The 91,888-nt window shown below is 70.6% G+C and carries 85 protein-coding genes, 1 tRNA gene and 1 pseudogene; 38 read left to right on the forward strand and 49 right to left on the reverse strand.

The window, feature by feature from the left end:
• Nucleotides 1–163: 163 nt before the first annotated feature.
• Together meaB and ACFVDP_RS39895 are read right to left on the reverse strand one after the other, a co-directional pair.
• Nucleotides 164–1,123 (reverse strand): methylmalonyl Co-A mutase-associated GTPase MeaB, encoded by a 960-nt coding sequence (gene meaB, locus ACFVDP_RS39890; RefSeq protein WP_383501386.1) that lies wholly within the window; start codon nucleotides 1,121–1,123, stop codon nucleotides 164–166.
• Between the two features lie 50 nt (nucleotides 1,124–1,173).
• Entirely contained in the window at nucleotides 1,174–2,376 is a 1,203-nt protein-coding gene (locus ACFVDP_RS39895) for an acetyl-CoA C-acetyltransferase (RefSeq protein ID WP_383501389.1), read from the reverse strand.
• A gap of 138 nt (nucleotides 2,377–2,514) precedes the next feature.
• Here ACFVDP_RS39895 and mce point away from each other — a divergent pair, with 138 nt between their 5' ends.
• From mce to ACFVDP_RS39930, 7 genes are all read left to right on the forward strand, one after another.
• A complete protein-coding gene (mce, locus tag ACFVDP_RS39900) occupies nucleotides 2,515–2,955 on the forward strand; it encodes a methylmalonyl-CoA epimerase (protein ID WP_383501392.1) in 441 nt (146 codons plus the stop codon).
• A 239-nt stretch (nucleotides 2,956–3,194) separates the two neighbouring features.
• A complete protein-coding gene (gene scy, locus ACFVDP_RS39905; RefSeq protein WP_383501395.1) occupies nucleotides 3,195–7,112 on the forward strand; it encodes a polarized growth protein Scy in 3,918 nt (1,305 codons plus the stop codon).
• 183 nt (nucleotides 7,113–7,295) lie between these two features.
• Nucleotides 7,296–8,231, forward strand: a complete 936-nt coding sequence (locus ACFVDP_RS39910; RefSeq protein ID WP_351451254.1) for a cellulose-binding protein — start codon at nucleotides 7,296–7,298, stop codon at nucleotides 8,229–8,231.
• Between the two features lie 81 nt (nucleotides 8,232–8,312).
• Nucleotides 8,313–9,311: an ABC transporter ATP-binding protein gene (locus tag ACFVDP_RS39915; RefSeq protein WP_383501399.1), complete on the forward strand. Its 999-nt coding sequence runs from the start codon at nucleotides 8,313–8,315 to the stop codon at nucleotides 9,309–9,311.
• A 1-nt stretch (nucleotide 9,312) separates the two neighbouring features.
• A complete protein-coding gene (locus tag ACFVDP_RS39920) occupies nucleotides 9,313–10,083 on the forward strand; it encodes an ABC transporter permease subunit (RefSeq protein ID WP_383501402.1) in 771 nt (256 codons plus the stop codon).
• Between the two features lie 382 nt (nucleotides 10,084–10,465).
• Nucleotides 10,466–11,683 (forward strand): ABC transporter ATP-binding protein, encoded by a 1,218-nt coding sequence (locus tag ACFVDP_RS39925; RefSeq protein ID WP_383501405.1) that lies wholly within the window; start codon nucleotides 10,466–10,468, stop codon nucleotides 11,681–11,683.
• Nucleotides 11,680–12,516 (forward strand): ABC transporter permease, encoded by an 837-nt coding sequence (locus tag ACFVDP_RS39930; protein WP_383501408.1) that lies wholly within the window; start codon nucleotides 11,680–11,682, stop codon nucleotides 12,514–12,516. Before ACFVDP_RS39925 ends, ACFVDP_RS39930 begins: the two co-directional genes overlap by 4 nt.
• Nucleotides 12,517–12,543: 27 nt before the next feature.
• On the opposite strand, the gene ACFVDP_RS39935 is transcribed toward ACFVDP_RS39930, so the two are convergent.
• The gene (locus ACFVDP_RS39935; RefSeq protein WP_383501411.1) at nucleotides 12,544–12,870 is read right to left on the reverse strand and encodes an ATP/GTP-binding protein; all 327 of its coding nucleotides are present in this window, start codon (nucleotides 12,868–12,870) and stop codon (nucleotides 12,544–12,546) included.
• A 233-nt stretch (nucleotides 12,871–13,103) separates the two neighbouring features.
• On the opposite strand from ACFVDP_RS39935, the gene ACFVDP_RS39940 reads away from it, so the two are divergent.
• Nucleotides 13,104–14,138 carry an LLM class flavin-dependent oxidoreductase gene (locus tag ACFVDP_RS39940; protein WP_383501414.1) on the forward strand — a complete coding sequence of 345 codons (1,035 nt, stop codon included), beginning with the start codon at nucleotides 13,104–13,106 and terminating at the stop codon, nucleotides 14,136–14,138.
• Nucleotides 14,139–14,238: 100 nt separating this feature from the next.
• Here the strand turns inward: ACFVDP_RS39940 and ACFVDP_RS39945 are convergent, their stop codons facing one another.
• Nucleotides 14,239–14,631, reverse strand: a complete 393-nt coding sequence (locus ACFVDP_RS39945; RefSeq protein ID WP_383501416.1) for an SCO5389 family protein — start codon at nucleotides 14,629–14,631, stop codon at nucleotides 14,239–14,241.
• Nucleotides 14,632–14,926: 295 nt separating this feature from the next.
• Here ACFVDP_RS39945 and nucS point away from each other — a divergent pair, with 295 nt between their 5' ends.
• A complete protein-coding gene (nucS, locus tag ACFVDP_RS39950; protein ID WP_383501419.1) occupies nucleotides 14,927–15,598 on the forward strand; it encodes an endonuclease NucS in 672 nt (223 codons plus the stop codon).
• A 108-nt stretch (nucleotides 15,599–15,706) separates the two neighbouring features.
• Here the strand turns inward: nucS and ACFVDP_RS39955 are convergent, their stop codons facing one another.
• The 4 genes from ACFVDP_RS39955 to ACFVDP_RS39970 all read right to left on the reverse strand — a co-directional run bounded on the left by ACFVDP_RS39955 (nucleotide 15,707) and on the right by ACFVDP_RS39970 (nucleotide 20,565).
• Nucleotides 15,707–18,172, reverse strand: a complete 2,466-nt coding sequence (locus ACFVDP_RS39955; protein WP_383501422.1) for an ATP-binding protein — start codon at nucleotides 18,170–18,172, stop codon at nucleotides 15,707–15,709.
• A gap of 246 nt (nucleotides 18,173–18,418) precedes the next feature.
• Nucleotides 18,419–18,742 carry an STAS domain-containing protein gene (locus tag ACFVDP_RS39960; protein ID WP_383501425.1) on the reverse strand — a complete coding sequence of 108 codons (324 nt, stop codon included), beginning with the start codon at nucleotides 18,740–18,742 and terminating at the stop codon, nucleotides 18,419–18,421.
• Nucleotides 18,743–18,916: 174 nt separating this feature from the next.
• Nucleotides 18,917–19,768: a 3-hydroxyacyl-CoA dehydrogenase family protein gene (locus tag ACFVDP_RS39965; protein WP_383501427.1), complete on the reverse strand. Its 852-nt coding sequence runs from the start codon at nucleotides 19,766–19,768 to the stop codon at nucleotides 18,917–18,919.
• 158 nt (nucleotides 19,769–19,926) lie between these two features.
• Nucleotides 19,927–20,565, reverse strand: a complete 639-nt coding sequence (locus tag ACFVDP_RS39970; RefSeq protein WP_383501430.1) for a TetR/AcrR family transcriptional regulator — start codon at nucleotides 20,563–20,565, stop codon at nucleotides 19,927–19,929.
• 82 nt (nucleotides 20,566–20,647) lie between these two features.
• Here ACFVDP_RS39970 and ACFVDP_RS39975 point away from each other — a divergent pair, with 82 nt between their 5' ends.
• Genes ACFVDP_RS39975 through ACFVDP_RS39985 form a run of 3 tightly spaced genes read left to right on the forward strand, consistent with a single transcriptional unit; the run spans nucleotide 20,648 to nucleotide 22,777 of the window.
• Nucleotides 20,648–21,430 (forward strand): ABC transporter ATP-binding protein, encoded by a 783-nt coding sequence (locus tag ACFVDP_RS39975; RefSeq protein ID WP_383501432.1) that lies wholly within the window; start codon nucleotides 20,648–20,650, stop codon nucleotides 21,428–21,430.
• 11 nt (nucleotides 21,431–21,441) lie between these two features.
• The gene (locus ACFVDP_RS39980) at nucleotides 21,442–22,191 is read left to right on the forward strand and encodes an ABC transporter permease (RefSeq protein ID WP_383501608.1); all 750 of its coding nucleotides are present in this window, start codon (nucleotides 21,442–21,444) and stop codon (nucleotides 22,189–22,191) included.
• Nucleotides 22,192–22,204: 13 nt separating this feature from the next.
• Nucleotides 22,205–22,777 (forward strand): cob(I)yrinic acid a,c-diamide adenosyltransferase, encoded by a 573-nt coding sequence (locus tag ACFVDP_RS39985; RefSeq protein WP_383501435.1) that lies wholly within the window; start codon nucleotides 22,205–22,207, stop codon nucleotides 22,775–22,777.
• Here the strand turns inward: ACFVDP_RS39985 and ACFVDP_RS39990 are convergent.
• Together ACFVDP_RS39990 and ACFVDP_RS39995 are read right to left on the reverse strand one after the other, a co-directional pair.
• A complete protein-coding gene (locus tag ACFVDP_RS39990; RefSeq protein ID WP_383501438.1) occupies nucleotides 22,774–24,225 on the reverse strand; it encodes a M4 family metallopeptidase in 1,452 nt (483 codons plus the stop codon). The two genes, ACFVDP_RS39985 and ACFVDP_RS39990, sit on opposite strands and share 4 nt — an antisense overlap.
• 61 nt (nucleotides 24,226–24,286) lie before the next feature.
• Entirely contained in the window at nucleotides 24,287–24,829 is a 543-nt protein-coding gene (locus tag ACFVDP_RS39995) for a hypothetical protein (protein ID WP_383501440.1), read from the reverse strand.
• Between the two features lie 163 nt (nucleotides 24,830–24,992).
• Between ACFVDP_RS39995 and ACFVDP_RS40000 the strand changes: the two genes are divergently transcribed.
• The 3 genes from ACFVDP_RS40000 to ACFVDP_RS40010 all read left to right on the forward strand — a co-directional run bounded on the left by ACFVDP_RS40000 (nucleotide 24,993) and on the right by ACFVDP_RS40010 (nucleotide 28,880).
• Nucleotides 24,993–26,183, forward strand: a complete 1,191-nt coding sequence (locus ACFVDP_RS40000) for a sensor histidine kinase (RefSeq protein WP_383501443.1) — start codon at nucleotides 24,993–24,995, stop codon at nucleotides 26,181–26,183.
• A complete protein-coding gene (locus ACFVDP_RS40005; protein WP_383501446.1) occupies nucleotides 26,180–26,815 on the forward strand; it encodes a response regulator in 636 nt (211 codons plus the stop codon). Before ACFVDP_RS40000 ends, ACFVDP_RS40005 begins: the two co-directional genes overlap by 4 nt.
• A 193-nt stretch (nucleotides 26,816–27,008) precedes the next feature.
• Nucleotides 27,009–28,880 (forward strand): glycosyl hydrolase family 18 protein, encoded by a 1,872-nt coding sequence (locus ACFVDP_RS40010; protein WP_383501449.1) that lies wholly within the window; start codon nucleotides 27,009–27,011, stop codon nucleotides 28,878–28,880.
• Between the two features lie 157 nt (nucleotides 28,881–29,037).
• On the opposite strand, the gene ACFVDP_RS40015 is transcribed toward ACFVDP_RS40010, so the two are convergent.
• The 25 genes from ACFVDP_RS40015 to ACFVDP_RS40135 all read right to left on the reverse strand — a co-directional run bounded on the left by ACFVDP_RS40015 (nucleotide 29,038) and on the right by ACFVDP_RS40135 (nucleotide 55,153).
• The gene (locus tag ACFVDP_RS40015) at nucleotides 29,038–29,493 is read right to left on the reverse strand and encodes a DUF2550 domain-containing protein (RefSeq protein ID WP_383501452.1); all 456 of its coding nucleotides are present in this window, start codon (nucleotides 29,491–29,493) and stop codon (nucleotides 29,038–29,040) included.
• Between the two features lie 158 nt (nucleotides 29,494–29,651).
• Nucleotides 29,652–30,026 (reverse strand): F0F1 ATP synthase subunit epsilon, encoded by a 375-nt coding sequence (locus ACFVDP_RS40020; protein ID WP_383501454.1) that lies wholly within the window; start codon nucleotides 30,024–30,026, stop codon nucleotides 29,652–29,654.
• Nucleotides 30,027–30,141: 115 nt separating this feature from the next.
• On the reverse strand, nucleotides 30,142–31,578 hold the full coding sequence (atpD, locus tag ACFVDP_RS40025; RefSeq protein ID WP_383501457.1) for a F0F1 ATP synthase subunit beta: 1,437 nt from the start codon (nucleotides 31,576–31,578) through the stop codon (nucleotides 30,142–30,144).
• Nucleotides 31,578–32,495 carry a F0F1 ATP synthase subunit gamma gene (locus tag ACFVDP_RS40030; RefSeq protein WP_383501460.1) on the reverse strand — a complete coding sequence of 306 codons (918 nt, stop codon included), beginning with the start codon at nucleotides 32,493–32,495 and terminating at the stop codon, nucleotides 31,578–31,580. Before ACFVDP_RS40030 ends, atpD begins: the two co-directional genes overlap by 1 nt.
• Nucleotides 32,496–32,515: 20 nt before the next feature.
• The gene (gene atpA, locus ACFVDP_RS40035) at nucleotides 32,516–34,108 is read right to left on the reverse strand and encodes a F0F1 ATP synthase subunit alpha (RefSeq protein WP_383501463.1); all 1,593 of its coding nucleotides are present in this window, start codon (nucleotides 34,106–34,108) and stop codon (nucleotides 32,516–32,518) included.
• A gap of 110 nt (nucleotides 34,109–34,218) precedes the next feature.
• Nucleotides 34,219–35,040 (reverse strand): F0F1 ATP synthase subunit delta, encoded by an 822-nt coding sequence (locus ACFVDP_RS40040; protein ID WP_383501466.1) that lies wholly within the window; start codon nucleotides 35,038–35,040, stop codon nucleotides 34,219–34,221.
• Nucleotides 35,037–35,585, reverse strand: a complete 549-nt coding sequence (locus ACFVDP_RS40045) for a F0F1 ATP synthase subunit B (protein WP_383501469.1) — start codon at nucleotides 35,583–35,585, stop codon at nucleotides 35,037–35,039. Before ACFVDP_RS40045 ends, ACFVDP_RS40040 begins: the two co-directional genes overlap by 4 nt.
• A 38-nt stretch (nucleotides 35,586–35,623) precedes the next feature.
• Nucleotides 35,624–35,866, reverse strand: coding sequence for an ATP synthase F0 subunit C (gene atpE, locus ACFVDP_RS40050; protein WP_255975775.1), 243 nt, complete (start codon nucleotides 35,864–35,866; stop codon nucleotides 35,624–35,626).
• A 78-nt stretch (nucleotides 35,867–35,944) separates the two neighbouring features.
• Nucleotides 35,945–36,715, reverse strand: coding sequence for a F0F1 ATP synthase subunit A (gene atpB, locus ACFVDP_RS40055; protein ID WP_383501473.1), 771 nt, complete (start codon nucleotides 36,713–36,715; stop codon nucleotides 35,945–35,947).
• Nucleotides 36,716–36,988: 273 nt separating this feature from the next.
• Nucleotides 36,989–37,438, reverse strand: coding sequence for a hypothetical protein (locus ACFVDP_RS40060; protein ID WP_383501476.1), 450 nt, complete (start codon nucleotides 37,436–37,438; stop codon nucleotides 36,989–36,991).
• A gap of 261 nt (nucleotides 37,439–37,699) precedes the next feature.
• Nucleotides 37,700–39,067, reverse strand: coding sequence for an MraY family glycosyltransferase (locus ACFVDP_RS40065; RefSeq protein WP_383501479.1), 1,368 nt, complete (start codon nucleotides 39,065–39,067; stop codon nucleotides 37,700–37,702).
• A 146-nt stretch (nucleotides 39,068–39,213) separates the two neighbouring features.
• Entirely contained in the window at nucleotides 39,214–40,461 is a 1,248-nt protein-coding gene (glyA, locus tag ACFVDP_RS40070; RefSeq protein ID WP_383501481.1) for a serine hydroxymethyltransferase, read from the reverse strand.
• Nucleotides 40,462–40,562: 101 nt separating this feature from the next.
• Nucleotides 40,563–41,234 carry a protein-tyrosine-phosphatase gene (locus ACFVDP_RS40075; RefSeq protein ID WP_383501484.1) on the reverse strand — a complete coding sequence of 224 codons (672 nt, stop codon included), beginning with the start codon at nucleotides 41,232–41,234 and terminating at the stop codon, nucleotides 40,563–40,565.
• The gene (locus tag ACFVDP_RS40080; RefSeq protein WP_383501487.1) at nucleotides 41,231–41,878 is read right to left on the reverse strand and encodes an L-threonylcarbamoyladenylate synthase; all 648 of its coding nucleotides are present in this window, start codon (nucleotides 41,876–41,878) and stop codon (nucleotides 41,231–41,233) included. Before ACFVDP_RS40080 ends, ACFVDP_RS40075 begins: the two co-directional genes overlap by 4 nt.
• A 38-nt stretch (nucleotides 41,879–41,916) precedes the next feature.
• Nucleotides 41,917–42,762: a peptide chain release factor N(5)-glutamine methyltransferase gene (gene prmC / locus ACFVDP_RS40085; RefSeq protein WP_383501489.1), complete on the reverse strand. Its 846-nt coding sequence runs from the start codon at nucleotides 42,760–42,762 to the stop codon at nucleotides 41,917–41,919.
• A gap of 48 nt (nucleotides 42,763–42,810) precedes the next feature.
• Complete coding sequence (prfA, locus tag ACFVDP_RS40090) at nucleotides 42,811–43,887, reverse strand: peptide chain release factor 1 (protein ID WP_383501492.1); 1,077 nt, start codon at nucleotides 43,885–43,887, stop codon at nucleotides 42,811–42,813.
• Nucleotides 43,888–44,017: 130 nt separating this feature from the next.
• The gene (rpmE, locus tag ACFVDP_RS40095) at nucleotides 44,018–44,239 is read right to left on the reverse strand and encodes a 50S ribosomal protein L31 (protein ID WP_383501495.1); all 222 of its coding nucleotides are present in this window, start codon (nucleotides 44,237–44,239) and stop codon (nucleotides 44,018–44,020) included.
• A 154-nt stretch (nucleotides 44,240–44,393) separates the two neighbouring features.
• The gene (locus ACFVDP_RS40100) at nucleotides 44,394–45,494 is read right to left on the reverse strand and encodes an LCP family protein (RefSeq protein ID WP_383501498.1); all 1,101 of its coding nucleotides are present in this window, start codon (nucleotides 45,492–45,494) and stop codon (nucleotides 44,394–44,396) included.
• 363 nt (nucleotides 45,495–45,857) lie between these two features.
• The gene (gene rho, locus ACFVDP_RS40105; protein WP_383501500.1) at nucleotides 45,858–47,945 is read right to left on the reverse strand and encodes a transcription termination factor Rho; all 2,088 of its coding nucleotides are present in this window, start codon (nucleotides 47,943–47,945) and stop codon (nucleotides 45,858–45,860) included.
• Nucleotides 47,946–48,341: 396 nt separating this feature from the next.
• Nucleotides 48,342–49,259 (reverse strand): homoserine kinase, encoded by a 918-nt coding sequence (thrB, locus tag ACFVDP_RS40110; RefSeq protein WP_383501503.1) that lies wholly within the window; start codon nucleotides 49,257–49,259, stop codon nucleotides 48,342–48,344.
• A 337-nt stretch (nucleotides 49,260–49,596) separates the two neighbouring features.
• Nucleotides 49,597–50,655 carry a threonine synthase gene (gene thrC, locus ACFVDP_RS40115; RefSeq protein WP_383501610.1) on the reverse strand — a complete coding sequence of 353 codons (1,059 nt, stop codon included), beginning with the start codon at nucleotides 50,653–50,655 and terminating at the stop codon, nucleotides 49,597–49,599.
• A 14-nt stretch (nucleotides 50,656–50,669) separates the two neighbouring features.
• Nucleotides 50,670–51,962 carry a homoserine dehydrogenase gene (locus tag ACFVDP_RS40120; RefSeq protein WP_383501506.1) on the reverse strand — a complete coding sequence of 431 codons (1,293 nt, stop codon included), beginning with the start codon at nucleotides 51,960–51,962 and terminating at the stop codon, nucleotides 50,670–50,672.
• 123 nt (nucleotides 51,963–52,085) lie between these two features.
• The gene (gene lysA, locus ACFVDP_RS40125) at nucleotides 52,086–53,477 is read right to left on the reverse strand and encodes a diaminopimelate decarboxylase (RefSeq protein WP_383501510.1); all 1,392 of its coding nucleotides are present in this window, start codon (nucleotides 53,475–53,477) and stop codon (nucleotides 52,086–52,088) included.
• Between the two features lie 28 nt (nucleotides 53,478–53,505).
• Entirely contained in the window at nucleotides 53,506–54,537 is a 1,032-nt protein-coding gene (nrtL, locus tag ACFVDP_RS40130) for an ArgS-related anticodon-binding protein NrtL (protein WP_383501513.1), read from the reverse strand.
• 115 nt (nucleotides 54,538–54,652) lie between these two features.
• Nucleotides 54,653–55,153: a response regulator gene (locus ACFVDP_RS40135; protein WP_383501516.1), complete on the reverse strand. Its 501-nt coding sequence runs from the start codon at nucleotides 55,151–55,153 to the stop codon at nucleotides 54,653–54,655.
• A gap of 402 nt (nucleotides 55,154–55,555) precedes the next feature.
• On the opposite strand from ACFVDP_RS40135, the gene ACFVDP_RS40140 reads away from it, so the two are divergent.
• Nucleotides 55,556–55,627, forward strand: a tRNA-Arg gene (locus ACFVDP_RS40140).
• A 204-nt stretch (nucleotides 55,628–55,831) separates the two neighbouring features.
• Nucleotides 55,832–56,497, forward strand: a complete 666-nt coding sequence (locus ACFVDP_RS40145; RefSeq protein ID WP_383501519.1) for a hypothetical protein — start codon at nucleotides 55,832–55,834, stop codon at nucleotides 56,495–56,497.
• A 42-nt stretch (nucleotides 56,498–56,539) separates the two neighbouring features.
• Here the strand turns inward: ACFVDP_RS40145 and ACFVDP_RS40150 are convergent.
• Together ACFVDP_RS40150 and ACFVDP_RS40155 are read right to left on the reverse strand one after the other, a co-directional pair.
• A pseudogene (locus tag ACFVDP_RS40150) lies at nucleotides 56,540–56,679 on the reverse strand (site-specific integrase); the annotation flags it as partial.
• A gap of 104 nt (nucleotides 56,680–56,783) precedes the next feature.
• Nucleotides 56,784–57,098 (reverse strand): ArsR/SmtB family transcription factor, encoded by a 315-nt coding sequence (locus ACFVDP_RS40155; protein WP_383501613.1) that lies wholly within the window; start codon nucleotides 57,096–57,098, stop codon nucleotides 56,784–56,786.
• Between the two features lie 108 nt (nucleotides 57,099–57,206).
• Between ACFVDP_RS40155 and ACFVDP_RS40160 the strand changes: the two genes are divergently transcribed.
• The 3 genes from ACFVDP_RS40160 to ACFVDP_RS40170 all read left to right on the forward strand — a co-directional run bounded on the left by ACFVDP_RS40160 (nucleotide 57,207) and on the right by ACFVDP_RS40170 (nucleotide 60,441).
• On the forward strand, nucleotides 57,207–58,664 hold the full coding sequence (locus ACFVDP_RS40160; protein ID WP_383501521.1) for an MFS transporter: 1,458 nt from the start codon (nucleotides 57,207–57,209) through the stop codon (nucleotides 58,662–58,664).
• Nucleotides 58,665–58,786: 122 nt separating this feature from the next.
• The gene (locus tag ACFVDP_RS40165) at nucleotides 58,787–59,158 is read left to right on the forward strand and encodes a helix-turn-helix transcriptional regulator (RefSeq protein WP_383501616.1); all 372 of its coding nucleotides are present in this window, start codon (nucleotides 58,787–58,789) and stop codon (nucleotides 59,156–59,158) included.
• Between the two features lie 140 nt (nucleotides 59,159–59,298).
• Nucleotides 59,299–60,441 (forward strand): acyltransferase family protein, encoded by a 1,143-nt coding sequence (locus tag ACFVDP_RS40170; protein WP_383501524.1) that lies wholly within the window; start codon nucleotides 59,299–59,301, stop codon nucleotides 60,439–60,441.
• A gap of 117 nt (nucleotides 60,442–60,558) precedes the next feature.
• Here ACFVDP_RS40170 and ACFVDP_RS40175 read toward each other — a convergent pair whose 3' ends face one another.
• Nucleotides 60,559–61,560 (reverse strand): Ku protein, encoded by a 1,002-nt coding sequence (locus ACFVDP_RS40175; protein WP_383501527.1) that lies wholly within the window; start codon nucleotides 61,558–61,560, stop codon nucleotides 60,559–60,561.
• A 72-nt stretch (nucleotides 61,561–61,632) separates the two neighbouring features.
• Here ACFVDP_RS40175 and ligD point away from each other — a divergent pair, with 72 nt between their 5' ends.
• Nucleotides 61,633–62,529: a non-homologous end-joining DNA ligase gene (gene ligD / locus ACFVDP_RS40180; RefSeq protein WP_383501530.1), complete on the forward strand. Its 897-nt coding sequence runs from the start codon at nucleotides 61,633–61,635 to the stop codon at nucleotides 62,527–62,529.
• A 189-nt stretch (nucleotides 62,530–62,718) separates the two neighbouring features.
• Here ligD and ACFVDP_RS40185 read toward each other — a convergent pair whose 3' ends face one another.
• The gene (locus ACFVDP_RS40185) at nucleotides 62,719–63,522 is read right to left on the reverse strand and encodes an NERD domain-containing protein (RefSeq protein ID WP_383501533.1); all 804 of its coding nucleotides are present in this window, start codon (nucleotides 63,520–63,522) and stop codon (nucleotides 62,719–62,721) included.
• Between the two features lie 304 nt (nucleotides 63,523–63,826).
• Here ACFVDP_RS40185 and ACFVDP_RS40190 point away from each other — a divergent pair, with 304 nt between their 5' ends.
• From ACFVDP_RS40190 to ACFVDP_RS40215, 6 genes are all read left to right on the forward strand, one after another.
• Entirely contained in the window at nucleotides 63,827–64,612 is a 786-nt protein-coding gene (locus ACFVDP_RS40190) for a hypothetical protein (RefSeq protein WP_383501536.1), read from the forward strand.
• Nucleotides 64,609–65,973, forward strand: coding sequence for an ATP-binding protein (locus ACFVDP_RS40195; protein ID WP_383501539.1), 1,365 nt, complete (start codon nucleotides 64,609–64,611; stop codon nucleotides 65,971–65,973). The genes ACFVDP_RS40190 and ACFVDP_RS40195 overlap by 4 nt, the downstream gene beginning before the upstream one ends.
• A gap of 125 nt (nucleotides 65,974–66,098) precedes the next feature.
• Nucleotides 66,099–66,449 (forward strand): SH3 domain-containing protein, encoded by a 351-nt coding sequence (locus ACFVDP_RS40200; RefSeq protein ID WP_383501542.1) that lies wholly within the window; start codon nucleotides 66,099–66,101, stop codon nucleotides 66,447–66,449.
• 40 nt (nucleotides 66,450–66,489) lie between these two features.
• Nucleotides 66,490–67,875, forward strand: a complete 1,386-nt coding sequence (locus ACFVDP_RS40205) for an FtsW/RodA/SpoVE family cell cycle protein (RefSeq protein ID WP_383501545.1) — start codon at nucleotides 66,490–66,492, stop codon at nucleotides 67,873–67,875.
• Nucleotides 67,872–69,335: a peptidoglycan D,D-transpeptidase FtsI family protein gene (locus ACFVDP_RS40210; protein ID WP_383501548.1), complete on the forward strand. Its 1,464-nt coding sequence runs from the start codon at nucleotides 67,872–67,874 to the stop codon at nucleotides 69,333–69,335. Before ACFVDP_RS40205 ends, ACFVDP_RS40210 begins: the two co-directional genes overlap by 4 nt.
• Before the next feature lie 80 nt (nucleotides 69,336–69,415).
• Nucleotides 69,416–69,868: a DUF3291 domain-containing protein gene (locus ACFVDP_RS40215; protein WP_383501551.1), complete on the forward strand. Its 453-nt coding sequence runs from the start codon at nucleotides 69,416–69,418 to the stop codon at nucleotides 69,866–69,868.
• Here ACFVDP_RS40215 and ACFVDP_RS40220 read toward each other — a convergent pair.
• Together ACFVDP_RS40220 and ACFVDP_RS40225 are read right to left on the reverse strand one after the other, a co-directional pair.
• Complete coding sequence (locus ACFVDP_RS40220) at nucleotides 69,849–70,697, reverse strand: hypothetical protein (protein WP_383501554.1); 849 nt, start codon at nucleotides 70,695–70,697, stop codon at nucleotides 69,849–69,851. The genes ACFVDP_RS40215 and ACFVDP_RS40220 overlap by 20 nt on opposite strands.
• 261 nt (nucleotides 70,698–70,958) lie before the next feature.
• Nucleotides 70,959–72,065: a ferritin-like domain-containing protein gene (locus ACFVDP_RS40225; RefSeq protein ID WP_383501556.1), complete on the reverse strand. Its 1,107-nt coding sequence runs from the start codon at nucleotides 72,063–72,065 to the stop codon at nucleotides 70,959–70,961.
• Between the two features lie 141 nt (nucleotides 72,066–72,206).
• Here ACFVDP_RS40225 and ACFVDP_RS40230 point away from each other — a divergent pair, with 141 nt between their 5' ends.
• The 4 genes from ACFVDP_RS40230 to ACFVDP_RS40245 all read left to right on the forward strand — a co-directional run bounded on the left by ACFVDP_RS40230 (nucleotide 72,207) and on the right by ACFVDP_RS40245 (nucleotide 75,774).
• Nucleotides 72,207–73,145, forward strand: a complete 939-nt coding sequence (locus ACFVDP_RS40230) for a diiron oxygenase (RefSeq protein WP_383501559.1) — start codon at nucleotides 72,207–72,209, stop codon at nucleotides 73,143–73,145.
• A 272-nt stretch (nucleotides 73,146–73,417) separates the two neighbouring features.
• Nucleotides 73,418–74,143 carry a TetR/AcrR family transcriptional regulator gene (locus ACFVDP_RS40235; protein ID WP_383501562.1) on the forward strand — a complete coding sequence of 242 codons (726 nt, stop codon included), beginning with the start codon at nucleotides 73,418–73,420 and terminating at the stop codon, nucleotides 74,141–74,143.
• Nucleotides 74,144–74,186: 43 nt separating this feature from the next.
• A complete protein-coding gene (locus tag ACFVDP_RS40240; protein ID WP_383501564.1) occupies nucleotides 74,187–74,501 on the forward strand; it encodes a hypothetical protein in 315 nt (104 codons plus the stop codon).
• A gap of 139 nt (nucleotides 74,502–74,640) precedes the next feature.
• Nucleotides 74,641–75,774, forward strand: a complete 1,134-nt coding sequence (locus tag ACFVDP_RS40245; RefSeq protein ID WP_383501567.1) for an NlpC/P60 family protein — start codon at nucleotides 74,641–74,643, stop codon at nucleotides 75,772–75,774.
• Nucleotides 75,775–75,852: 78 nt separating this feature from the next.
• On the opposite strand, the gene ACFVDP_RS40250 is transcribed toward ACFVDP_RS40245, so the two are convergent.
• The 5 genes from ACFVDP_RS40250 to ACFVDP_RS40270 are packed head-to-tail and all read right to left on the reverse strand — an operon-like array spanning nucleotide 75,853 to nucleotide 81,483.
• Nucleotides 75,853–77,103, reverse strand: a complete 1,251-nt coding sequence (locus ACFVDP_RS40250) for a styrene monooxygenase/indole monooxygenase family protein (protein WP_383501569.1) — start codon at nucleotides 77,101–77,103, stop codon at nucleotides 75,853–75,855.
• Between the two features lie 34 nt (nucleotides 77,104–77,137).
• A complete protein-coding gene (locus ACFVDP_RS40255) occupies nucleotides 77,138–77,755 on the reverse strand; it encodes an ATP/GTP-binding protein (protein WP_383501572.1) in 618 nt (205 codons plus the stop codon).
• Nucleotides 77,736–78,152 (reverse strand): DUF742 domain-containing protein, encoded by a 417-nt coding sequence (locus ACFVDP_RS40260; protein WP_383501575.1) that lies wholly within the window; start codon nucleotides 78,150–78,152, stop codon nucleotides 77,736–77,738. The genes ACFVDP_RS40255 and ACFVDP_RS40260 overlap by 20 nt, the downstream gene beginning before the upstream one ends.
• Complete coding sequence (locus tag ACFVDP_RS40265) at nucleotides 78,149–78,640, reverse strand: roadblock/LC7 domain-containing protein (protein WP_383501577.1); 492 nt, start codon at nucleotides 78,638–78,640, stop codon at nucleotides 78,149–78,151. The genes ACFVDP_RS40260 and ACFVDP_RS40265 overlap by 4 nt, the downstream gene beginning before the upstream one ends.
• A complete protein-coding gene (locus ACFVDP_RS40270) occupies nucleotides 78,637–81,483 on the reverse strand; it encodes a nitrate- and nitrite sensing domain-containing protein (protein WP_383501580.1) in 2,847 nt (948 codons plus the stop codon). Before ACFVDP_RS40270 ends, ACFVDP_RS40265 begins: the two co-directional genes overlap by 4 nt.
• Nucleotides 81,484–81,901: 418 nt before the next feature.
• Here ACFVDP_RS40270 and ACFVDP_RS40275 point away from each other — a divergent pair, with 418 nt between their 5' ends.
• Nucleotides 81,902–82,690 (forward strand): protein phosphatase 2C domain-containing protein, encoded by a 789-nt coding sequence (locus tag ACFVDP_RS40275; RefSeq protein WP_383501583.1) that lies wholly within the window; start codon nucleotides 81,902–81,904, stop codon nucleotides 82,688–82,690.
• A gap of 151 nt (nucleotides 82,691–82,841) precedes the next feature.
• On the opposite strand, the gene ACFVDP_RS40280 is transcribed toward ACFVDP_RS40275, so the two are convergent.
• Nucleotides 82,842–83,348 carry a MarR family winged helix-turn-helix transcriptional regulator gene (locus tag ACFVDP_RS40280; RefSeq protein WP_383501619.1) on the reverse strand — a complete coding sequence of 169 codons (507 nt, stop codon included), beginning with the start codon at nucleotides 83,346–83,348 and terminating at the stop codon, nucleotides 82,842–82,844.
• A 275-nt stretch (nucleotides 83,349–83,623) separates the two neighbouring features.
• On the opposite strand from ACFVDP_RS40280, the gene ACFVDP_RS40285 reads away from it, so the two are divergent.
• Nucleotides 83,624–84,448, forward strand: coding sequence for a lysozyme (locus tag ACFVDP_RS40285; RefSeq protein WP_383501586.1), 825 nt, complete (start codon nucleotides 83,624–83,626; stop codon nucleotides 84,446–84,448).
• Between the two features lie 75 nt (nucleotides 84,449–84,523).
• Here the strand turns inward: ACFVDP_RS40285 and lon are convergent, their stop codons facing one another.
• Entirely contained in the window at nucleotides 84,524–86,926 is a 2,403-nt protein-coding gene (gene lon / locus ACFVDP_RS40290) for an endopeptidase La (protein WP_383501589.1), read from the reverse strand.
• Nucleotides 86,927–87,090: 164 nt separating this feature from the next.
• On the opposite strand from lon, the gene ACFVDP_RS40295 reads away from it, so the two are divergent.
• Nucleotides 87,091–87,750: a GNAT family N-acetyltransferase gene (locus ACFVDP_RS40295; RefSeq protein ID WP_383501592.1), complete on the forward strand. Its 660-nt coding sequence runs from the start codon at nucleotides 87,091–87,093 to the stop codon at nucleotides 87,748–87,750.
• A 31-nt stretch (nucleotides 87,751–87,781) separates the two neighbouring features.
• On the opposite strand, the gene ACFVDP_RS40300 is transcribed toward ACFVDP_RS40295, so the two are convergent.
• Nucleotides 87,782–88,534 carry a rhomboid-like protein gene (locus ACFVDP_RS40300; RefSeq protein WP_383501595.1) on the reverse strand — a complete coding sequence of 251 codons (753 nt, stop codon included), beginning with the start codon at nucleotides 88,532–88,534 and terminating at the stop codon, nucleotides 87,782–87,784.
• Nucleotides 88,535–88,690: 156 nt separating this feature from the next.
• Between ACFVDP_RS40300 and ACFVDP_RS40305 the strand changes: the two genes are divergently transcribed.
• The 4 genes from ACFVDP_RS40305 to ACFVDP_RS40320 all read left to right on the forward strand — a co-directional run.
• A complete protein-coding gene (locus tag ACFVDP_RS40305) occupies nucleotides 88,691–89,386 on the forward strand; it encodes a spermidine synthase (protein WP_383501597.1) in 696 nt (231 codons plus the stop codon).
• A 93-nt stretch (nucleotides 89,387–89,479) separates the two neighbouring features.
• The gene (locus ACFVDP_RS40310) at nucleotides 89,480–90,217 is read left to right on the forward strand and encodes a response regulator transcription factor (RefSeq protein ID WP_383501600.1); all 738 of its coding nucleotides are present in this window, start codon (nucleotides 89,480–89,482) and stop codon (nucleotides 90,215–90,217) included.
• Nucleotides 90,214–91,362 (forward strand): ATP-binding protein, encoded by a 1,149-nt coding sequence (locus tag ACFVDP_RS40315; protein ID WP_383501602.1) that lies wholly within the window; start codon nucleotides 90,214–90,216, stop codon nucleotides 91,360–91,362. Before ACFVDP_RS40310 ends, ACFVDP_RS40315 begins: the two co-directional genes overlap by 4 nt.
• Before the next feature lie 240 nt (nucleotides 91,363–91,602).
• Nucleotides 91,603–91,888 (forward strand): hypothetical protein (locus ACFVDP_RS40320; RefSeq protein ID WP_383501605.1); only part of this gene is annotated, 286 nt, incomplete at its 3' end.

Genomic DNA, 91,888 nt, shown 5'->3' on the forward strand with positions numbered 1-91,888 from the left:
TTCCCCGCGCCCCTGAGGCAGGCGCTTCGCGCCGCCTCCCCTGAAGGCCGCAGGCCTTTCAGGGGCGCGGGGAACTGCGCGACCAGCCACGACGAGACCGGCACCCGACCACAAGGAAGAGCAGCGCGAAGCGCACGCTCCAGGGGCGCGGGGAACTGCGCGCTCAACCGCCCTGGGTCAGGCCCTCGACCAGTTCGTCGGCGGCCCGGTACGGGTCGAGGTCGCCGGAGACGATGCGTTCGGCGAGGGCGCCGAGGCGGCGGTCGCCCGAAAGGTCGCCGATCCGCTCGCGCAGGGCGGTCACCGCGATGGTCTCGACCTCGCGGGACGCACGCGCCGCCCGCCGCTCGGAGAGCACCCCGCGCTCCTCCATCCACGCCCGGTGCTTCTCCAGCGCCTCGACCACCTCGTCGATGCCCTCGCCCCGCGCCGCGACGGTCTTCACGATGGGCGGCCGCCAGTCCCCGGCGGCCCGGGACTCCCCGAGCCCCAGCATGTGGTTCAGCTCCCGGGCGGTGGCGTCGGCCCCGTCCCGGTCGGCCTTGTTGACGACGTACACGTCACCGATCTCCAGGATCCCGGCCTTGGCGGCCTGGATCCCGTCGCCCATTCCGGGCGCGAGCAGCACCACGCTCGTATCGGCCTGCGAGGCGATCTCCACCTCGGACTGCCCGACGCCCACGGTCTCGACGAGGACGACATCGCATCCGGCGGCGTCGAGTACCCGGATGGCCTGCGGCGCGGCCCACGCGAGCCCGCCCAGATGCCCGCGGGTGGCCATGGAGCGGATGTAGACCCCGGGATCGGAGGCGTGCTCCGACATCCGCACCCGGTCACCGAGCAGCGCGCCCCCGCTGAACGGCGACGACGGGTCCACGGCGAGGACCCCGACCCGCTTCCCGGCCCGCCGGTAGGCGCTCACCAGAGCCGACGTGGAGGTCGACTTGCCGACCCCCGGCGACCCGGTGAGCCCGACCACGTACGCGTTCCCCGTCAGCGGGGCGAGGGCGGCCATGACCTCGCGCAGCTGCGGGGACGCCCCCTCCACCAGCGAGATCAGCCGGGCCACGGCCCGCGGCCTGCCCTCTCTCGCCTGGGCGACCAGCGTGGGGACGTCCTGCATCACAGCTCCGTTCCGTCAGACCCTTACCAAGAACCGGTGCACCGAACCGGTTACGCCTTGGGTACCCGCAGCACGAGCGCGTCACCCTGACCGCCGCCGCCGCAGAGCGCGGCCGCGCCGACCCCGCCGCCGCGCCGCTTCAGTTCGAGGGCGAGGTGCAGCACGATGCGGGCGCCGGACATCCCGATCGGGTGACCCAGGGCAATGGCACCGCCGTTGACGTTCACCCTTTCCGAGGACACGCCGAGGTCCTTCATTGACTGCACCGCGACGGCCGCGAACGCCTCGTTGATCTCGATCAGATCAAGATCCGCGACGCCGAGGCCCTCCTTCTTGAGGGCGTGCTGGATCGCGTTCGACGGCTGCGACTGGAGCGAGTTGTCCGGACCCGCCACGTTGCCGTGCGCGCCGATCTCCGCGATCCAGTCCAGGCCCAGCTCCTCGGCCTTGGCCTTGCTCATGACGACGACCGCCGCGGCGCCGTCCGAGATCTGCGACGAGGTGCCGGCCGTGATCGTGCCGTCCTTGGCGAAGGCGGGACGCAGCTTGCCGAGGGACTCCGCGGTGGTCTCGGCGCGGATGCCCTCGTCCTTGCTGAACAGGACCGGGTCGCCCTTGCGCTGCGGGATCTCGACGGGCGTGATCTCGGCCTCGTACAGGCCGTTCTTCTGCGCGGCGGCGGCCCGCTGGTGCGAGAGGGCGGCCACCTCGTCCTGCTCGGGACGGGCGATGCCGAGCCGGGTGTTGTGCTTCTCCGTCGAGGCGCCCATGGGGATGTTCTCGAAGGAGTCGGTGAGGCCGTCGTGGGCCATCGCGTCGAGCATCTCGACCGCGCCGTACTTGTAGCCCTCACGGGACTTCGGCAGCAGGTGCGGGGCGTTCGTCATGGACTCCTGGCCGCCCGCGACCACGATGTCGAACTCACCCGCGCGGATCAGCTGGTCGGCGAGCGCGATGGCGTCGAGGCCCGACAGGCACACCTTGTTGATGGTGAGCGCCGGGACGTTCATGGGGATGCCCGCCTTGACGGCGGCCTGGCGGGCCGGGATCTGCCCCGCCCCGGCCTGGAGCACCTGCCCCATGATCACGTACTGCACCTGGTCGCCACCGATTCCCGCACGGTCGATGGCGGCCTTGATCGCGAAGCCGCCCAGATCGGCTCCGGAGAAGGACTTGAGGGACCCCAGCAGACGGCCCATGGGCGTCCGGGCGCCCGCGACGATCACTGAGGTGGTACCGGTCGTTCCAGACATGAGGCACGGCCCCTTGGGAGATGAGGAGTGAACGAGGGTTTACTCGAATGTACTGAGCGGTACGCCGCCCGTCACCGGCCAGTGAATGTGATCGCGCGCACGTTGCGTAACCACCACGGACCGCGCTGCACTTGACCCATGCTGACGCGAATCGACCACATCGGGATCGCCTGCCACGACCTGGACGCGACCGTCGAGTTCTACCGGGCCACGTACGGCTTCGAGGTGTTCCACACCGAGGTCAACGAGGAGCAGGGCGTGCGCGAGGCCATGCTCAAGATCAATGAGACCGGAGACGGCGGAGCCTCCTACCTCCAGCTCCTGGAACCGACCCGCGAGGACTCCGCGGTGGGCAAGTGGCTGGCCAAGAACGGTGAGGGCGTGCACCACATCGCTTTCGGTACGGCCGACGTCGACGCCGACGCCGACGCCATCAGGGACAAGGGCGTACGCGTCCTGTACGACGAGCCGCGGCGGGGTTCGATGGGGTCGCGCATCACGTTCCTGCACCCCAAGGACTGTCACGGCGTACTGACGGAACTCGTCACCTCAGCCCCTCAGGAGTCGGCCGACCACTGACCTCCGCATACTCGGGCCGGTAGGGTTGGGGAGCGACTGCCGCAACCAGCGGACGGTCGTGGGCCGGGGTCCGGGTATCGGGGGACGAGGGTCGGGGCAGAAAGGCCGGAACATGTGGGCCTCGAGCGCCGACTGCGTACTCCTTGTCGATCTGACACCATTCCCCGGGGGCCCCGTTCGGCGTATGGACGGAGCTCGTAAGGAAGAACTTGCGACCAGGGGACGGATGGGACCGCGCAGTGCGGGGCTACGAGAGCCAGGACGGCCGGCGGCCGGCTGAGACCGACCATCTCTCGCGGTTCGAAGCCGAGATGGAGCGGCTGAAGACCGAGCGGGAGAAGGCCGTCCAGCACGCCGAGGACCTGGGCTACCAGGTGGAGGTGTTGCGCGCCAAGCTGCACGAGGCGCGCCGCAGCCTCGCGTCCCGGCCTGCCTATGACGGGGCGGACATCGGCTATCAGGCCGAGCAGCTGCTCCGTAATGCCCAGATCCAGGCCGAGCAGCTGCGCGCCGACGCCGAGCGCGAGCTGCGCGACGCCCGCGCGCAGACGCAGCGCATCCTCCAGGAGCACGCCGAGCAGCAGGCCCGGCTCCAGTCCGAGCTGCACACCGAGGCGGTCAACCGCAGGCAGCAGCTCGACCAGGAGCTGGCCGAGCGCCGCCGCACGGTCGAGACCCACGTCAACGAGAACGTGCAGTGGGCCGAGCAGCTGCGGGCCCGCACCGAGCAGCAGGCCCGCCGGCTGCTCGACGAGTCCCGCGCCGAGGCCGACCAGTCGCTCTCGGCCGCCCGCGCCGAGGCCGAGCGGGTCGCCGCCGAGGCCGGCCGCCGGCTGACCGGCGAGGCGGAGACCGCGCGCGCCGAGGCCCAGGCGCTCCTGGCCCGCGCCCGCCAGGACGCCGAGCGCCTGCTCAACGCGGCGTCGACGCAGGCCCAGGAGGCCACCGACCACGCCGAGCAGCTGCGCACGAGCACGACCGCCGAGTCGGACGCCGCACGCCGCCAGGCCGGTGAGCTGAGCCGCGCCGCCGAGCAGCGGATCGCCGAGGCGGACACCGCGCTGCGCGAGGCCCGCGCCGAGGCCGACAAGGTCCTCACGGAGGCCAAGGACGCCGCCGCCAAGCAGCTCGCGAGCGCCGAGTCCGCCAACGAGCAGCGCACGCGGACCGCGAAGGAGCAGGTGGCCCGTCTCGTCCAGGAGGCCACCAAAGAGGCGGAGAGCACCAAGTCGGAGGCCGAGCAGGTCGTCGCCGACGCCAAGGCCGAGGCCGAGCAGCTGATCGCGCAGGCCAAGGAGAAGGCCCGTACGGTCACCGCGGAGGAGACCGCGGGCGAGCTGGCGAAGGCCGCCCGCACCGCCGAGGACGTGCTCAACAAGGCCTCCGAGGAGGCCAAGTCGACGACGAAGGCCGCCACCGAGGAGGCCGAGCGGATCCGCACCGAGGCCGAGGCCGAGGCGGACCGGCTGCGCGCCGAGGCGCACGACATCTCCGAGCAGCTCAAGGGTGCGGCCAAGGACGACACCAAGGAGTACCGGGCCAAGACGGTCGAGCTCCAGGAGGAGGCCCGCCGGCTGCGCGGCGAGGCCGAGCAGCTGCGGGCCGAGGCCGTCGAGGAGGGCGAGCGGATCCGGGCCGAGGCCCGCCGCGAGGCCGTCCAGAAGGTCGAGGAGGCGGCCGGCACCGCCGAGCAGCTCCTCGCCAAGGCGCGGACCGACGCGGACGAGCTGCGGGGCGCCGCGACGACCGAGTCCGAGCGGGTGCGCACCGAGGCCATCGAGCGCGCCACGGGCCTGCGCAAGCAGGCCGAGGAGACGCTGGAGCGGACCCGCGCGGAGGCCGAGCGGCTGCGCGGCGAGGCCGACGAGCAGGCCGAGGCGACCCGCGCGGAGGCGGAGCGCGCCGCGCAGGCCCTCAAGGACGAGACCGAAGACGCCATAAGGAACCGGCAGGACGAGGCGGCCCGCGAGCTGACCCGGCTGCACACCGAGGCCGAGGAGCGCCTCACGGCGTCGGAGACGACGCTGACGGACGCCCGCGCGGAGGCCGAGCGGCAGCGCCGCGAGGCGGCCGACGAGGGCGACCGGCTGCGCTCCGAGGCCGCCGAGCGCGTCCGTACGTTGCAGGCGCAGGCCGAGACGGAGGCCGAGCGACTGCGCACCGAGGCCGCCGCCGACGCCTCGACGACCCGCTCCGAGGCGGAGAACATCGCCGTACGGCTGCGGTCCGAGGCCGCCGCCGAGGCCGAGCGGCTCAAGACCGAGGCCCAGGAGTCCGCCGCCCGGCTGCGCGCCGAGGCGCAGACCGCCGCCGAGCGGATCTCCACCGAGGCCGCCGAGACGCTGGCCGCCGCGACCGAGGAGGCCGCTCGCAGGCGCCGCGAGGCCGAGGAGACGCTCGGCAGCGCCCGCCAGGAGGCCGACCAGGAGCGTGAGCGGGCCCGCGAGCAGAGCGAGGAGCTGCTCGCCGTCGCCCGCGCCCGGGTCGAGGAGGCGCAGACCGAGGCCACCCGGCTGGTCGAGGAGGCGGACCGGCGGGCCACCGAGCTGGTCTCCGGCGCCGAGCAGACCGCGCAGCAGGTACGCGACTCCGTGTCCGGGCTCCAGGAGCAGGCCCAGGAGGAGATCACCGGTCTGCGCTCGGCCGCCGAGCACGCGGCCGACCGTACGAAGCAGGAGGCGCAGGAGGAGGCCGACCGGGTCCGCTCCGACGCGTACGCGGAGCGCGAGCGGGCCGCCGAGGACGCGAACCGGCTGCGCTCCGAGGCGACCACCGAGGCGGAGGCCGCCAAGTCGCTGGCGGAGCACACCGTCTCGGAGGCGATCGCCGAGTCCGAGCGGCTGCGGAGCGAGGCCGCCGAGCACGCCCAGCGGGTCCGCACCGAGGTCTCCGACCTGCGTTCGGGCGCCGACCAGGACGCCTCGCGCACCCGCGCCGAGGCCCGCGAGGACGCCAACCGCATCAGGTCGGACGCCGCCACCCAGGCCGACACCCTGATCGGCGAGGCGCGTACCGAGGCCGAGCGGCTGACGGCGGAGACGAACGCCGAGGCGGAGCGGGTCGGCGCGGAGTCCGCCGCGGCGGCCGAGAAGCGGGTCGGTGACGCCACCACGGAGGCCGAGCGGCTGCGCACCGAGTCCGTCGCCAAGGCCGAGAAGCTGATCGCGGACGCGTCGGGCGACGCGGAGCGGCTGCGCGCCGAGGCCGCGGAGACGGTCGGTTCGGCGCAGCAGCACGCGGAGCGGATCCGTACCGAGTCCGAGCGCGTCAAGGCCGAGGCGGCCCAGGAGGCGGAGCGCGTCACGAGCGCCGCGCGGGACGAGGCGGAGCGCACCCTGGACGAGGCCCGCAAGGACGCGAACAAGCGCCGTACGGAGGCCGCCGAGCAGGTCGACACGCTCATCACGGAGTCCGCGGTCGAGGCCGACAAGCTGACGCGCGAGGCGCAGGAGTCGGCGCAGAAGACGACCGCCGACGCCGAGGCGCAGGCCGACACGATGGTCGGCGCGGCCCGCACGGAGGCCGAGCGGCTGATGGCCGAGGCGACCGTCCAGGGCAATACGACGGTGGAGAAGGCCCGGACCGACGCGGACGAACTCCTCGTCGGGGCCCGCCGGGACGCCACGCAGATAAGGGAGCGGGCCGAGGAGCTGCGCGACCGCATCACGGGCGAGATCGAGGAGCTGCACGAGCGTGCGCGCCGCGAGTCCGCGGAGGCGATGAAGAACGCGGGCGAGCGCTGCGACGCCCTGGTCAAGGCCGCCGAGGAGCAGCTCACCGAGGCCACGGCCAAGTCCAAGGACATTCTCAACGACGCCAATTCGGAGGCCGGCAAGGTCCGGATCGCCGCCGTCAAGAAGGCCGAGGGACTGCTCAAGGAGGCCGAGCAGAAGAAGGCCGAGCTGACGCGCGAGGCGGAGAAGATCAGGGCCGACGCCGAGGAGGAGTCGACGGCCATGATCGAGAAGGGTCAGCGCGATCTGGATGTCCTGGTCAGACGCCGCGAGGACATCAACGCCGAAATCTCCCGTGTCCAGGACGTGTTGGAGGCGTTGGAGTCTTTTGAGACTCCGTCCGGCCCGGGCAAGGACGGCGGCGTCAAGGCCGGTGCCGCGGCGGGGGCTACCCGATCGGGTGGCAAGGGGGCAGAGGACTAGCCAGGAGACCAAGTACCGTGCTTGATGAGGCCGTTCGGCCCTTCTCCTGGCAAGTGCTCCGCCACTACGCCACTCAAAAGGGGTGTCATTCTCCAGATCAAACAGGCATCTGCTCGATGACACGCCGCTTTGACCCCTAGGATTCCCTCTATCACCTCACCGGTCTCATTCGACAGGAACCCCATGAGCGACACTTCCCCCTACGGCTTCGAGCTTGTGCGGCGTGGGTACGACCGCGCTCAGGTGGACGAACGAATCTCCAAGCTCGTCTCCGACCGTGACAGCGCTCTCGCTCGCATCACTGCTCTGGAAAAGCGCATCGAGGAACTCCACCTCGAGACGCAGAACGCCCAGGCCCAGGTGAACGACGCGGAGCCGTCGTACGCCGGCCTCGGCGCGCGCGTCGAGAAGATCCTCCGCCTCGCCGAGGAGGAGGCCAAGGACCTGCGCGAGGAGGCCCGCCGAGCCGCCGAGCAGCACCGCGAGCTCGCCGAGTCGGCGGCCCAGCAGGTGCGCAACGACGCGGAGTCGTTCGCGGCCGAGCGCAAGTCCAAGGCCGAGGACGAGGGCGTCCGGATCGTCGAGAAGGCCAAGGGCGAGGCGTCCACGCTGCGCTCCGAGGCGCAGAAGGACGCGCAGTCCAAGCGCGAGGAGGCGGACGCCCTCTTCGAGGAGACCCGCGCCAAGGCCGCCCAGGCCGCCGCGGACTTCGAGACGAACCTGGCCAAGCGCCGCGAGCAGTCGGAGCGCGACCTGGCCTCGCGTCAGGCCAAGGCCGAGAAGCGCCTCGCGGAGATCGAGCACCGCGCGGAGCAGCTCCGCCTGGAGGCCGAGAAGCTGCGCACGGACGCCGAGCGCCGCGCCCGCCAGACGGTGGAGACGGCTCAGCGCCAGGCCGAGGACATCGTGGCCGACGCGAACGCCAAGGCCGACCGCATCCGCTCGGAATCCGAGCGCGAGCTGGCGGCGCTCACCAACCGCCGCGACTCGATCAACGCGCAGCTGACGAACGTGCGCGAGATGCTGGCCACCCTCACCGGTGCGGCGGTCGCCGCCGCCGGTGCGCCGGTCGAGGACGAGCCCATTTCCCGTGGGGTTCCGGCTCAGCAGTCCCGCTGAGCCCGCGCCTCTCGCGAAACGCTGTAAGCCCCCTGCCCCAAACAAGTGGCAGGGGGCTTATCGCCGTTCTAGCGTGGCCCCATGATTGAGCTCGAGGGGCTGACGAAGCGCTACGGCGACAAGACCGCCGTCGACAACCTCACCTTCAAGGTCCGGCCAGGCATCGTCACGGGCTTCCTGGGCCCGAACGGCGCGGGCAAGTCGACGACCATGCGCATGATGCTCGGGCTCGACAACCCCACCGCGGGCTCGGTCCGGATCGACGGCAATCAGTACGCCCGGCTGAAGGACCCCCTCAAGTTCATCGGCGCGCTCCTCGACGCGAAGGCGATGCACGGCGGGCGCAGCGCGTACAACCATCTGCTCTGCCTCGCCCAGTCCAACGGCATCCCCAAGAGCCGGGTGTCCGAGGTCCTGGACACGGTCGGTCTGACCTCGGTGGCCAAGAAGAAGTCGAAGGGCTTCTCGCTCGGCATGGGGCAGCGGCTCGGCATCGCGGGCGCGCTCCTCGGCGACCCGCAGATCCTGATGTTCGACGAGCCGGTGAACGGGCTCGACCCCGAGGGCATCCACTGGATCCGCAACCTGATGAAGTCCCTCGCGGCCTCGGGCCGTACGGTCTTCGTCTCCTCGCACCTGATGAGCGAGATGGCGCTCACCGCGGAGCACCTGGTGGTCATCGGGCAGGGCCGGCTGCTCGCCGACACGTCCATGGCGGACTTCATCCGGGAGAACTCGCGGTCGTTCGTGCGGCTGCGCTCGCCCCAGCGCGAACGGCTCCTCGACGTCCTGCACGAGAACGGGATCACGGTCGTGGAGTCCGGCAACGGCACCCTCGAAGTCGACGGCGGCTCCCCCGAGCAGCTCGGCGAGCTGGCCGCGAGCCACCAGCTGGTGCTGCACGAGCTGAGCCCGCAGCAGGCGTCCCTCGAAGAGGCCTTCATGCAGCTGACCGCCGGGTCGGTCGAGTACCACGCGCACTCGGGCGAGGCGGCGCCGCCACCGCAGCAGCAGCAGCCCCAGCAACAGGGCTGGGGCGCGTCCTGGAACCGTGACAAGAACCAAGGGAAGGGGGCCTGAGATGGCCACGGCCCAGGTCCTCAGATCCGAGTGGACCAAGATCAAGTCGGTCAACTCGACGGCCCTCACCCTCAGCCTCGCCGTCATCGTCTCGGCCGGGCTCGGCATGCTCGTCAGCGCCCTGTCCAACAACGACTTCAAGAACCTCTCCACCGAGAGCAAGCTGACCTTCGACCCGACCTTCATCTCCTTCTCCGGGCTCTCCCTCGGGCAGCTGGCGATGGTGGTGTTCGGGGTGCTCGTCGTGGCCAGCGAGTACAGCACGGGCATGATCCGTACCTCGCTCGCGGCGGTCCCGCAGCGCGGCACGTTCCTGTTCGGCAAGATCGCGGTGGCCTCGCTGCTCGTCCTGGCCGTCGCGCTGGTCACCAGCTTCGCGTCGTTCTTCCTCGGCCAGCTGATGCTCGGCGACCACAGCACGGACCTGGGCGCCCCGAACGTGCTGCGCGCGGTGATCGGCGCCGCCGTCTACATGACGCTGGTGGCGATGTTCTCCATGGGCGTCGCCTCACTGCTCCGCTCGCCGATGCTCTCGCTGGGCATCCTCATGCCGTTCTTCTTCCTGATCTCCCCGATCCTCGGCAGCGTCTCGGCGACGAAGAAGGTCGCCCAGTACTTCCCCGACCAGGCGGGCTCCCGGATCATGCAGGTGGTCACCCCGGCCAACGACGACACCGCGTACGGGCCGTGGGGCGGCCTGGCGATCCTGCTGGTCTGGGTGGCGGTGGCCCTGATCGCGGCCTACGCCCTGCTGAAGAAGCGGGACGCATAGCGGCGCGGCCCTGGGTCGTCTTTCGTCCGCGGCCCGGTGGCCGCTTCTCGCGCAGTTCCCCGCGCCCCTGAAGGCATGCGCTGCGCGCAGCCTTCCCCGATGAGATGCCGCACGCAGTGCGCATCTCAGGGGCGCGGGGAACTGCGCGCCCAGCCACCGCGAACCGTCAGAGAACCGCGATCCCCCGCCCCGACGGCGCTCGAAGATCCACCCCGCACCCTCCGGGACACCCGGCACAGAGCCCCCCTGCCCCCGCCCATCCCTTTGCTCACTCTTGGCCGGAACCGTCAGCGCTCGGATACGCTCCTAACCCTTACGGGGGCGTCTGCCCCGACGTCCTGAACCTTTCAGAAACGTTCAGACCTTCCGATGGGTGCGGAGAATGATCGAGGCAGTCGGCCTGACGAAGCGCTACGGCGCCAAGACAGCCGTGTACAACCTTTCCTTCCAGGTGCGGCCGGGTACCGTGACCGGCTTCCTGGGTCCGAACGGCTCGGGCAAGTCGACGACGATGCGGATGATCCTCGGCCTCGACAAGCCGACGCAGGGCCGGGTGACCATCGGCGGACACCCGTACAACGAATTGCCGAACGCTCCGCGCCAGGTCGGCGCCCTGCTCGACGCGAAGGCCGTGCACGGCGGCCGGACCGCCCGCAGCCATCTGCTGAGCCTGGCCCAGCTCTCCGGCATCCCGGCCCGCCGGGTGGACGAGGTGCTCGGTGTCGTGGGCCTCCAGGAGGTGGCGAGACGGCGGTCGAACGGGTTCTCGCTCGGCATGGGCCAGCGGCTCGGCATCGCGGCGGCGCTGCTCGGCGACCCCCAGGTGCTGCTCTTCGACGAGCCGGTCAACGGCCTGGACCCGGAGGGCATCCTCTGGGTCAGGAACCTGATGAAGTCGCTGGCCGCCGAGGGCCGTACGGTCTTCGTCTCCTCGCACCTGATGAGCGAGATGGCGCTGACCGCCGAGCACCTGATCGTGATCGGCCGCGGGCAGCTGCTCGCCGACATGAGCGTCCGGGACTTCATCGCTCACAACTCGGCCGGTTTCGTCCGCGTCCGCACCCCGGACACCGAGCCGGAGCAGCGCGAGAAGCTCAGCACGGCGCTGACCGAGGCCGGCGGCCAGGTGCTGCCCGAGCCGGACGGCGCGCTGCGCGTGACGGGCCTGCCGCTCCCGCGGATCAGCGACCTCGCGCACGAGTCGGACGTCCGGCTGTGGGAGCTGTCCCCGCACCAGGCCTCGCTCGAGGAGGCATACATGCGGATGACGCAGGGCGCCGTCGACTACCGCTCCACGGTCGACCAGCGGGCGGGCCTCCAGCAGCAGCCGGCGCCCGGCGCGGTGCCGCCGCAGGCGCCGATGCCGATGCCGGGCCAGGACCAGCCGGGCTGGTACGCCCCGCCGCCGCCCCAGGGCCCGCCGCAGCAGCCCCCGGTCGCGGCCGAGAACCCCTACGCCGCCCCGCAGCCCCCGGCGCCCTTGCCCGCCGCTCCCCCGGTCGCGCCCGTCCCGGCGAACCCGACGGCCGTCCTGCGCAAGCCGGACACGACGAACAACACGAACACGACGGACGAGACGCAGAAGGACGACGCCCGATGAGCACGCCGCCCCCGCCCTACGCCCCGCCCGGCGCCTCGTACCACTCCCCCATCCCCGTACGCCGCGCGCACCTCGGTGACGCGCTCGCCTCGGAGTGGACGAAGATCAAGTCGGTGCGCTCCACGATGTGGACGCTCGGCGTGATGATCGTGCTCATGGTCGGCATCGGTCTCGCCTCGGCCGCGGTCGTCGCCTCCGCCGACACCTCGTCGATGGACGGCAACGAGACGCTGGGCCTCGGTTTCTTCGGTGTGCTGCTCGGCATCATCTGCGTGATCACGCTGGGCGTCCTGACCATCGCGTCCGAGTACGGCACCGGCATGATCCGTACGACGATGACGGCCTGCTCCAGCCGCAGCCGGGTGCTGGCCGCCAAGGCGATCGTGTTCTTCTCGCTGGTCTTCGTGCTGACCACGGTGATCGCCGGGCTGGTCGGCGCGCTCCAGGTGGCCATCGTGGGCGCCGAGGACTCACCGACCGGCGGCATGTGGTTCAAGTCGACCGTCGGCGTCGGCCTGTTCGTGGCCCTGCTGGGCCTGCTCGGCCTGGCGCTCGGCACGCTCGTCCGGCACTCGGCGGGCGCGATCACCATCATGATCGGCCTGGTGCTGCTGCCGCTGGTCCTCGCGCTGTTCATGTTCGCGGAGTCGCTCAAGGACCTCCAGCAGGCCCTGCTCGAATACTCGATCCCGAGCCAGCTCGCCGTGCTCTACGACAACTCGGTGGCGGGCGGCTCGGGACCGTCCGGCTGGGACCCGCTCTGGATCATGGTCGTCGTCACCGGCATCGCCCTCGCCGCCGCGTTCGGCAGTCTCAACAGCCGCGACGTGTAGAGCGAGATGCCCGCCTCATAGCGCGGCCTAATAGCGCGGCGCGTTCCGGGACCGCTGCACCTTCGTGGTGCGGCGGTCCTTCGCGTTCCAGCACGCCTTGTGCCAGTGGCGCCGGTCGTCCACACCGCCGTACTCGGGCCAGGCCACGACATGAGCGACCCCGGAGGCGATCTCCTGGTCGCATCCGGGGCAGCGGTAGGTCTTGCCGACCGCGCTCGCGCCCGCGACATGGCGCACGCTCCACTCCTCGCCCTGCCAGTGCTCCGTGGACTGGAACCCGCCGTAGCGCCGCCCCTCGTCCTCGCTGCTGCCGGACGATCCGCCGGTCTTCGGGCGGTTGCGACGCGGGGACACGGATCACCTCACGGGGTGCTGGTACGAAAGTGGGGGCTTGGACCAGCGTACGCCGACGGAGCTGGGGCGATCGGCCGTCACCACGGCCCGCACCGGGCCGCTCCGGCCCCACCGGTACCGGCGCTGCACAGAAAATCTGTCAATCTTCATGCCAGGCCGTGTCTTTGGCACTTGCCAGCCGTTAATGCCTGCATGGGGAGTGCCCGCGTCGGCGCCAAGGAGGCAAAAACGCGATGCGCGTAGGAACGTTTGTACTGGCGGCCCAGTTTCCGGGCCAGGGGCAGGGAGAGGCGCTGCACCGTGCGGTGCGGTCGGCCGAGGTCGCCGAGGAGGCGGGCCTGGACACGGCCTGGCTCGCCGAACATCATTTCGTGCCGTACGGGACCTGCCCGTCGGCCATCACCCTGGCCGCGCTGCTGCTCGGCCGCACCCGCACCCTGCGGGTCGGCACGGCCGTGAGCGTGCTGCCCACGGCGCACCCGGTGGCCCTGGGCGAGCAGGCGGCACTGCTGCACCTGACCTCGGGCGGGCGCTTCTCGCTCGGCGTCGGGCGCGGGGGGCCGTGGGTGGACCTGGAGGTCTTCGGCTCGGGTCTGGAGGCGTACGAGTCGGGGTTCCCGGACTCGCTCGACCTGCTGCTGCGCTGGCTGCGGGAGTCCCATGTGGGGGGTGAGAGCGGGCGGTTCGCGTTCCGCGAGGTGCCGGTGGTGCCCCGCCCCGCCGAGGCGATAGGCGGCACGGACCCGGCCGGACCCGAGGTGGTCGTCGCCTGTACGTCACCGAAGAGCGTGCGCACCGCCGCCGAGCGGGGCCTGCCGATGCTGCTCGGGATGCACTGCGGCGACGAGGACAAGGCGGAGATGGTCGCACTCTGGCGCCGCTGCGCGCGCGAGGCCGGGCGCACGCCCGACGAGATCCTCTCCGCGCCCCATGTCTCCGCCGGAGTCGCCCAGATCGGTGACGGCGCCGCGGACGCCTCGGAGGCGCTCCTGAAGGCGATGCCAGGCTGGCTGAAACAGGGGCTGGACGCACATGTGACGGTGGACGGACGCCTACGTTCGATGCGGGATCCGCGCGCCTACACGGAGCTGCTGTGCCGTCTGCACCCCGTCGGCACCCCGCAGTTGTGCGCGGACCGGCTCGCCGCCACGTCGGAGCGCACCGGCATCACACGCTTCGCACTGCTCGTCGAGGGTTCGGGGGATCTCGCGGCGACGGAGGAGAACGTGCGCCGGCTGGGAGCCGAGGTTCTGCCGCAGCTCGGCTGATCCCGTCCGTCAGTCGCCCTTGAGGTCCGGTGCCTGCCGCCCGTACAGAAGCACCTCCCGCGCACGGGACGGCAGGCAAACCGATCCAAGGCGTAAGCCGTCAGCAGTCACGCAGCTCCGGTGACTGGTTGAGCAGCTGGTTGCGGGCCGAGGTGAAGCGGGCCAGCGTCTCGTCCACCGCCGGGTTCAGCGGGAACACCGCGACCCGGTGGCAGTTCTGGAACGCGAGCCGGACACCGAAGTGCCGCTGGAGCGCGCCACGAATCGCGTCACTCGCGAGCGCACGCAGCAGCTGTCCACGTGCCTGCTCGTCCGGCGGCGGCGTCTGGTTGTCGGCGAAGTCTCCGCCGTCGACCTTCAGCTGAGCCACCAGGGAGCTGATCATCTCCCATGCGTAAGGCAGGGAGGTCCGGACGCAGTCGACGAAAGCCGCTTCGTCAACCTCGCCTCGCTCGGCCTGTTCCAACAGTGCCGGTGAGACGTCGAGCGACATGGGTTCTCCTCTCGCACCCCCAGGGAGCGGGGGTTGACGGACAGGCCTGGGAGTTCCCGGCACACGCGGCCCCTCGAACACTCAGCGTGCGCGCACCGCGACCTCCTGCTTCTACGGTAGGCAACGCTTCCGGAGCGCAACAGGGCGTACCGCGCACCGGTCGCACACAACCAGCCAATATCGAACGGGGTGCTTCTGAATAAAAGGGGCACCCGAAAGGCCTCGGACAAGGCGGTACGGGGCGACGGGCGGGCGAAGTGCGGGGAGCATCGGCAGTCGAGTAGCGTTGCCCACCATGCGTCTCGTCATCGCCCGCTGCTCCGTGGATTACGCGGGCAGGCTCACCGCCCATCTCCCGTCGGCCCCCCGCCTCATCCTCGTGAAGGCGGACGGCAGCGTCTCCATCCACGCGGACGACCGGGCCTACAAGCCCCTCAACTGGATGTCGCCGCCCTGCACCTTGAAGGAGGGCACGGGTGACGACGAAGGCACCTGGACCGTCATCAACAAAGCGGGCGAAAAACTGATCATCACGATGGAGGAGATCCTCCACGACTCGTCGCACGAACTCGGTGTGGATCCGGGTCTCATCAAGGACGGCGTGGAAGCACACCTTCAGGAACTCCTCGCCGACCGCATCGAAACCCTCGGCGAGGGCTACACGCTGATCCGCCGCGAGTACATGACGGCGATCGGCCCGGTCGACATCCTGTGCCGGGACGCCGAGGGAGGAACCGTCGCCGTCGAGATCAAGCGGCGCGGCGAGATCGACGGCGTGGAGCAGCTCACGCGCTATCTGGAGCTGCTGAACCGTGATCCGCATCTCGCCCCGGTGCGGGGGGTTTTCGCGGCGCAGGAGATCAAGCCGCAGGCGCGGGTGCTCGCCACCGACCGGGGGATCGGGTGCACCGTGCTGGACTACGACGCGATGCGGGGCATCGAGGACGACAAGCTGCGCTTGTTCTGACCCGGGTCGGCACAAAGCCGCGGTCGCGTCTGCTCGGTTGATGAGCAGTCGCGACCGCGGCTTTTCTGTGGTTGCTCGCGCAGTTCCCCGCGCCCCTTACGGGGCGCTCTACATCACAGTGTCGGAGACGCTCGGGACGACGGGGCTGCTCGCCGTGTCGGTGGTGTCCGGGGGTGTCGGCGGCTCGGAGGTCTCCGGGGGCTCCGAGGTCTCCGGGGGCTCCGACGTCTCGGGCGGCGTCGGCGACTTCGTGGGCGGCTTCGTCGGGGTCTTCGTGGGCGACTTGGTCGGTGACTTCGTCGGATTCTTGGTCGGGGACTTCGTCGGGGCGTCCGGCGACTTGGTGCCGGACGGGTCGTCCGACGGCTGACCGGCGGAGGACGACGGCGTCGGGTCGTCCGCCGTGCCCGGGATCCCGTCCTTGCCGGGGTCGGCCGGCGCCGAGGAGGTCCCGGAGCCTGCACCGCCCTTGCCGCTGCCCTCGGCCTTGTCCGCGCCCAGCTCGCCGCCGTTCTCCCCCGCCGAGGCCGACGGGTTGGTGTTGACCTTGTCGGACGGCGGCTGGTCCTTGTGGGACGTGGCGCCGAGGGTGACGACCGTGCCCAGCACCGCGACGAGCAGCGCGCCCGCGCCGGCCGCCACCATGTTGCGCCGGGTGCCGCTGACGATGGACCTGCGCGTGGGCGCCTTGCCGCCGCCGATCACCGTCGGCGGCGTCGGCCGGCTCACCAACGTCTCGGCCTCGCGGGGCGGTTCGGGCTGCGCGTAGGCGGCGGGCACCCCGCCGGGCGGCGACTGCGACTCCTCGTACATCGCGTCGGGGACTTCCTCGCCGGCCGCCGTGCGGCCACCGGGCAGCGCCCCGCCGGAACGGTCCGCCACCAGGGCCAGGGCGCGTCGGCCGGCGATCGTGCCGCGCTTGTCGGCGAGGGCGCCGCGCAGGCCGATGGAGGCCTCCAGCTCGGCGCGGGCCCGGTCGAGCTGCCCTTCGAGCAGTGCGAGGATCCCCAACTCGTGGTGGAAATAGGCCTCTTCGGAGACGAGCCCGGCGAGCCGCGCCGCCTCCTGCCCGGAGCGCAGCGCGCGCTCCCAGGCGCCCCAGGCGAGCCCGGCGGCGAACGCGGGGGCGGCCGCGCGGGCCAGCTCCACCGAGGCGGGCGACTCACCGTCGTCGGCCGACAGCGGTACGAGGACCGCGAGCGCGGCCAGCAGCGCGTCGCTCTCGGCGGCGACCCGCTCGGGCCCCACCGACGGGTGGCCGGCCCACCAGGCGTAGTGCAGGGCCGCGGTACGGGCCCGCTCGACGGTCTCGTCGCCGAACCCGGCCGCCTCCAACTGCACCTGCACACCGGCCGCGAGGCGGTAGCGCGCGCCGACCGCGGTGACGAGCGCGGCGGCGACCAGCTCGGCGAGGGCCGCGTCCGCGTGCTGGTCGCCGACGAGCGCGGGCAGATGTGCCTGGTGCGGGATCTCGCCGCCCAGCGCGACGGCGAACCGCAGGGTGGCGCGGGCCGAGCCGCTCAGCCGGGAGGCGAGCAGCGCGGCGGGCGCGGCGCCCTCGGCGAGCGAGGGCAGCGGTACGTCGTACCCGTCGGCGGAGTCGAACGGCGCGTCCACCGGAGCGTCGGAGAAGAAGCCGTGCTCGTCGAAGACGTTCGGGTCCGCGCGCAGTTGGTCGCGCTGCCGCAGCAGGGCACCGGCCTGCGCGAACCGCAGCGGCAGCCCCTCCGACTCGAACCACAGGTCGCCGGCCCACTGTGCCTCGTCGTCGGTCAGCACCCGGCCGACGACGCGCTCCAGGAGTTCCAGGCTGCTGCCGCGGCCGAGGCCGCCGAGGAAGACCTCCTCCACGTGGGAGTCGGCCGACGGGGCGGCGACGTCGGGCGTCGCGGCGAGCAGGAAGGCGCACTCGGGTGTCGCTTCGAGGAGCTCGTCGAGCTGGGTGCCACCGAACTCGAGGTCGTCCAGGACGACGACGGCGCCGACCTCGTGGACGAGTTCGCGCATCAGGGCGCGGTCGGGGCGGTGCAACGGCGCGTTGTACACCGCGCCGAACAGCTCGTGCAGCAGTTCGTCGGCCGAGCGGCGGTGTCCGGAGAGCCGGACGACGCCGTCGGGCGCGATGCCGAGGCAGTCCTCGGCGACCTGGTCGAGGAGCGCGGTGCGCCCCGATCCCGAGGGTCCGGTGAGCCGTACGGAGCGCCCGCGTGCGAGGAGCCGTACCAGGCGCTCACGGTCCTCCTGTCGCTCCAGGAGCGGCAGCCGGGGCAGTGCGGGCCCGGGCGGCAGCGGCGGGCGCGTGGCCCGCGCGAGCTCGATGCGCTCGGCGGCGTCGTGCTTGACGGGCCTGCCGGGGCGCTCGCCCGGCGGGCAGGGTTCGATCTCGCTGCCGTCGACAGGGTTGACGGTGAGGAGATGGTCGCCCGACACGAGCTGCACGGTGCGCGCGAGCGCGGGCACCGGCTGGCCGAAGTCGGGTGAGACGGGCGGGCGCCGGCTGCCGCCGTGCGCCGGTGTGCTGTCGTCGCGCCGGTCCTCGCTGAAGTCTTCCGGTCCCCGGTTCGTCGGGTCCATGGTCAAAGCCCCCCAAAAGCGTGGTGTGCCGCTTGCCCCTCCCGGCCTGTGCACACTGCGCTGTCGCTTCTGGTCCGGTGCCCGCGAGGCGGGTACGTCATACCGCGGGCGACCGAACCCTAGACCTTGTCGCAGTATCGCCGAACAGCCGGGGTGCCGCGCCGTCCGAGACGTCACAGTCTCGTGAGGATTGTGGGCGCTTCCCCCAGGAATGAGTGATTCACACCTTCGGGGGGTGAACGTGCCTCACACGCGGGGCAGCGACTCGACTCCGATGCCGCCCTCGATGGCCAGGATCCGGTGCAGCCGGGTCGCGACCAGCAGGCGCTGCATGCGGTCCGGGACCGCGCGCAGTACGAGCCGGCGTCCACAGCGGCCGGCGCGCCGGTGGGCGCCCATGATGACGCCGAGTCCGGTCGCGTCCCACGAGTCCAGTTCGGACAGGTCGAGGACCAGGTCTCCGATGCCGTCGTCGACGGCGGTGTGCAGGACCGTACGGGCGTCCGCCGCGCTCCGGACGTCGAGGCGGCCCCCGACGACCAGCTCGGCGTGGTCGCCCCTGATGTGCATATGCGCTCCCCGTGCGATCAGTAGTGACGAGAGGTTTCCAGGTGATCTGGGTATGTCACTGCAACTGACTGGCTCAAGGCGCCAGAAGTTGCCGTCTGTAAGCGAACCGATACCGAATTCACCCTGAGGGGTGATGTCGCGTCAGGCGGGCCTGGTTCAGCCCCGCTTGCCGGTTCAGCCGTGCTTGTAGAAGCCCTGCCCGCTCTTGCGCCCGATGTCACCGGCATCCACCATCCGGCGCATCAGCTCCGGCGGCGCGAACTTCTCGTCCTGCGACTCCGTGTAGATGTTGTCGGTGGCGTGCAGCAGGATGTCGACGCCGGTGAGGTCGGCCGTGGCCAGCGGTCCCATCGCGTGGCCGAAGCCGAGCTTGCAGGCGATGTCGATGTCCTCGGCGGTGGCCACGCCCGACTCGTACAGCTTCGCGGCCTCGACGACGAGGGCGGAGATGAGGCGGGTGGTCACGAAGCCGGCCACGTCGCGGTTGACGACGATGCAGGTCTTGCCGACGGACTCGGCGAACTCCCGCGCGGTGGCGAGGGTTTCGTCGCTCGTCTTGTAGCCGCGGACCAGCTCGCACAGCTGCATCATCGGCACAGGCGAGAAGAAGTGCGCACCGACGACGCGCTCCGGACGGTCCGTCACCGCCGCGATCTTGGTGATCGGGATCGCGGAGGTGTTCGACGCGAGCACCGTGTCGTCCCGCACGATCTTGTCGAGCGCGCGGAAGATCTCGTGCTTGATCTCCAGCCTCTCGAAGACGGCCTCGACGACGAGGTCGGCGTCGGCCGCCGCGTCCAGATCGGTGGTCGGGGTGATGCGGGCGAGGGCCGCCTCGGCGTCCTCGGCGGCGAGTTTGCCCTTGCTCACGAACTTGTCGTACGACGCCTCGATGCCGTCGGTGCCGCGCTTGAGGGCTTCATCGGTGACATCGCGCAGGACGACGTCCCAGCCCGCCTGGGCGGAGACCTGGGCGATGCCGGACCCCATGAGACCGGCCCCGACGACGGCGAGCTTCCCTGCCACGTGCGACTCCCCTTTTACCGCGTACCCGCTTACCCGCGTACCGCTCGACCACTGTTCACGTTGCTCTCCGGCGGACGATAGCGCCCGTGAGGGGGCATGTGGCGGTTAAGAGATGCGCGTCACGTCTCGAATGACGGACATCACACCGACGTGGTCCATCAGGCGTCGCGCACCGCATAGTTGAGCACCTTTTCGCTCAGGAGTTCCTCTGCGCCGTCGAGAAGATCGAGCATCTCGCGGGAGACCTCGGCGGGTCTGCCGCCGGCGAGCATGCGGCGGCCGATGCCCGCCATGACCGTCTGGTGCACCCAGCCGATCTGGCCGGCGATCAGATCCGGCAGCGGGTCGTCGTCGGGCGCGTGCGTCTCCTGGCGCAGGGTCTCGGTGAGGTTGTCGTGGACCTCCTGCTGGATGGCCCACAGGCGGGAGCGCAGGGCGGCGGCGCCGTGCACCACCCGCATGAAGTCGCTGTAGCCGTCCATCAGGCCGACGCGCGGCGAGACCGACTCGATCTCCTCGCGCAGTTCGCGCAGCACGGCGACGGCCGCGGACTCACCCGGGGCGCGCCCGCGCACCCAGCGCGACATCCGGTCGACGACTCCCCTGGAGCGGTCGAGGAACAGGTCCTCCTTCGCCGGGAAGTAGTTGTAGACCGTGTTCACGGACACGTCCGCGGCGTCCGCGATCTCCGCGATGGTCACCGCGTCGAACCCGCGCTCCAGGAACAGACCGGTCGCCACGTCCGAGATGTACTGCCTGGTCTGCCGCTTCTTGCGCTCCCTGAGCCCTTCCGCCATGGGCCGATCCTACGCAATCGATGGCCTCACTGAAATTTTGGGGGCATTGCAAAATTGCAGTGACTCTGTTTTTCTGGCCCGCATGGCAGTCATCAGCACGTCCGGGCTCACCCGGACCTTCACCACCCGACGCGGGCCCGTCGAGGCCGTCCGCGGCATCGATCTGCGGGTCGAGCCGGGCGAGATCCTCGGCTTCCTGGGGCCGAACGGCGCGGGCAAGACCACGACCCTGCGCATGCTGACCACGCTGCTCCCGCCGAGCGGCGGCGCGGCCACCGTCGCGGGCCACGACCTGGCGGCGGACCCTGCGGGGGTGCGCCGCGCGGTGGGGTACGTCGCCCAGTCCGGCGGCGTCGATCCGACCGTCTCCGTACGGGAGGAGCTGGTCACCCAGGGCCGCCTCTACCGGCTGACGAAGACCCGGGCGGCCGAGCGCGCCGCGGAGCTGGCCGCCGATCTCGGCCTCACCGATCTGATGGAGCGCAGGACCGCCGCGCTCTCCGGCGGGCAGCGGCGCCGCCTCGACATCGCGCTGGGCCTCACCCACCGCCCCGCCGTCCTCTTCCTGGACGAGCCGACGACCGGGCTCGACCCGGGCAGCCGCGCCGACCTGTGGGACCTGGTGCGACGGCTGCGCGACGAGCACGGCACCACCGTCTTCCTGACCACGCACTACCTGGACGAGGCGGACGCCCTCGCGGACCGGATCGTCGTGGTGGACCAGGGGGTCGTCGCCGCCGAGGGCACGCCGAGCACGCTCAAGCTGAAGTACGGCGGGTCGATCGACGCGACGCTCCAGGAGACCTTTCTGACGATCACCGGGCGCGGGCCCGCGCCGGCGGACACGACCCCGGTGGCGGTGTGAACGACATGAGAATCCTCGCCGCGGACACCGCGCTGATCTTCGGCCGGTACGCCCGCCAGACCTTGTCCTCGAAGTTCCAGATGCTCTTCGGCGTCCTGATGCCGCTGCTGTACCTGGTCCTCTTCGGACCGCTGCTCACCGGCCTGCCACTGGGGTCGCGCGGCAGCTCGTGGCAGATCCTGGTGCCCGGCCTGCTGCTCCAGCTCGGGGTGTTCGGGGCCGGGTTCGCCGGGTTCTCGGTACTCATCGAGAAGAACTGGGGCGTGCTGGAGCGGATGCGGGTCACCCCGGTCAGCCGGCTCGCGCTGCTGCTCGGGCGGGTGCTGCGGGACACCGCGCTCTTCCTCTGCCAGGCCGTGCTGCTGGTGCTCGCCGCGCTGGCGATGGGCCTGCGGGCGCCGCTCGCCGGGATCCTGATCGGCTTCGCCTTCGTGGCACTGCTGACGGTGTCGCTCGCCTCGCTCTCGTACGCCTTCGCGCTGCGGGTGAACACGCCGGGCGAGTTCGGGCCCGCCATCAACACGGTCACCGTGCCGTCGATGCTGCTGTCGGGCCTGATGCTGCCGATGACGCTCGCCCCGGGCTGGCTGGACGTGCTCTCGCACTTCCTGCCGGTGCGGTATCTGGTGGACGCGATGCGGGACGCGTACGTGGGCTCGTACGCGAGCGCGCACATGCTGTACGGGGTCCTGGTCGCGGTCGCCTTCGCGGCCGGCGCCGTGACGGTGGGCACACGTGTCTTCCGCAGGGCCGGGGCATAACTACGCTGGTCGCATGGTCAATCTGACGCGCATCTACACCCGTACCGGAGACAAGGGCAGCACCGCCCTCGGCGACATGAGCCGCACCGCCAAGACCGATCTGCGGATCTCGGCGTACGCGGACGCCAACGAGGCCAACGCCGTCATCGGCACGGCGATCGCCCTCGGCGGCCTGGACGAGGAGGTCGTCACGGTGCTCACGCGCGTCCAGAACGACCTGTTCGACGTCGGCGCCGACCTGTCGACGCCCGTCGTCGAGAACCCCGCGTACCCGCCGCTGCGCGTCGAGCAGTTCTACGTCGACAAGCTGGAGGCGGACTGCGACCGGTTCAACGGGGAGCTGGAGAAGCTGCGCTCGTTCATCCTGCCCGGCGGCACCGCGGGCGCGGCCCTCCTGCACCAGGCGTGCACCGTGGTGCGACGGGCCGAGCGCTCGACGTGGGCGGCCATGGAGGTGCACGGCGAGACGATGAATCCGCTGACCGCGACGTACCTGAACCGCCTCTCGGACCTGCTGTTCATCCTCGCCCGCACCGCGAACAAGGCGGTCGGGGACGTGCTGTGGGTGCCGGGCGGGGAGCGCTAGGGCGTGACGCCCACCGCGTCCCAGGCCGCGCGGACGGCCTTGCACTCGTCGCCGTCCGCGCCGTAGCGGGCGGCGGCGGCCCGGACGGTGGCGCCGGCCCAGGCCGCGAAGTCCGGTACGGGATCGGGGAGTTCCCCGGTGAGGGCGTCCCACCAGATGCGCCCCGCACGCTCCCAGGCATGACCGCCCAGCTCCTTGGCGAGGCGGTAGAAGGCGTGGTTGGGGATGCCGCTGTTGATGTGGACGCCGCCGTTGTCGAGCTCCGTCTCCTGGTACGCGTCCAGGTGCGCGGGCTGCGGGTCCTTGCCCATCACCTCGTTGTCGTAGGCCGTGCCGGGGGCCCGCAGGGAGCGCAGCGCGTGGCCGCCGGGGCCGGGCACGATGAGGCCGTCGGCGAGCAGCCAGTCGGCCTCGTCGACGCGCTGGCCGAGGGTGTACTGGCGGGTGAGCGTGGCCAGCACGTCACGGATCGAGACGTCGAGGGCGCCCGCCTGTCCCTCGAAGGGGAAGCGTTCCAGCTGGTGCAGCCGCCACCAGCCCTCCGCGGTCACCACGTCGAACTGGGCGAAGCTGTCGAAGAGTGCGGGGTCGCCGTCGCCGAGGATGATCAACTGCCCGTTCCACCAGCCGTTGTTGTACCGCCTGTCGTAGTGCACGATCGCCGCGTACGGGAAGCGCGAGGCGTCGTCCTCGTCGAGTCCGAGCACGTCGACGCCGAACCGGTCCATCGCCACGAGCGCCTCGTACGCGACGTCCGCGGCCCGGTCCCCGCGCGGTGCCGAGCCGGTCCAGCGCACCGGCCGCAGCCCGTCCAGCCGCTTGCCGCCGCCCGCGTCGAAGACCAGGTGCCGCACCAGGTCGGAGGGCTCGGCACCGGGCCGCACCTCCAGGCCCCCGTCGCGCACGACATAGGCGGGGGCGCCCGGCACCGGTGCGACGCCGCCCTGGAACTCCAGCGTCACCGGGAGCATGCCGGGGCTCGCCACGATGTTCGTGGCCGCGCCCGGTTCCAGCGGGGCGGTCCAGGCCTGGATCTGGTTCCTCGGCATCTGGGCCACCGAGCCGATCTCCCTGATCGCGGTGATCAGCTGCTTGCACGCCTCGTGCAGGAACTCGTCGCGTTCGGCGCCCGACAGCTCGTTCGCGGCGACGGCCGTGGCCAGGTCCAGCGCCTCGTACCCCCGGTTGGCGCGCTCGAAGACGTCGCTGCGGCGCATCCGGGCGAGCACCGGACTGTTGCTCTGCCAGGCCGTCTTCGACAGCGGCGGCGTCGCCCACTGGCCGGTCTGCCGGAACTGCGCCACGGCGGAGCTGTCCCGGGTCAGCTCCGCGTACACGAGGCGGGCCGCCGTCCGCGCGGAGGCGCGGTTGCGCAGCCAGGCGCCGGTACCGGTGGCCACGCCGCCTCCCACCGTGCCGATGACCGCGGCCAGGAGCGTGCTGTCCATGTCCGCATGGTCGCCCTGCCGCAGATGCGCGCCCATGGCCTGAAGAGCGTATTTCCGCTGGTCACCGATCGAGCGCGGGCGTCTTCTTCGGGAACAGCGTGTAGCTCAGCGCGATGACCACGTTGAGGCCGATGAGGAACAGCATCCGCTGCTGCCACTGGGTCAGCGACCCCGTGGCCCCGTCGTCGCCCACGTACCAGATCGCTCCCTGGAGGAGTCCGAGGGCGATGACCGAGGCGAGCACCCAGCGCGCGGCGAGCTTCCACTCGTGGACCGCGCGCGCGGTGCCGTACTTGGGCGTGGACGGCGGCGGGCCGCCCGCGAAGCGGTGGGCGACGCGGACGTCGACCCACTGGACCGTGTAGTGGCCGAGCGCCACCGAGTAGCCGATGTAGACGGCGGCCAGGCCGTGCTTCCAGTCCGGTTCGGCGCCGTTCTTGAGGTCGACGGCGGTGACGATCAGCAGGATCACTTCGAGGAGCGGCTCGCAGAGCAGTACGGCCAGGCCCGCGCGGGGCATCCGGGCCCAGTAGCGCAGGGCGAGTCCGGCGGCGAGCAGCACCCAGAAGGCGACCTCGCAGACGACGATGAGCGTGACGATCACGACGGGCTCCTCTCGTTCCCCGCTTCCAGCCTGGCCGCCGGACGGGCCGGGATCGTCGTCGTACGTGACGAGAAGGCACTGCATCCTTCGATGTACCGGCGGTCCCCGCGATGTCGTCCCTGGGCGCCGTGCCCGACGGGCCCGGCCCGTGTTGGATGGGGTCATGCACCTGCCGCTCCCCCGCCCGCCGCACCGCGACGACGTCCGGATCGCCGTGGCGGGCCTGCTGGGCGGGCTGCTGCTGTGGGGCATCGGGCTCGGCATGAACACGGGCCGGTCGCTCGGCGGCGCGTGGCTGCTGCTGCCGCTCGTCGCGATGTCCGCCCTGGAGCTGGTGCGCCGGACGCTGCCGTGGTGCGCGGTCGCCGCGGGCACCCTCGTGCTGATCGCCGACCAGTGCACCGCGGGCAGCCTGGCGACCGTCCTGATGTACACGGACCTGGTCTACGCGGCCGTCCTGTACGGGAGCCCGGCGGCGGCCCGGCGCATTCCCGTGGCCGCCGGTCTGGTCACCGTCGCGGCGACGCTGGGCGCCGTCGCCGTGCTGCGGCGGCCGGAGGCCCTGCTGATCGGGGTCGCGGTGGGTCTGGTGACGTTCTTCCCGGCCGCCACCGGGGTGCTGGTGCGCAATCACCGCGAGACGGCCGCGGCCGAGCGGCTGCGGGCCGAACAGACCGCGCTGCTCGCCGAGATGGACCGGGTGCAGGCGGTGACGGCGGAGCGCGCCCGGATGGCCCGTGAGCTGCACGACATGGTGGCGAACCATCTCTCCGCCATCGCGATCCACTCCACGGCCGCGCTGTCCATCGACGACGCGGCGACCACCCGTACGGCGTTGGAGACCATCCGGGAGAACAGCGTCGACGGACTGGCCGAGATGCGCCGCCTGATCGGCCTGCTGCGCGACGCGGGCGCCTCCACGGAACCGGCCGCGGCGCCGACCCTGGACGGTCTGGGCGCCCTCGTCGAGCAGTCCCGCGCGAACGGGCTCGACGCGGAACTGACCGTCACCGGCGCCACGTCGGGGCTGCCCGCCCCGGTCGGCCTCGCCGCCTACCGCATCGTCCAGGAGTCCCTCACCAACGCCCTCAAGCACGCCGCCCCCGGCCGCGTCACGGTCGAGGTCGCGTGCTCGGCGGACCGGGTCGAGGTGCGGGTCGCCAGCCCGTACGGGGACCGGGGCGGGCCGCGCGCCCCCGGTTCCGGCGCCGGACTCGTCGGCATGCGCGAGCGCACCGAGCTGCTCGCCGGGACCTTCGACGCGGGCCCGCACCCCGATTCCGGGCGCACGGTGTGGCGGGTGCGCGCGACTCTGCCCCTGGAACCCCCGGCCCCCGAAGGAGAACCCGCGTGATCCGCGTACTCGTCGCCGAGGACCAGTCCGCCGTACGGGCCGGGCTCGTCCTCATCCTGAACAGCGCGCCGGACATCGAGGTGGCCGGCGAGGCGGCGGACGGCGAGCAGGCGGTGGCGCTGGCCCTCGAACTGCGCCCCGATCTGGTCCTGATGGACGTGCAGATGCCCCGCCTCGACGGGGTTTCGGCCACGCGCGAGATCGTCGCCGAGGCCCTCGCGGACGTCCTCGTGCTGACCACCTTCGACCTGGACGCGTACGTCTTCGGGGCGCTGCGCGCGGGCGCCAGCGGCTTCCTCCTCAAGACCACCGACGCCAAGGACCTGATCGAGGCCGTGCGGACGGTCGCGCGCGGAGAGGGAACGATCGCGCCGGCCGTGACCCGCCGGCTGATCGCCGAATTCGCGTCAGGCCCGCAACGCGCCGCCGCGCCGCCGGAGTTGGCGACGCTCACCCGGCGCGAGCGCGAAGTCCTCGGCTGCCTGGGCGAAGGGCTCTCCAACGCGGGGATCGCGGACCGCCTCGACATGGCCGAAGCCACGGTGAAAACGCACGTCAGCCGCCTTCTCGGCAAGCTCGGACTGCGCAGCCGGGTGCAAGCCGCAGTACTGGCGCAGGAGTTGGGTCTGTAGGCCGTCGCGAGGCGGCCGCCGAAGGGAGGCCGAAGGTTGGCCGAAACCCGTAATTGGTTTAGACCTTGACCGTTGGTCCAGACCTTTCTATTCTCGCCGCACTGCGGTGAGCACACACCCCCCACCTCCGGTGCTCATGGGCGTCGCAGGGATCCACCCCCTTCACGGACCCCGGAACCCCGAGGAGCACCCCATGCGCTCGACCGACGTACCCAGAAAGCGACTGCGGCACAGATTCACCGCCGTCCTGGCCACGCTCGCCCTCCCCGCCGCCGGCCTCACCGCCGTCACGGCCCTCGCCTCCCCCTCGCAGGCGGCAGCCGCTGCAAGCGCCGTCACCGCCACCTACGCCAAGACCCAGGACTGGGGCACCGGCTTCGAGGGCAAGTGGACGATCAAGAACGGCGGCACCACGGCCATCAGTTCGTGGGCCGTCGAGTGGGACTTCCCCTCCGGCACCAAGGTGACCTCCGCCTGGGACGCCACGGTCACCAACTCCGCCGACCACTGGACCGGCAAGAACCTCTCCTGGAACGGGTCGCTCGCCCCCGGCGCCTCGATCTCCTTCGGCTTCAACGGCTCCGGTGCCGGCGCCCCCTCCGGCTGCAAGATCAACGGCGCCTCCTGTGACGGCGGCGACGTGCCCGGCGACGCGGCCCCCTCCGCGCCCGGCACCCCGACCGCCTCCGCCATCACCGACACCTCGGCGAAGCTCTCCTGGTCGGCGGCCACCGACGACAAGGGCATCAAGAACTACGACGTCCTGCGCGACGGCGCCAAGGTCGCGACGGTGACCGGGACCTCGTACTCCGACACCGGCCTCACCGCCGGCACCGACTACTCGTACACCGTCCAGGCCCGCGACACCGCCGACCAGACGGGTCCCGCCTCCGGCGCGGTCAAGGTCCACACCACTGGCGGCGGCACCGACCCGGGCAACCCGGGCACCGGCGGCAAGGTCAAGATGGGGTACTTCACGGACTGGGGCGTCTACGGCCGCCAGTACTTCCCGAAGAACCTGGAGACCTCCGGCTCGGCCGCCAAGGTCACCCACATCAACTACGCCTTCGGCAACGTGCAGAACGGCCAGTGCACGATGGGCGACTCCTACGCCGACACGGACATGGCCTACACCGCGGCCAACTCCGTCTCCGGCACCGCCGACACCTGGGACCAGCCGCTGCGCGGCGCCTTCAACCAGCTGCGCCAGCTCAAGGCCAAGCACCCGAACCTGAAGATCCTCTGGTCGTTCGGCGGCTGGACCTGGTCCGGTGGCTTCGGCCAGGCCGCGCAGAACCCGGCCGCGTTCGCCGACTCCTGCTACAAGCTGGTCGAGGACCCGCGCTGGGCCGATGTCTTCGACGGCATCGACATCGACTGGGAGTACCCCAACGCGTGCGGCCTGTCCTGTGACACCTCGGGCCAGGACGCCCTGAAGAAGCTGACCACCGCGCTGCGCGCCAAGTTCGGCTCCTCCAACCTGGTCACCGCCGCCATCACCGCCGACGGCTCGGCCGGCGGCAAGATCGAGAAGAACGACTACGCGGGCGCTGCCCAGCCCCTCGACTGGTACAACGTCATGACCTACGACTTCTTCGGCGCCTGGGACGCCAAGGGTCCGACGGCCCCGCACTCCCCGCTCACCTCGTACTCCGGCATCCCGCAGGCCGGCTTCAACTCGGCGGACGCGATCGCCAAGCTCAAGGCGCAGGGCGTCCCGGCGTCCAAGCTCCTGCTCGGCATCGGCTTCTACGGGCGCGGCTGGACGGGCGTGACGCAGAAGGAGCCGGGCGGTACGGCCACGGGTCCGGCGGCCGGTACCTATGAGCAGGGCATCGAGGACTACAAGGTCCTGAAGACGAAGTGCCCCTCGAACGGCACGGTGGCCGGCACCGCGTACGCCTTCTGCGGTTCCGACTGGTGGTCCTACGACACCCCGGCGACGATCGGCTCGAAGATGAGCTGGGCCAAGTCGCAGGGTCTGGGCGGCGCGTTCTTCTGGGAGTTCTCGGGAGACACGTCCAACGGTGAGCTGGTCAGCGCCGTGGCCTCCGGCCTGAACTAGGCCCCCTCAACGAAGCCGGGCCCACGGGAACGCCCCCCGTGCGCCCGGCTTCTTCACGTGCGGCACGAAAAACGCGCCCCTGGACGAGCGAAGCTCGTTTCAGGGGCGCGGGGAACTGCGCGACCAGCCACACTCAACCCGCACTCGAAGATCAGGCTCAGGCCACATTGACGCGCTGCCCGGGCGGCGCCGCCTCCAGCCACGCCAGGAACCCGGTCAGGGCATCCTCGCTCATGGCCAGCTCAAGCCGGGCCCCGCGATGCGTACACGCCAGCACGATGGCATCGGAGAGAAGCGCCAGCTCCTCTTCACCCTCCGGCGCCCGCCGCCCGTTGACCTCGATGGCCGCCCGCTCAAGAATCCGCCGGGGCCGAGGCGCGTACGAGAACACCCGGAACCACTCGATCCGGTCACCGTTGTAGCGCGCGATCCCGTACCCCCACCCCTTGCCGGAGGTGTCCACGGCATCCGGCGCGGGAGCGTCCCACCGCAGTGAGCAGTCGAAGGTGCCGCCCGAGCGCTGGATCAGCCGGCGCCGCAGCCCGAAGACGAACAATCCCAGCAGTACGAGTACGACGACCGCGACTACGCACAGCACGAGAACGAGGACCATCTGCACCGACCTCCTCGTCTCTCAAGGAACTTCTCGACCGATCAAACGCCTGATAACGGAACAGCAAAAACAGGTATAGATCGCCTCAGCCGCGACCCGGTCCGGAGGGCTACTCCGGCCTGGGCCGCGGCTGAGGTGCGTCTATGGGCTCGCTGGGGTCAGCGCGCCGCCACCGCACGCAGTCGGACGTCGGCGCGACGCTCGGCGGACGCGTCGGCGTCCGACTTCGCGCGCTCCAGCGCCCGCTCCGCCCGCTGGACGTCGATCTCGTCCGACAGCTCGACGATCTCGGCCAGCAGCGACAGCTTGTTGTCCGCGAACGACACGAAACCGCCGTGGACAGCCGCCACGACCGTTCCCCCGTCGCTCTGGCGGATCGTCACCGGGCCCGACTCCAGCACACCGAGCAGCGGCTGGTGACCGGGCATGACGCCGATGTCGCCGGACGTGGTACGCGCGACGACCAGGGTGGCCTCGCCGGACCAGACACTACGGTCCGCGGCGACGAGCTCGACGTGCAGCTCAGCAGCCATGGTGGGCTCCTCGGGTCACCACCCGGCGGCACTCGCTGCCGGGTGTTGGGTCAAAGTCTAGTGGGCGTTTCGGGAGGGCCGGGACGCACCCCGGCCCTCCCATGAGCTACGAGGCTCAGGAGACGCCGAGCTCCTTGGCGTTGGCCTTGAGGTCCTCAATGCCACCGCACAGGAAGAACGCCTGCTCCGGGAAGTGGTCGTACTCGCCGTCGATGATCGCGTTGAAGGCCACGATCGACTCGTCCAGCGGGACGTCCGACCCGTCGACGCCGGTGAACTGCTTGGCGACGTGGGTGTTCTGGGACAGGAAGCGCTCCACGCGACGGGCGCGGTGGACGGTGAGCTTGTCCTCCTCGCCGAGCTCGTCGATACCGAGGATCGCGATGATGTCCTGGAGGTCCTTGTACTTCTGCAGCACCGTCTTGACGCGCATGGCGGTGTTGTAGTGGTCCGCCGCGATGTAGCGGGGGTCCAGGATCCGGGACGTGGAGTCCAGCGGGTCGACGGCCGGGTAGATGCCCTTCTCGGAGATCGGACGGGAGAGAACCGTCGTCGCGTCGAGGTGGGCGAAGGTCGTCGCCGGGGCCGGGTCGGTCAGGTCGTCCGCGGGCACGTAGATGGCCTGCATGGACGTGATCGAGTGACCACGGGTCGACGTGATGCGCTCCTGGAGGAGACCCATCTCGTCGGCCAGGTTCGGCTGGTAACCCACGGCGGACGGCATGCGGCCGAGCAGCGTGGAGACCTCGGAACCGGCCTGCGTGAAGCGGAAGATGTTGTCGATGAAGAACAGCACGTCCTGCTTCTGCACATCGCGGAAGTACTCCGCCATGGTCAGACCCGCGAGGGCCACGCGCAGACGGGTGCCCGGCGGCTCGTCCATCTGACCGAAGACCAGCGCGGTCTTGTCGATGACGCCGGACTCGGCCATCTCCTCGATGAGGTCGTTGCCCTCACGGGTGCGCTCGCCGACACCGGCGAACACGGAGACACCGTCGTGGTTGTTGGCGACGCGGTAGATCATCTCCTGGATGAGCACCGTCTTGCCGACGCCGGCACCGCCGAACAGGCCGATCTTTCCACCCTTGACGTACGGGGTGAGAAGGTCGATGACCTTGACGCCGGTCTCGAACATCTCGGTCTTCGACTCGAGCTCGTCGAAGTTCGGGGCCTTGCGGTGGATGCCCCAGCGCTCGCCCGTGTACTGCTCGTCGACGTTCAGGACCTCGCCGAGGGTGTTGAACACCTTGCCCTTGGTGAAGTCACCGACGGGGACGGTGATGGAGGCACCGGTGTCGGTCACCGCGGCCTGGCGGACCAGACCATCGGTGGGCTGCATGGAGATGGCGCGGACCAGGCCGTCACCGAGGTGCTGGGCGACCTCGAGCGTCAGGGTCTTCTTCGCGCCGTCCTGCGCCGGGTCGTTGACCTCGACGTGCAGGGCGTTGTAGATGTCCGGCATCGCGTCGACGGGGAACTCCACGTCGACGACCGGGCCGATGACCCGGGCGACGCGGCCCGTGGCAGCGGCCGTCTCAACTGTGGTCGTCATTACTTGTCACTCCCCGCGGTCGCGTCGGCCAGGGCGCTGGCGCCACCGACGATCTCGCTGATTTCCTGGGTGATTTCGGCCTGGCGGGCCGCGTTGGCAAGACGGGAGAGCGTGTTGATCAGCTCGCCCGCGTTGTCGGTCGCCGACTTCATCGCGCGGCGCGTGGCGGCGTGCTTGGAGGCAGCCGACTGGAGCAGTGCGTTGTAGATACGGCTCTCGACGTAGCGCGGCAGCAAGGCGTCGAGGACGTCCTCCGCCGACGGCTCGAAGTCGTACAGCGGAAGGATCTCGTCCTTGGACGAGGACTCCTCCGCCACCTCTTCGAGGCTGAGCGGCAGCAGGCGGCCGTCGACCGCCGTCTGCGTCATCATCGAGACGAACTCGGTGTAGACGATGTGGAGTTCATCCACGCCGCCCTCGGCCGTGTCCTTCTCGATGGCCTCGATCAGCGGGCCCGCGACCTTCTTCGCGTCCGCGTAGCTGGGCTCGTCGGTGAAACCCGACCACGACTCCACGACCTTGCGCTCGCGGAAGTTGTAGTGGGCCAGACCGCGGCGGCCGACGATGTACGTGTCGACCTCCTTGCCCTCGGCCCGGAGCCGCTCGGTGAGCTGCTCCGCGGCCTTGATCGCGTTCGAGTTGAAGGCGCCGGCCAGACCGCGGTCGCTCGTGAGGAGCAGAACCGCGGACCGGGTCGCCGTCTCGGCCTCGGTCGTCAGCGGGTGCTTGGTGTTCGACCCGGTCCCCACCGCCGTGACCGCGCGCGTCAGCTCGGTCGCGTACGGCGTGGAGGCCGCCACCTTGCGCTGCGCCTTGACGACACGCGAGGCGGCGATCATCTCCATCGCCTTGGTGATCTTCTTGGTCGCGGTGACGGATCGGATGCGACGCTTGTAGACCCGGAGCTGGGCTCCCATGAGTCAGGTCCCTTCCGTCGTCACTTACCGGCGGCGGCCGGAGCGTCCTCGCCGAGAAGCTTCCCGTCCGAGGTCTCGAACTGCTTCTTGAAGTCGGCGATGGCGTCGGCAACAGCGGTGAGGGTGTCGTCCGACATCTTGCCGCCCTCCTTGATGGAGGTCATGAGGCCCTGCTCCTTGCGGTGCAGGTGCTCCAGGAGCTCCTTCTCGAAGCGGCGGATGTCGGAGACCGGAACCTCGTCCATCTTGCCGGTGGTGCCGGCCCAGACGGAGACGACCTGGTCCTCGGTCGACATCGGCTGGTACTGAGCCTGCTTGAGCAGCTCGACCAGACGCTGACCGCGCTCCAGCTGCGACTTCGACGCGGCGTCCAGGTCGGAACCGAAGGCGGCGAACGCCTCCAGCTCGCGGTACTGGGCCAGGTCGAGGCGCAGACGGCCGGAGACCTGCTTCATCGCCTTGTGCTGCGCGGAACCACCGACTCGGGAGACGGAGATACCGACGTTCAGCGCGGGGCGCTGACCGGCGTTGAAGAGGTCCGACTCCAGGAAGCACTGGCCGTCGGTGATGGAGATGACGTTGGTCGGGATGAACGCCGAGACGTCGTTGGCCTTCGTCTCGACGATCGGCAGACCCGTCATCGAACCGGCACCGAGCTCGTCCGAGAGCTTCGCGCAGCGCTCGAGCAGACGCGAGTGCAGGTAGAAGACGTCACCCGGGTAGGCCTCGCGCCCCGGCGGGCGGCGCAGCAGCAGGGAAACGGCGCGGTAGGCGTCGGCCTGCTTCGAGAGGTCGTCGAAGATGATGAGGACGTGCTTGCCCTCGTACATCCACTGCTGACCGATGGCCGAACCGGTGTACGGCGCCAGGTACTTGAAGCCGGCCGGGTCGGACGCCGGGGCGGCGACGATGGTCGTGTACTCCAGCGCGCCGGCCTCTTCCAGGGCACCACGCACGGAGGCGATGGTGGAACCCTTCTGACCGATGGCGACGTAGACGCAGCGGACCTGCTTCGACGGGTCGCCGGTGCGCCAGTTGTCACGCTGGTTGATGATCGTGTCGACGGCCAGGGCGGTCTTGCCGGTCTGACGGTCACCGATGATCAGCTGACGCTGGCCACGGCCGATCGGGGTCATCGCGTCGACGGCCTTGTAGCCGGTCTCCATCGGCTCGTGCACCGACTTACGGGCCATGACGCCCGGGGCCTGCAGCTCAAGGGCGCGTCGGCCGCTGGTCTCGATGTCGCCGAGGCCGTCGATCGGGTTGCCGAGCGGGTCGACGACGCGACCCAGGTAGCCCTCGCCGACGCCGACGGACAGGACCTCACCGGTACGCGTGACCGGCTGACCCTCCTCGATACCGCTGAACTCGCCGAGGACGACCGCACCGATCTCGCGCTCCTCAAGGTTGAGGGCGAGACCCAGGGTGCCGTCCTCGAACTTCAGCAGCTCGTTCGCCATGGCCGAGGGAAGACCCTCCACCTTGGCAATGCCGTCGCCGGCAACGGTGACCGTACCGACCTCCTCGCGCGAGGCCGCGTCCGGCTTGTACGCCTGGACAAAGTTCTCCAGCGCGTCCCGGATCTCCTCCGGCCGGATCGTGAGCTCCGCCATCTGGGTTCCCTGCTCTCCTTGTTGGGCCCGAAGTGTTCTTGGGGTCTGGGGTCAGCCCCCAGGAATCCTCTGCACGGCCCAACTAGGGCCGTAGTTGTACGTGTGAGGTGTCAGCCGGCCATGCGGCGGCTGGCGTCCTCGATGCGGTCGGCGATCGAGCCGTTGATGACCTCGTCGCCCACCTGCACCTTGATCCCGCCGAGGACTCCGGGGTCCACGTCCAGGTTCAGGTGCATCTGACGTCCGTAGAGCTTCGCGAGGGCCTGGCCCAGGCGCTGCTTCTGCTGATCGGTCAGCGGCACCGCCGTCGTGACGACGGCCACCATGCGCTCCCGGCGCTCGGCGGCGAGCTTGGAGAGGGAGTCGAGTCCCGCTTCAAGGCTACGTCCACGCGGCGCGGTCACAAGACGCTCGACCAGGCGCTCGGTGGTGGGCTTGGCCCGCCCGCCGAGCAGCTCCTTGACGAGGTCGCCGCGGAGCTTGCCCGAAGCGGCCTTGTCCGTCAGGGCGGCACGCAGCTCGGTGTTGGAGGAGACGATCCGGTCGAACCGGAACAGCTCGTCCTCGACGTCGTCGAGTTCACCGCTCTTCTGCGCCGCGGTCAGCTCCGCGGTGTTGGCCAGCTCCTCCAGGGAGTCGACCAGGTCGCGCGAGGACGACCACCGGGAGCGGACCAGACCGGACACCAGGTCGACGGCCTCGCCGCTGACCTGGCCGCCGAGCAGCCGGCCCGCGAGCTCGGCCTTGGCGTCGCCGGCCTGCGCCGGGTCGGTGAGGACCCGACGCAGCGAGACCTCGCGGTCCAGCAGCGCGGTCACCGCGGCCAGGTCGCCGGCGAGCGCCTTGGCGTCGACCGACGTGTTGTCGGTCAGCGCGTCCAGGCGCTCACGCGCGGCGGCGAGGGCCTCGCGGCTCGCTCCGTGGGCGGTCATCGAGCAGCCTCTGCCTTCTCTTCCAGCTCACCGAGGAAGCGGTCGATCGTGCGCGACTGCCGGGCGTAGTCGTCGAGCGACTCGCCGACCAGCTTGCCGGCCAGGTCGGTGGCCAGCTGGCCGACGTCCTGACGCAGCGTCTGAGCGGCTGCCTTGCGGTCGGCCTCGATCTGGGCGTGACCCGCGGCGATGATCTCCTCACGCTGCCGCTGGCCTTCCGCGCGCATCTCAGCGATGAGCGTGGCGCCCTGCTCCTGCGCCTCCTGGCGCAGCCGCGCGGCCTCGTGCCGGGCCTCGGCGAGCTGAGCCTTGTACTGCTCAAGAACGCTCTGGGCCTCGGTCTGAGCGTCCTTGGCCTTCTCGATACCGCCTTCGATCAGCGCGTGGCGCTCTTCCAGGATCTTGTTGATACGAGGAAGGAGCTTCTTCGCGAAGAAGAAGAAGACGATGGCGAAGGCAAGGGTGCCGACGAGCAGCTCGGGACCGGGCGGGATGAGCGGGTTCTGCTCCTCCTCGGCCGCGAGCGCAACCAGGTTGGCGATCACATCAGTGCCTTTCGTCGAAACGTGTCAGTAAGGGGTGATCACTTACCGAACACGAACGGCATAACGATGCCGATGAGGGCGAGCGCCTCACAGAAGGCGAAGCCCAGGATCTGGTTGGCGCGGATCAGACCAGCGGCTTCGGGCTGGCGGGCGAGCGCCTCGGTGCCCTTACCGAAGACGATGCCGACGCCGATGCCGGGGCCGATGGCGGCAAGGCCGTAACCGATCGAACCAGTGGAGCCGTGGAGGCCTTCGGCGGCGAGGGTCTGGAGAGCGGACATGCCGGTTCTTCCTTCTCTTTCAAGGGCCGGTGGGGGTTGGCCACCGGACGAATCGGGGGTACAGCGGAGCGGGTTGGCTCAGTGGTGCTCGGCGAGCGCGCCCTGGATGTACGAGCAGGCGAGGAGCACGAAGACGTACGCCTGGACAGCCTGCACGAAAAGCTCGAAGAGGATCATGACGATCGTCATGACGAAGGAGACGCCCGCGGCCGGGATCATGTAGCTGTTCAGCAGGTACCAGGAGGCGACCGTGAACATCACGAGCATGAGGTGGCCGGCGAACATGTTGGCGAACAGTCGCACCGCGTGGGTGAACGGGCGGACCAGCAGGTTCGAGAAGAACTCGATGAACGAGACGAGCCACTTGATCGGGCCGAGCGACGCGTCGTAGCCGACGATGTTCTTCCAACCGCCCACGAAGCCGTGCCGCTTGAAGGTCAGCGAGACCCACAGGACGTAGACGACCAGGGCCAGGACGGCCGGGTACGCGATGACCGAGGCGACCGGGAACTGCGCCAGCGGGATCACGGACCAGACGTTCATGATCCACACGAAGAAGAACAGCGAGACCATGAGCGGGACGTACTTCTCGCCCTCGCGCTTGCCGAGCGTCTCGTAGACGATGCTGCGGCGCACGAAGTCGTAGCCGGCCTCGGCGATCATCTGGGTCTTGCCCGGGATGACCTTGGCGCGGCCGAACGCGGCGTAGAAGAAACTCACAACCACGAGGGAGGTCAGCAGGGCGAGGAGCATCACCTTGTTGAACTCGAACCCGCCGACGGTGAACAGCGGCTGGAACAGGAAGGAGTGCAGGCCCGGCGCCGGGAAGCCACACCCGTTGTCGGACATGATCCGACAGCTCCAGTCAAACGCGAGCTGGGTCGTGTCAGCACTCACCGCGGGCTCCTTCGGCGTGACGCATAAGTACGGCAACCTCGTTGTGTCGGTGCGGCGCGCAGCCGCGGGTCGGCACCGGTCTGGTGTTTCGGGTGTGGGGGCGGCGGGCAGGCAATGAGCCTCGCGATCGTGCAGGCGTCAGCTCAGATGCCCGCGCCCGCGATGCCGCAGTTGGCACCGGACGATAGCAGTAACTCAAACGCCCCTTTATCGCGCCCCTACCGTTCACGACGAAGACCCGGTCTTCTCAGGGTTATCGCTCTTGTCAGAGCCGTTCGTCGTATCGGGATCGACGTAGAAGACCTTCGCCTTGAGGTGGGCACGGGCCTGGAAGCCCATCCACACGACAGTCGTGGCCACGAGGGTGGCGGCGAAGGCCCGGGGGTTGAACAGCGTGGTGTTCTTGAAGACAGCCACGAAGATCAGGAGCAGCAGGAGCTGGGCGACGTAGAGCATCATGCCCATCGCCTGGAACAGCTGCGGAAGCGATTTTGCCGTCCGATACAGAACGATTTGCCCGATCCCCATGAACGCGATGACGAGCAGCGTGCCGACCACCGCACCGATGACACCCTTGCCGCCCGCAAGCACACCACTGATCACCGCGGCAATCACGCCGGCGATGGCGGTGGGTACGAGGGCCTGCAAAAGGGTCCGTGCGTCGTTGGACGGCATGGCGGCAGCTCCGCTAATTGATGGGGGCAGGGTGTCGTCATGGACGAGCGTAGTCCGGGGCCGAGAGGGAACTTCGGGCCAAGGGACCGTCGCACTCCGGTCTTTCGGCTCTATCCCCGGGTTTCGTGAACGGTATCACAAACTATTTGATGCGGTCTTTACCTAGATGGTGTGCTCGCTGTCACACATGAGAGTGACAGTGCGCGTCTGCGCGCCTTCGCCATCAACTTGTCTGGTATTGGGACCTTTTGGAACGCCGCGTCAGCGCGACGAACCCGCCTTCCGCCGATCGGTGAAGCGCGAACGGGCGCCAATTGCCGTCGCTCCGTTGACTCCTGCGGGAATCGGGGCACGATCGCCTTCGGCGCTTTCGCCTTCTTCGCCCTTTTCCTCACTCATGTCCGCGGCGGACACGTCACCCCCGGATGTGGCCAACGCCTCCTCGGCAGAGGCCCGGCGGCGCCGGTAGCGCGGCGGCACCAGGCGCTCCGCCCAACGCGGAGTGTGCGGTGTGAAGCGCGGCAACAGCAGCAGCACCAGACCGACGAAGCTCAGGGCGACGACGCTGAGCATCACCCACATCCCGGACGCGGAGTGCACCGAGTACGCGACCGCGCCGAAGGCGATGAGCCCCGACCAGAAGTACATGATCAGCACCGCGCGGGAGTGCGAATGGCCGATCTCCAGGAGCCGGTGGTGCAGATGCCCGCGGTCGGCGGCGAACGGCGACTGGCCGTTCCACGTGCGGCGCACGATCGCGAGGACCAGGTCGGCGAACGGGATCGCGATGATGGTCAGCGGCATCACCAGCGGGATGAAGACCGGGAGCATCGCGTGGGTGGCGTCCCGGGTCGAACCGCCCAGGTTCAGCTTGAGGGCGTCCGGGTCGACCTGGCCCGTGATGGAGATGGCGCCCGCGGCGAGCACGAGCCCGATCAGCATCGAGCCCGAGTCGCCCATGAAGATGCGCGCCGGATGCATGTTGTGCGGCAGGAAGCCCAGGCACATGCCCATCAGGATCGCCGCGAACAGCGTCGCGGGGGCCGCGGCCTCGATGCCGTAGCCGTACCAGATCCGGTACGCGTACAGGAAGAACGCCGCCGCCGCGATGCAGACCATGCCGGCCGCGAGCCCGTCGAGGCCGTCGACGAAGTTCACCGCGTTGATGGTGATGACGACGAGGGCGACGGTGAGCAGGGTGCCCTGCCACTGGGTCAGCGAGACCTGGCCGACGCCCGGGATCGGCAGCCACAGGATCGTCAGACCCTGCATGACCATGACGCCCGCGGCGATCATCTGGCCGCCGAGCTTGATCAGGGCGTCGATCTCGAACTTGTCGTCCAGGACGCCGATCAGCCAGATCAGCGCGGCACCCGAGAGCAGCGCTCTCGGCTCGTTGGACGACTCGAAGACCTGGTCCAGGTTGGTCAGGTGGTCGGCGACCAGCAGGCCCGCGCACAGGCCGAAGAACATGGCGATACCGCCGAGCCGCGGTGTGGGCTCCCGGTGCACGTCACGTGCCCGGATTTCCGGCATGGCGCCGGCCACGATCGCGAACTTCCGCACCGGGCCGGTCAGCAGATAAGTCACCGCGGCCGTGATGCAGAGCGTCAGCAGATATTCACGCACGGGCTTCCCCACAGGTATCGCTGGCCATCTCAGCCCCACACCCTAGCTTTGTGTGCTTGAGGTCGGGGACTTACGGGTAGCGACGATGGTTGCACGAGTGACGGTTCCGGTCCGCACTGCCGCTGCTCCGCCGGTGCGTCTACCCCCTATCCGCCCGGATACGGGGGAAATCTCCGGGCCAGTTCACGGACCTCCTCGCGGACGGTACGTACATCGAACGCGTCACGCACGACACCCGACAGGAGCACCGCGATCCGGGCCATCTCCGCCTCGCCCATCCCCTGGGTCGTCACGGCCGCGGTGCCCAGGCGCAGACCGCGGCCGTCGCCGTACGGCAGGGCGCAGGTGTCCAGGACCAGGCCGGCCGAGGCCAGCCGGCCGCGGGCCGTGCGGCCCTCGACGTCGCCGAGCGGTGCCGGGTCGAAGGTGACCAGGTGGGTGTCCGTGCCGCCGGTGGTGACGGCGAAGCCCTCCGCCTCCAGGGCGCCGGCCAGCACCCGGGCATTGGCGACGACCTGGTGCGCGTACCCCGTGAAGGCGGGCGTCGACGCCTCGCCGAACGCGACGGCCTTGGCGGCGATCGTGTGCATCTGGGCGCCGCCCTGCGTGAACGGGAAGACCGCCCGGTCCACCCGGTCCGCCAGCTCGGCGCCGCACAGCAGCATGCCGCCGCGGGGGCCGCGCAGCACCTTGTGCGTGGTGGCGCAGACGATGTCGGCGTACGGGACCGGGTTCGGGGCCGCTCCCCCGGCGACGAGCCCGATGGGGTGCGCGGCGTCCGCGATGAGGTGCGCGCCCACGTCGTCGGCGATGTCCCGGAAGGCCGCGTAGTCGATGTGCCGGGGATACGAGATCGAGCCGCAGACGATCGCCTTGGGGCGGTGGGCGCGGGCCAGCGCGCGGACCTCGTCGAGGTCGATGAGTCCGGTCGCGGGGTCGACGCCGTAGGGCACGAAGTCGAACCAGCGGCCCGAGAAGTTGGCAGGTGAGCCGTGGGTGAGGTGGCCGCCGACCGGCAGGCCCATCGCCAGGACGGTGTCTCCGGGGCGCAGCAGGACCGCGTAGGCGGCCAGCACGGCCGAAGAGCCGGAATGTGCCTGCACGTTGACGTGCGCGGCCCCGAAGAGGGCCTGGGCGCGCTCCACGGCGATCCGCTCGGCCACGTCGACGAGTTCGCAGCCGCCGTGGTGGCGGGCGCCGGGGTAGCCCTCCGCGTACTTGTTGGCCAGCGGTGAGCCGAGGGCGGCGAGGACCGCGGGCGAGGTGAAGTTCTCCGCGGCGATCAGCTGGAGGCTCTCCGCCTGCCGGGTCGTCTCACCGAGGATGACCTCGGCCAGCTCGGGGTCCTGACGGCGCAGTGCGTCGAGCGCGGCGGGTTCGGTGATCACCGGCATGTTCGGCTCCGGGCCTCGCGGAGGAGTGGGTGCCTACCAGCCTAGATCCGAGCCCCGCCCGGGGCGCGGGGAAGTGTCCTGTGCGGCTCCGCGAGGGGCGCTTACTTGGGCACGCCCGTGAGGGCCGAGACCACCGGATCCAGCGCCTCGCTGATCTCCGAGCCGACCGACCGGAAGAACGGCAGCGGCGCCCCGTACGGGTCGTACACCTCGTCGGCCTCGACGCTCGGCGCGAGAAGCCACCCGCGTAGAGCGGCCGCGGCACGCACCAGGGACCGCGCGCGCTCGACCACCCCGGCCTCCACCGGATCGGGCAGGGTCGCCGGGTCTATGGCCCGCACCAGCCGGGTGAACTCCTTGAGCGTGAACGTGCGCAGGCCCGCGCTGTGCCCCATGGAGATGACCTGCGCGCGGTGATCGCGGGTCGCGGTCAGCACCAGGTCGGCTCTTATGACGTGGTCGTCGAGCAGCTCGCGCCCGACGAAGCCGGAGGCGTCCGCGCCGAAGTCGGCCAGGACCGCTTCCGCGTTGGCCTCCATGGGGGCGCCCTCGTGGCCCCAGGTTCCCGCGCTCTCCACGATGAGACCGCCGGCCACCCGCTCACCCAGCCGGGCGGCGAGGGCATGCCGGGTCAGCCGCTCGGTGATCGGCGAGCGGCACACGTTGCCGGTGCTGACGTGGAGGATGCGGAAGGAGTCGCCGGGGAGCACCAGAGGCTCCCCGTACGGGATGGACTCGGTGCCTATGCCACGCCCCGTCTCAGGGGCTGTCAATTCGCCACCTCGAGGTCGGGTACCACCTTGCGCAGCTCGTCGGCGCTGAGCGCGCCCGCACGCAGCAGGACCGGTACGGGGCCGGTCACGTCGACGATGGAGGAGGGGATGTTGCCGGGGGTGGGGCCGCCGTCGAGGTAGACGGAGACGGAGTCGCCGAGCATCTCCTGCGCGGCGTCACAGGTCTCGGGAGAGGGGTGTCCGGTCAGGTTCGCCGACGACAGGGCCAGCGGGCCGACCTCGGTGAGCAGCTCGATGGCGACGGGGTGCAGCGGCATCCGCACCGCGACGGTGCCCCGGGTCTCCCCGAGGTCCCACTGCAGCGACGGCTGGTGCTTGGCGACGAGGGTGAGCCCGCCCGGCCAGAAGGCGTCGACCAGCTCCCAGGCCAGCTCGGAGAAGTCCGTGACGAGGCCGTGCAGCGTGTTCGGGGACGGGATGACCACCGGGGTCGGCATGTTGCGGCCGCGGCCCTTGGCCTCCAGCAGGTCACCGACCGACTCGGCCGAGAACGCGTCGGCGCCGATGCCGTAGACCGTGTCGGTGGGGAGGACGACCAGCTCGCCGCGGCGGACGGCGGACGCGGCTTCGCGCAGACCGGTGATGCGGTCGGTCGCGTCGTTGGTGTCGTAGCGCCGTGCCATTTAGCGGGCCTCCTGCTCAGGAACGTAACGGGGATCGGTCACGGCGTCGCCTTGCGGGCGGTCGCGAACCGCGGCCGGTTGTTGAGGTCCGGGTGGTCCGCGGCATCCGCCCAGCCCCGCTCCTCGGTGAAGATCCACGGCACCTGGCCGCCCTGGGTGTCCGCGTGCTCGATGACGACGACACCGCCGGGGCGCAGCAGCCGGTGGGCGGTGCGCTCGATGCCGCGGATCAGGTCGAGGCCGTCCTCGCCGGAGAACAGGGCGAGGTCGGGGTCGTAGTCGCGGGCCTCGGGCGCCACGTACTCCCACTCGGTGAGCGGAATGTACGGCGGGTTGGAGACGACGAGGTCGACCTGGCCGTCGAGGTCGGGGAAGGCCGCCAGAGCGTCTCCCTGACGCAGGTCGACCCTGGACCCCTCGACGTTCTTCCGCGTCCATTTGAGGGCGTCCTCGGACAGCTCCACGGCGTGCACGCGCGAGCGCGGCACCTCCTGTGCGAGCGCGAGGGCGATGGCGCCGGATCCGGTGCACAGATCGACGATCAGCGGCTCGACGACGTCCATCGCGCGCACGGCGTCTATGGCCCACCCGACGACCGACTCCGTCTCGGGGCGCGGCACGAAGACACCGGGCCCGACCTGGAGCTCCAGGTAGCGGAAGTAGGCGAGCCCGGTGATGTGCTGGAGCGGTTCGCGCGCCTCGCGGCGGGCGATGACCTCCCAGTAACGGGCGTCGAAGTCACTGTCCTTGACGGTGTGCAGCTCACCCCGCTTGACGCCGTGCACGAACGCGGCGAGCTCCTCCGCGTCGTTGCGCGGCGAGGGCACGCCGGCGTCGGCCAGCCGCTGAGTGGCCTGGGCCACTTCCGCGAGCAGCAGGTTCACGCTGGTCCTCCGGCAGGATTCGAGCAGGGTTCGGGGGCTGTGCGGGTTCTACGCCGCGGCGAGCTTGGCGGCCGAGTCCGCGTCGACGCACGCCTGGATGACGGCGTCGAGGTCGCCGTCGAGCACCTGGTCCAGGTTGTAGGCCTTGAAGCCGACGCGGTGGTCCGAGATGCGGTTCTCCGGGAAGTTGTACGTACGGATCTTCTCGGAGCGGTCGACGGTGCGGACCTGGCTGCGACGGGCGTCGGCCGCCTCGGCCTCGGCCTTCTCCTGCGCCGCGGCAAGGAGCCTGGAGCGCAGGATACGCATCGCCTGCTCCTTGTTCTGCAGCTGGCTCTTCTCGTTCTGGCACGAAGCCACGACGCCCGTGGGGATGTGCGTGATGCGGACGGCGGAGTCCGTCGTGTTGACGGACTGCCCGCCGGGGCCCGACGAGCGGTACACGTCGATGCGCAGATCGTTCGCGTGGATCTCGACGTCGACCTCCTCGGCCTCGGGCGTGACGAGCACGCCGGCGGCGGAGGTGTGGATGCGGCCCTGCGACTCGGTCGAGGGCACGCGCTGCACACGGTGCACGCCGCCCTCGTACTTGAGGCGGGCCCACACACCCTGGCCGGGCACGGTCGCGCCGTTGCCGCCCTTGGTCTTCACGGCGACCTGGACGTCCTTGTAGCCGCCCAGCTCGGACTCGGTGGCATCGATGATCTCGGTCTTCCAGCCGACGCGCTCCGCGTACCGCAGATACATGCGCAGCAGGTCACCGGCGAACAGGGCGGACTCGTCGCCGCCCGCGCCGGCCTTGACCTCGAGGATGACGTCCTTGTCGTCGGAGGGGTCGCGGGGCACCAGCAGAAGCCGCAGCTTCTCGGTGATCTCCTCGCGCGACTTCTCCAGCTCCTTGACCTCGGCGGCGAAGTCGGGGTCGTCGGCGGCGAACTCCTTGGCCGTCTCGATGTCGTCCCCGGTCTGCTTCCAGGAGCGGTACGTCGAGACGATCGGGGTGAGCTCGGCGTAGCGCTTGTTCAGCTTGCGCGCGTTGGCCTGGTCGGCGTGGACCGACGGGTCCGCGAGCTTCTTCTCCAGATCGGCGTGCTCACCGATCAGGTCCTCGACGGCCTCGAACATCTCCGGCTCCTGCTGGTACGGGGGGCTGTGTCATTCCAGATGCAGGGGGGCTGCACCGCAAAGCGCCGGTCCCGGTGCCCCCGCGCGAAACGCAAAACAGGGGACACCGGAGACCGGCGCTGGAGCCTCGCTACTTGTTGGCAGCGGCAGCCTTGCCGAAGCGGGCCTCGAAGCGGGCCACGCGGCCACCGGTGTCGAGGATCTTCTGCTTGCCCGTGTAGAACGGGTGGCACTCGGAGCAGACCTCGGCACGGACGGTGCCGGAGTCGATGGTGCTACGAGTGGTGAACGACGCGCCACAGGTGCAGCTGACCTGGGTCTCGACGTACTCGGGGTGGATGTCGCGCTTCAAGGTGTCTCCTAGGTTCGGGAGGGCGCCGGGTCGCAGCCGCGGATTGCGGGAGCGTGAACCGGAGCCGACGGACCAGTCTGCCAGCACTGGCCGCATCCCCCAAAACCGGGGTGGGTCCGGAAGTATTCCCCGGTGTCCCCCGGGGCGCCTCCGGCTACTTCACGACGCCGTCGGCCTGGCCGGTGGCGGTGCCCTCGCCGACCGACTTCGGGATGGCCTTGTCGGCCTTGAGCGCCTTCCAGACCTGGTCGGCCTTGGTCTCGTCGACGAGGACGCGGTTGGCGTCGTTGGTGTCGTACTGCACCGGCAGCGTCACCATGTTCATGTCGTTCGAGCCGATGCTCTTGAGCCCGTTCGCGAACGAGGCCAGGTCCTTCACCGACGCCAGCTCCGAGTCCGTGGTCACGGACTTGGTGGCGGTGTCCGCGAGGTCGTACAGCTTCTTGGGGCTGGTGAAGACGCCGACGCTCTTGAGCTGGTCCATCAGGGCCTTCATGAACGCCTGCTGGAGCTGGATGCGGCCCAGGTCGCTGCCGTCGCCGACGCCGTGCCGGGTGCGGACGAGGCCGAGGGCCTGCTTGCCGTCGAGCGTGTGGGTGCCCGCGTCGAGCGTGAGGTGGCTGTCGGGGTCGTCGATCGCCTTGGTGGTGGTGACCTCGACGCCGCCGAGGTCGTCGATGAGCTGCTCGAAGCCGCTGAAGTCGACCTCGACGTAGTGGTCCATACGGATGCCGGTCACCGACTCGACGGTCTTGACCGCGCAGGCCGCGCCGCCCGTCGAGTAGGCGGAGTTGAACATGACCTGGGTGGCCGCCTGGTGCGCGGTGCCCTTGCTGTCGGTGCACTCGGGCCGGTCCACGAGCGTGTCCCTGGGTATGGAGATCACGCTGGCCTTCTTGTGGCCCTTGTAGATGTGGACGATCATCGCGGTGTCGGAGCGGGCCGAGCCGTCGTCCTGGCCGCCGCCGGCCTTCTTGTTGGCACCGGCCCGGCTGTCGGAGCCGAGGACCAGGATGTCCTGCGAGCCGTTGTCCACGTTCTGGGGGCGGTCGGTGCCGAGCGCCGCGTTGATGTCGACGCTCTTGATGTTGCCGTCGAGCTTGAAGTAGACGTACCCGAGCCCGGTGCCGCCGAGGACGACGATGCCCGCCGCGCTCCATGCCGCAATGCGCAGCCCTTTGCTGCGTCCGCCGCGCGGCTTGCGGCGGCGGCCCTTGGCGCGACGGCGCCCGGGCTTGCTGTCACGGTCCGGCATGTGTTCCTCGCTGGGTCTGTCAGCTCCACTGTGGCCCTCACCTGGTGTGACGGCGAATCGCCAAGAAGGGTTGCACAGCGAACTGTGTCCACAGCGAGTACCCACACTCACGGAACGTAACGGGACTAAGGTCCCTAACCCCTCCCACCTGCACTTTCGTCCGTGCCCACTACATGCTTCACAAAGGCCCCGAATTCTTATGCATGTGGTGAAGGTCTCCGGAGAAGCGCCCCGACAGGGGCGCGGGGAACTGCGCGACCAGCCACGACGAGACCCGCGCCCGACGACGCACGCACGAAAGAGGCTGGTCCCCGCCGCGCACTGCGACGGGGACCAGCCTCGATGATCCAGCTCAGCGGAGCGTCAGTCGTTGCCGTTGCCCGGCGTCGGCGTCGTCTTCTGGATCTGGAGCAGGAACTCCGCGTTGGACTTCGTCTGCTTCATCTTGTCGAGCAGCAGCTCGATCGCCTGCTGCTGGTCGAGCGCGTGCAGCACGCGACGCAGCTTCCAGGTGATCGCCAGCTCGTCGCTGCCGAGCAGGATCTCTTCCTTACGGGTACCGGACGCGTCGACGTCCACCGCGGGGAAGATGCGCTTGTCGGCGAGCTTGCGGTCGAGCTTGAGCTCGGCGTTGCCGGTGCCCTTGAACTCCTCGAAGATCACCTCGTCCATGCGGGACCCGGTGTCCACCAGCGCGGTGGCGAGGATGGTGAGCGAGCCGCCGTCCTCGATGTTGCGCGCGGCGCCGAAGAAGCGCTTCGGGGGGTACAGGGCCGTCGAGTCGACACCACCGGACAGGATGCGCCCGGAGGCCGGAGCCGCCAGGTTGTAGGCGCGGCCCAGACGGGTGATCGAGTCGAGCAGCACGACGACGTCGTGACCCAGCTCCACCAGGCGCTTGGCACGCTCGATGGCGAGCTCGGCGACCGTGGTGTGGTCCTCGGCCGGACGGTCGAAGGTCGAGGAGATGACCTCGCCCTTGACCGACCGCTGCATGTCGGTGACCTCTTCCGGACGCTCGTCGACCAGGACGACCATCAGGTGGCACTCGGGGTTGTTGTGCGTGATCGCGTTGGCGATCGCCTGCATGATCATGGTCTTGCCGGTCTTCGGCGGGGCCACGATCAGACCGCGCTGGCCCTTACCGATCGGCGCGACGAGGTCGATGATGCGGGTCGTGAGCACACCCGGGTCGGTCTCCAGGCGGAGCCGGTCCTGCGGGTACAGCGGCGTCAGCTTGTTGAACTCCGGGCGCCCGCGGCCGGATTCGGCCGCCATGCCGTTCGCCGAGTCGAGGCGGACCAGCGCGTTGAACTTCTCGCGGCGCTCGCCCTCCTTCGGCTGGCGCACGGCACCGGTGACGTGGTCGCCCTTGCGCAGGCCGTTCTTACGGACCTGGGCGAGGGAGACGTAGACGTCGTTGGGGCCCGGGAGGTAGCCCGACGTACGGATGAAGGCGTAGTTGTCGAGGATGTCGAGGATGCCGGCGACGGGGATCAGCACGTCGTCGTCGGACACCTGCGGCTCGTTGCCGAAGCCCTGCTCGTCACGCCCGCGACGGCCACGGCGGTCGCGGTAGCGCCCGCGACGGCCACGACGGCCGCCCGCCTCGTCGTCGAAGTCGTCCTGCGGACCGTTGTTGCGGTCCTGACGGTCCTGACGGTCCTGGCGGCCGCCCTGCTGCTGGCGGTTGCCGCCACCACCCTGGCCCTGGTCCTTGTTGCCCTGGCCCTGGCCCTGGTCGTCGCCCTTGCCGCCACGGCGGTCCCGGTCGCGGCCACCACGCTCGCCGCGGTCACCACGCTCGCCGCGGTCGCCCCGGTCACGACGGTCGCGGCGCTCGCGCCGGCCCTCGTTGCCGCTGTTGTCCTGGCCGCCGTCGCCCTGGCCGTCCTGCTTGGAGTCGGCCTTGGCCTCGGCGGTGACGGTCTCCGGGCTGCCCGCGTCGGCGGTCGCGCGGCGACGCCGGCGCTCACCGGCGGCGGGCTGCTCGTCCCCGGCGCCCTGGCCCGGGATGTCGATCTGCTGCTGGGCGACGGCCTTCTTCGCCTTGACAGCGCCCGACTCGGCCTTCTCGGCCTTGGCGGGGCCGGACTCGGCCTTCTCCGCCTTGGCAGCGCCGGAATCGGCCACGGGCTCGTCGCCGGTGCGGGCCTTCGAGGTGGCCCGGCGCTTCGGCTTGGCCTCGGCGGTGTCGGCGCTCTTCGCCGGGGCACCGCCGCCGGCCTGCGCCTCCTTGATGACCTCGATCAGCTGGCTCTTGCGCATCCGCGCAGTCCCCCTGATACCGAGGCCCGATGCGACCTGCTGCAGCTCGGCCAGCACCATGCCGTCGAGGCCGGTACCGCGGCGCCGCCGGGCAGGCGCAGCAGAGGCATCCCCTGCAGACGCTGCGGGCGCGGCAGCAGAGCTGTCGGCAGTCACGCCCATCAGATCGGTGGTGTCGCTCACGAAGGGTCCTTCCCTGGAGCGGACGTCGGCCTGTCTGGCTCGGCGACCGGTTGTGCTGTCCGGCGGTGGTCCTCTCGGTACGGACCGTGCCGGGGCGGTTGTCCGCCGATGAGGCGGAAGAATTCATTGGTGGCAGCGATTCCGGATTCCGCGGGTGCACTGAATTTCTGTGTCACGCGGCTCGGTCACGCCGGTTCCGGAGCAAGCTCGACAACGTTCAGCGCGAGCTGTCGACGAGCGACGGCATCGCGATGAATTGCTGGGGAGGCTCCCGGAAGAATGGTTGTCCCGGACGGGGACACACAGCACCTCGCCATGGTGGGGTCGGGTGCAGGTTTGAGGTTAACACTACCGGATCCAACAAACATTCCCCCTCTCTCATCCGGCAACCGTGTGTCAGGAGCCAAGCGGCAGCACGCTCGCTCCCTCGACGTCGAGGGCCAGGCGATTGGCCGCCCAGCCCTCTCCGGCCAGCCGGGCGACCTTGTCGGCCGCTCCGTCCTCCACGAGGGCGAGGACCGTCGGCCCCGCCCCGGAGATCACTGCGGGGACACCGTCGGCCCGCAGCCGCTCCACGAGGGCGGCGCTCTCCGGCATGGCCGGAGCGCGATAGTCCTGGTGAAGTCGGTCTTCAGTGGCCGGCAGCAGCAGCTCGGGGCGCCGGGTGAGGGCCTCGACGAGCAGGGCCGCCCGGCCCGCGTTGGCCGCGGCGTCCACATGGGGGACGCTGCGCGGCAGGAGTCCTCGCGCCATCTCGGTGAGGACGGGCTTTCCGGGCACGAAAACCACCGGAACGATGGAATCGGCCGCGGCCAGGCGGATCGCCCGGCCCGCGCCGCTCTCCATCCAGGCGATGGTGAAGCCGCCGAGCAGGCAGGGCGCCACGTTGTCCGGGTGGCCCTCGATCTCGGTGGCGAGTTCGAGCAGCGCGGCGTCGTCGAGCCGGGCGTCGCCGCCTATCGTCACGGCGCGCGCGGCGACGACGGCCGCGACGATGGCGGCGGAGGACGAGCCGAGGCCGCGGCCGTGCGGGATGCGGTTGGCGCAGACGATCTCCAGGCCGCGCGGCTGTCCGCCGAGCGCGTCGAAGGCGGTGCGCAGGGCCCGTACGAGCAGGTGCGACTCGTCGCGCGGCAGGGTCTCGGAGCCCTCTCCCGCAATGTCGATGTTCAGCCCGGAGTCGGCGACCCTGACGACCACGTCGTCGTAGAGCCCCAGCGACAGGCCGAGGCTGTCGAAGCCCGGGCCGAGATTGGCGCTGGTGGCGGGGACGCGCACCCTGACGGCGGCGGCGCGGAACGCGGGACCGGCCATCGCTCGATGACTCTCCTTGAGCTGCGGGATGTTTCGAGAACTTCCGAAGACGGTCGAACGGTCGAGGTTTCGAGAACTTCCGAGACTTCCGATGTTTTGTGATGAGGACTTCGATATCTGGGGCACCCGGGCCGCGATCGACGGAATCACAAGAGAAAACGACGGAACGGCGGCGGCACCGCTGCATATGCGGTGGGCGGGTTCGGTACAGCCTATCGAAGGAAGGTTCTGTGGCGACATAGGGCGCACAGGAGGCGCACGATGCGTGTCGTAAGCCCCCTGTGCACCCCGTATGCGGATACGTCCAGTTGACGAGGTGTCAGCGCCGGATAAGGACTCAGGCGAGGCCGAGCCGCTCGGCGGCGGCGGCCGCGTCGACCGGGACGGTGACGGGCTGCGGAGCGCCGGCCACGGCCCAGTCCGGGTCCTTGAGGCCGTTGCCGGTCACGGTGCAGACGATCTTCTGCCCCTTGTCGACCTTGCCCTGCTCGGCGGCCTTCAGCAGACCGGCGACGGACGCGGCGGACGCCGGCTCGACGAAGACACCCTCCTGGGACGCCAACAGCTTGTAGGCGCGCAGGATCTCACGGTCCGTCACCTCGTCGATGAAGCCGCCGGACTCGTCGCGCGCGGCGAGCGCGTGGTTCCACGACGCCGGGTTCCCGATGCGGATTGCGGTCGCGATCGTCGAGGGGTCCTTGACGATCTCGCCGCGCACGATCGGCGCGGAGCCGGAGGCCTGGAAGCCCCACATGCGCGGGGTGCGGGAGGACACCTTGTCGGCGGCGTACTCCTTGTAGCCCTTCCAGTAGGCCGTGATGTTGCCCGCGTTGCCGACCGGGAGGACGTGGATGTCGGGCGCGTCGCCGAGCGCGTCCACGATCTCGAACGAGCCGGTCTTCTGGCCCTCGATGCGGTACGGGTTGACGGAGTTGACCAGCGCCACCGGGTAGTTCTCGGAGAGGCTGCGGGCCAGGTTCAGGCAGTCGTCGAAGTTGCCGTCGACCTGGAGGATCTTCGAGCCGTAGACCAGCGCCTGGCCCATCTTGCCGAGCGCGATCTTGCCCTGCGGCACGAGCACGGCGCAGACCATCCCGGCCCGCACGGCGTACGCGGCGGCGGAGGCCGAGGTGTTGCCGGTGGAGGCGCAGATGACCGCCTGCGCGCCCTCCTCCTTGGCCTTGGTGATGGCCATGGTCATGCCGCGGTCCTTGAAGGAGCCGGTCGGGTTCGCACCCTCGACCTTCAGGTGGACCTCGCAGCCGAGGCGCTCGGAGAGGACCTGCGCGGGCACGAGCGGCGTGCCGCCCTCGCGCAGCGTCACCACCGGCGTGGTGTCGGTCACCGGGAGCCGGTCCCGGTACTCCTCGATGATGCCGCGCCACTGGTGGGTCATTCCGGTCATCCCTGCTACTCCCCTTCAACACGCATGATGCTGGCGACACCGCGCACGGTGTCGAGCTGACGCAGCGCGTCCACGACCCCGGTGAGGGCCGCGTCCGCCGCGCGATGGGTGACGACGACGAGGGAGGCCTCGCCGTCCTTCCCCGACTGGCGCACGGTGTCGATGGAGACGCCGTGCTCGGCGAAGACCGTCGCCACCTGCGCGAGAACGCCGGGCTTGTCGGCCACGTCGAGGCTGATGTGGTACCGCGTGACGACGTCGCCCATCGGGGAGACGGGCAGCTGCGTGTACGCGGAGTCGCCGGGTCCGGTCGCGCCGCCCAGCCGGTTGCGGCAGACGGCGACGAGGTCGCCCAGGACGGCGGACGCGGTCGGCGAGCCGCCGGCGCCGGGCCCGTAGAACATCAGCTGGCCCGCGGCGTCGGCCTCGACGAACACGGCGTTGTACGCGCCGCGCACGGAGGCCAGCGGGTGGGTCAGCGGGATCATCGCGGGGTGCACGCGCGCGGTGACGGACTGCCCGTCGGCGGCCCGCTCGCAGATGGCGAGCAGCTTGATGGTGCAGCCCATTTCCTTCGCGGACGCGAAGTCGGCGGCGGTGACCTCGGTCATGCCCTCGCGGTAGACGTCGTCGAGACGTACGCGCGTGTGGAAGGCGATACCGGCGAGGATGGCTGCCTTGGCGGCGGCGTCGAAGCCCTCGACGTCGGCCGTCGGGTCGGCCTCGGCGTAGCCCAGGGCGGTGGCCTCGTCGAGGGACTCCTGGTATCCGGAGCCCGTGGAGTCCATCTTGTCGAGGATGAAGTTCGTCGTGCCGTTCACGATGCCGAGCACGCGGTTGACCTTGTCCCCCGCGAGGGACTCGCGCAGCGGCCGGATCAGCGGGATGGCACCCGCGACGGCGGCTTCGTAGTACAGGTCGGCGTCGTGGTCGAGCGCGGCGGCGTGCAGGGCCTCGCCGTCCTGGGCGAGCAGCGCCTTGTTGGCGGAGACGACGGACGCGCCGTGTTCGAAGGCGGTGGTGATGAGCGTACGAGCGGGCTCGATCCCTCCGATGACTTCGACCACGACGTCGATGTCGCCGCGTTTGACGAGCGCGGTCGCGTCGGTGGTGACGAGGGCGGGGTCGATCCCCTCGCGGACCTTGGAGGGACGCCGTACGGCGACGCCGGCGAGCTCGATCGGGGCACCGATGCGGGCGGCGAGGTCGTCGGCGTGCGTCGTCATGATGCGCGCCACCTCTGAGCCGACAACCCCACAGCCCAGCAGCGCCACCTTCAGCGGACGCGTACGCATCATCCGACCTCGTTTCCTCTCCTACTGCGACATGGCACTACGCACCACATCCCTACGGTGGGTCCAGTCTCACTTACCGGACCGGGGATTCTGCCCCCGGTCCGGATTATGAGACAGATATTTCATTTATCCGACGTCGAGACGCAGGAGATCTTCCTCCGTCTCGCGCCGCACGATCACCCGGGCCTCGCCGTCGCGCACGGCGACGACGGGCGGGCGGAGCGCGTGGTTGTAGTTGCTTGCCATCGAGCGGCAGTACGCGCCCGTGGCGGGCACCGCGATCAGGTCGCCGGCGGCGATGTCGGCCGGCAGGAAGGCGTCCTTCACCACGATGTCGCCGCTCTCGCAGTGCTTGCCGACGACGCGCACCAGGACGGGCTCGGCGTCGGAGCGGCGGGAGACGAGGGCGACGGTGTACTCGGCGTCGTAGAGCGCGGTACGGATGTTGTCGGACATCCCGCCGTCCACGGACACGTACGTCCGCAGGCCGTCGAGCGGCTTGACGGTGCCGACGGTGTAGAGCGTGAAGGCGGTCGGGCCGACGATGGCGCGGCCGGGTTCGACGGAGATCCGCGGCGTCCGCAGCTTCGCGGCCTCGCACTCCCTCGTCACGATCTCGTTCAGCGCCTTGGCGATCTCGTGCGGCTCGCGGGGGTCGTCGTCGCTGGTGTACGCGATGCCGAGGCCGCCGCCGAGGTCGATCTCGGGGAGTTCGACGCCGTGCTCGTCGCGCACCTCGGCGAGCAGCCCGACGACACGGCGCGCGGCGACCTCGAAGCCGGCCATGTCGAAGATCTGCGACCCGATGTGACTGTGAATACCGATCAGCTCGAGCCCGTCGAGCTTGAGCGCCCGCCGCACGGCCTCGGCGGCCTGTCCCCCGGCCAGCGCGATCCCGAACTTCTGGTCCTCGTGCGCGGTGGCGATGAACTCGTGGGTGTGCGCCTCGACGCCCACCGTCACGCGGATCTGCACGCGCTGCCGCTTGCCGAGCCGGTCGGCGATGTGGGCGACGCGGACGATCTCCTGGAAGGAGTCGAGGACGATGCGGCCGACACCGGCGGCGACGGCCCGCTCGATCTCTTCTTCCGACTTGTTGTTGCCGTGGAGGGCGATGCGCTCGGCGGGCATGCCTGCGGCGAGCGCGGTGGCGAGTTCGCCGCCGGAGCAGACGTCGAGGTTGAGCCCCTCCTCGTGCAGCCACTTCACGACGGCCCGGCTCAGGAAGGCCTTTCCGGCGTAGAACACGTCGGCGTCAGGACCGAAGGCGTCGCGCCAGGCGGCGCACCGGGCCCGGAAGTCGGCCTCGTCGAGGAAGTAGGCCGGGGTGCCGAACTCCTCGGCGAGCCGGGCGACTTCGATGCCGCCGACGGTGGTGCCGCCGTCGGCGGTACGCGCGACGGTCTGCGACCAGACCTTCGGGTCGAGGACGTTGAGGTCGGTGGGCGGGGCGGCGTAGTGCCCTTCGGGCAGGACGTCGGCGTGCCGGGGACCTGCGGGGTGTGCGGAACGGCTCATGGCTGCGGTTGCGCTCTCTTCGGGATGCTCATACGTGTACGGGGGCGTCGATGCCGAGCAGGGTCAGGCCACCGGCCAGCACCGTCCCGGCGGCTTCGGCGAGCGCGAGCCGGGCGCGGTGGGCGGCCGAGGGTTTCTCCTCGCCCAGGGGCAGTACGTCGCCGAGGGCGGGCAGCAGCGTGTCGGCGACGACGACGAGGTGCCGGGCGAGGCGGTCGGGGGTGTGCTGCCGGGCGGCGGCGAGCAGGATGCGGGGGTACTCGGCGAGGGCACCGAGGAGATCGTCACGGCCGGGGGTGTCACCGGGCGCGCTGTCGTACCCGAGATCCGCGGCGTTGCCGGTGAGAGCTCGGGTACGGGCGTGTGCGTACCGGACGCGGAAGAGCGGGTTCGTCTCGCGCTGCGCGAGGAGGATGGCGCGGTCCTCGGCGGTGGTGGTGCGCGGGTGGTCGTGGGCGGCGGGGTGGAGCAGGGCCCAGCGGGCGGCGTCGGGGCCGAGGCGCGCGAACAGCTCGTCGGGGTCGGCCACGGGGACCGGCCGCAGGGTGACGTCGCCGCCGGGCGCGGCGGCCGGTGCTCGGTGCACCTCGGCGCCTTGACTCCGCGCGATCCGCTCGACGGCTTCGGCGACGACCTCGGCGCGCAGTTCCCGCGGGACGCGCAGGTCGAGGCGGTGTCCGCGCAGCGCGTCCCCGTGCCCGTGGGCGAGGCCCTGGCGCAGGATGTCGGCGACGAGTGTCCGGTGCGGGGCGGCTGCCGGGGCGAGCGTGAGGTTGAGGAACCCCGGTCCGGTGATGTCGACGGCCGCGATGCCCGGGCTGCCGGTCAGCCGCCGGGACAGCACCTCGGCGATCTGGCGCGGGGGCCGGCCGGTGGGCTTGGCGATCTGGAGGGCGACGTTCGTGGCGTAGTCCCCGTGTCCGCCGGGCCGCGGCCGCTCGACGACGACCCGGGCGACAGCCTGCTCGATGCCCTTCACGGCGACCACACCGAACTCACCGTCGTCGACCGCGCGGCGAACGGCGCGCAGGACGGTGCGGGAGAGGTCGGCGGGTGTCACAGGGCAAGCGTAGGGGAGGAGGGGGGTGGGTAGGCGACTCGGTTATGCGGATGGTCCGGGATGCGGACGGGGTGGTTGGACGCTGCGGGCCCGTGCTGCGCCCGGCGCTTTCGCCTCAGGCGTCGGCGGTACGGGTGGCCCGCTCGGCCGAGCCGTCCCCCTTCTTCGACGGGGACTCGGAGCCTTCCCCGCCCCCGCCCTCCCCGGCACCACCACGACCGCCGGGGGCCCCGCGCCCCCTCCCCTGCTCGCTCAACTGCCCTACCACGCGCACCAATTCACCGGGCTCGAAGGGCTTGGCGAGGAAGGCGTCGACTCCGACATCCAGCCCGTTCTCCACCTCGTACTGGGTGCAGGCGCTCACGATGACGATGGGCAGATCACTGGTCCGGGAATCGGCACGGAGCCGGGCCGCGGTACGCAGGCCGTCGAGACGCGGCATCACCACGTCGAGGGTGACGATGTCGGGCCGCACCTGATGCACGACTTCCAGACATTCGGCACCATCAGCCGCGGTCACGACCTCGAAGCCCTCCAGCTCGAGATTGACCCTGATCAACTGCCGGATCACCTTGTTGTCGTCCACGACAAGGACCCGGCCGGACGCGCCTGGCACAACTCGAGAGTAGGTCCGCACCGGCCACCGCGTCCGGGTTTTCCCCACTTCCGCCCCGTACAGGGGACACGGGGGCCTTCCGGGGGTGGGTCGGGTCGCCTTGCTGGGCCACTCCGGGTCGCCTTCCCGGGCCCCGGGCGGCTCGCTTTCCGGCGTCCTTCATCAACCCCGCGCGGCTTGCTTCCCGGCTGCCTTCCGGGACCCCGTACGGCTTGCTTCCCGGCCGGCTTCCCGGGCCCGTACGGCTTGCTTCCCGGCCACGTCCGGCCTACCTCCCGACCGCGCTTGCCCGCCGCATCCGACCTGCACCTCATCCCGGTCCGCGACCTCGGAAAACCTGTTCATGAGGACCCCGAAGGAGCTGGTAGGGTTCTACCCGTCGCCACGCACAGCGCGGCGCACGCCCCCGTAGCTCAGGGGATAGAGCAACGGCCTCCGGAGCCGTGTGCGCAGGTTCGAATCCTGCCGGGGGCACCTTGAATTAGGTGCCTGGAGACCCCGTCATCAGCGGAGACGCTGACGGCGGGGTCTTTTTTTTGTTTGCGGGGCTCTGCCTGCGGACGGGGGCTTGGGGCTTTCCGCAGGTGGGGGCAACTGGGCGCGCTTCCGGGCATGTTGGGGCCCGAACTCCCGCCGTCAGGACCGGGGCATGTCGTAGGCGTGCGCTTGGATGCGTGAGTGACCGTTCATGATGTTGCTCGGCAGTTGCCCGAGATATCCGTGCTCCGCGAGCACTGCCGTTCCTTGGCCGTGTTGGAGGCCATCCTGAGTCCTGAGTGGGAGGACCGGTACTACTCCTTCAACGACCGATGGTCCGAGACCGAGTCGATGGCCTCGATGCGGGACGGGTCGGGCGACGAGTTCTCGATCGTCTTCTCGCCTGCCGGCGCCTACATTCGCGGGTTCGCGCACGAATCACCGATGAGCCCCTACGCAGAGGACGGGCCCTGGCCGGGGGTGCTCGACGAGGTTCCCGATGTCTTTCGATCGTGCGTCGAGGAGCCCGCGTTCTGCGACGAGGACGAGATGCCGGTCGTCACAGCGTGCATGTGGCGAGAGACAGGACGTGGCGCTTGGGAGGCGGGGACGATCGAGTTCCCCGACGAGCAGCCGGACGACCCGGACGGCGCGGGGTATCTGTTCCGGCTTCTCGTGGAGCGCTCGCCGGAGACGTTTCAGGGGTGGGCCGAGGACTACTACGAGGTTCCGGTGGCCTTGGAGGCCGTGTCCCATGTCTTTGCCTCGCGCCCGCTGAGCGACTCGGTCGTCAGCGCGTTGAACCCGGACGTCACCGTGGCCGATCTCGCTGAGGATCTCGCGGAGATCGGCTACCCGCTGGGTTAGATCCCTTGAGGGCTGGCGAGGTCCCCGGACTAGGTATCGCGCGTACTCGCGCAGCAGGTCCTCAATGCGCCGGTTGACCACCTCGTGACGACCGTCGAGCATTTCGCGTAGCGGGTGAGCAGGGCCTCGGCACTGTCGCCCGCACGCTCGGCCACCTCGGTGTGGTCGACGCCGGCGTTGAGCGACCGGCCCTTTGTCGTTCTCACGCACGGTTACGCACGGTTCCCGGGTGAGTGGCGGGTGAGCTCGCTCCAGGGCACGTCCACCCGCCGCAAGCTCCTTGCGGTCAAGCAGGTGTGGCGAGGATCGCGTCGAGCAGTCCCGGAAATCGGGCGTTCAGGTCGTCCCTGCGCAGCGTGAGGAAGCGCTGGGAGCCTTGGACTCGCGCGTGCAGGATGCCTGCTTCGCGCAGCACCTTCTGGTGGTGGGAGAAGGTGGACCGGCTCATCGTCAGGCCGGCGTCGGCCTGGAGTCTGGTGCAGTCCGACTCCCCCAGCCGGGCAAGGGCTTGCACGGTGGTCAGCCGCCCCTCGTCACCGAGAGCCGCCAGCACCTTGGCGAGCCGCAGCTCGCTCGTGTCGGGGTGCATCCCGTCCGTCATCGCCGTCACAAACGGATCGTAGATCGAGGCTTCCCGTATGTCGAACTTCTTTGTACTGTTCGACAATCTTCGACGTGGTCGAAGATTGTCGAACACCTGGGGAGTGTCATGGATTCATCCGAACGCCGCCACTGGCTGCTCCTGCCGGTCATCCTCGCGGCGATGTTCATGTACGGCTTCGACCTCAACGTGGTCAACGTCGCCGTTCCGTCGCTCCAGCACGAACTGCACGCCGGCCAGGTGGCGTTGGAGCTCGTGGTGGGGGGATACGCCTTCACCTACGCTGCGGGGCTGGTGACCGGTGGGCGCCTCGGTGACCTGTTCAGCCACCGCCGGATGTTCCTCCTCGGCATGGCGGCCTTCACCGTCGCCTCGGTGCTGTGCGGCATCGCTCAATCCGCCGGTCAGCTGGTCGCGGCACGTCTGCTGCAAGGGCTGACGGCGGCGATGATGGTGCCGCAGATCCTGGCCATGATCATGGGCAACTTCGCTACGGAGGAACGCCCCAAGGCTCTGGCCTGGTTCGGCGTCACGGCCGCCGTCAGCGGAGTGTTCGGACAGGTCCTCGGAGGGCTGCTGCTGGATGCCGATGTGTTCGGCCTGGGATGGCGGGTGATCTTCCTGCTCAACCTGCCGGTCGGTGTCGTCGTCCTGACCCTCGCCGCGCGCGTGCTGCCCCGGAGTGCGGCCGGTCGGCACGCCGCTCTGGATCCCGTGGGTGTCCTGGGCGTTTCCGGTTCCCTGGCACTCGCTCTGGTGCCGCTGGTGCTCGGTCGCAGTCAGGGCTGGCCGCCCTGGTGCTGGATCCTGCTGATCGCGTCCGTTCCGGCCGCGTTGCTGACACTTTCGTACGAGCGTCGGCTGCCGGCACGCGGTAGTACACCGCTGCTGGACCTGTCCCTCTTCCAGGTCCGCACGTTCAGCACAGGGCTGGCCATCAGCGTGGCGTTCATGGGCTACTTCACCAGCAGCATCTTCGTGGTCAGCCTGCTGCTCCAGAACGGCCTCGGCCTCACCCCGCTGCAAGCCGGACTGGCCTTCGCGCCGATGGCCGTCGCCGGAATCGTCGCGCCGCTGGCAGGGAAGCGATGGATCGTCGCCCACGGCGCGACCAAGGTCATACTGCTCGGCTGCGCCATCGACCTTCTCGCCAACCTTGCTCTCGCCCTCATATTGAACGGCCAGGGCGGGCACGTCGATGTCCTGTGGCTGGCCGCGGCACTTGCCCTGATGGGCCTGGGCAACACCCTGATCCTCCCGGCGCTGATCGGTGCCACCCTCTCCGGTGTGCGGTCCCGGCAAGCCGGGATCGCCTCCGGGATGCTGAACACCACCCAACAGTTCGCGGGCGCGGCCGGCCTTGCGGTCATCGGCACCGTGTTCTTCAACGCCCTCGGAACCCGTCCCACAGGCGCCGCCAGTTATGCGTCAGCCACCATGACCGCGGCCTGGATCAGCGTCGCCCTCGTCGTCGCCATGGCGGTCCTCACGGCGGCACTGGCCCGTTCCTCCCCAGCGACCTCACCCTCATCGGACCGCGAGACCGTCACCGCAGCCGAGCGATGAACACGGGTCGGGTGCGGGGCTCGGGAAGAGGCAGTTCGCCCACGGGGCCGGGAGGTGCGTGGGATTGTTGTCGGGTGGGCAATTTGGATGATCTTGTGCGGTTGCGGCGGGCTCGGGATCGGATGGATCGGGAGTATGCCGAGCCGTTGGATGTGACTGCTCTTGCGCAGACCGCGTTGATGTCGCCCGGGCACTTCTCGCGGAGCTTTCGTGCCGCATTTGGGGAGACTCCGTACAGCTATCTCATGACGCGGCGGATCGAGCGGGCCAAGATGCTGCTGCGGCGGGGGGATCTGTCGGTGACCGAGGTGTGCTTCGAGGTGGGGTGTACGTCGCTGGGGTCGTTCAGCTCTCGGTTCACCGAGTTGGTGGGGGAAACGCCCAGTGCCTACCGGGCCCGGGGGCGGGAGGACGGGGGCGATCTGCCGGCCTGTTTGTCCCGGATTCATACGCGGCCGGTGAAGGGGCGACAGGGGCCGTCCACGGGTGTGTGACAGACACCACCCATGGCCGGCACAGGTTTACGTGCGCCGCAATCGGTGACTACGGTGCCTGAGATGTCTCGCCGCCACATGATTCCCGTAAACCAGAGAAGACGCGAAGACGAGAGTCGAGGTTCCATCTGGGAGGGATCATGAGCGAACCACTTCAGCTCGCGGCGCAGCGAGCCCCACTGCCCGATCAGCGCGCCGCCGTCGCACCCTCCGCGGGCACCACGGCACCGGCGCCCGGCGCCACGGCTGGGAAGAAGCCCGGCAAGGCGCGGGACGCGTTCTTCGACAACGCGAAGTACCTGGCGATCGTGCTCGTCGCGATGGGACATTCCTGGGAGCCGCTGCGCGGTGACAGTCGGGCGGCGTCCGCGCTCTACATGACCGTCTACTCGTTCCACATGCCGGCGTTCATCGTGATCTCCGGCTACTTCTCGCGGTCTTTCGACGCGAGCCCGCACAGACTCAAGCGGCTGATCACCGGTGTGGCCGTGCCGTACGTCGTCTTCGAGGTGGCGTACACGTTCTTCAAGCGGACCGCCGGGGGCGATCCCGACTACCCGATCAGTCTGCTCGATCCCTGGTACCTGACCTGGTTCCTGATCGCGCTGTTCGTGTGGCGGCTGTCCACGCCGTTCTGGAAGGTCGTCAAGTGGCCGCTGCCGCTGTCGCTCGCCATCGCCATCCTCGCGTCCGTCTCGCCGGACATCGGTGACGACCTGGATCTGCAGCGTGTGCTCCAGTTCCTGCCCTTCTTCGTTCTCGGGCTGTGTCTCAAGCCCGAGCACTTCCAGCTCGTACGGCGCAAGGAAGCGCGGCTGCTGGCCCTGCCGGTGTTCGCGAGTGCGCTGCTGTTCGCCTACTGGGCGGCGCCGCGGATGAACGCCGCCTGGTTCTACCGCCGCGACAGCGCGCAGGAACTGGCGGCGCCCGGCTGGTCCGGCGCAGTCATGACCCTCGCCATGTTCGGCTGCTCGGCGATCCTCGCCGCCTGCTTCTTCGCTTGGGTGCCTGGGCGCAAGCTCTGGTTCACCGCGCTCGGCGCCGGAACGCTGTACGGGTATCTGCTGCACGGGTTCCTGGCGAAGGGGTCCCGGTTCTGGGACTGGTACGACGTGAACTGGGTGCACACGCCCTGGGGCGAGATCGTCGTCACCGTCCTCGCCGCCTCCCTCATCACCGTGCTGTGCACACCACCTGTGCAACGCGCGTTCCGGTTCGTCATGGAGCCGAAGATGGAGTGGGCTTTCAAGAAGGACGCCGCCGACGTCGCTCGGCGGAGGTAGGGGCTCGTCCTCGTACCGCTCCCTGGTGTGAGACCGGTGTGACCGAGACATGGGGTGCCCGGAGGTCTTGATGACTCCGGGCACCCCATTGCCGTTCCCGAGGTGTCGCCCGAGGGCTCAGGCCGATGCCTTTTTGCTTGAGGCTGTCTTCTTCGCCGCGGTGGTCTTCTTCGCGGACGTCCCTTTCGCGGACGTCGCCTTCTTCTTCGTGTTCGCCGTGGTCTTCTTCGCCGCCGTCTTCTTCGTGGACGTCGTCGTCTTCTTCGCCGCGGTCTTCTTGCGGGTGCGCCCGGCCAGGTGCGTCACCTCGGCCGCCTCGCCGCCGGAGGAGCCCGAGGCGCGTGCCTCCTTCGCGGCCTTCACGCTGCCTTCCAGCGCGGCCATCAGGTCGATCACCCGGCCGCCCCCGCCGTCGGCCGCCGCGGGGGCTTCCGTCCGCTCGTCGCCGGAGGCCTTCGCCTCCAGCATGTTCTCGACCGCTTCCCGGTAGTCGTCGTGGAGGTCGGCGAGGTCGACCTCGCCGAGGGTGTCCATCAGGGCGTCGGCCAGGTCGAGTTCGGCGTCGCGGACCGTGACGTGCGTGTCGGGCGCCGCTTCCTCGGGGGCGCGGATCTCGTCCGGCCAGAGCAGGCCGTGCATGGCGATGACGTCGTCGACGACGCGCAGCATGCCGAGCCGCTCCCGGCCACGTAGCGCGAACTTGGCGATGGCCACCTTCTGGCTGCGCTTCAGGGCCTCACGGAGGAGGGTGTACGGCTTGGCCGCGGGGACGCCGTTCGCCGAGAGGTAGTAGGCCGTGTCCATCTGGAGGGGGTCGATGCGGTCGGCCGGGACGAAGGCGACGATCTCGATCGTCTTCGCGGTCGGGATCGGGAGGGAGGCCAGGTCGTCCTCGGTGATCGGGATGATCGAGCCGTCGGCGTCCTCGTAGCCCTTGCCGATCTCGGCGGCCGTGACCTCCTTCTCCTCCAGTTCGCACACCTTGCGGTAGCGGATGCGGCCGCCGTCCTCCAGGTGGATCTGGCGGAAGGAGATCGCGTGGTTCTCGGTGGCGTTGACCAGCTTGATGGGGATGCTGACCAGGCCGAACGAGATGGCGCCGTTCCATATGGAGCGCACGGTACGTACCTCCCACTGCGACCAGATGTCTGCGAAAAGTGTGGATTGCTTGGATTGTCAGAGTATTACCGTATGACGCCCATCACAGAAGTGGAGGGGCGGCGGCTCGCGCTCAGCAATCTGGACAAGGTGCTGTATCCGGCGTCCGGGTTCACCAAGGGCGAGCTGCTGCACTACTACGCGACCACGGCCGGCGCGCTGCTCCCGCACCTGTACAACCGCCCCGTCTCCTTTCTGCGCTTTCCGGACGGACCCGAGGGGCAGCGCTTCTTCGCCAAGAACGTGCCGCCGGGCACCCCCGCCTGGGTGAAGACGGCCGAGGTTCCGCGCTCGGAGGGCGGTGGCGCGCGGCAGATTCTCGTGCAGGACCTGCCGACGCTGATGTGGGCGGCGAATCTCGTCACCGAGTTCCACACTCCGCAGTGGCAGGCGGACGCGCCGGGCGTCGCCGACCGGCTGGTCCTGGACCTCGATCCGGGGGCGCCGGCCGATGTCGCGCAGTGCTGCGAGGTGGCGCTGTGGCTGCGTGAGCGGCTTGCCGCCGATGGGCTGCACGCGTTTGCGAAGACGTCCGGGTCGAAGGGGCTGCATCTTCTCGTGCCGCTGGCGCCGACTCCGTCCGCGCAGGTCAGCGCCTATGCGAAGGTGCTCGCGCAGGAGGCCGAGGGGGCGCTGGCGGATCTTGTCGTGCATCGGATGGCGCGCAGTCTGCGGGCCGGGAAGGTGTTCGTGGACCACAGCCAGAACTCCGCCGCGAAGACGACTGCCGCGCCGTACACGCTGCGGGCCCGGGCGGAGCCGACCGTGTCGGCGCCGGTGACCTGGGACGAGGTCGCTTCCTGCGCTTCCTGCGGGGGTGCCGGGGAGATGGTGTTTCGGGCCGGCGACATCGCTGCGCGGTTGCGGCGGTACGGGGATCTGCTCGGGCCGCTGATCAATCTTGAGCGGGCGGGGCGGGTGCCGCTCTGATGGGGGGTGCGTTGTCTGTCGGGTGCGGGTGGGTGGGGGCTGGGCGCGCAGTTCCCCGCGCCCCTGGGGCTTGCGCTGCGCGCTGCGCATTTCTTCGGGTGCCGGTCCGGTGGGGGTTCTCGCGCCGTTCCCCGCGCCCCCGGAGGGCACACTTCGTGCGCCCCCAAGGGCACGGGGCGCGGCAGTGGCTCAGACCCGCGTCCACGTTCCCCTGTCCCGGGCCATCGCGTGGAGGGCCTCCACGTCTGCCGGTTTCAGCAGGCCGCCGGACTGTGCGAGGGCCGGTATCTCGGTGTCTGTCAGTACGCGTACGTCTCGTGGCTGTGCCGGTACTTCCACCGATGCCGGTTCCACCAGGACCAGCGCGGCCCGTACCTCGGCGGTCAGGGCGAAGGAGGTGCGGGAGGCGTCCGCGCGGATGCGGCGCAGGAGGGGCTGCGGGTCGGCGCGGCCCAGGGTGACCAGGGGGTCCGCGACGCGGACGCGCTGTTTACGGGCGGGCAGGACGTGCAGGGCGAACAGGCCGCCGGGGCCGATCAGCAGATGGTGGACGCACGCGCCGCCGGGCAGCGGCACCGAATGCAGGACCCGCCAGCCGGCCGCTTCGAGGCCGTCGAGCGCCTCGCCGACCTTCTGCTGCGCTGCGAGTGCCCGGCGGCGCGGGTCGGCGCGCAGCCTGCGCGGGGGTGCGGGGTCCCGGTCGAGGGAGATCAGCAGGGCCTCGCCCGGCCTGTTCGGCGCGAGGTCGTCGTCCGGGTGGAGGCTGAGCCGGGCCATCTCCACCGGCGTGGGCACCGGCGGCGGCCCCACGGTGAACTGCCCGGCGATGAACGGGCCGAGCACCGCGAGCACGGCCTCCCTGCTCGACTCGCTGAGCAGGTTCACCCGGCCCGCCTCCCGGTCGTACCAGGCGACGTTCGTGCCGTCCTCCCCGTACACGTAGAGCCGCTCCTGACCGTGCCGCCAGGTCGGTATGACGCGCAGTCCGCTCATGCCCCATCACCACCCCTCCGACCATGGGAGCAGCCAGAACGGCCGCAGGCAAGAAGCCCGCAGGCCCCTCCCGGCGGCGCGGAGGGGGTGCCGGTGAGCGACCGGTGGAGCGCTCACACATTGCCGCCATGGCGGACTTTTCCTGCTCAACGCGTCGAACCATATGTAGTGCCACCCCGCGCCACCCCACCGGGTGCACGCGACCCGACGGGCTAATAAAAAGGACCTCCCGCCGAAAAAGAACTTCCCTGACCATATGGTGTACGGGGTGGGAGAGCCGTCGGAGACAGGAGCGTGGAGCGCAGTGAAGCCCTGGCGCGCCGGCCGTCGTCCGGCGGCGGTTCTCGCGCTCGCCGTGCCCGCCGCCGCGCTGCTGCTCACGGGGTGCGGCGACACGGGCGGTCTCGAGAGCGCGGGCCCCACCCCGACGGCGGTCGGCCCGCGCGAGCTGTGGCCGTCCCTGACCCCCGCCTCAGCCGCCGTCGACGACTACGGGGCGGGCGAGACCGACGTGGTCAAGGGCGTCGCGGTGCCGGGCGGCGATCTGCGCCGGGTGGATCCGGTCAGCATTCTCCGCGCTCAGCAGGCCGCGGACCCGGACTCGTACAAGGACATCGCGGCCGGTCTCGCCGACTGCGGCGATCCGGGGACGGGAGAGGGGAAGGGGAAGCGGGGGCCCGACTGCCCTGTCCTGCACGCCTACTTCGCGGATCTGACCGGTGACGGCAAGGACGACATGGTGGTCGGCGTCGAGGCGCCGAAGCAGCAGCTCGTGGTGCGCGTCTACACGTACGAGGGCGGCACGCTGACCCAGATCATGAACGACGAGGACGCCGTGATCAGCGTCGAGCTGGCCGGGGACACCGTGGTCGTGCGGGCCGTCGCGGACCTGTCCGGATACGAGTACCGGACCTCGTGGTCGTACGACGCCCATCAGAAGGCCATGCTGCCGACCCGCGACGAGATCGTGCGCACCGGGCCGCCGCAGACGCCCTCGGCCGGAACCGGCTCGCCCGAAGCTCCGACCGAGCCGCCGTCCGAGACCCCGTCGGCGACGCCCTCGGCCCGCCCCTCCCCGAGCGCGTCATGAAGTTCCCGGCGCACCGGCCGTGGCTGCCCGCCAGGGCCGCCTCGCTCACCTGGAAGGCGGCGGCGTTCATCACGGTGATGTGCTGTGCGCTCACCGCGCTGCTCGGAGTGCTCGTCCATGTCTCGGTCACCCGGCAGACCGTGGGCGAGGCCAGGGACCGGGCGCTGTCACGGCTCGACGAGGGCGCAAAGGCGCTCGCGGCCGGGGACCGGCTCGGGCCCGGCGTCGCCGTCGACCCGCCGGACCTGCCCGCGTCGCTGCGCGACCTCGCGGCGCGCGGCGAGCACGGCACGATGCTCGGCCGGTCGGGCGGGCGGCCGGTGATGTGGGCGGCGGGGCCGGCCTCCGGCGGGGCGGGCACGGAACCCGGCACGACCTCCAGTACGCCGCCCATCGCCCCCCGCGCCGGCGCCCCCGCCCAGGCAGCGGCCACCGGTCACGCGCTCGCCGTCGAGGTGGACTACGAGCAGAGCGCCCGCACCATCGACGGCCTCGACAACGCGATCCTCGGCTCCTCGGTGCTGGCCATCGGCGCGACGCTGCTCGTCGGGGCGTTCGCGGTGACCCGGGTGACGCGGCGGCTGCACACCACGGCCCGGGTGGCCCGCAAGATCAGCGCGGGCGATCTGGACGCCCGCGTCAACGATCCGCGCACCAAGGACCCGCAGCGCCACCAGGACGAGGTCGCCGCCGTCGCCGGGGCGCTCGACTCTATGGCCTCCTCGCTCCAGGCCCGCATCCTCACGGAGCAGCGCTTCACCGCCGACGTCGCCCATGAGCTGCGCACCCCGCTGACCGGGCTGCACGCGGCGGCCGAACTGCTGCCGCCGGGCCGCCCCACCGAGCTGGTCCGCGACCGGGTCGCCGCGCTGCGCACGCTCACCGAGGACCTGCTGGAGATCTCCCGGCTCGACGCGCGCAGCGAGCGGGTGGAGCTGGACGCGGCCTGGCTGGGGCCGGTCGCCGAGCGGGTCGTGCGCGCCTCGGGAACCGACGCGGGCCGGACCGAGGTCGTCGTCGTACGGGACGTGTGCGTGGAGACCGACCGGCGGCGCCTGGAGCGGGTGCTCGGCAATCTCGTGGGCAACGCCCACCGGCACGGCGGCCCGCCGGTGGTGCTGACCGTCGACGGGCCGGTGATCACCGTGCGGGACCACGGCGAGGGCTACCCGGACTATCTGGTGGAGCACGGCCCGCAGCGGTTCCGCACCGAGGGCGGGGCGCGCGGGCACGGGCTCGGGCTGACCATCGCGTTCGGCCAGGCCGAAGTCCTCGGCGCAAGCCTGGAGTTCACGAACGCGGCGGACGGCGGCGCGCTGGCGACGCTGACCCTGCCGTACGACGAGCAGGCGCCCGCCTGACGCCGGTCCGGGCCGCATCCCACCCACCGTGACCTTTTGCGCACGGTTCGTGGCGCTTTTAGGGTGAAGCACGGCTTTCCACCCATTTCCGGGTACCCGCCGCACACCCTCCCCAAGGAGGCTCCATGAGCACACGGACCGCAGCCACCCGCCTCGGCATAGCCGTCGCCGCCGCCGCCACCCTCGCGGCCACCGCCGCCCCGGCCCTCGCCGCCGACTCCGGTTCCGGGAGCGGCCACCCGGTCTACAAGGGCCGCGTCACGGCCAAGAGCGGCCTGAACCTGCGCGACGCCCCCACCCGCGGCAGCCGGATCGTGCGCACCGAGCCGTACAACAAGATCGTCCCGATCTTCTGCAAGACGGGCGGCGACAGCGTCGGCGGCAACAACCTCTGGTACCTGCTGACCGACGGCACCTGGGCCTGGGGTTCGGCGAAGTACATCGCGAACATCGGCGCGGCACCCCGTTGGTGCTGACATATCCAGATATCACCGGTGAACTTGTTAAGTTCCGGGCATGACCGGATCAACGGGTTCATCGGGACCGGTGGCCACCACGGCCTCCGCCGCGGTTCCGGCCGTGCGCGTCCCCCGGCGCCGGGGCACCGAACTCGTCCTGATCGTGCTCGCCGTGCTGCTCAGCGTCTACGGCTACTGCGACGTGGGGCTCGCGAAGAACGGGACCGTTCCACCCGGCGCCGCCGGTTACGGCGCCGGGCTCGGGGTGCTCGCGCTCCTCGCCCACTGCGCGGTCCGCTTCCGCGCCCCGTACGCCGATCCGCTGCTGCTGCCCATCGCCGTGCTCCTCAACGGTCTCGGTCTGGTCCTGATCTACCGGCTCGACCTGGAGACCCCGGACTCGGACGCGGCCCCCACCCAGCTGATCTGGTCGACGCTCGGCGTGGGCCTGTTCATCGTCTTCGTGGTCTTCCTGCGCCACCACCGCGTCCTCCAGCGGTACGCGTATCTGTCGGTGGTCGCCGCGCTGGTCCTGATGATCCTGCCGATCTTCTTCCCGGCGGTGAACGGCGCCCGGATCTGGATCCAGATCGGCGGCTTCTCCATCCAGCCCGGCGAGTTCGCCAAGATCCTGCTCGCGATCTTCTTCGCCAGCTACCTCGCGGCCAACCGCAACGCCCTGCGCTACACGGGCAAGAAGGTGTGGCGCTTCCAGTTCCCCACCATGCGCGTCTTCGCGCCGATCCTCGTGATCTGGCTGCTGAGCGTCGGGGTGCTGGTCCTGGAGACCGATCTCGGTACGTCGCTGCTCTTCTTCGGGCTCTTCATCGTGATGCTCTACGTGGCGACGGGGCGGGGAAGCTGGATCGCCATCGGCCTTGTCCTCGCCGCCGCGGGCGCGGTCCTGGTCGGGTCCTTCGAGCCGCATGTGCACAGCCGCGTACAGGACTGGCTGAACCCTTTCGCCTCCATCGACGCGGGTCTGGGCGCAGGTCAGCTCGCCCAGTCGCTGTTCGCGTTCGCCTGGGGCGGGATGCTCGGCACCGGGCTCGGCATGGGCCACTCCATCCTCATCGGCTTCGCCGCCAAGTCGGACTTCATCCTGGCGACGGCGGGCGAGGAGCTGGGCCTGTCCGGGCTGACCGCCATCTTCCTGCTGTACGCGCTGCTCGTGGAGCGGGGCTACCGGGCCGGGCTCGCGCTGCGCGACCCGTTCGGCCGACTGCTCGCCATCGGGCTCGCCTCGATCGTCGCGCTCCAGGTGTTCGTCATCGCGGGCGGCGTGATGGGGCTGATCCCGCTGACCGGCATGGCGATGCCGTTCCTCGCGCAGGGCGGCTCGTCCCTCGTCACCAACTGGGTCATCGTCGCGATCCTCGTACGGATCAGTGACTCGGCGCGTGGCTCGCTGCTCCCCGAGGGCGTCCAGGAGGCCGGCCCGTGACCAAGTACATCCGCCGCGCGTCCGTCTTCTGCTTCGTGCTGCTGGTCGCGCTGCTGCTGAACGCGGCCCGCGTCCAGGTCTTCCAGTCCCAGTCGCTCGACGACAACTCGGCGAACCGGCGCGAGACCATCCAGCGCTACGACCAGCCGCGCGGCGACATCCTCGTGCAGGGCAAGCCGGTCACGGGCTCGCGGAACACCGGTGAGACGTACAAGTACGAGCGGACGTACGAGAACGGGCCGCTGTACGCGCCCGTCACCGGGTACGCCTCGCAGACGTACGGCACGACGTTCGTGGAGAGCGCCGAGGACGACGTCCTGTCCGGGACCGACTCGATGCTGTCGACGGTGCCCTTCTGGAACGAGATCTCAAGGTTCCAGAACCCGGGCGGCGATGTGGAGACGACGATCGACGCGGCCGCGCAGAGGGCCGCGTACGACGGGCTCGGCGGCAAGAAGGGCGCCGTCGCGGCGATCGATCCGTCGACCGGGAAGATCCTCGCGCTGGTCTCCACGCCGTCCTACGACCCCGGGAACATCGCCGGGACCGGGCAGTCGGACGTCGCCAACTGGAACCGGCTGAACGGCTCGGCCAGCCGGCCGATGCTCAACCGGGCGATCCGGGAGACCTATCCCCCGGGCTCGACGTTCAAGGTGGTCACGGCCGCGGCGGTGCTGGAGAACGGCATCGTCGACGGGACCGGCACGGGGACCGACACCCCGTCCCCGTACACCCTGCCGGGCACGACCACGCAGCTGACGAACGAGTCGTCGTCCGACGCCTGCGAGAACGCGACGCTGGAGTACGCGATGGCGGCCTCCTGCAACACCGTGTTCGCCAACCTCGGGGTGAAGGTCGGGCTCTCCGGCATGGTGAAGATGGCGCAGAACTTCGGGTTCAACGACACCAAGGTCAACATCCCGATGACCGCCGCCAAGTCGAACTTCGACACCGACATGGACAAGGCGCAGCTCGCGCTCTCCTCCATCGGCCAGTTCGACACGTCGGCCACCCCGTTGCAGATGGCGATGGTCTCGGCGGCCGTCGCCAACGGCGGGACGCTGATGCAGCCGCATCTGGTGGAGAAGACGACGAAGAACAACGGCACGACGGTCTCGACCACCGACAACAAGAGCTACCAGCAGGTCATGTCGGCCTACACCGCGACGCAGCTCCAGCAGCTGATGGTCGACGTCGTCGAGAAGGGCACCGGCACCAACGCGCGGATCCCGGGGGTGACGGTCGGCGGCAAGACCGGTACCGCGCAGAACGGCGTGAACAACGAGGGCGTGCCGTACGCCTGGTTCATCTCCTACGCGCAGGGGCCCGACGCCTCCACGCCGCAGGTGGCCGTGGCCGTGGTGGTGGAGGACGCGTCGGCGAACCGGGCGGACATCAGCGGCGGCGGCAGCGCGGCGCCCATCGCCCGGTCGGTCATGGAGGCGGTGCTCGGCTCGTAACGCGAGTCGGCGAGTGGTCCCCTCGGTGGAGTCGTGAATGGCCCTGCACGGCCGGGTGCGGACCGTCTATGTTCCCGACCATGACGACGTACGAGCTCGCACAGGTGAACATAGGCCGCCTCAACGCACCCCTGGACGCACCGGAGATGAGGTTCTTCACCGAGAACCTGGACCCGGTGAACGCCGTCGCCGACGCGGCGGACGGGTTCGTGTGGCGCTTGCAGGGCGACTCGGGGGACGCGACGGACCTGCGGATCTACGGCGACGAATGGCTCCTGGTGAACATGTCGGTGTGGCGCGACAACGACGCGCTGACCGCCTTCATGTACCAGGGCACGCACCGTGAACTCCTCGCCCGCAGACGGGAGTTCTTCGCGCGGCTGACCGAGGCCGTCACGGCGCTGTGGTGGGTGCCGGCCGGACACCGGCCCACCGTCCGGGAGGCCGAGGACCGCCTCACGCATCTGCGCGAGAACGGTCCGACGGCCTACGCCTTCACCCTGCGGAAGATCTTCAGCCCACCGGCTGCCTGATCTCCTCGCGGATCTTGGCGGTGGTCTCGGCGACCGCCGCCAGGTCGACGTCCTGCGGGTCCTTGGTGGCGGTCTCCGCGGTGATCTCGCCGATGGAGGCGCCGGTGTTGCCGTCGACCCAGGCGCACATCGGCATGGTGATCTTGGTGACGCCGCTGCTCTGGGTCAGCACCTCGCAGGTGATGGTGACGTCGGTGCCCGAGGGGTGGAAGTCCTTCGGGGCGACGGCCACGGAGGCGTTGTCGGACTCGGCGGCGCCCTTCATCATGTTGTCGCGCGCGCTGTCGGTGTTCTTGAACCGGCCGTACATGCCGGAGACGACGAGCACGCCCTTGTTCTGGTCGCCGCCCAGCGCGTACTGGCCGATGGCCGCCTTGGTGTCCCGCGCGTCCCAGGCGCCGTCGGCCTCGTCCTCCAGCGCCTGCCCCTTGGAGGCGGACAGGTCCTGGAGCAGCTCGTACTTGTCGTCGAGCACCTTCTTGGGCAGCGTCAGCTTGTACTCGGCCTCGGGGAATCCGCTGTCGGACTTCAGCCCGATGTACGCGAGCGCACCCAGTCCGAGAGCGACCAGGACGACGACGCCCGCCACGATCCCGATGATCATCCCGACCCGGCGCTTCGGCGGCGGGGGCGTTCCCCACTGGGGGGCGCCCGGGTATTGCTGCTGCGGGAAGCCCGGGTAGGCGGGGGGCTGGGCCGCGGGCTGGCCGAATTGCGGCTGGCCGTAGGGCGGCTGAGCCTGCGGCTGCTGTTGCGGCTGGCCGTAGGGGCCGGGCTGCTGGCCGTACGGGTTCGGCTGCGGGGGCTGGGGCGGTGGTGGCGTGGACACGACCGAAACGCTACTCCATCCGGAGGATACCGGTATGCCCAATATCTCGGGTGCGGCTCTCGTCGTGGCTGGTCGCGCAGTTCCCCGCGCCCCTTAATGGGTTGTCAGTCGGCTGACGGCCGGTGGCCGCTTCTCGCGCAGTTCCCCGCGCCCCCGAAGGCTGCGCTTCGCGCGCCTTCCCCTGGGCGAGCGAAGCTCGCTTCCAGGGGCGCGGGGAACTGCGCGATCAGCCACGACGAGAGCCGCGGTCGCGTGACGGGATCAGCCCGCCTCCCCGGAGCGGATCGCCGAGTCCACCTCAGCCACCCGCTCCCGCTCCTCGGCGGCGAACCGCTCCGCGTCGAGTTGCTCCGCGATCTCCTCGTCCTGCGCCATCAGCAGATCGAGGTTGGAGTCCCCCATCTCGAAGACGCCCATGTCCAGGTACGCCTGCTGAAGCCGCTTGCCCCACAGGCCGATGTCCTTGACGCACGGGACGATCCGGGAGAACAGCAACTGCCGGAACATGGCGAGGAATTCGGACTCCTCGCTGTACTGCTCCGCCTGCGCCTTCGGGATGCCGAAGTTCTCCAGGACCTCCACCCCGCGCAGCCGGTCGCGCATCAGGTAGCAGCCCTCGATGACGAACTCCTCGCGCTCGCGCAGCTCGGCGTCGCTGAGCTGCCGGTAGTAGTCGCGCAGCGCCATCCGCCCGAAGGCGACGTGCCGGGCCTCGTCCTGCATGATGTACGCGAGGATCTGCTTCGGCAGCGGCTTGTCGGTGGTGTCGCGGATCAGGCCGAACGCGGCGAGGGCGAGCCCCTCGATCAGCACCTGCATCCCCAGGTACGGCATGTCCCAGCGGGAGTCGCGCAGGGTGTCGCCGAGCAGGGCCTGGAGGTTGTCGTTGATGGGGTAGAGCATCCCCATCTTCTCGTGGAGGAAGCGGCCGTAGATCTCCGCGTGCCGCGCCTCGTCCATGGTCTGGGTCGCCGAGTAGAACTTGGCGTCGAGGTCGGGGACCGACTCGACGATGCGCGCCGCGCACACCATCGCGCCCTGCTCCCCGTGCAGGAACTGGCTGAACTGCCAGGACGCGTAGTGCTTGCGCAGTTCGCCCTTGTCCTTGTCGGTCATCTTGGCCCAGTACGGCGTGCCGTACAGGGACATCGACTCGTCGGGGGTGCCGAGGGGGTCGCACGGGTCGACCTCCAGGTCCCAGTCGATGCGTTTGGCGCCGTCCCACTGCTTGTCCTTGCCCTTCTGGTACAGGGCCAGCAGACGGTCGCGCCCGTCGTCGTATTCCCAGCTGAGGCGGGCCGAACTGGCCGATGGTACCTGCCAGTTGGGCTCGCCCACGGTCTCGGTGTACAGCTCATGGGTCGACATACCGGCAGGCTCACACGGTGGTAGACGCGCGGTCAACAAGTCGTGCGCAAGGGATTGACGCCCTTACTGACACGCAGTCTCATAAGTACGGAGGACAGCGGTGACCGCCGGTAACTCACGTACAGGGATGGGGAGTCAGAGATGACCACCACGACGGACGCCGACGCGCTCGCAGGGCTGCGGGACGCGCTCGGTCTGCTCAAGGACCGGGAGCAGGTGGCCGAGCGGCTGCTCGACTCTTCCGCCAAGCACTCCTTCGACCCGGACAAGGAGCTGGACTGGGACGCGCCCTTCGAGGAGGGCAAGTGGTTCTGGCCGCCGGAGCTGGTGTCGCTGTACGGCACCCCGCTGTGGAAGCGGATGAGCGAGGAGCAGCAGATCAAGCTCTCGCAGCACGAGGCGGCGGCGCTCGCCTCGCTCGGCATCTGGTTCGAGCTGATCCTGATGCAGCTGCTCGTCCGGCACGTCTACGACAAGGCGGCGACGAGCGCCCATGTCCGGTACGCGCTCACCGAGATCGAGGACGAGTGCCGGCACTCGAAGATGTTCGCCCGCCTGATCACCCGCGGCGGCACCCCGCACTACCCGGTGGCGCCCGTCCACCACAACCTCGGCCGGCTGTTCAAGACCATCTCGACGACGCCGGGTTCGTTCACGGCGACGCTGCTCGGCGAGGAGATCCTCGACTGGATGCAGCGGCTCACGTTCCCGGACGAGCGGGTGCAGACGCTGGTCCGCGGGGTGACGCGCATCCACGTCGTCGAGGAGGCGCGGCATGTGCGGTACGCGCGTGAGGAGCTGCGGCGGCAGATGGTGACCGCGCCGCGGTGGTCGCAGGAGTTCACGCGGCTCACCTCCGGTGAGTTCGCCCGCGTCTTCTCGGTCGCCTTCATCAATCCTGACGTCTACGCGAACGTGGGGCTGGACAAGAGGGAGGCCATGGCGCAGGTCAAGGCGTCCGGGCATCGGCGGGAGATCATGCAGACCGGCGCCAAGCGGCTCACCGACTTCCTGGACGACATCGGCGTCCTGCGCGGTCCCGGACGCCGGCTGTGGCGCTCGTCCGGACTGCTGGCCTGAGCCCCGATGGACCATCGCCGAGCGCGGGCCCGGTGGGGGCTGGTCGCGCAGTTCCCCGCGCCCCTGAAGGCTGCGCTTCGCGCGCCTTCCCCTTGGAGGGAGCGCTTCGCTCCGCCTCCCCTGGGCGAGCGGAGCTCGCTTCCAGGGGCGCGGGGAACTGCGCGAGAAGCCCCACCGGGCCGCGGACGAACGACGACCCGCGACCAGCCCCCACCCGGCCGCACACGAACGGGCGGAGCCGCCTGCACCCTCGTCCCGCTACGCTGCGCAGCATGACGTCGGCAACCGGTACGCCCGCCTACAGAAGGCTCAGCGTCGAGGAGCGGCGGGCCCAACTCCTCGAAGCGGCACTGTCGTTGTTCGCTCACCGGGCACCGGAGGAGGTCTCCCTCGACGACGTGGCGGAGGCCGCCGGCGTGTCCCGTCCGCTGGTCTACCGCTACTTCCCGGGCGGCAAGCAGCAGCTCTACGAGGCCGCGCTGCGCTCCGCCGCGGACGTGCTGGAGCAGTGCTTCGCGGAGCCCGCCGAGGGCCCCCTCACGACCCGCCTGGCGCGGGCGCTCGACCGCTATCTCGGCTTCGTCGACCAGCACGACATGGGGTTCGCCGCGCTGCTCCAGGGCGGCAGCGTCGTGGAGACCTCGCGGACGACGGCGATCGTCGACGGGGTGCGGCGGGCCGCGGCCGACCACATCCTGAGCCACCTCTCGGTCACCGAACCCGGCGCCCGGCTGCGCATGACGGTCCGGATGTGGATCACGGCCGTCGAGGCGGCCTCGCTGATCTGGCTCGACGAGGGGAAGCAGCCGCCGCTGGACGACCTGCGCGACGGTCTCGTCGACCAGTTCATGGCCGTCCTCACGGCGACCGCCTGCCGCGACCCGGAAACCGCCCACGTCGTCCGGCACGCCCTCGCCCTGGAGACCCCGGACGGGCCGGTCGGCACCCTGGCGCGGCGGGTGCTGCCCGTGGTGAGTGGCGCGGCCCACCTGCTGTGACCGGCCGGGGCGTGCGTCACCGGGCCGTGCGTTACTGGTAGGCGTGAAGAGCGAAGACATCCCCTTTGTCGGCGGCCCCCTCGACGGGCGCAGCCTGCCGGTCCTTGTCACCGCCACCGGCAATCCGCCCAGGGTGTACAAGGTGCCCGTGCCGGATCCGGACGGCGGGCCCGACACCGTACTCGTGTACGTGCGCGAGCCGGTGCCGGACGGGCGGGCGGTGCGGCTGGTACAGAAGTGGCGGTACGCGTTCGCACCGGACGGAAAGGTGGAGCGCTCCGTGAAGTGGCCCTGGACGAAGAAGGCGGAGACGGCGGAGACGGCGGAGACGGCGGAGGACCCGCAGGACCCGGCGTAAAGGCGGCTCGCCGCGCGCCCCCTCAAGGGATGGTGTGGTTGGGCCGAACCGCGCAGCCCTCCGGGCGAATGAGGTGGCTGTCTGTTGATGTTCACGGTGCGGGCCGGCACCGGGGCCGCCCCGCACCGGAGGTGACGTGGTGTCAGGCAGTGTGATGCGGTGGGTGTGCACGGCGGCCGTCGCGGGGGCGCTGCTGTCCCCCTCGGCCGCGGGCGCGGCGCCCGCCCCCGACGCGGGCCGGTCCGTGGCGGACCTCCTCAAGGACCTGTCGCGGCTGTACCAGCAGGCCGAGGAGGCCACCGAGACGTACAACGCGACGGCCGAGCAGCTCAAGGAGCGCCGCACGGCGGCCGAGGAGCTGGCGGGCAGGCTGGCAAAAGCGCGGGGCGCGCTGTACAGCAGCCGGGTGGCGGCGGGGCGCCTGGCCCGCGAGCAGTACCAGGGCAGGAGCGAGATCTCCCCGTACGTGCGGCTGCTGCTGGCCCGCGATCCGCAGCACGCCATCGACCAGGGGCATGTGCTCCGGCGGGCGGCGCGCGAGCAGGAGGCGACCGTCGACCGGCTCGTGGGCAGCGAGAAGAAGGCCGACGAGGTGGCGACGAAGGCGCGGGCCGCGCTCGACGAGCAGATGCAGCTCGCGGCCCGGCAGAAGAAGGACCGGGACGCGGTGCAGACCCGGCTGAAGGAGGTCGAGGAGCTGCTGGCTTCGCTGACCGCCGACCAGCTCACCCGGCTGACCCGGCTGGAGGACGCCGGGACGGCGGACGCGCAGCGGGCGTTCATGGCGTCCGGGGCGCTCAGTTCGGTGGGCCGGCCGCCGTCGAAGGCCGGGGACTCGGCGCTCGCGTACGCCGTGCGGCAGATCGGGAAGCCGTACGTGTGGGGCGCCGAAGGGCCGGCGTCCTACGACTGCTCCGGGCTCACGTCACAGGCGTGGGCGCACGCGGGGCAGCCGATCCCCCGCACCTCGCAGGAACAGTGGGCGACGCTGCCGAAGGTGCCGCTGTCCGAGCTGCGGCCCGGCGACCTGGTCGTGTACTTCCCGAAGGCGACGCACGTGGCGATGTATCTCGGCGACGGGATGGTGGTGCAGGCGCCGCGGCCCGGGGCGAAGGTGAAGGTCTCCCCCATCGCCGCGAATCCGCTGCTCGGGGCGGTGCGGCCGGATCCGGGGGGCGCGGCGATGGTCGGGTACCGGGCGCCCGAGCTGCCCCGGGACGCGATGACCGGCGGCGACGCCGGGTACGGGGCCGCCGGGGCGCCCGGGCAGTGACCAGCGGGGTCGGGGTGGACGTCTCGGGGCTCCGCCCCGGACCCCGCTGCTCAATCGCCGCAGGGGCTTGAACTACAACTACGCCAGCGACGACAGGTAGGCGGCCGTCTTCTCCGGCTCGTAGAAGAAGTTCTCGAAGTCCGCCGGGTTGTTGAAGCCGTTCGCGAAGCGGTCCGCGACGGGCTGGAGCTGGCCGCCCGCGCCGATCAGGTTGAGGACGTGCTCCGGCGGGGCCTGGAGCATGGCGTTCGTCCACTTGGTGACGTGCTGGGCGGTGTCCCAGTAGCGGTCGAAGGCGGACTGCATCCACTCCTCGTCGAACGGCTTGTCGCCGTGGTCGACGATGGAGGCGAGGTACGAGGCCGCGCACTTGGACGCCGAGTTGGAGCCCTGGCCGGTGATCGGGTCGTTGGCGACGACCACGTCCGCGACACCGAGCACCGCGCCGCCGCCGGGGAGCCGGCCGATCGGGTTGCGCACGGTCGGGGCGTAGCGGCCGGCCAGCGTGCCGTTGGCGTCGGTCAGTTCGACCTTGGTGGCACGCGCGTACTCCCAGGGCGTGAACTTCTCCATCAGCTCCAGGGTGAGCGCCAGGTGCTCGGAGGGGTCCTTGACGCCCTTGAACGCGTCCAGCGGGCCGCCGGGGATGCCCTCCCAGAAGAGGATGTCGGCGCGGCCCGACGTGGTGAGCGTCGGCATGACGAAGAGTTCGCCGACGCCGGGCACGAGGTTGCAGCGGACCGCGTCGAAGTCCGGGTGCTCGGGGCGCGGGCCCATGCCGTGCACGTAGGCGACGGCGAGCGCGCGCTGCGGCTCGGTGTACGGGGAGCGCTCGGCGTCCCGGCCGAACATCGAGACCAGCTCGCCCTTGCCGGCCGAAACCAGCACCAGGTCGTAGGTGCGGGAGAAGTAGTCCAGGTCGGAGACGGCCGCGCCGTGGATGACGAGCTGGCCGCCGCGCTGGGCGAACGTCTCCATCCAGCCGGCCATCTTCACGCGCTGGTCGATCGACTGGGCGTAGCCGTCGAGCTTGCCGACCCAGTCGATGGCGCGCTGGGTGGGGCCCGGGTCGTGCGAGCCGGGGGCGGCGACGGAGACGCCGAGACCCTCGATCCTCGGGGCCTGGGACTCCCAGAAGTTGAGCTGGAGATCGCGCTCGTGCTGCAGCGCGGTGTGGAACATGCACTGCGTCGACATGACCCGGCCGGAGCGGATCTCGTCGGCGGTGCGATTGGACATCAGCGTGACCTCGTAGCCCGTGGACTGCAGGCCCAGGGCGAGCTGGAGACCGGACTGGCCGGCTCCGACGACGAGTATCTTCCGTGACATGGGGTGCCTCTAACTGGGTTACGTGTAAAGGGGGTTACGCGGGGGCGACGTCGAGGGCGTGGCCGACCAGGGACAGCAGCGTCTCGATCACCGAGATCCGGCGGCGCGCGTCCATGATGAGGACCGGTACGTGCGGGGGCACGGTGAGCGCCTCACGGACGTCGATCTCCGCGAACTCCTCGGATCCCTCGAAGTGGTTGACCGCGACGACGTACGGCAGCCCGCAGCTCTCGAAGTAGTCGAGGGCCGGGAAGCAGTCCGAGAGCCGGCGGGTGTCGGCCAGGACCACGGCGCCTATCGCGCCGCGCACCAGGTCGTCCCACATGAACCAGAACCGCTGCTGGCCCGGCGTACCGAAGAGGTAGAGCACCAGGTCGTTCTCGAGCGTGATGCGGCCGAAGTCCATGGCGACCGTGGTGGTCGTCTTCTCCGGCGTCGCCGTCAGGTCGTCGGTCTCCTCGCTCGCCTGGGTCATCAGCGCCTCCGTCTGGAGGGGCTGGATCTCCGAGACGGCGGTCACCATCGTCGTCTTGCCGACGCCGAAGCCGCCCGCGACCACGATCTTCGTGGCGATGGGGGCCCGCGTTCGGTCCGTCTGCCAAGCCTGCACCTGCTCCTCGTCGTCGAGGAGTTCAGAGACGGCGGAGTCCACTCAGCACCCTTTCGAGCAGCGCGCGGTCCGGCTGGCCCGGGCCGTGACCGGTTCCGTACACACGGATTTTTCCCTGGTCGGCGAGGTCGCTCAGCAGTACGCGGACCACGCCGAGGGGCATCTTGAGGAGCGCGGCGATCTCGGCGACCGTGCGCATGCGGCGGCACAGTTCGACGATGGCGCGCATTTCCGGCATCACTCCCGCGAGCGTGCCCTTGCCCAGTTCGAGCCGCTCGTCCGGGGCCTCCAGCGCGGCCACGAAGGTCTCCACGAGGAGCACGTGACCGAAGCGGGTGCGGCCTCCGGTGAGGGAGTAGGGCCGTACGCGGGCGGGCCTGCGGTCGCCGCCGCGCTTGGGGAGTTTGTTCGAGGTGGAGCTCGTACTGCCGGGGGTCATCGGGGACTCTCCATCGACTGGCGCAGCTCGCTGCGGAGTTCGGGCGTCAGGACGTGCCCGGCACGTCCGACGAAGAGCGCCATGTGGTACGCGATGACGCTCATGTCGCAGTCCGGGGTGGCGTGCACGCCCAGCAGCGAACCGTCACTGATGGACATGACGAAGAGGCTGCCCTCCTCCATGGCGACCATCGTCTGCTTGACGCCTTCGCCGTCCATCAGCTTGGCGGCGCCGATGGTGAGGCTGCCGATGCCCGACACGATGGTGGCCAGGTCGGCGCTGGAGCCCTTGGGGCCGCCGCTGTGGTCGCTGGGGGTCTCGGTGTTCCTTCCCGGGTCGGAGGAGAGCAGGAGCAGTCCGTCGGACGAGACGACGGCGACGGAGACGAGTCCTGGCACCTCCTCGACCAGGTTCGTCAGCAGCCAGTGAAGATTGCGTGCTTCGGTGCTCAGTGCAGAGTTGTTGAGTGCAGGGGTGGGCGCAGTCAACTGCTTGCCTCCTCGGCTGGGTCCCCCTTGGCTTCTCCAATACGTTCTTCTGCCGTGTCGGCGGTGTCGCCGATCTCCGCCGCCACGTCGCGCCGCCCCTCCTGAGCACCCCGGTGGAAGCCACCGAGCCTGCGCCGCAGCGCGTCCGCGTCGACGGAGCCGGTGCGCGGCTTCGGAGCGGCGGCGGGGGCGGCGACCTTCGGAGTGCGCTTGGGCAGGCCCTTGTCCGTGACGCGCTCGCGGCCCGGGGTGCGCTGCGCGGGGACCTCTTCGCCCCGGGCGCCCGCGTCGGGCGTGCGCTCGTGGGCGTCGGGCTCCGGCTCGGGGGCGGGCAGCCGGACCGGCGGGGCGGGCTCGGCGACGGGCGGCTCGGGGTCCGGCCGGGGCTCTTCACCGGCCGGCGGCACCGGAGCCATGAGCTCCATCGTGGTCTCGGCGGCGGTCTCGACCGGGGGGCCGACGGGCTCTGCCTCGGGCTGTGCTTCGGGCTGTACTTCGGGCTCTGCTTCGGCCTCGGCCACCCGGACCGCCGCCTCGGCGGCCTCGATCAGCGGGTCGGCGTCGGCCGCCGGCAGCGAACGGCCGGACAGGACGTTGGAGTTGGCCTCCGCCTCGGAGCCGGGCAGGTGGACGGCGGGCGCACCGCCGGGCACCAGGGCGGTGGGCGGCACCGACGCGGTGGGGGCGCCGGCGAGCAGCGCGGTGGGCAGTACGGCGACGGCGGCCATGCCGCCCTGCTTCTGCTCCCGCAGCCGGACCCGCACGCCGTGCCGCGCCGCGAGCCGCGCGACGACGTACAGGCCGAGCCCGAGCCCTTCGGCGTCCTCGGGGTCGTGTCCCTGTTCGGGGCTGAAGGCCGCGAGGCGGGCGTTCAGCTCGCGCATCCGGTCCTCGGCCATGCCGATGCCCTCGTCCTGGACGGAGAGCATCACCTCGCCGTTCTCCAGCAGCCAGCCGGAGACCTCGACGGAGGCGTCCGGCGGCGAGAACGACGTCGCGTTCTCCAGGAGTTCGGCGACGAGGTGGCTGAGGTCGTCGGCGGCGAACCCGGCGATGTGCGCGTGCGGGGGCAGCGCGGCGATGCGCACGCGCTCGTACCGCTCGATCTCGGAGACGGCGGCGCGGGCGACGTCGACGAGCGGCACGCTGCCCGCGTGGCTCTGGCCGTGGTCGGCGCCGGCCAGGACCAGCAGGTTCTCGCTGTGGCGGCGCATGACCGTGGCGAAGTGGTCGAGCTTGAAGAGGGTGCCGAGCCGCTCGGGGTCCTGCTCGCGCTCCTCCAGGCCCTCGATGACGCCGAGCTGGCGCTCCACGAGGCCGAGAGTGCGCAGCGCGAGGTTGACGAACGTACCGTGTATCGCGCCCTTGGCGCGCTCCAACTGCACGGCCGCGTCGGCCAGTTCGGTGCGCAGCGCGGCCCGGTCGTCGGCCATCCGCTGCCGCTCGCCGATCAGGTGTTTGCGGTCGGACTCCAGCGTGGTGAGCCGCTCGTGGAGGGCGACGGCGTGCGCGTGCAGCGCGTTGACCGAGCGGACGACCTGGGCGAACTCGTCGTTGCGCCCGGTGAACTTCACGGGCTCCTCGGTCGCGGGCGACTCGGCCACCCGGCCGGAGCCGATGCGCAGCGCGGCGAGCGGCCGGGTCAGGGAGCGGGCGGTGCCCATGCCGACGCCGACGGCCGCGAGCAGGAGTACGCCGACCAGCGCGATCCGCACTTCGAGGGCGGTCACGTCGTCGTCGCGGAGCTGCTCGAGACTCTTGAGCCGCTGGTCGCCGAGGGCCGACTCGGCGCCGCGCATCAGGTCGACGCGCGAGGTCAGGGCCGCGTCGACGTTCTTCTTGCTGTAGCCGGCCTCGGTGTCGGACAGCGTCGGGGCGTCGGTGAGCTGCTCCAGGTACTTCTCGGCGCGACTGACGTCGGGGCCGGTGACCGTGGAGTCGAACGCGTCCACGGTGGCACTCGACGCGGACCCGCGGAAGGCGTCGAGGGCGGACTGCTCGGACACCCGGGCCTGCATCGCGGCGGCGGTGAGGGCGTCGCGCTGCTTGCTGTCGGAGGACACCTGGCCGGTGACGGTCTTCGGCAGCCCGGTGACGGGGTCGATGGTCGTCGTGGTGGTCGGGGTGCTGGGTACGGAGAACGCGGCGAGCAGCAGCCCGCGCGCGGCCGACGCCTGGTCGACGGCGCGGTCCAGGTCGGCGAGCGCGCGGGCGCCGTGGCCGGCCCGCACCGGGATGTTCTCGGCCAGCTCCTCGGCCTGCCGGTGCAGTTCGGAGATGGCTTCGGAGTACGCGGTGTGCGCCTGGAGCGCGGTGTCCTTGCCGGTGAGGGCGGCGCGGCGGACGGCGGCGACGTCGCCGAGGGCCGCCTTGAGGGACCCGGGGGCGTCGGTCCGCAGCTCCTCCACCTGCCGGTCGACGCGGGCGCCGCGGCCCTCGCTCAGGCCCTTCCCTTTGGGGCGCCCGGCGGCGATGAAGGCGGTGACCTCGTCCCGCTCGTCGGCGAGCGCGTGCGACAGGGCGAGGGCCTGCTGGGTCCGCGCGGCGTCGTCGACCAGTTCCTGGGTCTGTCCCACCTGGGAGGAGGCGGCGAGCACGGCGGGCGCGCCCGCTCCGGCGACGGCCGCGGCGACGACGGCGACCGCGATGATCAGCCGGCTGCGTACGCGCTTGCGCTTGCCCGTGGGGCCCTGCGGGGGCGTGAGGCTCGGTGCGAGCGTCGCGGCCGGAGCGGCGGGGGCCGCGCCGGCGGGCTCGGGGGCCTTGGCGGCCTCGGGGACTCCGGGGCCCGCGGGGGTCGGCGGTGCCTCGGTCGTCCGGGGCGACGGTCCGTTTCCGGACACCCCCGGACCGTCCGGCTGCGCCAGCCCCTGGGACCCGTTACCGCCGGAGGTGTTCCGCACTGATGCTCGCATTCCTGACTCGTCCTACCCGTGGGCCCGGATGACGATTCGTCACCAGTTGGGCCCTTCTGGCATGGCTCCCGACCATTCCAGCGCCGGCGGGCAGGGGGCACACATCACCTGGCCCGCCACCCGAAGGAGTGAACCCCGAACGGAAGTTGGCGAGCAAGTTCCCCCGGCACAGTCACCACCTTTTCACAGCGCGCCGGTTGGACGTCCTTCACGGGCTTTGGCAAGATGCCCCGCCAGCCCCTCCTGGAGTCGATCATTCCGCCCCAAATCCGGCGGCTGACCTGCTACGACGGGCCGAGCGGCCGATGTCCGCCGCGCCTGTGAAGAGGTCGTGCAGACTGACCCGATGCGCATCGAACTGACCAGCGAGCCCGGCGACCCCGCCCGCCCGAACGAGGACTACACCTCGGTCGCGCTTCCGGCCTCCGGACAGGGCGGATCTCTCGTCGTCCTCGACGGTGTCACACCACCGCCCACCGATGTCGGCTGTCTGCATTCCGTCCCCTGGTTCACGGCCCGGCTCGGCGGTGCCCTGCTTGAACTGTCCGGTTCGCGGCGGGATATGACTTTGCGTGACATCCTCGCGGCCGCTCTCACGCGTACCGCCGACGCACATCGTTCAACCTGTGACCTTTCTCACCCGCGCACGCCTCAGGCAACCGTCGTACTGGCCCGCTGGGACGCGGAGCGGGTCGAGCATCTGGTGCTGTCGGACTCCGTATTGCTGGTCGAGGCGCCCGACGGGACGGTCACGGCGCTGCTCGACGACCGCCTCGACCGGGTGCCGCGCGCCGACCTGGTCTCGGACGCGGTGGCCGACGCGAACGCCCGTAACAAGGAGGGCGGCTTCTTCACGGCGGCGGCCGATCCGGCGGTCGCGGACAAGGCGGTGACCGGCACCCTGGCGCGCGCCGAGGTCCGGGCGCTGGCCGCGATGACCGACGGGGTCACGCGCTGGGTGGAGAAGTTCCACGAGGGCGACTGGGGCGACCTGTTCACGCTCGTCGCCAAGGAGGGGGCGCAGGCCGTGGTGGCCCGGGTCCGGGCCCTGGAGGACGCGGATGCGCAGGTCCGCGCTTTTCTGCGCCGGAGCAAGACCCACGACGACGCGACGGTCGTGTACGCGGAGCTGTGAGCCCCGGGCTCCTGGGGTGCGTACCCGTCAGCAGGTGCGCTGTGGCTGGTCGCGCAGTTCCCCGCGCCCCTGAAGGGCGAGCTTCGCTCGCTTCAGGGGCGCGGGGAACTGCGCGAGAAGCGGCCACCGGCCCGCAGGTCACGACGCGTCACTACTCGTGTTCGGCCCCGGCGTTCAACTGGTGCAGCAGTCGCGCCAGTTCGGCGACCTCCAGCCGGTCCCACCCGGCGAGCTGGCGCACATAGCGCGCCCGCCGGGCGTCCCGTACCTGCCGGAAGTTCTCCCGGCCGAGATCGGTGAGGGAGACGAGCCAGGCCCGGCCGTCCGCCGGGTCGGGCTCGCGGGAGACGAAGCCGAGGTCCTCCAGAGCGCGCAGCTGGCGGCTCATGGTGGCCTTGCCGACACCGATGTACCCGGCGAGCTCGGTGGCCCGCTGCGCCCCGGACTCCTCCAGGCGCACCAGAAGACCGTACGCGGCCGGTTCCAGATCGGGATGGACCTCGCGGGCCATCTCCCCGGACGAGGCCCGGGCCCGTCGCAGGAAGACGGTCAACTCCCGCTCCAGGGCGAGGAATTCGTGGTCCACACCAGTCGGCGCGATATCGGAATTCGCGGTACGTTCCGCACCCCGCCGCCTGCCGTTCCCGCCTTCGTGCACGTCAGCACCCATGGCCAGAGTTTCCCCGGGTTTCGAGATTCTGAAAGTTTTCGCCAATCGCCGCCATTGCCGCAGCTCCGCCAGTATTTCGCAGGAGTAGACCAACGGCAGCACCCGGACCCTCTTCCCTCCCCCGGGTCTACATGCGTAGCGTCCTGCATGGCATGTCCATTCCATCATCCGCACGGCGGCATGCCGACAGGTCACCGGCACGTCCCAGCACAGGTCCCTGATCAGCACCACTGATCCCCCACGAGGCCTTCGGAGGCACACCCATGCCCGTGCACAGACCCGGAACGACCCGCCGCACACGCCTTGGCGTGGCCGGGACACTCCTCGCAGCGCTCTCCCTCCTGTTCACCCTGCCGAGTGCGGCGCAGGCCGCCGACACCCCCACCCGGGGCCAGGCCCGCATGGGCATCGGCGTCGCGGCGCACGACGGTGACACCGGCTCCGCCCCGTCCGGCAGCGCCACCCAGACGGAGGGCGTCGACGTCTCCGGCTACCAGGGCAACGTCGCCTGGTCCACGCTCTGGGGCAGCGGGGTGAAGTGGGCCTACACCAAGGCCAGCGAGGGCACGTACTACACCAACCCGTACTTCACCCAGCAGTACAACGGCGCGTACAACGTCGGCATGATCCGCGGCGCGTACCACTTCGCGACGCCCGACTCGGCGGGCGGCGCCACCCAGGCCAACTACTTCGTGGACCACGGGGGCGGCTGGTCCAAGGACGGCAAGACGCTGCCGGGCGTGCTCGACATCGAGTGGAACCCCTACGGCGCGTCCTGCTACGGACTGTCGCAGAGCGCGATGGTGAGCTGGATCGCGAGCTTCCTGAACCAGTACAAGGCGCGTACCGGCCGGGACGCCGTCATCTACACGGCGACGAGCTGGTGGACCGAGTGCACCGGCAACTACGCCGGATTCGCGGCCAACAACCCGCTGTGGGTCGCCCGCTACGCGTCCACCGTGGGCACGCTGCCCGCCGGCTGGGGCTTCTACACGATGTGGCAGTACACGTCGTCGGGCCCGACGGTCGGTGACCACGACAAGTTCAACGGCGCGCTCGACCGGGTGCAGGCGCTCGCCAACGGCTGAGCCCGCACACCGCCGGACGCACGGAAGGCCCGGACCCCTTGCGGGGTCCGGGCCCTCACCATCCGGCCGCGTCCGTCACGCCGCGACCGGAACCTCCAACCCGGCCGGCGCCAGGGCCAGTTCGAGGACCTGGCGGACGTCCGTCACGGGGTGGACGTCGAGCTTCTCCAGGACCTCGGCCGGGACGTCGTCCAGGTCCGCCTCGTTGCGCTTGGGGATGATGACGGTGGTGACGCCCGCCCGGTGCGCGGCCAGCAGCTTCTGCTTGACGCCGCCGATGGGCAGCACCCGACCGGTCAGCGACACCTCACCGGTCATCGCCACGTCCGTACGGACCAGGCGCCCGCTGAGCAGCGACGCAAGGGCCGTCGTCATCGTCACGCCCGCGCTCGGGCCGTCCTTGGGGACCGCGCCCGCCGGGAAGTGGATGTGCACGCCGCGCTCCTTCAGGTCGGCGACGGGCAGCTCCAGTTCGGCGCCGTGCGAGCGCAGGAAGGAGAGCGCGATCTGCGCGGACTCCTTCATCACGTCGCCGAGCTGACCGGTGAGGGTCAGGCCCGCCGCGCCCGTCTCCGGGTCGGCCAGCGACGCCTCGACGAAGAGCACGTCACCGCCCGCGCCGGTCACCGCGAGCCCGGTCGCGACACCCGGCACCGCCGTGCGCCGCTCGGCCGGGTCCTGCGCCGACTCGGGCACGTGGTGCGGCCGACCGACGAGCGCCCGCAGATCGTCCTCGCCGACGGTGAACGGCAGCTCACGGTCGCCGAGTTCGTGCTGGGCCGCGACCTTGCGCAGGACACGGGTGACGGCCCGCTCCAGGTTGCGCACGCCCGCCTCGCGCGTGTACTCGCCGGCCAGCTTGCGCAGCGCCTCCTCGTCGATGGTGACCTCACCGTCGGCGAGTCCGGCCCGCTCCAGCTGGCGCGGGAGCAGGTGGTCGCGGGCGATGACGACCTTCTCGTCCTCGGTGTAGCCGTCGAGCCTGACCAGCTCCATACGGTCGAGCAGCGCCTCGGGGATGGCCTCCAGCACGTTCGCCGTGGCGAGGAACACCACGTCGCTCAGGTCGAGTTCGACCTCCAGGTAGTGGTCGCGGAAGGTGTGGTTCTGCGCCGGGTCGAGGACTTCGAGCAGGGCCGCGGCGGGGTCGCCGCGGAAGTCGGAGCCGACCTTGTCGATCTCGTCGAGGAGCACCACCGGGTTCATCGACCCGGCCTCCTTGACGGCGCGCACGATGCGGCCGGGCAGCGCGCCGACGTACGTACGCCGGTGGCCGCGGATCTCCGCCTCGTCCCGTACGCCGCCGAGCGCGACGCGGACGAACTTGCGGCCCATGGCGTGCGCGACGGACTCGCCGAGCGAGGTCTTGCCGACGCCGGGCGGGCCGACCAGCGCGAGCACCGCGCCGCCGCGCCGTCCGCCGACGACGCCGAGACCGCGGTCGGTACGCCGCTTGCGCACGGCCAGGTACTCGGTGATCCGCTCCTTCACGTCGTCCAGGCCGAAGTGTTCGGCGTCGAGGATCTCGCGGGCGCCCTTGATGTCGTAGGCGTCCTCCGTCCGCTCGTTCCACGGGAGTTCGAGGACGGTGTCGAGCCAGGTGCGGATCCAGGAGCCCTCGGGCGACTGGTCGCTGGAGCGCTCCAGCTTGTCGACCTCCTTGAGAGCGGCCTCGCGGACGTTCTCGGGGAGGTCGGCGGCCTCGACGCGGGCGCGGTAGTCGTCGGACTCCTCGCCCTCCTGCTCGCCGTTGAGGTCGCGCAGCTCCTTGCGTACGGCTTCCAGCTGGCGGCGCAGCAGGAACTCGCGCTGCTGCTTGTCGACGCCTTCCTGTACGTCCTTGGCGATGGTCTCGGCGACGTCCTGCTCGGCGAGGTGCTCGCGCAGCTGGGCGGTCGCCGTCCTCAGGCGCTCCACCGGGTCGGCGGTCTCCAGCAGTTCGACCTTCTGCGCGGTGCTCAGGAAGGGCGAGTAGCCGGAGTTGTCCGCGAGCGCGGAGACGCCCTCGATCTGCTGGACGCGGTCCACGACCTGCCAGGCTCCGCGCTTCTTCAGCCACTCGGTGGCGAGCGCCTTGTACTCCTTGACCAGCTCGGTCACGGCGCCGGGCAGCGGGTCGGGGACGGTCTCCTCGACGGTCAGGCCCTCCACCCACAGGGCGGCTCCGGGTCCGGTCGTGCCCGCGCCGATACGCACCCGGTCGCGGCCGCGGATGAGGGCGCCCGGGTCTCCGTCGGCCAGGCGTCCCACCTGCTCCACGGTGCCGAGCACGCCGATGTTCGCGTACGCGCCGTCGATCCGTGGCACGAGCAGCACCCGGGGCTTTCCGGGCTCGCCGCGTGCGGCGGCCTGCGCGGCCTCCACGGCGGCGCGTACGTCGGTGTCGTTCAGGTCCAGCGGCACCACCATGCCGGGCAGCACGACCTCGTCGTCGAGGGGCAGCACGGGCAGGGTGAGCGGTGTGGACGTCGAAGCCATGATCTCCCCTTTGGCAGTCAAGTTGAGCTATGTCGACTCAATGCACGGGAGGCTTCGGATGTTCCCGGTCCCGCGTTCGCTCTCAGCGATCACGTCTGCACGGGGGTCGCCTTCGGTGCGTAAGGTTCGCTAGAAGCTAGTGACCATTACACCCGGGGGTGCGCATGACCGGCGAGCAGCACGTACGCGACTGGATCGACGGCTGGACCGTCTCCCGAGGGGCCGCTCCCCCTCTCGTCGAACCATGGGGCTACACGATTTATGTCGGCCTGGCGGAACAGGTCGGGCGACATGTCTTCGGCGCCACCGGCGACGGCGTGCGCGAGGACGACGTCCGCAAGGTCGCCGGGGCGGTCACCGGCCGCGGCACCCATCTGAAGGTCTTCGCCGAGCGGGAGCGGGTGCTGCCCTGGCTCGGGGCGGGGTGGGAGCCGTACGGCGCCGACGATTTCCTGATGACGACCGGACTGGGCCCGGCCCCCGCGCCCGACACCCCGGCCGGCTACCGCCTGCACACCTGGACCCGCAGTGGCGTCACCCGGGTCCTGCTGACCGATGCCGACGGCTCGTTCGCCGCGCGCGGCCAGGTGGCGCCGACCGGCGCGAGCGCGGTCGTCGATCAGATCGAGACATCCCCGGAGCACCGCAGGAAGGGCCTCGGCAGCGTCGTGATGCGCACCCTGCACGCTGCCGCGTATGCCCAGGGGGCGGTGCGGGGGGTTCTGGCCTGTACTCCCGAGGGGCGACTGCTGTACGAGTCGCTGGGGTGGGAGATCGTGGCGCCGCTCACCAATGCCAAGTACGTGGGCGGTGCCGTGGACTGAGGTCTCGGGGCTCCGCCCCGGACCCCGCTCCTCAATCGCCGGAGGGGCTTGAGAGGCGCCAGCGGCGGACCACCGGCCACGTCGCCACTCCGATCGTCAGGGCCAGCAGGTGGCCCCAGTTGGAGATCGGGTCGGTGAACGCGATCAGGTCCTGGAGCAGGGTTGCCGTGAAGACGGCGAGCATCAGCCAGCGCAGCCAAGGGGTGAGCAGGCCGGCCAGCGCGCCGATGCTCGCGGCGACGCCGAAGCTGATGCCGTAGTCGAGGCGGTGCAGCGAGGTGTCGGGGAGATGGCCCGCCGCCACCGACAGGCCCACCGGGACCTCGGTGGCCAGGGTCGCCAGGACGTGGCCGAGGAGGAAGACGGCCGCCGTGCGCAGGCCCCCTATCCGGCGTTCCAGCGCGGTCAGCACGACGACGAAGGCGAGCACGAAGGGCGAGGTGAGGCCGCCCGCGATCCACAGCGCGCTGGCCAGCAGGACGAGTACCGGCGACTGGGCCAGATGGGTGACGTCGGTGCTGGACCCACGCAGCGCGGCGGACACCGTCGCCGGAGGCGCGAACTCCATGAACAGGGACGTGGCGACGAGCACGACGGCGTAGCCGAAGGTGAACGGGGTCCCGGTGGGGGTGGGCAGCAGCAGCCACGGCCGCGGGCGGCGGGGACCGGTGCGCCGCACCGTCTCCAGGGCCGAAGGCCCGGGCTGGGCGGGGATGCCGTCGAGCGGACGGCTGCCGACGGCCACCGCCTCGTCGGCCTCGGCGATCACGCCTCCTGGTTCCACGAGGGCACCCCTTTCGCGCGCATCCGACCCAGCGTTCGCCCCAGCCGGCCGTCCTGTCTATGACGGACGCCACGTGAGACGCGATGCACAGCAACCTCACAGTCCCCGGCCGCGTCCGCAACCGAACTCCCACGCGCCAAACCCGTATCGGCCAAGATGGCCCGCATGAGCGTCGTGCATCCGGAAGAAGCCCCCGTTGTCCTGGACCGCCGCGAGGGCCCCTACGGCGAGGTGGTGCTGCGCCGGCACGGCGAGCTGCTCCAGATCATCGCCAACGGCACCTTTCTCATGGACACCTCCGACGGCCGTTCCGAGCGGCTGCTCGTCGACGCCGCCCTCGGCGAGCTGGGCCCGGGGCGCAAGCGGCCCGCCGTGCTGATCGGCGGTCTCGGCGTCGGCTTCTCGCTGGCGCACGCCGCCGCGGACCCGCGCTGGGGCCGGATCACCGTCGTCGAGCGCGAGCCGGCCGTCATCGACTGGCATGTGCGCGGCCCGCTGGCACCGCTCAGCGCCGAGGCGCTCGCGGACCCCCGCACCGAGATCGTCGAGGCCGACCTCGTCCATCACCTGCGCACCGGCCCCGCGACCTACGACGCCCTGTGCCTCGACATCGACAACGGCCCGGACTGGACGGTCACCGAGGACAACGACAGCCTCTACTCGCCGGCCGGTCTCGCCGCCTGCGCCGCCCGCCTCAACCCCGGCGGTGTGCTCGCCGTCTGGTCCGCACAGCCCTCCGCAAATTTCGAAGGAACCTTGCGGAATGCCGGATTCCGACGGGTCCGCACCGAAGAGATCCCGGTTGTCCGAGGCGTACCCGACGTGGTGCACCTCGCAGTAAGGGGCGCGTAGCCGACCGGCGGTAACTCCCCGTACGCTGAGGCCCGAAACCCGATCATTCAAGCGTCAAGCGCGCCACGAAGGCGTGCATTCAGGGGCGGGGCGATGGAGCAGACACACACCTCCCACAACGGCAGCACGGCGACGACAGGCGCTCAACGACGGGTTCTCGTCGTCGAGGACGACCCCACGATCGTGGACGCCATCGCCGCCCGGCTGCGTGCGGAGGGATTCCTGGTGCAAACCGCGCAGGACGGCCCGGCCGCGGTGGACACGGCGGAGGCATGGCAGCCCGACCTGCTGATCCTCGACATCATGCTGCCGGGCTTCGACGGCCTGGAAGTGTGCCGCCGGGTGCAGGCCCAGCGGCCGGTGCCGGTGCTGATGCTGACCGCGCGCGACGACGAGACCGACATGCTCGTCGGGCTCGGCGTGGGCGCCGACGACTACATGACCAAGCCGTTCTCTATGCGGGAGCTGGCGGCACGCGTGCACGTGCTGCTGCGCCGGGTGGAGCGCGCGGCCGTCGCCGCCTCGACGCCGCGCAGCGGCATACTGCGGCTCGGCGAACTGGAGATCGACCACGCGCAGCGCCGGGTGCGGGTCCGGAGTGAGGACGTACACCTCACGCCCACCGAGTTCGACCTCCTGGTGTGCCTCGCGAACACCCCGCGGGCCGTCCTCTCGCGCGAGCAGCTGCTCGCCGAGGTGTGGGACTGGGCGGACGCCTCGGGCACCCGGACCGTCGACAGCCACATCAAGGCCCTGCGGCGGAAGATCGGCGCCGAGCGCATCCGCACCGTGCACGGCGTCGGCTACGCGCTGGAGACGCCGACCCCATGAGCGTCGGGGACCGGGCACAGCAGAGCCGGCCGGACCGGCCGAAGGCGCTCAAGCCGCCGCTCAACCCGTACTGGGCCACCGGCGGGCTGCGCCCCTTCTCCATCAAGGCGAAGCTCGGCACCCTCGTCGTCATCTCGGTCTTCATCACCACGGGCCTGCTCATGGTCGCGATGTACACCGCGACCGAGCTGCGCTTCATCACGGTGTTCTCGATCATCGCCACGCTGCTGATCACTCAGTTCGTCGCGCACTCGCTGACCGCGCCGCTGGACGAGATGAACACCGTGGCCCGCTCGATCTCCAACGGCGACTACACGCGGCGCGTGCGCGGCGCCGACCGCCGGGACGAACTGGGCGACCTGGCCGTCACCATCAACCGCATGGCCGACGAGCTCGCCGCCCAGGACCACCAGCGCAAGGAACTCGTGGCGAACGTCTCGCACGAGCTGCGCACCCCCATCGCGGGCCTGCGCGCGGTCCTGGAGAACGTGGTGGACGGAGTCATGTCCGCCGACCCCGAGACCATGCGCACGGCACTGAAACAGACGGAGCGGCTCGGCCGGCTCGTCGAGACGCTGCTCGACCTGTCGCGGCTCGACAACGGTGTCGTCCCGCTCAAGACGCGGCGCTTCGAGGTCTGGCCGTATCTGTCGGGCGTGCTCAAGGAGGCCAACATGGCCGTCTCGCAGCGCGCCGGCATCGCCTCCGGGTCCGGTACCCACACGCGTACGGACGTCCATCTGCACCTCGACGTCTCGCCGCCGGAGCTGACCGCGCACGCCGATCCCGAGCGCATCCACCAGGTAGTGGCGAATCTCATCGACAACGCCGTCAAGCACTCCCCGCCGCACGGCCGGGTCACGGTGCGGGCCCGGCGCGGCCTGTATCCGGAGTCGCTGGAGCTGGAGGTGCAGGACGAGGGTCCCGGCATCCCCAAGTCCGAGTGGCACCGGGTCTTCGAGCGCTTCAACCGCGGTACGAAGGACAACGGGTCGAGCGGCAAGGGCGACGGCGGCACGGGCCTCGGCCTCGCCATCGCGCGCTGGGCGGTCGACCTGCACGGCGGCCGGATCGGCGTGGCCGAATCCGAGCGGGGCTGCCGGATCAAGGTCACTCTTCCGGGAGAGCCCCGAGCGCAAAGTTGACGTAGGGTTTCGGTCAGGCAGTGGTCAAGCCGCACCCTGGCGTGCCCGGATGTGCCGGGTACGCGATCGACGCATGCGGAACCCCGGTTGTTTCCCGCCATTTCCCGGCCCGAAACACGACTTCCAGTGTGACTTACGCGACGGATCACCGGCCCGGTCTGCACGTCCCGCCGATGGAGGCGTAGCCTTTATTCCCGCTGTCCATCACCTTGTGAGAAGCGGAAGAGGGCGGTTCACGCCGTGTCGCCACAGTCCCCCAGTAACTCGACCACCGAGACCGACCAAGCCGGGCAGGGCAAAAACCCTGCGGCCGCCTTCGGTCCCAATGAGTGGCTCGTCGACGAGATCTATCAGCAGTACCTCCAGGACCCGAATTCGGTAGACCGAGCCTGGTGGGACTTCTTCGCCGACTACAAGCCCGGTGCCGCAGCCGCGGGGGCTGCGCCGACTGAGCCCGCAGCGCAGCCGGCCCAGAAGCCGCCGGCCCCGGCCGCCGCTCCGGCGCCCGCCGCGCAGGCCCCTGCCG

This window comes from Streptomyces sp. NPDC057694 (assembly GCF_042799415.1).
Classification (GTDB): domain Bacteria; phylum Actinomycetota; class Actinomycetes; order Streptomycetales; family Streptomycetaceae; genus Streptomyces.

Bases quoted from the DNA above. Each gene is read 5' to 3' on its own strand.
- meaB (WP_383501386.1), bottom strand. From the start codon at position 1,123: ATGCAGGACGTCCCCACGCTGGTCGCCCAGGCGAGAGAGGGCAGGCCG.
- ACFVDP_RS39895 (WP_383501389.1), bottom strand. From the start codon at position 2,376: ATGTCTGGAACGACCGGTACCACCTCAGTGATCGTCGCGGGCGCCCGG.
- mce (WP_383501392.1), top strand. From the start codon at position 2,515: ATGCTGACGCGAATCGACCACATCGGGATCGCCTGCCACGACCTGGAC.
- ACFVDP_RS39910 (WP_351451254.1), top strand. From the start codon at position 7,296: ATGAGCGACACTTCCCCCTACGGCTTCGAGCTTGTGCGGCGTGGGTAC.
- ACFVDP_RS39915 (WP_383501399.1), top strand. From the start codon at position 8,313: ATGATTGAGCTCGAGGGGCTGACGAAGCGCTACGGCGACAAGACCGCC.
- ACFVDP_RS39920 (WP_383501402.1), top strand. From the start codon at position 9,313: ATGGCCACGGCCCAGGTCCTCAGATCCGAGTGGACCAAGATCAAGTCG.
- ACFVDP_RS39925 (WP_383501405.1), top strand. From the start codon at position 10,466: ATGATCGAGGCAGTCGGCCTGACGAAGCGCTACGGCGCCAAGACAGCC.
- ACFVDP_RS39930 (WP_383501408.1), top strand. From the start codon at position 11,680: ATGAGCACGCCGCCCCCGCCCTACGCCCCGCCCGGCGCCTCGTACCAC.
- ACFVDP_RS39940 (WP_383501414.1), top strand. From the start codon at position 13,104: ATGCGCGTAGGAACGTTTGTACTGGCGGCCCAGTTTCCGGGCCAGGGG.
- ACFVDP_RS39945 (WP_383501416.1), bottom strand. From the start codon at position 14,631: ATGTCGCTCGACGTCTCACCGGCACTGTTGGAACAGGCCGAGCGAGGC.
- nucS (WP_383501419.1), top strand. From the start codon at position 14,927: ATGCGTCTCGTCATCGCCCGCTGCTCCGTGGATTACGCGGGCAGGCTC.
- ACFVDP_RS39955 (WP_383501422.1), bottom strand. From the start codon at position 18,172: ATGGACCCGACGAACCGGGGACCGGAAGACTTCAGCGAGGACCGGCGC.
- ACFVDP_RS39960 (WP_383501425.1), bottom strand. From the start codon at position 18,742: ATGCACATCAGGGGCGACCACGCCGAGCTGGTCGTCGGGGGCCGCCTC.
- ACFVDP_RS39970 (WP_383501430.1), bottom strand. From the start codon at position 20,565: ATGGCGGAAGGGCTCAGGGAGCGCAAGAAGCGGCAGACCAGGCAGTAC.
- ACFVDP_RS39975 (WP_383501432.1), top strand. From the start codon at position 20,648: ATGGCAGTCATCAGCACGTCCGGGCTCACCCGGACCTTCACCACCCGA.
- ACFVDP_RS39985 (WP_383501435.1), top strand. From the start codon at position 22,205: ATGGTCAATCTGACGCGCATCTACACCCGTACCGGAGACAAGGGCAGC.
- ACFVDP_RS39990 (WP_383501438.1), bottom strand. From the start codon at position 24,225: ATGGACAGCACGCTCCTGGCCGCGGTCATCGGCACGGTGGGAGGCGGC.
- ACFVDP_RS40000 (WP_383501443.1), top strand. From the start codon at position 24,993: ATGCACCTGCCGCTCCCCCGCCCGCCGCACCGCGACGACGTCCGGATC.
- ACFVDP_RS40010 (WP_383501449.1), top strand. From the start codon at position 27,009: ATGCGCTCGACCGACGTACCCAGAAAGCGACTGCGGCACAGATTCACC.
- ACFVDP_RS40015 (WP_383501452.1), bottom strand. From the start codon at position 29,493: ATGGTCCTCGTTCTCGTGCTGTGCGTAGTCGCGGTCGTCGTACTCGTA.
- ACFVDP_RS40020 (WP_383501454.1), bottom strand. From the start codon at position 30,026: ATGGCTGCTGAGCTGCACGTCGAGCTCGTCGCCGCGGACCGTAGTGTC.
- atpD (WP_383501457.1), bottom strand. From the start codon at position 31,578: ATGACGACCACAGTTGAGACGGCCGCTGCCACGGGCCGCGTCGCCCGG.
- ACFVDP_RS40030 (WP_383501460.1), bottom strand. From the start codon at position 32,495: ATGGGAGCCCAGCTCCGGGTCTACAAGCGTCGCATCCGATCCGTCACC.
- atpA (WP_383501463.1), bottom strand. From the start codon at position 34,108: ATGGCGGAGCTCACGATCCGGCCGGAGGAGATCCGGGACGCGCTGGAG.
- ACFVDP_RS40040 (WP_383501466.1), bottom strand. From the start codon at position 35,040: ATGACCGCCCACGGAGCGAGCCGCGAGGCCCTCGCCGCCGCGCGTGAG.
- atpE (WP_255975775.1), bottom strand. From the start codon at position 35,866: ATGTCCGCTCTCCAGACCCTCGCCGCCGAAGGCCTCCACGGCTCCACT.
- atpB (WP_383501473.1), bottom strand. From the start codon at position 36,715: ATGTCCGACAACGGGTGTGGCTTCCCGGCGCCGGGCCTGCACTCCTTC.
- ACFVDP_RS40060 (WP_383501476.1), bottom strand. From the start codon at position 37,438: ATGCCGTCCAACGACGCACGGACCCTTTTGCAGGCCCTCGTACCCACC.
- glyA (WP_383501481.1), bottom strand. From the start codon at position 40,461: ATGCCGGTGATCACCGAACCCGCCGCGCTCGACGCACTGCGCCGTCAG.
- ACFVDP_RS40080 (WP_383501487.1), bottom strand. From the start codon at position 41,878: ATGGCACGGCGCTACGACACCAACGACGCGACCGACCGCATCACCGGT.
- prfA (WP_383501492.1), bottom strand. From the start codon at position 43,887: ATGTTCGAGGCCGTCGAGGACCTGATCGGTGAGCACGCCGATCTGGAG.
- ACFVDP_RS40100 (WP_383501498.1), bottom strand. From the start codon at position 45,494: ATGCCGGACCGTGACAGCAAGCCCGGGCGCCGTCGCGCCAAGGGCCGC.
- thrB (WP_383501503.1), bottom strand. From the start codon at position 49,259: ATGGCCGGTCCCGCGTTCCGCGCCGCCGCCGTCAGGGTGCGCGTCCCC.
- thrC (WP_383501610.1), bottom strand. From the start codon at position 50,655: ATGACCCACCAGTGGCGCGGCATCATCGAGGAGTACCGGGACCGGCTC.
- ACFVDP_RS40120 (WP_383501506.1), bottom strand. From the start codon at position 51,962: ATGATGCGTACGCGTCCGCTGAAGGTGGCGCTGCTGGGCTGTGGGGTT.
- lysA (WP_383501510.1), bottom strand. From the start codon at position 53,477: ATGAGCCGTTCCGCACACCCCGCAGGTCCCCGGCACGCCGACGTCCTG.
- ACFVDP_RS40155 (WP_383501613.1), bottom strand. From the start codon at position 57,098: ATGACGGACGGGATGCACCCCGACACGAGCGAGCTGCGGCTCGCCAAG.
- ACFVDP_RS40160 (WP_383501521.1), top strand. From the start codon at position 57,207: ATGGATTCATCCGAACGCCGCCACTGGCTGCTCCTGCCGGTCATCCTC.
- ACFVDP_RS40165 (WP_383501616.1), top strand. From the start codon at position 58,787: ATGGATCGGGAGTATGCCGAGCCGTTGGATGTGACTGCTCTTGCGCAG.
- ACFVDP_RS40170 (WP_383501524.1), top strand. From the start codon at position 59,299: ATGAGCGAACCACTTCAGCTCGCGGCGCAGCGAGCCCCACTGCCCGAT.
- ligD (WP_383501530.1), top strand. From the start codon at position 61,633: ATGACGCCCATCACAGAAGTGGAGGGGCGGCGGCTCGCGCTCAGCAAT.
- ACFVDP_RS40185 (WP_383501533.1), bottom strand. From the start codon at position 63,522: ATGAGCGGACTGCGCGTCATACCGACCTGGCGGCACGGTCAGGAGCGG.
- ACFVDP_RS40195 (WP_383501539.1), top strand. From the start codon at position 64,609: ATGAAGTTCCCGGCGCACCGGCCGTGGCTGCCCGCCAGGGCCGCCTCG.
- ACFVDP_RS40200 (WP_383501542.1), top strand. From the start codon at position 66,099: ATGAGCACACGGACCGCAGCCACCCGCCTCGGCATAGCCGTCGCCGCC.
- ACFVDP_RS40205 (WP_383501545.1), top strand. From the start codon at position 66,490: ATGACCGGATCAACGGGTTCATCGGGACCGGTGGCCACCACGGCCTCC.
- ACFVDP_RS40215 (WP_383501551.1), top strand. From the start codon at position 69,416: ATGACGACGTACGAGCTCGCACAGGTGAACATAGGCCGCCTCAACGCA.
- ACFVDP_RS40225 (WP_383501556.1), bottom strand. From the start codon at position 72,065: ATGTCGACCCATGAGCTGTACACCGAGACCGTGGGCGAGCCCAACTGG.
- ACFVDP_RS40230 (WP_383501559.1), top strand. From the start codon at position 72,207: ATGACCACCACGACGGACGCCGACGCGCTCGCAGGGCTGCGGGACGCG.
- ACFVDP_RS40235 (WP_383501562.1), top strand. From the start codon at position 73,418: ATGACGTCGGCAACCGGTACGCCCGCCTACAGAAGGCTCAGCGTCGAG.
- ACFVDP_RS40250 (WP_383501569.1), bottom strand. From the start codon at position 77,103: ATGTCACGGAAGATACTCGTCGTCGGAGCCGGCCAGTCCGGTCTCCAG.
- ACFVDP_RS40260 (WP_383501575.1), bottom strand. From the start codon at position 78,152: ATGACCCCCGGCAGTACGAGCTCCACCTCGAACAAACTCCCCAAGCGC.
- ACFVDP_RS40275 (WP_383501583.1), top strand. From the start codon at position 81,902: ATGCGCATCGAACTGACCAGCGAGCCCGGCGACCCCGCCCGCCCGAAC.
- ACFVDP_RS40285 (WP_383501586.1), top strand. From the start codon at position 83,624: ATGCCCGTGCACAGACCCGGAACGACCCGCCGCACACGCCTTGGCGTG.
- lon (WP_383501589.1), bottom strand. From the start codon at position 86,926: ATGGCTTCGACGTCCACACCGCTCACCCTGCCCGTGCTGCCCCTCGAC.
- ACFVDP_RS40295 (WP_383501592.1), top strand. From the start codon at position 87,091: ATGACCGGCGAGCAGCACGTACGCGACTGGATCGACGGCTGGACCGTC.
- ACFVDP_RS40305 (WP_383501597.1), top strand. From the start codon at position 88,691: ATGGCCCGCATGAGCGTCGTGCATCCGGAAGAAGCCCCCGTTGTCCTG.
- ACFVDP_RS40310 (WP_383501600.1), top strand. From the start codon at position 89,480: ATGGAGCAGACACACACCTCCCACAACGGCAGCACGGCGACGACAGGC.
- ACFVDP_RS40315 (WP_383501602.1), top strand. From the start codon at position 90,214: ATGAGCGTCGGGGACCGGGCACAGCAGAGCCGGCCGGACCGGCCGAAG.